Origin of the sequence: Leptolyngbya sp. FACHB-321 (genome assembly GCF_014695975.1) — a bacterium.
In the GTDB taxonomy this organism is placed as follows: Bacteria; Cyanobacteriota; Cyanobacteriia; order Leptolyngbyales; family Leptolyngbyaceae; genus Stenomitos.
Map to the genome: position 1 here is coordinate 57,672 of NZ_JACJPI010000012.1, position 104,371 is coordinate 162,042.

Consider the following 104,371-nt stretch of genomic DNA (forward strand, 5'->3'; position numbering starts at 1 on the left):
CAGTCACCGAAGACTCTCAAAGACGAAGCGCACAGTCCCTTTTTGGCGATCGCTCGTCCGGTGCTTTAGGAGGGGTCGCCTGGCTTTTGATGGGCGTTTTCGCGACGATCGGGGGCAGTTTGGTCCTCTTCCGTATGATGGTTATGAGCAACCAGAGGCAGCCACGTTTGATTAACGCCAGGCGTGCTCAGCGCGATCGTCTACAGCCAAAGCGCTACGGCAAGTTCTTACTCCCGTCTCAACAAGCGCCAGAAATGCACTATGAAGAGCGTCGGGTGCGTTAATCAACTACGATCGCTCTTTCCTACCAAGGCTTTTGGTTCCTCTTTTATGCCCGTGATCGCATCCAAACAAAAGCAGAGGAGTAGTGTGTATGGAAACGAAGCTGATTTTGACCGAGAAAGACATTAAGCGGGCGATCGAAGAATACTTGATCGGCACTAAGCAGGGCAAAGCTAAATCAATTCGACTGGAGCAAGGCAGCAACACCGTTTCCGCTGATCCGCAAGAATATTCTGCTTTCTACGCAGAAGTTGAACTGGAAGTCGACGGAGACAGCCTTAAGTAATCTGCTTTAAGCGCTTTACTCAACAGTGCATTACTGCTCCTAGGAAAAGTTTGAATTAACGGCGATGCGTGATCAATGCAGTCGATCATCGGACTGCTGCATTGTTAGTTGAAGTGTGGATCGAGTAGCTCAACCTGCTATCAAGCCTTAACTCTTGATCCGTTAATTGACGATTAGACGCAAGGATGAGTTGGATCGCATCTCGCACTCGCGGGCTTCTTCTAGCGTCCGTTCCTAGACATTTGCGCTGGGCAGTTCTTGTGCGTAACCAATGTATTAACCCTGTACTTGCTTAAATACCCCAGTCAGCGTGCTTTCCATGCTTAGTCTCGGAGTTATACATCACTCATTCTCAGACTATCCTAGAAAAGCTGATGTAACGAACCGCGATGCTGAACATTTCTCAACTGCTGGCAGACGAGCTTGACCTCAAACCGTTTCAGGTGAGCAATGCGCTCGAACTCTTTGCCGAAGGGTCAACTGTGCCGTTTATCGCTCGTTATCGTAAAGAGCGTACAGGTGAGATGGATGAAACCCAGTTGCGAGACTTGTCCGATCGCTACACGTATCTGACCGAACTAGAAGACCGAAAAAAGGCGATTTTGGATGCGATCGCCCAGCAAAACAAACTGACTCCCGCACTGGAAGCTCAAATCACTGGCTGTCTGCAAAAGAACGAACTCGAAGATCTCTATCTGCCGTACCGTCCCAAACGTCGCACCCGTGCCGCGATCGCCCGTGAGAAAGGACTGGAGCCGTTAGCAGCATTCCTCAAAGCACTGAATACACCCACTGCTGTATCGGCAGACCTGGCAACTGAAGCGGCAAAGTACGTTTCTGAAGCACAAGGAGTCGCGACGGCTGAAGATGCCTTGAAAGGCGCGTCTGATATTCTGGCGGAGGAAGTCGCAGAGAAAGCAAACCTCCGGGCATATCTGCGCGAATACCTCATGACGGCGGGCATTTTGATCTCCAAAGTGAAAGGTGACCATCCCGAAGGCTCCACGAAATTTGAGATGTATCGGCAGTATCAGGCAAAGGTAGCGGCGATCGCGCCTCACAACCTGCTAGCACTGTATCGGGGCGAGGACGAAGATGTTTTGACAGTAGAGCTGACGTTTGATGAAGACGCTGTGCTGTCCTATCTGGAGTCACAAGAACTGCGGGCAAAACAGCGCGAAGTCCGAGCGTTCTACCGCGAAATGCTGAAGGATGCCTTTCATCGCTTAATGAAAAATTCGCTAATCACGGAAGTGAGAGCGGCGAAAAAAGTCGAAGCCGATGTCGAGTCTATCAGCACCTTTGAGGCAAATTTGCGAGAACTGTTGCTGTCTGCTCCTGCGGGGATGAAACCGACGCTGGCGATCGACCCTGGGTTTCGTACCGGTTGCAAAGTGGCGGTACTCGACCAGACGGGCAAGTTTCTGGAATACCAAACCATTTTTCCTCACCAGGCAGCAGGACAGCGTGTGCAGGCAGGACGAACACTTGCCACACTCATTGAGCGCTATCACGTCGAACTGATTGCGATCGGCAACGGGACGGCTGGACGCGAAACCGATGAGTTTGTTACAGAAGTCTTGCAAGACTTGCAACGCAAGCCCGTCAAAGTGATGGTTAACGAATCGGGTGCATCGATTTATTCTGCCAGTCCCGTAGCGATCGCCGAATTTCCCGACCAGGACATTACCGTGCGTGGTGCTATCAGCATCGGTCGTCGCCTGCAAGATCCACTGGCAGAACTAGTGAAAATTGATCCAAAGTCGATCGGTGTAGGACAGTACCAGCACGACGTTGACCAGAAATTGCTGAAAAAGAAGCTGGATGAAACGATCGAAAGCTGCGTTAACTACGTAGGCGTTGACCTCAACATGGCATCAAAAGAACTGCTGACCTTTGTCTCTGGCATTACGCCGACGATCGCCAACAATATTGTTGCCTATCGCGATGAAAACGGTGCGTTTAGCAATCGTCGTCAGTTGCTCAAAGTTCCCAAACTAGGACCCAAAGCCTTCGAGCAAGCAGCAGGCTTTCTACGAATTCGCAACGGCAAAAATCCGCTGGACAATACTGCCGTACACCCCGAAAGCTACAAGGTGGTGGAGACGATCGCTACCGACCTCAGTGTGCCCCTGACCGAAATTACACAGGTTGCCGATCGGCTGAAAAAGACTGACCTGAAGAAATATGCAACTGATGCGATCGGTGAACCCACTCTTCGCGACATCCTTGCAGAACTAGAAAAACCGGGACGTGACCCGCGTGCCGAATTCAAATACGCCACCTTCAAAGAGGGTGTCAAAGAAATCTCTGATCTCACCATTGGCATGGCACTGGAAGGCATTGTCACTAATGTTGCCAACTTCGGAGCGTTTGTGGATATTGGCGTACATCAAGATGGTTTGGTACACGTTTCGCAACTTGCTGATCGCTTTGTCAGCGACCCCAAGCAGATTGTCAAAGTCGGTCAGGTCGTCAATGTGCGCGTACTGGAAGTGAATGAAAAACTGAAGCGCATTAGCCTTTCGATGCGTGCCGACACTGCTGAAGGGGAAGGGCGCAGTCAGTCGAGCAACCCAGCGCCCCTCAAAGTTAATTCCGCTCAACCGAAAGTCAATGCATCACAACCCAAAGTTAATCCCGCTCAACCGAAAGTCAATGCATCACAACCCAAAGTTAATCCCGCTCAACCCAAAGCTGCCTCAGAAAAACCTGCAACATTAGATGATCTGAAAGCGAAGTTTGGCAAAAAACGGTAGGAAGCAGCAAGCGCCTATCTGTAAAAGGGTTGTTACCATTAGTGGGTAAGGTCATCCAAGGCATCACCTCATGGAAACCAAGAATGTCAGCTCTGAAGCCAATTCTGAGCTAGCCGAAACAGCACTTGATCCCAGCACTGTACAAGCACCGCTACCAGCGGATGTTGAGGTGGATGTTGATGCTGCATCAACACCTATTGCAGCAGCGACTGAGCCGAAACCGAGCTATGTGAAGCTTGCAATGCGAAACATGGTACGCAAACGCGGCTTATCACTCCAACACTTCTTCTTGACAACGGTTGGGCTTTTGGCTGTGTTTATTGGTCTTGCTTATTTAACCCGTTGATCGAACTTTAAATTCGTTGAGGCTACAAGCGGTGCAGGTTGAGGTGTGCGTTCAAGATGGCAGTGAAGAGTCTACGGAGGCGGGAAGCTCTGGAGATGAGTTTGCTGTTTCTGTAGCGATCGATCCAGTAATCACTACAGAAACCTGGGAGCGCTGGTTTCAAGACTGGCTGGAAGCGTTGCAGCCAACGTTTTCGCCGATCGATGCCTACGAGTTGAGCTTACGACTGACGGACGATCGCGAGATCCAACAACTCAACCAGCAGTATCGTCAGCAGGACAAACCAACCGATGTGCTGGCATTTGCAGCATTAGAATCGCTCTATCCAGAGCCAGATGAGCTTCAAGCAACGCTGCCATTGTATCTGGGAGATATCGTGATTTCGATCGACACTGCCCAGCGACAGGCTGAGGGACAGCAGCATCCGCTCAACGTTGAATTAGCGTGGCTGGCATCACATGGCTTATTACATCTGCTGGGGTGGGATCATCCGGACGAAGACAGCCTGACCCGAATGTTAAAGCAACAACAGGATCTGCTTGAGATCGTTGGTCTTCACAGCAAGACCAGATAGAATGCTGGGTAGTCTATAGCTTTGGCTATGGTCTGCTGTTGAGCGATGCGTCAGAATAATTATAGTGCTGGCATACAAGCATCCTGGAAGCTTCTCTAGCCTTGGTAGCAGCGTCTAGCCCCTCCGATTTCACTGGTTCTCTCTCCCTGTGGTGTATGCCTCCTGACCTCCAAGCCCAAACTCCCGATCGCACAAACGGCAAAGTTGTGCCGATTGCCACGCTTAACCGCGACCTTTCATGGCAGGTGGCACCAAGCCTGTGGATTAGCTTCAAATATGCGTGGGCAGGGGTTCGGTATGCGTTTCTCACCCAACGCAACTTTCGCATTCATGTCTTTGTCGGCACGTTTGCGTTTTGTCTCGGTATTTTTTTGCACCTTAGCGCTGTAGAGATGTCAGTTGTGGGGCTGACCACAGGGGCTGTTCTGGCAATGGAGCTTTTGAATACGGCGCTTGAATCTGTGGTTGACCTGACCGTGAAGCAGACCTATCACGAGCTAGCAAAGATTGCCAAGGATTGTGCAGCCGCCGCGGTGCTGATCTCGTCACTTGCTGCTGTATCGGTCGCTGGTTCACTCCTGCTACCAAAACTCTGGTTACTGATTGCGGCTCATTTGCTCTAGTGTGAAAATGCTCTAGTGTAAGAAATAAAGAAAGACATGGCGCAGCTAAGGCAATGTGCAACGTTCTGCTTTCTGTTCCCTCAGTCTCGGGCTTCTCATGATTCTTGTCATTGATAACTACGACAGCTTTACCTACAATCTGGTGCAGTATCTAGGCGAACTAGGTGCTGAGTTTCCGGTAGCAGAAGCAATTCAGGTCTATCGCAACGATCAGATTTCGCTTGAGCAAATCGGTCAGCTCCAGCCGGATGCGATCGTGATTTCTCCGGGTCCGGGTCGTCCTGAAGATGCGGGAGTTTCGCAGTCCATCATTGAGTCCTTCGGTGCTACTCTGCCGATTTTGGGCGTTTGCTTGGGGCATCAGAGCATTGGGCAAGTGTTTGGCGGCAAGATTGTATCTGCCCCTGTGCTCATGCATGGCAAAACGTCTTCAGTGCATCACACAGGTATAGGGGTTTTTGAAGGATTAGAAAATCCACTGACCGCAACCCGGTATCATAGTCTGGTGATTGATCGGCAAGCGTGTCCAGACGTGCTAGAAATTACTGCCTGGGTGGATGACGGTACGATTATGGGTGTGCGCCATCGGCAGTATCCCCATGTTCAAGGCGTTCAGTTTCATCCTGAAAGTGTTCTCACTGCGTCGGGCAAGCAGCTACTAAGGAACTTTTTAGCGTCGATCGCAAGTCACAAGTGAATACAGTTGAGAGTTACAGGTGTTGCGTTTTGAGCTGATTTTTGGGCGTTAAGTTTGGGTTCATACCCCCTTATTGTCCGTTAACTTAACACTTAAGGCTCAAAACGTTTCTTGTGTTGGTTTTGGTGAGAGGAGCTTATGAGACGGCGGCGATTGCTACGCTATGCAGGGGCAGGCTTACTGTCTACGTTAGGGTTGGGAGTGGCTTCTGGTTGGCAGCGTTCCAATGCTCAAACCGGAGGAGCGCTTGGAGTGCAGTGGTTAGGGCATTCTTGTTTTCTCTTCACGGGTGACGGGCGACGGATCTTGGTAAACCCGTTTCGATCTCTCGGCTGTACGGCTGGTTATCGTCCGCCCAAAGTCTCGGCTGAATTGGTCTTAATTAGCAGTCAGCTACTGGATGAAGGTGCGGTAGAGATCGTTCCAGGGAACCCACGTTTGCTGTATGAATCGGGTACGTATCAATTTAATAAAAAGCGGATTCAGGGCATTCGGACTGATCACGATCGCATTGGCGGCAAGCGCTTTGGTAGCAATGTAGCGTGGCAGTGGCAACAAGGCGGAGTAAATATTCTTCATCTCGGTGGTATTGCTAGCGCGATTTCGCTAGAGCAGAAAATTTTGATGGGTCGCCCAGACGTGCTGTTTGTGCCGATCGGCGGCGGTGCCAATGTTTACACCCCTGAAGAGGCAAAGCAAGCCATTCAAGTGCTGAACCCAAAGCTAATTATTCCAACGCACTACCGCACGAAGGCAGCATCAAAAGCCTGTGAGAGCGTTGGTGTCGATCAATTTCTCTCGTTAATGAGCGGTACGCCTGTGCGTCGCAGTGGTGCTACTATCAGCCTGCGATCAGCTGATTTGCCCAAAGAGGGTATGGCAATTCAGGTGTTGAGCTATCCCTTCTAAGTAGGAAGGCTACATTAAGCACTACTTGGAGACCGGGTTTCGACTGCGCTCAACTCACCTACATATAGGAGAGAGTATTGATAAATAGAGGAGAGAGCATTGAGCAAAGTCGAAATGCGTCTCATTAATCATTGCGTCTAGCTACTTAACAAGCGCTGAGAGTGACACTCTCTCGCAAAGCAGACAGACTTTTCTCCCGCTCATCATAAGATAAATGTTATGAGGATGACTGGAGGCGTACGGAACGGGTAGCGATGCAAACGAAGACTCTTTCTGCCTCAGAGACGGCGGCTCGGTTTCATCAACTTCAAATGCAACTGCGCGATCGCTGGCACTCCATGGAACTATTCGATGGTAGTGATGCCGATATCGTTGTGATACCGTCACTTAGCCTTGACCAACGGGAACTGCTCAAAATTGAAGGGGTGCACCACTACGAAGAACGACTGCTGTTTTCACTGATTCGGCTGCGAAATCCTCGCACACGGCTGGTTTATCTCACATCGCAACCGCTGCACCCTAGCGTGATTGACTATTACCTGCAACTGCTGCCAGGTATTCCGTTTTCTCATGCCCGCGATCGCCTATTGCTGTTATCAACCTACGATTCATCACTGAGTCCCCTTAGTCAAAAAATTCTCGATCGCCCTCGGCTTCTAGAGCGCATTCGTCATGCCGTGCAGCGCGATCGTGCTTACATGATTTGCTATAACTCCACCGAGGCAGAGCGCGACTTATCCGTTCAGCTTGATATTCCCCTCTATGCGCTCGATCCAGCCCTACTACAATGGGGCACCAAGAGCGGTAGCCGCCAGATTTTTGCTGAAGCCGGAGTTCCCCATCCTGATGGCAGCAATAGCCTCTGGAACGCTGAAGAACTAGCGAACGCTGCCAATGCACTGTGGGAGCGGCAGCCAACCCTTAAGCGCATGGTCGTGAAGCTCAATGAGGGGTTTTCGGGGGAGGGTAATGCCATCCTAGATTTGCGTCCCATACAAGGGGTAGAACCAGGGGCAGCCTCTTCCGAGGTGCGCATCAAAGCGTTGCAAGAGCAATTTAGTCACCTCAAATTTGAAGCAAAAGCCGAAACTTGGGAGAATTTCAGCCGCCGTATTGTCGAGCTTGGGGCGATCGTCGAAGCATTTTTGGAAGGCGAAGAGAAGCGATCGCCCAGCGTCCAGGGCAGAATTACACCAACCGGAGAAGTTGAAATTCTCTCTACCCACGACCAGATTCTAGGCGGACCCAGTGGGCAGATTTACCTGGGATGTAGTTTTCCAGCAGACGAAGCCTATCGCCTGCGCCTACAGGAGTTAGGGCTACGCATTGGCAAAAATTTGGCAGAAAAAGGCGCTATGGAGCGCTTTGGTATCGATTTTGTGGCGGTGCATCAACCCAATCAACCCGACAAGCCAGCCTGGGATATACAGGCGATTGAAATCAACCTGCGGAAAGGTGGCACAACTCATCCCTTCATGACGCTTAAGTTTCTCACCAATGGGCGGTATGAACTTTCTAGCGGTCTGTTTTATAGCCAGCAGGGACGACCCAAGTATTACGTTGCTACCGATAACCTTCAGAAAGATCGCTATCAGGGTTTGCTACCGAATGATTTGATGGACATCATTGCCCAGCATCAGCTTCACTTTGATACAAGCACCGAAACGGGCACCGTGTTTCACCTCATCGGCTGTTTGTCAGAATTTGGCAAGCTGGGCTTAACCAGCATCGGCAACTCGCCTCAGCAGGCGGAGGAAATGCACCACCGCCTCATTCGTGCGTTGGATGAAGAAACCCGATCGGGGCGCGAGGAGGAGCGATCTCAGCTTACAAGCCTACCGATGGGATGGTGAGCAGAAGGCAAAAGTTAGAAAAGGGTCGCGGGAAGTTGAAGTAACTCAAAACTTTTCATCCCTCAGCCTTTATCTTTTATCTCTTCGCACCCTGGCTTCAGCGAAATCAAATCCTCAATATTGCGGAGCATCGTGGCACAAATGGCATCCAGGGGCAAATCGTTGGCGTCGTGCCCGAAAGGGTTTTCGATTTCGATACCGATTTCTTCAATGCCGAAGAGGGTAAAGCTGATCAGAATGACAACGGGACCCGTCAACCAGCCAACGCTACCCACCACCTGAAAGGGCAGAGAGAGGCAGTAGAGCAGCAGCAATTGCTTGAGGTGAATAGCATACGCCATTGGCATCGGCGTTTTGAGAATGCGCTCGCAGGCTCCTAGCATATCGACCAGTGTATCTAGCAACTTATGCATGGCGCTGAGTTGATAAGCATTCAGGTGGTTGCGCTCTTGCTGCTGCAAATAGTCCCCAATCCAAAATGCGATCTCCAGCGGCGGATGGTGCATCGTTTTGAGGATCTCGTACTTGGCAGGCGGCAAGAGTTTGCTTAGTTCATCGTTGAGGCTTTCCTGCCGCAGATGCAGCTTGGTAGCAACGCAAAAGGCAACGAGCATCCGTAACACCACAATTTTTTGAGCGCGCGCCTCTGGGGTAGAGACAATGATCGCCAGCCAAATCTGCCGTGCCAAGTTACGCACCGTATTAATTAGCGTGCCCCAGCATTTGCGCCCTTCCCAAAAACGCTCATACGCGGTATTGGTGCGAAAGACAAGCAGTAGCCCCAGCACAATATTAGGAATCAGACTGGCTAAGGTAGGCATGGCTACCGGCAGTTTCCAGTAAGACAGCACTGAAATAACTACTCCAAAGAGACCACAAAGCACGGTGCGACCCAGAATGGAGGGAATAACCGATCCTTTGATCTGAAAGACAGTTTGAAACCACTGCTTACGTTCTGTAACCATTAGCTCTAAATCAGTTACAACTATTTCAAGCAGCTTAAACGATCGCAGGCATCGCTGATTCTAAGGATGCAACAGGAGCAGGATGCCTGAAAATGCGTCCAAACAGCCTGCTTTATCGCACGTCCGATCGTCAGCAGGCTTCATCCCAGCAATTACCGGGGTCTGCTGCATCCACACGATAGAATAAACTCAACATAACGTATCAGTAAAAGTACGTCGCGCAAGCAGCTTACGGGAGATCAGACACGCATGGGCAAGGTAGTCGGCATTGACCTGGGAACAACCAACTCAGTCGTCGCTGTGATGGAAGGCGGCAAGCCAGTCGTAATTGCCAATGCCGAGGGGATGCGAACCACTCCATCCGTCGTTGGCTTTAGCAAGGATGGTGAGCGTCTGGTGGGCCAACTAGCGCGGCGGCAGGCGATTTCTGATCCGCAAAATACGTTCTATGCAGTGAAGCGCTACATCGGCCGCAAGTACGCGGAACTTAGCCCAGAGTCTAAGCGAGTGCCCTACACCGTTCGCAAAGATGACATCGGCAATATCAAGCTCAAGTGTCCCCGGCTCCAAAAAGAGTTCTCCCCAGAAGAAATTGCCTCGATGGTGCTGCTCAAGCTGGTGGATGAAGCCAGCCGCTACCTGGGTACACCTGTGACTGACGCTGTGATTACGGTGCCCGCGTATTTCAACGACTCTCAGCGGCAGGCGACGCGGGATGCCGGACGCATTGCAGGGCTGGAAGTCAAGCGGATCTTGAATGAACCCACGGCTGCCTCTCTGGCATATGGGATGGATCGTCGGGATAATCAAACGATTCTCGTGTTTGACCTGGGAGGTGGCACGTTTGATGTCTCCATTCTGGATGTGGGCGATGGTGTCTTTGAAGTCAAAGCAACCAGCGGCGATACGCAGCTTGGCGGCAATGACTTTGATAAAAAGATTGTGGACTGGCTGGCAGAACAGTTTCTAGAGACAGAAGGCGTGGACTTGCGGCGCGATCGCCAAGCACTGCAACGCCTCAGCGAAGCCGCCGAAAAAGCCAAAATTGAGCTGTCGGGTGTCACCGTTACCGATATCAACTTACCGTTTATCACGGCGACCGAAGAGGGACCCAAGCACCTAGAAACACGCCTCACGCGATCGCAGTTTGAAGGCTTGTGCAGCGACCTGATTAGCCGTGTGCGAAACCCCGTTAAGCAAGCGATTCGGGATGCAAATTTGAGTCCCAGTCAAATTGATGAAGTGGTGCTGGTGGGTGGCTCTACGCGTATTCCTGTCATTCAGCAGCTTGTGCGCAGTTTGATCGATCGCGAACCGAACCAGAACGTGAATCCTGATGAAGTCGTTGCAGTGGGTGCCGCAATTCAAGCTGGTATTCTGGCTGGCGAGGTTAAGGATGTGCTGCTGCTGGATGTCACGCCGCTCTCGCTGGGGCTAGAAACCGTTGGCGGTGTCATGAAAAAGCTAATTCCCCGCAACACAACCATTCCAGTACGCCGTTCAGATATTTTCTCTACGGGCGAAGATAATCAGACGCTGGTGGAAGTTCATGTCCTGCAAGGCGAACGAGACATTGCAGCAGGTAACAAATCGATCGGGCGGTTCAAGCTCGTTGGCATTCCCCCAGCGCCACGCGGTCTACCGCAGATTCAGGTCTCGTTCGACATTGATGCAAACGGCATTTTGCAGGTGGCGGCAATGGAACGTACCACTGGGCGCGAGCAAAGTATTACTGTTCAGGGTGCTTCGACTTTGAGCGATGAAGAAGTCAAGCGGATGATGCGTGAGGCGCAGGAGTATGCGGACGTAGACCGACAAAAGAAAGAAAAAGTCGAAAAGCGTAACCAGGCAGAATCTCAAATCTTTCAGGCAGAGCGCCAACTGCGAGAAGCCACACTGGATTTTGGGATGCAGTTTGTCAGCAGTTATCGCTCTAAAATCGAGCGTGCCATTCAATCCTTGCGCGAAGCCCTTACTCAAAACGACGATCGCGGCATTGATCGAGCTAAAGCCGACCTGGATGATGCGCTGTACGATCTGCGTCGAGAAGTCTATCAACGCAACAAAGAAGACGAAGAGAGCGACAGTCTGTTTGGAGCCATCAAAAGCTTCTTTACCGATGATGACGACTACTACGAAGATGATCGCCGGGACTACGATCGCTACGGCAGCGGTGGCTATGGTGGCAGTAGTTATGGCGGCAGTGGCTATGGCGGCAGTAGTTATGGGAGCGGGCGCAGTCCCTATGGCATGGGCAGTGGGGCACGGGACGATAACCGCCAAGACGACAGCCGCTATGGCGGGCGCAATGATTATGGCGCTGGTTCAGGTTCCTGGAGCGACAGTCGTTATAGCGGACAAGATGCTGGTAGTAGAGCGCCTCGCAGTGACCGTTATAACGATCGCTCGTCTGAGCGCCTGAATGATCGCCCTAGCGATCGTCCGTCTGAACGCCCGTCTGAACGTGCCAATGAACGTCCTCGCTATGACGATGAGCGCGGTTATGATAGTGAGCGCAACCGTGATACTAGCAGACCCCCTCGTGGTGACACCCGCCCACCCGCCGAACCTCGTACGACCGATCGCGGCGATCGTCGCCCCTCTCGCCCGCCCAAAAATGCCCGCCCAAACCTTTACCAAGACAACTGGGATGAAGAAGATGAGTGGCTTTAAGGCAAGGCTAAGGGATAAAGGCTAAGGGACAAGATTTCGAGTTTTGCATTCTGCTTGCGTCCCTACGCCCCTATTGCCTCCACTGCCCATCCCATCACCTCTGGCTCCTGACTCCTGACATTACTTAGATGCAAGACTTTCGGAACTATTACGACATTTTAGGCGTGGCTAGAGATGCCACCGTTGACGAAATCAAAAAGGAATTTCGGCGGTTGGCGCGACAATTTCACCCTGATCTAAACCCTGGCAACAAGCAGGCAGAAGAGAAGTTCAAAGACATTAACGAAGCGTATGAAGTTCTCTCTGACCCCACAAAACGCGGTCAGTATGACCAATTCGGAAAGTTCTGGCAACAGCGAGGCTTCAAAGGTGGGCAGACAGCGAAACCGTCACGCGGTTGGGATGGACGGAGCGATCGCGCGGCTGATGACGTTGACTTTGGTGAATTTGACAATTTCAATAGCTTCGTCGATCAACTTCTGAATCGCCGTACCGCTAAAGAAGCCAACGCTGCCCGCACAGGCACACGTGACTACTACCAACCTGGCACCACCAAAACAGCCTACACAGTGCCACGAGCGACACGACGAGATGCTGAAGCACGACTGGCAGTGCCTTTAGAGAAGGCTTACACTGGCGGACAAGAACGGATTCGGCTGGAAGATGGACGATCGCTCGAAGTGAATATGCCGCCTGGTATGGTGACTGGACAACGCATCCGGCTGAAGGGACAAGGTGTTGCAGGCGGCGATTTATATCTCAAAATTGACGTTGCGCCCCATCCCTTTTTCCGGCTCGAAGGCTCCGACATTCAATGCCTGCTGCCCGTTACGCCTAGCGAAGCTGTTTTAGGTGGACAGCTTGAGGTACCGACACTAGACGGTTTAGTTAAAATGTCGATTCCTGCTGGTGTGCGGACAGGTCAACGCCTACGCCTTGCTGCTAAAGGCTACCCTACAGCAAGCGGCAGACGCGGTGATCAGATTGTCGAAATTCAAATTATGGTGCCACGCGACCCCAGTCCCCAAGAACGCGAGCTTTACGAAAAACTGCGCCAGCTCGAAACCTTTAATCCTCGTGCTGATCTGCCTGTATAAGGGCGTAAATGGTTGCGTGTCATTCTCCCTTGTGGTTGCGGGGAGCAGCAATAGTTTTTAATCGTTCCATGAGAGGCATGGATGGCATCGTGTTAAGTTACTGCTCAGTCCATTTTTTTGTATGAAAACACTCTGCTTGTGACAGTTTTAAGGGGTCTGTAGCGAAGTGGGCGAACGCCTGAATTCTGGGAGGTCGACCATATAACCATCGACGCTCCTCAGTTAACTCCTTATTTACGGAATACTTCAGCATAGTGTGTAGTTGTCCCTAGGCAGCCAGTCATCTTCATTTGTTATGAGTCCCCTAAGGGAGCCTTCATCCTCGGTGCGCAAAACCTTGCCTCTCATTTGGCGGGTTGTCTCTGTTGTGGGTCTAACAGCACTCAGTATTTGGCTCGTTCGCTTTATCATCCTATTTGCAATGCTGGGAGCCTCGATTCCTGCTCCAGTCAGAACTTTACTGGGGATTGCTCCGCCAGAGCTGTGTGACGAAATAAAAGCTCGAAATGCTGATGCAGTCAAAAACTATCTCAATCAAGGCGGCAACCCTAACGCCATTGACGCCAGTTCCACTGATTCATATGGACCGACCTCTGTCTCCCTCCTCGGTTGTGCTGCTTGGTATGGGAACCGCGAAGTTGCAGTGATGTTGCTTGACCGAGGTGCAAAGATTAATGGCACCCACTGGGATCGAGGTCAAAAGTCACCGCCGCTGACACTAGCCTTGGTGGCAATCGACAGAGACAAAACTCAGGTAGCGAGTTGGCAGATTTGGGAAGTTGCAGAACTTTTGCTAGCTAGAGGTGCCGATGCGAATGTGAAGAATGGCACTAGGGTCACCCCTTTGCATGCAATTGCAAAGTCGTATTATCGAGAGAATGCAGCAGACCGACAAGCGATCGCAGAGTTGCTGCTTGCCAAGGGTGCGGCGGTCAATAGCAAAAGCAGCGGGAATCTCCTCCATCGGTTCTTCTGCAATCGCACAGCGCTAGACGAGTGGGGAGCATCTCCCCTGCACTTAGCCGCCTACTATGGTCAAACTTCAGTTGCAGAAGTATTAATTGCCAACGGTGCAGACGTTGCCGCCAAAAATGATTGTGGTCGCACTCCCTTAAACATTGCCGCTAGACAGGGTAACAGCCCTGCACTGGTAGAAAGGTTGCTAGCCCAAGGGTCAGACAGCAATGCTAAAGATGTTTTAGGGCAGACACCGCTTTTTTATGCGACTCAATCACTGGGGTTTCTTCAGCGCCCTGACTCTAACACCGAGGGCAAAGAAGAGCGTGCAGCCAAGCTTCGTATCATCATTGAGTTGCTCAAGCGTCATAGAGCGATGAATCACGTCTAGCCCTTTGCTTGCTTGAGGATCGTCTGTGCAACTTCTTCTGGCACAGGCATCACCGAGAGCCGATTGCCTTGTCGGACGACCGACAGCTCATCGGGGTTGAAGGTTTCGCGGAGCGCATCTAGAGAAAGGAATTGCGGGAAGATTTCGACAAAGGCAACAACGACCGTTTGCCAACGTGGTGACTCCTTTGTTGCTTTTGGATCGTAGTATTTGCTTTTAGCATCAAACTGAGTGGGGTCATCAATGTTTGCCTCTGCGACTTTCATCAGCCCGACGATGCCAGGTGGCGTAGTGTTGGAGTGATAGAAAAAGACCAAATCACCGGGAGCCATTGAGCGCAAAAAGTTCCGAGCCTGATAGTTCCGCACGCCATCCCAAACAGTCGTACGATCGCGCTTCAAGTCTTCAATGCCGTACGCATCCGGCTCCGATTTCATCAACCAGTAGTTCATGTCTTAAAGCGATTCCAATTGCTTCTGCACCATCTCAAGCTGCTGCTGCGTCATCACAGTTTTTGCTGATGGTTGTAAATGAGGGAATTTTAGCGTTAATGGTGCCACGCTAGTAGCGAATGCGGGGATCGACATAGGCGTTAAGAATGTCGATGAGAATGCTGACAACAGCGACGATCGCCGCGAAAAAGACGACAATACCCTGCACCATTGGGTAGTCGCGTTGCGAAATAGCACGATAAAGGCGATTTGCCAGTCCGGGCCAGGAGAAGGTTACTTCCGTCAGAATAGCGCCACCCAGCATTGCAGCAAACGTCAGTCCCAGGATCGTAATCACTGGAATCATCGCGTTCTTCAGCGCGTGGGAGACGAGAATGCGCCGTTCGGGAATGCCTCTGGCTCTGGCAGCTTCCACATAGTCTGACTTCAGGGTTTGCTTAAGGTTTACCCGCACAATCCGTTCAAAGATGCCGCTAATGAGAATGCCCAGCGTCAAGCAGGGTAGCGCTAAGTAGTACAGCGCGTTGAAAAACTGCGTCAGGTTGCCTGCGAGAAGACTATCGATCGTGTAAAGCCCTGTAATGCCTTCGGGTGCTGGTATCGTTACTGGAAAACGGGTGCCCAACGGAAACCAACCCAACTGCACCGAGAAAATAAGCTGTAACAGCATCCCCAGCCAGAACAGCGGAATCGAATAGGTGAGAATGCCAAAGAGCCGACCGCCTAGATCAAAGGACGAATTGGGACGGGAGGCAGACAGCACGCCCACACCAATGCCAACGATTAAGGCAATCGCCATGCTAAACACCGCCAACTCTACAGTCGCTGGAAAAAACTTGAGAATAATCTCCCAAACGGATTGCCCCTGGCTCACCAGTGATGTACCTAAATCCAGGTGCAGCAGCTTCCACAGATAATCGAAGTACTGCACAATCAGCGGCTTGCCTAACCCCAATTGATTTCGCAACGCCTCTTTGGCAGCTTGCGGCGCACGGGGGCCCAGCAGCGCATCAATGGGATCGCCAGGGGTCGATCGCAGCAACAAAAAGACCGCTGTTGTAATGACCCACAGCATGAGCGGTGCCAGCAATAAGCGAGTCAGAATATAGTAACGAAGAGAACTAGAGCGAGACATTTAGGCAGTGATGGGTGAGGAGTAAGGAGTGAGGGGTAAGTTGCTAGAGTGGTAGGGGCTGTGAGCGATCGCGTCTCTTAGTGCTGCTCCATCTCAATCAACCCCAGAAGTGAGAGGCGTTTCACCCTTCAAGCTAGACTGCATCCAACTGGGAGTTGTGCTTAGAATTGTCGCAGTGGTAGCGCTAGTGCTAACCGTATGAATCATTATTCTCCATTTCAAACACTACCCACTAAATTAGTCGCATCATTACGCTATGAATACTACAATGCAACTGCCAGACTCACTGCCGAGCTCCCTCAAAACACCTGCCTGGCTGCAGCAGTTGCAGTGGATTGGCGACCCGGTTAGTTACATGGAAACGGCAGCACGACAACATCCCGAGATCTTTGCGGCAAGTGTGGTTGGGTTTGGTGGCGGTCTAGTGTTTGTTAACCAACCGCAAGCAATTCAAGCAATGCTCACGAACGATCGCAAGACTTTTCTTGCCCCTGGCTGCACGAATCGCATTTTGACACCACTGTTGGGAGAGTCGGCTGTCATTATGCTGGATGGCGATCGTCACAAACGGCGGCGGCAGCTTTTGATGCCACCCTTTCATGGCGAACGGATGCGTGCCTACGGGCAGTTGATCGGTGAACTGACGACTGCTGCCTTTGATCAACTGCCGCTCGATCAACTTTTTTCTGCCCGCTCCGTAACGCAAGAGATATCGTTGAATATCATCATGCAGGCAGTCTTCGGGTTATCGGAGGGCGATCGATTTCAGCAGCTCAAGCAGCTACTTGCTTCGATGGCAGATTTATTTCGCTCACCGCTTTCCTCCAGCTTTCTATTTTTTAATAGCTTGCAAAAAGACCTCGGCGCTTGGAGCCCGTGGGGCAAGTTTGTCCGCGATCGCGAGCACATCGACTCACTCATTTATGCCGAAATTGCCGAACGACGCTTGCAGCCAGAGGGCGATCGCATCGACATTCTCTCTTTGCTAATGTCTGCACGGGACGAGTCTGGGCAGCCGTTGACCGATCAAGAACTGCGTGATGAACTGATGACGCTGCTCTTTGCTGGTCACGAAACCACTGCAACAGCAATGTCCTGGGCACTCTACTGGGTGCATCACCAACCGGCTATCCGCGAGAGACTGCTGCAAGAACTAGCCACACTTGGCGATACGCCCGAACCCACCGATATTTTTCGCCTGCCCTACCTCACTGCTGTGTGCAACGAAACGCTGCGGATTTATCCCGTTGCGATGCTGACCTTCCCCAGAGTTGTCCAAGAGCCGATCGCGATGCTCGGTCGTCGTCTGGAACCAGGCGACATGGTTGTGGGCTGTATCTATTTGGTGCATCAGCGCGAAGACCTCTACCCAAACCCAAAGCAGTTTCGTCCCGAGCGTTTTCTAGAGCGACAGTTCACACCCTATGAATTTATGCCGTTTGGTGGCGGTGTCCGGCGTTGCATTGGGGAAGCGCTGGCAATGTTTGAGATGAAGCTGGCGCTGGCAACTATTCTCTCTCGTTATGAGCTGGCGCTTGCTGACACGCAGCCAGAGTTTCCTCGTCGTCGTGGTGTGACACTGGCTCCTGCTAGAGGGGTAAAGATGGTGCTGACAGGGCTACGATCGCGCCAGGAATCTGCGCTAGCTGTGGAAATGGCTTGAGCGAATGATCAGATCAAGAGCACAATACTGTTTGCATTGTCTATGTTGCTCGGCATTGATTTAGGCACCGGGTCGGTAAAAGCGCTGCTGCTGGCGATCGATGGCACAGTCATTGCCGAAGCTTCTCACGCTTACACTGTACAAGCGCCGCAGCCAGGGTGGGCAGAGACTGATCCAGCCGAGTGGTGGCAAGCAGTGGCGATCGCCGTCAGGACGGTCATGCAGAATCAGGACGACTGTCTGCCGAACGATCGTGTGCTGGCAATTGGGCTGTCGGGACAGATGCACGGTGTGGTGCTGACGGATGAACAGGGAGAGCCGTTGCGTCCTGCGATTCTCTGGGCAGATACGCGCTCGAGTGCGGTAGTCGAGCGCTACCGTACGCTGCCTCTCAACTTGCACAAACAGCTTGCGAATCCTATCACCACAGGGATGGCAGGTGCCACGTTGCTCTGGTTAGAGGCACAGGAGCCAGCTATTTACAAAACTGCACGCTGGACGCTCCAACCCAAGGATTGGTTGCGGTTTCGCCTCACTGGAGCCGTTGCGACTGAACCATCCGATGCGTCTGGAACGCTGCTGTACGATGTCATGGCAGATACCTGGGCGATCGATGTTTTAGAGGCACTCCATCTCCGTGCTAATTGGTTGCCTGCGATCGTACCATCTGCTAGCATTGCAGGCTCTTTAACCGTGGAAGCGGCTGCCCATCTTGGTTTGCAATCAGGCTTGCCCGTAGTTGCAGGTGCGGCTGATACGGCGGCAGCGATGCTGGGTACGGGTGTACTCGCACCCGGCATTGTGCAATTAACGGTGGGGTCTGGGGCACAAATTGTCACACTACGATCACAGCCGATCCCCGATCCACAGGTTCGCACCCATCTGTATCGCGCGGCACTCCCTCACCAGTGGTATACGCTCGCCGCCATGCAGAACGCGGGCTTGGCGCTGGAATGGGTACGCCAACTGTTGGGGCTAAGCTGGCAGCAGGTCTATGCCGAAGCATTCACGGTTGCTCCTGGCTGCGAAGGGCTAACCTTCTTACCCTATTTCACAGGCGAACGTACGCCCCATCTCGACCCTAACGCCCGTGGTGCCTGGGTGGGTTTGGGGCTTCACCACACGCGATCGCACCTTATGCGGTCAGCCCTGGAAGGGGTTGCATTTTCTTTGAAACAAGGACTGGAGGCGATCGTAGCGACGGGCATTGATGCAAACGAGTTACGCCTGGCAGGCGGTGGCACGTTGGAACCGGAGTGGAAACAACTGTTGGCTGACGTGCTACAACTGCCTCTGCACAGCATCACGGTTTCCACGGCATCTGCCCGAGGCGCTGCAATTCTCGCTGGCATGGGTAGTGGAGCTTATGCTGATCTGTCTGCCGTGCCTCCCGTGTCGAGCACAGCTTACCCAACCATGCCTCGATCACCTGATGTGGGACTTACCGATGCGTGGTCACGCTATCAGTCCCTCTACCCTCAACTGCGTTACTGGCGCAAACACTTACCCTAGTGATACTGAAATCCGTGCACCCCTCTCTGACAATGCTTTTATCAGTGCAGACGATCGCCACGATCGTGTAACCCATGCTCAACTTCTACCAACAGCTTGCTACAGCGCTTCAGCAGGGATCGGTTGTGTTAGCAACAGTGGTGAAGGTACAAGGGTCAGTGCCCAGGGAAGTCGGTGCCATGATGCTATTTCGCTCTGATGGCAGCAGTATTGGCACGATCGGCGGCGGTGCAGGTGAAGCCAGCATTATTGAACACGCTAGACACGTCTTGGCGACAGGCGAAAAGCAAGGGGTTGATATTGACCTATCCGGCAATCTAGAGCACACAAAGCAGGGCATTTGTGGCGGCAGAATGCACGTTTGGCTAGAACGATGGCAGGGCGAAAGTGCCCTAGCCCTTGCAAATGAGATCGTCGTCTCGTTGCAGGCTGGACAAGACCGCGTTTTGATAATGCCCTTCGCATCGGCGCGATCGCCCTATCTATCTACTCCCAGTTCCCTGCTTGCGACTCCCGACGACCCTGCTTTCATTACCCCACTCCTCCACCCTCCCACCCTACTCATTGTTGGTGCGGGTCATGTTGCCGTCCCGTTAGCGCACATGGCGCACCTGATTGATTTTCGTGTCGTCGTGCAGGACGATCGCCCCGAGTTTGCCAACCACCAGCGCTTTTCTGATGCGACTGTTTTAGCTCAGCCGATCGCCCCCGCCGTTGCGACACTGAACACTGGAGCGTTGCTTTACGTTGCCCTGGTGACACGCGGCTATCAGCATGATCTAGCCGCATTGAGAGTACTGCTGCCACGATCGCCCCACTACATCGGCATGATTGGCAGCCAAAAGCGAGTCAAAACCGTTCTACAAGCGCTGCAACAAGAGGGTATCCCAGATATGGCACCGTCTTTACTCACGGCTCAACTGGAACGCATCTATGCACCGATCGGGTTGAATCTGGGTGCCCTTACGCCTGCCGAGATTGCCGTTAGCATCTGCGCCGAATTGATTGCCGTCTATCGGGGTGGCAACGGTCGATCGCTATCTGGATCATTAGCTGCTACACCTCTGAGTATGGAATGAAGCCGTGATCGCTAAACGCTACGAGCAGCTAACACAACAGCTATAGAAAAAGGATGAGGGATAAATAGAAACCCTTATAGAAAAAGGATGAGGGATAAATAGAAACCCTTGCTTAAAGGAAGTTCCAAGATTGATGTCTGTTCTAACGCTCTTTCCGACGACTGTAGGGAGTGCGCCCCGAAAAAGATTGCACTAGGGAGAGATGCCTTCACAATGTTTGCCTTTTTCATGGCATTGATACCCGCTATAGTGAATGAGCTTGTTTAAGCGTCCGTCTTTTCAATCTGTGAAATGCCGTCTGACCCAGGCTTTAGCATGAGCCGTGTGCTTCCGTACAAGCTCTTCGAGCAGCTTGGCAACGTCTTGCAGCAAACTGCCCAGACACACGATCCAACGGTTTGGGTGTTTACAGAAGCGACTCTGTTTGGCGATCGCGCAACCCTTGAACGGGCAACACGTTTTATCGCTGTTGTTTCGCAGCCGTTCAGCGGTTTATTACTGGCAGATTCATCACTCCATGCCGAACCGTCGCATTATCAGGTTGAGCTAACGTTTGACCCCGCAGCGATCGCCGCTTTTCTTGCAACACTGATCAGCCAACTTGAGGATGATCCTGTTTCAGTGTGCCGTTTACAGAAAGCAAGTCAGCACCTACAGGTGAACGATCCAGTGGTGCAGAGTGAGTTTACGCTGCGACTGGCAGACGTTTTGGTTGCCCCTCAGACTCAACTTCAGGCTCAGCAGCAGCAACAACACTTGCTCGAACAACACATCACACAGCGCACCCAGGAACTAAAAGAGGCACTGCTGTCTGCTCAAACAGCCAATCGCATCAAAACCGAATTTTTGGCTACGATGAGCCACGAACTGCGAACGCCCCTGACCTGCGTCATCGGCATGGCAGAAACGTTGTTGCGCGTCATGGTGATGAAGCCAGAAAACGCCTTTCCGCTCCAAAAGCAACAGGAATACCTCCAGCTAATTAAGCGTAGCGGCGAACATCTGCTAGCAATGGTGAATGACATTCTAGATATGTCTCAAGTAGAGGCAGGCAAAGTAACGCTGGATGTCAAACTTTTTTCGCTGGCTCAGGTCGCTCATCAAAGTGTACAAATGCTCCAAGAACAGGCGCAGTCTAAAGGCGTTGAGCTATATCTGAAGGCACTTCCGACTGCGACTGGCGATCGAACTGCGGCTACAAACGACTTCTTTATGGCAGATCCACAGCGCGTCAGCCAAATCTTGCTGAATTTACTAAGTAACGCCATCAAATTTACGCCCCAGGGTGGGCAAATCACCTTGCGCTTTGGCATCCAGCATGATACGGCTCTCTTTCAGGTAGAGGATACTGGTATTGGCATTCCAGAGAACCAGCGCCACCTGCTTTTTCAAAAGTTTCAACAACTGGATAATGCCTTGACGCGCACTCATGACGGTGTGGGCTTAGGGTTAGCGCTGACCAAGCAGCTAGTTGAACTGCATCACGGCATCATTGAAGTAGACTCTCACGTTGGCGTAGGGACAACTTTTAGCGTCTGGTTGCCTGCCCAAGCGATCGCCCAACCTACCGAGAAAGGCGAGCACCCACCCAGCTTGCCCGCACCCTTACTGCCCGAAGTAATTACGCCTCTGCCTGCTGGTAAACGTGTTGTACTGATTGAAGACCACGACGAAACCGCAATGCTCATCTGCGATTTGCTTACCGCCGCAAGCTTTCAGGTCGTATGGATGGTTGATGGTGCTACAGCAATGAGGCAAATTAAGCTGCTTAAGCCGCACCTGATTATCGCCAATGTAGAGCTACCTGGTTTGGAGGACGGAGCGATCGCTCAGTTTTTGCACCAATATTCTACCCTCCAAGCTGTCAAAGTCCTGCTGCTGAGCGAAGACACCTCGGAGCGTAGACAAGACACAGCCGCAGATGGTGCTACTCACTACCTGACAAAGCCAGTGCAGCCGTATCAGCTTTTGGAGAAGGTTGCGACCTTGCTGGCGTAGAAGAGTGGAGGCGTGGAAGGGTGATGGAGAGGAAGGGTGAAAGGGTGATGGAGAAAAAGGGAATTGGAGGGGTAGAAGGGGAAGCGCTAACTAAAGGCGTTTATAGTGTGCAGCGACGCTGAATATGCTGCTGCTGACGATCGTATAAGTGGGTTAATTCTCTCTCTGAGTGTGTTGTAGACAATGACGATCGTGCCGCTGCACGGTAATAAGAAGGACGAGCGTAATTCTTACATTTAGAATGCAATCGCTTTGTTTGCCCGTTATACCAGTAGGAGATCGCGATCGCCCTTCCAAGAAAGCTGACCTTTCAACCAATAAACGTTGAGCGTTACGGTCAAGAAAGCGATCGCCCAAGCACTTAAGCAGCGGTATTTGCATAAACAAAAACAGGAACGCGCTTATAGGCAGGTGTGCCCGATCGCGTCTCGATTCTTGCCTTAAAAATCACATTCACTTCCGGGTAGAACATCACTGCCGCACCGGGACGCACAGCCCCATAAATCACTTCCACATTTTCGAGCTTGCCTGCATCACCCTGCACAGTGACTCGCTGATGTGCATCCAGACCTACAGACTCCGCATCAAGGCGATTCATCAAAATACAGTTGCGGTGAGGAATCCCGCGATAGTGGTCACCAATTTTGTAAACCACTGTGTTGTGCTGTGAGTAGCTGCGCCCTGTCATCAGTGCCAGAGTGATACCTGGTGTTGATGCTGGTACGCCAAAGTCTTGTGGCTTTGGTAACGTCAGCGTGGGCAGTGGTGTGACAAACATAGACGCTCTGCCCGACGGGGTGGCAAACTTCGGTTCCGTGAAAAGGCGTCCGTCGATCGTAAACTCTTCGTTTGTGTCATCGATCGCGCCAATTTTCTCGTACCCAGGAATGGTTTGAGCAATCAGTTGCCGCACATACTTGGTGTCCTGAAGTTTGCGCCAATCAACCGGCTCGTTGCCCAGAATACGATGAGCGATCGTGGTGAGAAACTCCACTTCCGAGATCAGATCTGCGTCCTTGAGATGGGTTTTGCCTTCGTCATTCAAGCGCACAAAATTGTTGCCCGATTCCACGGTCGTTTTATGGGGATTCTCAAAGCGATTCAATACGGGAATAACGATCGTGTTCTGTTTTGCCAACCCGTTAAAATGCCCCACATTCGGCTTAGTCGCCACATAGATGACCGTTTCGATATTGCCGATCGCCCGTTTTGCCTCGGTCAAATCAGGGTTTGCGCCGTACAGGTTACCGCCCAGACAGAGTAACGTATCGACTTTGCCAGCATCGGCAGCCTCAATCAGATCGCGAGTGTGATAACCCTGAACCTTACTGAGGGGGCGTCCCAGCAGCGTTTCGAGCGCTTCCTGAATCTCCTTTTTGAGCTTAACAGTGACACCCATCGAGCCAAAGCCCTGCACGTTGGAATGTCCCCGCACGGGCATAGTGCCTGCCCCTTCTTTGCCCGCATTGCCTGTCATAAGAGCCGTGTTAGCGATGCTGACGACATTATCCACGCCGTTTTCGTGCTGGGTGATGCCCATTGCCCAACCGAAAACGACCCGTTCTGAGGTGCCAATGATGGTCGCAGCTGCTGTGATTTCTGGTTGAGAGACACCGCAGATCTCGGTGATGGTATTCCATGTGGTCGATCGCGCCTGCTCTACTACTGCTTCCCATCCGTCGGCATGCGCTTTCAAATAGTCTTCTTTGACTAAGCCTTGCTCAAGCAGAGCTTTTTGAATGCCTGTAAAGAGCGCGACATCGCTACCAGGAATCGGTTGCAGGTAAAGGGACGAAATTTCAGCACCTTGCAACAAACGATCGGGAAAGGCAGGCGAGCCAAATTTCACCAACCCTGTTTCCATCATGGGGTTGATGACGACGATCTTGGCACCACGATCGCGCAGTCGAATCAACTCATTCATCAAGCGAGGATGGTTGTACGCCGCGTTAGAGCCTGCCAAAACCACGCAGTCTGCCTTTTTCAGACTTTCCAGGCTCACCATTGATGTGCTGGTGCCAAAAACCTGCTTTAGCCCAACGGTAGAAGGCGCATGGCAAAGATCAGAACAGTCTGCAAGGTTATTTGAACCCATCGCCCGGATCATTAGTTGCAGCAGATATGCTGCCTCATTGGACGATCGCCCGGAGCTATAAGATGCCACTCGTTCCGGTGGCTTGCGAAAGGCGACTTCGACGATCCCATAAACCTCATCCCAGGAAAGCCGCTCATAGTGCGATTTGCCCGCACGCAAAATGACTGGAAAGCTCCATCGTCCCAGGCGATCGGCTTCCATTGATGTCAGCTGTTGCAGTTCACCAAGGCTGTGCGTCTCAAAAAATTGAGGGGCGATCGCAGGCTTCAGTTCCGACGAAATCGCCTCGACGCTTTTCATGCAGCGCTGGAGCTTTTCACCATCCTCATTGGTAAAACCTCCTTTCTGTCCTCCTGTCCCCCAGGCGCAGGACAAGCAGGCGCTGTTATGCAGCAACGTTTGCCACAGCTTCGGTCCTTCTGGCGATAGGGTATGTTTTGCCCAGTACTGAATGATCGAAGGACCACCGCCGATCGCGGGCGTTTCGTCATTTGTCTCATGAAACGGGGGAAGGGGCGGGATATTCTGTTGCGTCTCTGCATCCATCGGGCTAACCTCTGCGTTGGGAACGATGGCTTCAAGCGGAGCAAATGTTCACTACAGCAGCACCGCGACAAAGCCCTTGCAATAGCAAGTTCCTCGATCGTTACATACATTCCCCTTTAGAGCTGTTTCTCTAGCGACCCTAACGCAACAAAGGCTTGTCAAATGAACCATTAGAGAGAGCTACAAGCGGCTAATGGCTGCTAGTTTCCGCGTCAGTTGCCCTTTGTGTCGTTGCTGGTTGCTCATCAACCGTCGGTAACTGCACGGTAAATGTAGTGTGCCCAGAACCACTATTGACTGAAATTTTGCCACCTAAACAGTCTACCAATTTACTCACTAACGCTAGCCCCAAGCCTGTACCGCCACGTTTCCACGGATCGGCTTGCGGCACTCGATAGAACTTTTCAAAGATGCGGGGCAATTCTGCGGCTGGAATTTCGGCACCCGAGTTATCAACGCTTAACTCAAAATATTGAGCGGTTAAATTGACGGATACTTTGATTGCACCATCAGGTGGCGTGTACTTACAGGCGTTGTTGACTAGCTCTACTACAATGCGTTCTAGGCTGGGCTGATCGGAAATTAGCGCAGGCAACTGGGGTGGTAAGTCCATTTGCAGGCTCTGCTGCTGGGTTTCGGCACGCTGGGAGAATGATTGAAGAATGGGCGGCAGCCAATCGCTGAGATCAATGGCTTCAGGGGTATAGGTTTGAGCACCCGCTTCTAAACGCTGGAGGTCGAGTAGATCGTTAATCAGGTCTGTTTCACGGGCACATTCATTTTGCAAAATTTGCAGGTAGCGATCAGTTGCCTCTTTAGAACGAGAGATTTTGAGCATTTCGATCGCCATTTTGATGTTAGTCATGGGCGATCGCAGTTCGTGCGAGACAGTGCTGAGAAAATCGTCTTTAAGCTGTCCTACTCGTTGGAGTTCTGCTACCTGTTGGTATAACGTGGCTTCTACCTGCTTGCGAGGCGTAATATCTTCTATAACGACGAGAAAACCGTCGGCTCTATCAGGACTGGGACTTTGTAGTTGATAAACCAGCGGCTCTAGCTGTAGTTCAAACCAGCGATCGTCCTGCTGGCATTCTCTCACCTCCCTCACTTTGGTGGCTGTTTGCTGCTTTAGTCGTTGTAAATCAGCTTGCCACTGGTCTTCGCTGATCCAGTTTGGCACCAGATATTCACTTAACTGACTGCCGACCTCAGCCTGCAACCAATCTGCCGCTGCTGGATTGCAGAACCAGATAACACCATCAAAATCAGCCGCTAACAAGCCGATCGATAGGTTACGAGCAATTGCTGCCTGTGTTGATTGAGAGCGGGCAAACAGCTCTGCTAACGCCGTCATGCGGGTGACACTCTGCAACAAACCCGCTTTCTGATAGGGGTGGGCATCTTTGCCTTCAATGGCATCTGGCAAGTGCGTGACAAGATCGGCTCGATGTCTTTGCCAGAGCTGCTGTACCTGTAGTTGCAGGCGAGTCGCTAAGCGCAGGCGATCGTTGAAGCTGATGGCAAGCGTGGTGAGGCTACATAACCCTAGCGGTAGGACAACAGGCACCCAGTAGCCCAGATGGAACAGCCATAAACTAGCGACTCCCCAGCTAAATGACAGTCCTAACGAGATGAGAATTTGGCTCGACTCGCGACGATCGCTCAACAGCAGGCTTAAGCCAGGACCCGCCAAACAGAGAATCAGCAAGGACCAGGTGAATGAAACGGGTTGCAGCGCATTTTGTTGCAGTAAGTTATTGACCACTGCCGCATTGAGGTACACACCAGTGACAGGTGGGTTGCGATCGAAGGGTGTACTCAGTGGGTCAAAACCAACAGCAGTTAAGCCTACCAGGACAATCTTGCGTTGAAACGCCTGTGCCGGTACTCGTCCTTGAATCACATCGTTAAACGAATACTGCTGTAACGATTGGGCACGTCCTGCCCAGTTAATCCATAGTGGTTGCGGGGTAGTTGGCAATGGCACTGAGGCTTGTACCAGTGTGTATGCCTGCGTTGCTGCTAATCCCAACGTCGGTATGTTGTTGTCAAAAAGATTGATTACACGAGTCAGCCCATCAGCATCCGTCCGGCTAAGAATATGTCCAGTGGCGATCGCAGCATTCTGCAAAGCGGGTACTGGTAGCAGAGGTAGCCCAGTGCTGTCCCGTGCTTGAGCCAGCACTACACGGCTCGATCGACTGATTGCTTGAGCAAGTTTGGCATCATCAGGGCTGGATTCAGACCAGATCAAGTCAATCACTACAACGCTTGGTGCAGTCGCTTCTTTTGCCGATAGAGTATTCAGCAGTTTCACATATTGCTGACGTGACCACGGAAACCGACCAAGCTGTTTAATACTGGCATCATCAATGGCTATGAGCACCAGGCGATCGTCCCACGCGCGTCCGCCTCTAAGCTGGAACAAAATGCTATAAGCTAGCTGCTCCAACGGTTGCAAGGCACCAAGAGACAGCAAAGCAGCGAAAACAAAGGCTGTCAAACTACCTGGAAGCAGCCGCCATGCAGCTCTACTGAAGCGCCAGTGCATACGTCTTTGTTCTTCCTAGGGGCGTTGTAACAATTACCTGCATTCTCAGGTAAGACGGCATTGGGCGCAAGTCCGTTTGAAACACGCCTCGGCGATCGATTACTTGGGACACCCCGTCCACTGTAACACTATTGACTGGGTCAACCTGACCACGCAACCGCGCTAGCCGTACCCCTCGCTCGACAATCGTTTTAAAGTTGTAGCGCAAGCTCGTATCATTCGTCAGTTTTACAGGTGTTGAGGGCACTTCTCTCGGCATCGTAAATTTTGCAAGCCCTGTGCCACACCAACGGCTTGATCCTGCGCTGCTGTAACAACACTACCCTCTAGCACTGCTAGCCCTGTCTTGCCATTTGGCTGCACAGCAATGCCAAACTCAGTATCCCGTACTCCACTTAAGCTAACGGGAGTTTGAATCTCCAATTGCGAACCTTTGTTCGTGAAGGGACGCACTTGTAAACGCACATTACCCGTTGGCACTTCTAGACGAGTAATCCGTCCGTTGTCAGTAGCAATATCTAGCTGTCGCACACGCAGAGTTGTTTTCTCCGACATTTCAACAGTGCCAACACCCGTATCCATAAAGAGGGTAGGAGTAGAGTGATTGCCAGAATTAAGACGATCGCCCACCGCTTGCAATCGATCGCCCACTGCTGCTCGTTGCATCCCTCCATGCTCAAAAGTCACATTATTCGTTATCCGTTGCACTTGCAGTCAGCGATCGACCCGCACCTGTAGCAATTGCTGCGCCCCACTTTGCGCTGTAAGACATACCAGCACGGTTGCTCCAAAACCGATGCCCACCAGCATAGCCTGACACTTCATGAATGCCTCTCTAACATATTTCTATAGTGGATTAGTCAGGATGATGTTGCACTGGGATATGAGGTAAGGGCGAGGCACATACTTATGGTTGGCACACTACACGTGCTAAGTGCTCCACACCAGAGAGCAGGACAGCACCATCGTTATTGAGTACATCTCAACCTAAATGTATGCCCGACGATCTAGGGGGCATTGAAAAAGTTTAAGTTAAAGCGCGATCGTACTAACTGGCGCGATCGTCTATGCCAACAAAAACCCCGACTTCTCCAAGAAACCGGGGCTTCGATGTCCTAATTTTCATGCTGGCAATCCGTATCAAAGTCCAGCAGCTTAATAACGTGCTCCTCGTTTGTGCAGCGAAGCAAGCAGTTGGGGGCGAACCTGCCTTGCCCAAAGGTCAAAATCAAACTCATTCGGATTACTGTTGTTGGACTCAACAGCTTTGCTTTGTTGGTTCTCTGCTTTGTTTTTCATACTGTTCCTGATCGCCGCTATCAATACTTTGAACTAAAACTGGATGTCTTGATCTATACCTCAGGGTAGGATATGCCCTGGTCTATGCAGTAAATGCAAGAGGAAAATGCGATTTAAGCATGATTCGTTCAAGCATGACGATTGTGCCTACTGCTATGCTCTGGTGCAGGCAATACTTTCTGTTTGCAAGTAACCTCCCTTTGCTTGACAATACGTTGACAAAGCTTGCCATCAGTCTGCTTACACAGCATTTTGTACCGTTGAGTACAGTCTGTACGATTGAATACAGCATGATTCTAAACGTCTGCAACAGCGACTGTAGTTAAGTTTGTATGAATCTTCGATAAATTTAGGATGCCCAGGCCGCCAACCGCATCAACGTCTGACCAATAAATTTTGTTGCTGAAAGTTTGTTGCCAAAAGTGGCTAGCGCTCCAAGCTTAAGCAGCCAACATTGCAGTTTAGAGCAAGGCAGCGTCAACTCTCAGTTGTAGACATCAACGCTATACGAAATCTAGACGGATGGCTTAAGCGCTTGTTTGATCTGCTCGATCGCCCGTGTTGCCACTTCTTCTGGGGTTTCGGCAACGTCATAGCGAATGTGTACATCGGCTTGAGCGTAGAGCGGTTGCCGTTGCTCCAAGAGTGCTTGAAGCTTGGTGGCTGGGTCAGCATCTTGTAACAACGGGCGGGTGGTATCTGCCTGTAGCCTTGTCTGGAGTTGCTCAACCGGAACATCTAGCCAAACGACAATGCCATGACGGAGATAACCCCAATTCTCGCGCTTCAGTACAATGCCGCCACCAGTGGCGATCGTCAGCCGCGTATAGGCGCATAGTTCGGCTAAAACCTGACTTTCCATCTGGCGAAACGCTTCTTCGCCTGATTGAGCAAAAAGCTCAGCAATCGGCAGCCCCGTCACCTGCTCGACGACTGCGTCAGTATCCATAAAACGGTAGCCTAATTGCGCGGCTAGAAGCTTCCCAACTGTTGTTTTACCTGCCCCCATCATGCCAATGAGGTAAACATTGCTGCCCTTAAGAAAATCGTTCACACGTCAATGCCTATACCATCCTGCTTTTGTCAGAATAGCGCGATGCGATCGTTTCTTGCTCCTCTTTTGTCTGGAATGGAGAGAGTGAGGGGATGGAAGGGTCGAAGGGTGAAGAAGTGGAAGAGTGAAGGGGTGAAAGAGCCAAGAAGTAGAAGGGGGAGCCGCTAGCTATTAAGTGTCAGTTTTTGCCTTTTGCCTTTTGCCCTTTGCCTTCTATCTTCTGCCCCAACAACCAACAACACTCTGTAACCTAGACCCTAGTACCCTACGTTCTTCGCCCCTATGGGACAACTTACTCCTGAACAACGCCGTGTTTTGTATGTGCAAGAGGCTACCCGATCAGGTGTACACAAAGCTATCCTTGCAGCACTCTATCAGGTACAAGCCAAACCTGCCCTTACGGATGGCGAAACTGGCTTGGGCATTGCGCCCGTACATCAAGTTGTGTTGGCGCAAGTTGATACCTTTGCTGCACAGGTGCAGTACGCTGCCAATACAATCCGCAGCCTCATCAATAACCTCACGCTTAACGGCTGGAACAGCGAGGCTTTGTGGAATGTCGAACAGGGGCGCTATACAGATAAATTTGTGCAAGCGATCGCGGCGGGTTACATTGCGCCTGCGAATGAGCCTGAGACAGCACTGCTAGAAGCAAGCGATCCAGGAGACCTTCTGGCGGCATACCTGAATGAACTGTCTCTAGAGGCTCAGGCAATTCGACTGCCATCTACGTTTACGTATCTCGATACGGCGTTGCTTGCCTTTGTAAAGCCTGTGCCCCACTGCTATTTCAGCCTGCCGCATCAACGTCATGCATTGCTGGAGGCAGTGCGCCTCTGGTGCCAGTTAGACACTCGTGCAGCCGCGATCGCCTCACTCAACATGGAGCTAGCAAGCACAGTTGAGACCGCAAGTCTAACGATCGCCGATGTCGCTAAACAGACTGATGCCAGGTTTGATGAAGTTAAGTTGGATGCAGCGTTGTTGCACTTTGTGCCACTCATGCTTGCCCATTATGCAGGGTATCCTCAACAGCGAGAGGCATTGCTGCGCCTAACCCAGCTCTGGCAGCAATTAGAATCACGAGAAGCCGCGATCGCAGCACTAGCACAAACCCTTACCTCTGCGCTCAACCCCAGCAGTATTGATGCGGCATTACTAGCGTTCGTCCAGCGTCTGCCCCAAACCTACGATCGCACAGGCGAGCAGCGGCATGCCTTTGTCGAAGCCTTTCGTCTCTGGCAACAACTTGATAGCCGTAGCGCTGCCCTGATGGCTTTGGGCGTAAACCCCGCTATTTTCACCGCTACTTCACCAAAGCAGACCGATATCACGAACGCTGCTGTTCAGCTTGATCAGGCTCTGCTCAATTTTATCCATTGTCTGCCAGCTAACTATGAAGGTACGGCTGTTCAGCGTGACGCTTTACTGCATTTGACCCAGCTTTGGCGATCGCTCACCACGCCAGAACTAGCCCTTCAGTCCCTCTTCCATGACTTGAAGCAGATGGCAGTTGCACGACGCGACACCCCCGAAGCGCCGCCCGTCCCTTTGCCCCTCATACCATCAGCGGCTTCTCATCGCTGGACGCACGAGACCCTTCAGCTCTATGCAGCCATTATTCCCAACGGCAGTTTTACTTGGGCAGAGGCAACTAGTGGTGGTATGCAAATGCCAACGAATCAAGCAGCCGTAGATGCGATCGTTCGCCTTGCCCAACTCATACAGCAGGTACACGATCGTCTTAATCGCCCTTTACACATAACGACTTGGTATATAGCGAATGCTAACACCAGCAGCGCTAATCTTCCGTTCAGGCAGCACCAGCTTGGTGACGCATTAACCTTTTACTGCGAAGGGCTAACAGGAAATCAACTCTACTGGTTTCTCGATCCCTGGTGGACTGGAGGCTTAGGACGTTATGCTGCTTTTCCTTACCTCTGCTCAGTCGATGCCCAGAGCGATCGCACCCGTTGGCAGCGATAAGATTAATCGTTAAGGTCGATCGTCAAGTAATGCTGTCCAGAATCCGTAATAAACGCTGGCTAGTAGTAGTAATGATTACAAACCGTTATCCCTGTTTACAGCACATCCTTTCCTCTACATTTCTCTGAAATTAGAACAGGCTAGTGATGTGGAATGCGTTATTCAGGGAAAACTATAGTAGAATCCAAGCTTTCAATCCCTCACCGCCATGTCAACCCCCATGCTCTTTGTAGAACCCTGGTTGGCTCAGACACCTAGCAAACCTGTAAAGCTAAAACCTACTATTCCCGCAGAATCTGCTAATGCTCCAGATGCTAGCTCCAATCAGGTATGGATGGCGGCATCTGGTGGGCTGCTATTGCTGCTAATCGTTTTAGGCGTCATGTCTAAACTCGCAACAGATAAGCTCGCCAAGCAAGTCAAGTTTGAAACGTTTAAGAATCGAGAACTTCAGAAAAAGCTGAAGTTTGCGGTCGAAATGATCGGCAAGATGGAGAAGAACCCCGATCTTATCCACTCGCGAGAATTTAACCTCGACTATCTCAGAATGCGGATGGACGAAGAAGTCTTCCATTTCGCTATCCTTAATCAAATTAAGCTTAAAGTTAAGGACAAAATCTCGCTGGCCCTCCGCCCCAGCCAAGCTAATCAGGGCGAAGTCGGTATTGCAAGCACAGGACGGCAAATTGACGAAATCTTTGACGTTGAATACGAGCCAGGCGACCTGCCTAAAGGCACCAAGCGCGTGCTATTCCGCGTTGAGATCAAAATTCTCAAACTGCCGACCCAGCCTACATCAGTGACGATCGGTCAAATCATCGACTGCATGGAAACCTTCCTTAACCCTGCAAGTGAACACGACACCTGGCAGCCCACGATTCAAGGGCGCATTGCCAATATGCGCTGGGATCAAAAAGCCAAACCAACGCCTTTGCTTGTACTTGAACAAACCCAGGAAGGCTCCAACGTTACCTTCAAAACGACCCGTATGGCTCAAAGCTAAAAGAATGAACTAGAGGGTTATCATGCAGTTCCTTTATCGTGACTAATCTGTAGAGCGTTGGACGCTACAAAGCAGTAAGGCACGTACGCACCGCAAACTGATCAGGAGTGCATCACTAACCCTACGAGGCTTCTACCTAATTCACTGCCAACGCTTTTTACGTGGCAATTGTAAACACAGAGCAGCTTCTCTTTAAGTAATCGTTGCGATGCAAGCAAAAGGCAACTGTAGCCAACGGCATCTAGGCTTTGCAGGTTAAGACGAGATGATTGAGCCTACGTTATCCGATACAAGCGCCTTAAAGCTTTCTTTGCCTTAATGGTTGGAGGCTGGCGCTTACTTAAGTGCTTCGAGCACCTTTACCAACGCGCCTCACATTACAAAGAGCTTTATAGGACTAGTAAGCATCAAAGTTTGAGTACTCCCGTAGGTGGCTTGTAGCTTACCCTCGCAGGTTACGATAAGACTTTTTTTAAGTCTGCGATAGCAACTTTACTGATGTAGGGGCAGTTTCAACCACTAACAGCAAGAGTGTTGCCAGTCATCCAACCGTTCTCTGGCTCCTAACTTCTGGTTCCTGGCTCCTGGCTCCTAACTTTTTAGCGTTAGGAGATTGCATTTGATCATTTGCCGTAACTTACCACATACCCCGCTTTCCGCTAGGGCGTACAGTCATCCAGTTGGTACGTGCCATAGCAAGCTGCTCTTCTGTCAGCTTTGCCCCCGTTAAATTGGCACCACAGAGGTTCGCGCCGCGCAGGTTGGCATTTAACAAATACGCTTGGGAAAGATCAGCACCACGCAAATCGGCGCTTTCCAAGTCAGCGTTGTTCATATACGCCTTGATCAGATTAGCGTCTCGCAAGTTTGCTCGGTTCAAATTTGCCCGACCAAAATCGGCGTTGAATAGATTAGCGCCTTGTAGGTTAATCTTGCTCAAGTTGGCTTGATGAAAGGTTGCGCCAGCTAAATTAGCCTTTGGCATTTGAAGGGCGTTTAGATCGCAGGAAGCAAAGTCACGCCGACCTTTGGAGTAGTAGCTTTGTAGACCATCAGCATCTAAACGTGTAGGTGGTTTGGTTTTTTCGCCATTGCCATCTCTGTGCCCAGTCGAACCTTTACTTTTGAGGGAGGTGCTAGCAGACGCTCTGGAGTCAAATACACGGCTACGGGCTGGACCAGACTGGAGGCTTGTTGCGTCCGATTTGAATTGCCGTGCTCGAATAGCTGCGGCTGCACGTGCATGAGGAGAGGTTGTCGTGCCATTAGAGTCGGGTCCCGAGCGATAGTCTCCAGGTTTGCGTGAACTGCCGCCGGGCTGAGCCGTCATGCTATTGGCGAGACTATCCAGGTAGGGTTCTAGATCAAGTGCCCTAAAAATGTCATCAGCGGATTGGTAGCGATGACGCACAGACACTTCAAGCATCTTTCTTAAGACGCTAATGAAGTGGTCATTAATATGGACGTGTTTTTGCCAGAGCAACTCGCCCGTGGATGGATCGTAATCAAGATCTTTCGGCGATTTTGCGGTTAGTAGATAGATACAAGTAACGCCCAGAGCATAGATGTCGCTAGCAGGAACAGGGCGCATTGCCATCTGTTCGGGTGGCGCAAAGCCAGGGGTGCCGATCGCGTAGGAGGTAAAGGCAGTCTGCTCAGAATTAATGGAGTTTGGCTGATGCTGATATTTGACAGCACCGAAGTCAATCAGCACAAGCTTGCCATCCTGAGCGCGACGGATCATGTTGGCGGGCTTGATGTCTCGATGAATGACTCGATTTTTGTGAATATACTCTAGAACAGGCAAAACTTCGCTTAGGAAGCGTTTGACCTCTTGTTCAATCATCGGTCCATCGCGTTTTACGATTTGCTGTAGGGTATAACCACTGACATACTCTTGGACTAGATAAAATTCTTGATTTGCCTCAAAGTAGTCTAGTAAACGCGGTACCTGGGGATGGTTGCCTATTTGACCGAGCGTACGGGCTTCGCGCTCAAACAGCTCACGCGCCATCTGCAAAACGTGGGGAGCGGTCGCGCTTGGACGAAGCTGCTTAATGACACAGTTTGGTTGACCGGGCAAAGATTCGTCGATCGCAAGAAAGGTCGCGCCAAAGCCACCCTGTCCAAGAGCCTGAATTACCCGATAACGGTTGTTGAGCAAGATACTGGAGCCACACGCTGGGCAAATCTCAGCAGGGGTGGGATCTTCAGGACTAGGACAGCTTGGATTTAAGCAGTAGCTCATTTAACATCACTCGCTTTGGCGTTGCCTACTGGGATATTGCTACCCTAGTTTCATTATCTGTGCAGGAACAGCAAACAAGAATGTCGTTCATGCGGGAGAACCCTTGAAGAGTTGCTAAAGTTCCTCCATCTACGCGTAAAGCTATTGATTCTATCCTTATATTCACGGATTCTGCCATCTCGTCAAGATACACCTTTCCTCCAGGATGCCCAAAAGCAGGGAGGGGCGCAACAGAGTGATAGCCAATCCTCTTAAGTTATTACCGATGCTAGGACAAAATTCCGAACGTTTCGCGATCAAGTTCTTCTCTCTTGATTCTCTATTGCTAGAAGGATTTTGAAAAGGTGTTGACATAATTTGCCATTGGCGAAAAGGGAGAAAGGGTAAAGAAGTGAAGACGTGGAAAGGTGAAGGGGAAAAGGAGTGAACGGTGGAGGACGGGTAGGACGGTAGAATGGTTTTGCATAAAGAAGGTTGGCAAGCAGGTCATGCGTATTTCTTTGAACTGGTTGAGCGAACTGGTCGATATCACAATGACTCCAGAGGCGTTGGCAGAGATGCTGACCATGGCAGGGTTTGAAGTGGAGGAGATTGAGGATCGCCGGACGTGGGCAGATGGTGTGGTGGTCGGAAAGGTGATCGATCGCCAACAGCATCCCAACGCCGATCGCCTGAGTGTCTGTCAGGTTGATATTGGAGCAGCAACGCCCTCGACGATCGTCTGTGGTGCGCCCAACGTCAAAGCAGGCTTGTTGGTGCCAGTAGCAACACTGGGTACATTTCTGCCCCGAGTGTCAGACGGTTTGAAAATTAAGCCTGCCAAGCTACGGGGCGTTGCGTCAGAAGGCATGATTTGCTCCCTTGCAGAACTGGGCTTAACGAAAGAGTCAGAGGGCATTCACAGTTTTGACGATGACGGGTTGCAGGTTGGTAGTGATGTGCGTCCGCTGTTAGGTCTGGATGATGTCATTTTGGATGTGACCTCAACGGCAAATCGCGCTGATGCTCTAAGTATGGTCGGCATTGCCCGTGAAGTCGTGGCGCTGACAGGTGCAACTCTGAAACTTCCCAAGGCAGAATTGCTCGACAGTTCAGCCTCTGCAGAAACTCTGACCTTAAAAATCTCGGAACCGCAGGCGTGCCCTACCTACATCGGCACTGTTATTGAGCAAGTGACAATTGCACCGTCTCCTCGTTGGCTCCAGCAGCGTCTACAATCAGCCGGAACGCGCCCAATTAACAATGTGGTGGATATCACCAACTATATTCTGCTGGAATGGGGGCAGCCGCTTCATGCCTTTGATCGCGATCGCTTAGTAGCAGTCAGCGGTCAGCGAACAGCGGTCAGCCAGGCAGTAGCGGATAGTCGTCCTCAGCCCTCGCTCCAAATTGGTGTGCGGTTTGCAAACACAGGCGAAACGCTCAAAACGTTGGATGGGCAGACGCGATCGCTGCAAGAACAGACCTTGCTGATTACGGCTGGCGATCAGCCTGTGGCACTGGCAGGGGTGATGGGTGGAGAGGCAACAGAAGTCCATGCGGGCACTCAAAGCTTGGTGCTAGAAGCCGCGCTCTTTGATACGGCAGCAATTCGTCGCTCGGCTCGCTCTCTAGGTATGCGAACGGAAGCCTCGGCACGCTACGAACGAGGAGTAAACCAGGCAGAACTAGAGGTTGCCTGTCGTCGAGCGATCGGGCTGCTGGCTGAGTTTGCCGGTGGGGTCGTTACTACTCAGGTAATGGCGGATGCACGTAGCAGTCAGTCGGCTGCACGATCAATTGAGTTGCGGCTCGATCGAGTCAATCAAGTGTTGGGTCCTGTGACGGTTGGCGAAGAGTTGAGTGAACTGCAACCCCAGGATGTAGAGCGCACACTGACGGCTTTGGGCTGCGAGCTGTCGCCTATGACTACTGATCGCAGTTGGACTGTCACCGTACCGCCCTACCGTTATCGTGACTTGGAGCGTGAAATTGATCTCGTTGAGGAAATTGCACGACTCTATGGCTACAACAACTTTTGCGATACGCTGCCCGACAAAACCGAGCCAGGGTTTCTCTCGATCGAACAGGCACTTAGTCGCAATCTGCGGGAAGCACTGCGGGCGATCGGTCTTACAGAAGTGACACACTACACCCTCGGCAAACCGGGCGGTACCCGACAAATAGTCCTCTCTAATCCTTTATTTGCAGAATACTCTGCTTTAAGAACAAACCTGATCGATGGCTTGATTGATGCGTTTCAGTACAATCTGGAGCAAGGTAACGGGGCGCTGAATGCTTTTGAACTCGGACGCATCTTTTGGTCTGAGGAGGATGGTCTGAGCGAGGCAGATTCGCTCGCAGGCATTTTGGGTGGCGATGCAACCCGCGGAAAGTGGGTACGCTCTGGACGTGAGCAAGCACTAACCTGGTTTGAAGCAAAGGGCTTGCTGGAAAGCGTCTTTCAACGTCTGGGGTTAGCTGTTGAGTATCAGCCTGATCGCCGGGACGATCGACTTCATCCGGGTCGTACAGCTTCTCTCTGGGTCGGTGGTAGCCGTTTAGGCACCTTTGGGCAACTGCATCCGCAACTGCGCCAGGAACGGGGCTTGCTAGATGAGGTCTACGTGTTTGAGCTGGATTTAGATGTGCTGCTGGATCAACTCGATCGCGACGAGCTGCGCGTGCCAATTTTCCAGCCATTCTCAACCTATCCACCCTCCGATCGCGACATTGCTTTCTTCGTTTCCACTCAAGTATCGGTGGCTGAAATTGAACGCACCATTACCAAAGCGGGCGGCACGCTCCTAGAGTCGATCGACCTGTTTGATGAGTATCGCGGCGAAAATGTGCCCGCCGGACAGCGCAGTCTCGCGTTTCGGTTGCTGTATCGGGCGAGCGATCGTACCCTCCAAGATAACGACATTGACCCCGTACACCAACAAGTTCGAGAAGCCTTGGTCGATAAATTCCGCGTTGACCTGAGAAGCTAGCAGGAAAGAGTGAGGAGTTTTGGAGTGCTTAGTTTTAAGTTCAGTTCAAAGCTCTTCACTCGCAAGGCAAAACTCATTACTCAAAACTATACTGATTCAACCGATGACAAAGTACGTTCTCTGGGGCAGCTATGCAGATGATGTGTTGGAAAAACGCGCCCCTTATCGTCAGGCACATCTAGACGGTCTTGCAAAGCAGAAAGAAGCCGGTGTCTTAGTCACGATCGGTCCCACAAAAGACCTGACCAAAGTATTTGGCATTTATGAAGCAGAGAGTGAAGCGATCGTGCGCGAACTGATCGAAGCCGATCCCTACTGGCAGAATGGAGTCTGGACTGAATACGATGTCAAAGAATGGATTCAAGCACTTTGAGCGAAGAACGAAATTTTGCCCCTAAGAGGCAACGGCACGGGCACTGATTGCCCCAACCGCAATTTTCCACACGCTTGATGCCATGTTTAGGCACTAATAAGGAAGATGCTCCCACCCCTAGCTTGAATGGATGATACCAACCATGCAGACTCTTAAACTGCCCTCCGGACAAGCCATGCCTGTTCTTGGCATGGGCACCTGGCAGATGGGAGAAAGTACCAGGAATCGCCAGCGTGAGATTGCTGCCCTCCGTCACGGACTCGAGTTGGGGCTATCGCTGATTGACACTGCCGAGATGTATGGGGAAGGTGGTGCAGAGACAGTCATTGCTGAAGCGATTGGTAAGCGTCGCTCTGAGGTCTTTCTAGTCAGCAAGGTCTACCCCCACAATGCTTCCAAGCAAGGGACGATCGCTGCCTGTGAGCGGAGCCTCAAACGCTTAAACACGGATTATCTCGATCTCTACCTGTTGCACTGGCGCGGCTCAGTGCCCTTGATGGAGACCCTGACTGCTTTTCAGATGTTGCAACAAGCAGGCAAAATTCGTGCTTACGGTGTCAGCAACTTTGATGTCAAAGACATGGAGGAAGTTAGCCAACTCAAGGGAGGGAGCAGCATTGCCACTAATCAAGTGCTCTATAACCTGACGCGGCGCGGCATTGAATGGAACCTACTGCCCTGGTGCCGACAGCACGATCTGCCTATCATGGCATATTCTCCGATCGAGCAAGGGCGTTTATTAAACGACGAGACGCTTACGGCAATGGCTCAAGCGCGTGGAGTGACAACGGCTCAAATCGCGATCGCCTGGTTATTGCATCAAGAGGGTGTCATCGTGATTCCTAAAGCCAGTCGCATCGAGCATGTAGAGCAAAATTACGCTGCTCTGGAGCTGAAATTGAGTCCGGAAGAACTAGCAACTCTGGAGGCAGCCTTTCCCCCACCTACCAAACCCGTGCCCCTGGAAATGCTTTAAGGGTCAACTGTGGCTTCAGCCGTAAAGGAAAACTCGCTGGCTAATGTCCACGGTCCACCCTGATAATACCAAAGCAGCAACCCTTCTCCATAGCCTTGCAAGGGCTGCCATTGCTCTAGCAATTGCCCGTACACTTGTCGAGCTTCTGCTGCTGCCACTTTATTTTGAATGGTGATGTGTGGGCGGTAGCCTTGCCGATCCTGTGCGCTTAGCCAGTCGCTCCAACCTCCTGCTAGGGTCTGCCGTAACTGCACAAGCTCAGGAGAGACAAGCTCGATCGCCACACCATTGCCCAAAAAACGGAGTGTTGGCAATGAGAGGTCAATGCTTGATGTTTGAGTACACAGCTTTTGCAGATGCTGCGAGATGGCACTTTCTTGATCTCCAGGTAGCGCATGAAAAAGCGTGACATGAGCAGGAAGAAAGTTTCTCTCAGGCGGAAAGTACTGCTGTCGTAAGGTATTTACCTGCTCGAAGGTTGTTTGATTCAGTTTGAGCGTCAAAATGAGCGGCGGATCATTGCTATTAGTTGCCATGCTTGCTCGCTATAAATGCCTTAAAACAGTGAAGCAGAGACAATAAAAAGAAACTAAAAACAGAATAACTGATTGGGAAAAGGCTGGAGGCTTTTGACTAAGCGCTTAATGCAGTGATGCAACGCCCAGTTGATCAACAGGAAGTTTACTGGATGCTTTTTGCAGACGACCTATTGAACGCCGTCGAAAAGCGATCGCACATGCTAAAGGAGTCGATCGCCGCTTTTCATGCCAGTAAATTGTAGCCACAGCCTGTAGAGGCAATATTGAAGCATTGCAGCAACCACTTAAGGCACTGAACGAGAAATAAGAGCACTCGTCCTGCCTCCAAAATTTAAGCGAGCCTTTCGCAAAGTTGTGCAACACGATGGGAAACTTTTAAACGCATTGAAGAGACGCTATTGCAGAGGCGAATAGAGGTATTCGCGTTTAACCTAGGAACACAAATTAGAAGGTTCAGCTATGGAATTGTTAGTTTGCTTCCGTGGCTACGCTGTAGATTGGTGTTCTTGATCGAGCAAACAAAACAACTGGGAGCAATGCTTTTGTCTAGCTTGATCCAGGAACAAACAATGAAGTTTAACAAACTTTTGTTTCACTAATTTACAAGGCTAGCCTTAGCTAATTATTGCTTCAAAGCTAAATAACGCTCCAGTTTCTAACGAGCAAGCTTTTCTACCGTTTGGCAGGGGCTTCCACTTGAAAAAATTTTTACGCTTCTTGTATAGCAACCCTCACTTCCATCTCTTTAAATCTCACCTTAAATAATATGAGCCTCCTTTCGATCGAAGAACTGAAAGAACTTGTAGAGCAGCCGCAGGGATTGTGTGTATCGATTTATATGCCAACTGCACAGCTTGGTTCAGAAACGCAGCAAAATTCTGTCCGCTTCAAGAATCTCATTCGGCAGGCGGAAGCAGAGTTAGAAAAATATGAATCACGTCCGACTAATTTAGGTCATTTTCTTGAGCCTGCTATCCAGTTAGATGAAGATGACTTTTGGCAGCATCAAAGTGCAGGTTTAGCATTGTTCATCTCAGAAGGATTCTTCCGCTTCTATCGTGTGCCGATCGATATGATTGAACTGGTAGTTGTAAGCGATCGCTTTCATCTCAAGCCATTACTTCCATTACTAAGCGGAGATGATCGCTACTATATTCTCACGCTTGGTCAGCGCGATGTGCGTCTTTTAGAAGGCAATCGCTACGGCATCACTCGTGAAGTGGAAATCGAGGGCTTGCCGCAGAACATGGATGATGCCTTGCAGTATGACGAAACGGCGAAGGATGAACAGCGGCGACAGGGTGGTGGTGCAGGTCGTGCTGCCCTACAGGCTGGCTCGTATCATGGACAGGGCGGCGAGCGCGAAAATGTCAAAGAGGATTTGCTGCAATATTTCCAATTAGTAGATAAAGCACTGCACGACTTTTTCCGTAATCGCCATGCACCACTTGTTCTAGCTGGCGTTAATTATTTGCTGCCGATTTATCACGAGGCAAATACCTACAATTTCATTGTGGAAGAAGGCATTCAACACAACACAAAGGAGCAAACAGCGCAAGAACTTCATGCCGAAGCGTGGGCGATCGTGGAGCCACTATTTGAGGCAAACCAGCAAAAAGCGATCGATTACTATCATGAGTCGATCGCTGCTGGTAAAGGCTCAAATGACTTGAACGAAGTCATTCAAGGCGCTTTTTATGGTCGTGTTGAACAGCTTTTTGTTCCCGTCGGTGTGCAAAAATGGGGTCATTTTGATCCAGATTCAATGGAGCTTGAAATGCATAATGAGGCTCAACTGGGTGATGAAGATTTGCTGAATGCAGCAGCGATTCAAACGATCTTTCATGGAGGAACAGTGTATGCCGTAGAACCAGAAAAAGTGCCAGACAATACGCCTGTTGCCGCAGTCTTTCGCTACTAACTGCGCATTGTCTAGGTAAGACTAAATGTCTGAACAATCCAGGAGCTTTCAATTGCTTCATTGAGCCTCGAACTCAACTGGAAACAAATAGCTTTAGTCGCAATCGCCGGGATGAGAATTTTCTTATCCCGGTACGTTATTTTTTGGAGGCGATGAAGCCGTAGTTTAAAGAATGTTTGGAAATACGAAAATTTTCATCTCCTGTACCAGCCTCAATTCAAGGTGTGGTAAAAAATCTAAATTGATAGGTACGAAGAAAGATAGCAGCCTAACTGTACTTAATAGAAGGAAATAGACTGGTAAAATCATGAGTAATCTGCTACAGATGAGCCAGGAAGGTAGCTAGAATCTAACGTGGCTGAGATGGTGTAAGGGCATGATCGCGGGAAGGTTTCAGAAGGGAGATCGGCTTTGGCGATCGCTTGTTCAACCGTATCTGCATAGCATTCTTCAAAGATTTCTTCCAGATGACAACCAGATTGCTTTTCAGACTTCGGCTTCACTTCGTCCCATCGTTTCGATTTCATTGATCAGATTTTCCCAGTCAATGTTGGCATAATCCTGCGCCTTCAACTGTGCGACTGTCGTTTCAATCCACTGCAAAAAGTCTGTCTCTTAGGGGTCCTTACGACTCGCTTTGATTTCTGTTGTCATGCGGTTTCCTCTCAACATCTTAGTTGCGTGACAGAATGCTTGCTTACACTTTAAAACTCCACATCTAGCGGCGCGCGCGGGAAGGGAATTACGTCACGGATATTGCCCATGCCTGTCATAAACTGAACCAGACGCTCGAAGCCTAGACCAAAACCTGCATGAGGCACTGTGCCATAGCGACGGAGATCCAGATACCACCAGTATTCTGCTAGATCAAGCCTCTGTGCCTGAATGCGGCGTTCCAAGACATCCAGGCGTTCTTCACGCTGGGAGCCGCCGATAATTTCACCGATTTTGGGTGCAAGGATATCCATTGCCCGGACGGTATTCTCGTCGTCATTGAGCCGCATATAGAAGGCTTTGATTTTGGCGGGATAGTCAGTGACGATCGTCGGTTTTTTGAAATGCTCTTCTGCGAGATAGCGTTCGTGTTCCGATTGCAAATCTAGACCCCATTCAACGGGATACTCAAACGTTTTGCTGGACTTTTCGAGCAGCGCGATCGCCTCTGTATAAGTCACTCGCGCAAATTCATTGTTAATAATATTGTCGGCAGTTTCCAGCACCGATTGATCAATGCGCTGGTTGAAGAATTCCATGTCTTCCGGGCAGCTTTCTAGCACAAATTTGAAGATGTACTTCAGAAAAGCTTCTGCTAGATCCATATCGCCTTCGAGGTCACAAAACGCCATCTCCGGCTCAACCATCCAGAATTCTGCCAAGTGGCGTGAGGTGTTGGAGTTCTCGGCGCGAAACGTGGGACCAAAGGTGTAAACGTTGCTAAACGCCATTGCCATAATTTCGGCTTCTAGCTGACCGCTGACAGTGAGGTAAGTATGTTTGCCGAAAAAGTCTTTGCTAAAGTCGGCTTTCTGGTCGGCTGTGACAGGCACTTTGTTGAGGTCGAAGCCCGTCACAGTAAACATTTCGCCCGCCCCTTCGCAGTCGCTGGCGCTAATGATCGGCGTATGCACCCACAAAAATCCACGCTCTTGAAAGAACTGGTGAATAGCAGTTGAAGCCGCATTACGGACGCGAAACACGGCGCTGAGGGTGTTGGTACGCGATCGCAAATGCCCAATCTCCCGCAAAAATTCAAACGAATGCCGCTTTTTCTGCAAGGGATAGGTTTCTGGATCAGCTTCCCCATAAACGACGATGGACTCTGCCTTCAATTCAATCCGCTGCCCCTTTGCAGGTGATTCGACTAACGTGCCAGCAATTTCGATCGATGCACCCGTACTAACTCGCTTGATTGTCTCGGCATAGCCTGGAACATCCTGATTGACTACAACCTGAAGCCCTGCCATGGAGGAACCGTCGTTGACTTCCACAAAGCTGAATTCTTTTTGCTCACGCTTCGTCCGCACCCATCCCTTGATTGTGACGGTTTCGGCAGGTTGCCCGTGGCGGAGGAGGTCTACAATGCGTCGAGTCATGGTCATAAAAAAGGGAGTAGGGAGTGGGAGGCAATAGCGCTGCATTTGAGTGTAGCAAAGTGCTTCACAAAGGTTAGATCCTTTTAAACCAGACGTATCGCTGTCTGATCGCCTTTTGCAGAAAGTTTGTATCGGTCGAAAGCCAACTATGCCTACATTGATTCATCGTCGCGTCGAGGCGGCACGAGCAGGAACCAACCCAGCGGTCATCTGTTGCGTGCCGTCAGGTTGGTTAGTTTTAGGAGATGTACAATTTCTGCGCGGTTACTCATTGCTGCTACCTGATCCAGTTGTCCCAGATTTGAATGCACTGGATGAGTCGGGGCGATCGCAATTCCTGCACGATATGGCAGTTTTGGGCGATGCACTACTGGAGGTCACTAATGCCTATCGTATCAACTACCAAATTTTGGGCAATTTGGAGCCAGCCCTCCATGCTCATGTGTTTCCCAGGTATTTGATGGAGCCTGAGCAGTACCGCACCTCGCTGCCCCAGTCGTATGAGCCAGAGTATCGACAGTCCATCCCGTTCGATGAGGAGCGCGATCGTCCATTGATGAAGGCCATTAGGAAAGCAGTTCAGCGTCGTTTGTGATACGAGCAGCAGCACCTAGCCTGCAAGCTACAGTGTGATACTCTACATGTGAAAATTTCAGCAACCGCACGATGCGTCGGATCATTCTTTTCATTGCTGCAAGCCTAGATGGCTATATCGCCCGCCCCTCTGGCGAAGTCGATTGGCTATTCACAGACCAAGACTACGGCTACACAGAGTTTCTGGCTAGCGTTGACACCGTCCTTATGGGGCGAAAAACTTACGAGCAAGTGTTAACGTTTGGCGAGTTTCCTTATCAAGAGAAGCAGAGCTATGTTTTCTCGCACAATCCTGGCTTTGATGCGTCGCCTTACGCTGAAACAGTCCGTACAGACATCAAAGCCTTTGTGGAGACACTCTGCCAAAGCAATGGCAAAGACATCTGGCTACTTGGTGGAGCCGCACTAATCTACCCGTTCCTAAAGCATGAGCTATTAGACGAACTCATTCTTTCTGTCCATCCCATCTTGCTCGGTAGCGGTATACCGTTATTTAGCGAAACAGACCTGACAACGCCTCTTCAATGCCTTGCCAGCCACTGCTACGATTCAGGGCTAGTGCAAATGAAGTATCAATTGCTTAAGCGAGGAGGCTAAAAGAACACTCGCGCCTTACTGGAGAAGCGCAACAGTATGACGTCTGAACCTCAAAGTTGAATTTCAAAATGGCTGTGATCGTTCAGGCTCTAACGATAATCCAGTTCCGTCTGGGTCTTTTCAAAGTTAGACGGGTCATACAGATAACGGACAATCTCCTCTTCCAGACGGTGAATCAAATATGGCTCCAGGCTGCTGGAATGTCTGAGCGAAGCCAAGTAGCCATCCACGTAAAGGCGTAGGTCGTCAAAGCGATAACCCCGATTCCAGAGATCGACTAAGGCATCGCTAAGTTTCTGGTAGTAGCGGATGGTGGGGGTGTCCTGCAACATAATTCGCGTTAAGGTGACTAAGTTAACAGCTCGGACTCAAGAGGGCAGTGATCCACCAGGAGGTTAAAAATGGGTGCTAACGCAAAACCATGGACCCCGAACCACTCGCCTTAAATAAAACTGCTATCTATACTCATTTTAACTTTAATGAATAAAGTTCTTGCTCCTTCCTGAGACTGTAACGTATAAAACTTTTTTGGTTGTCTGTAATTTGCCCGACACGCCGGGCAGCAATTTCGTAGAGCCTCCCCATATTCTCTAGAACGTTGAATGGATAGGGGTAGCGCCGATTACAAACCTGGAGTGAAGGCTCTGATAGGTTTATACTCACAACCTTTGAGGAATGTAGCCTCCGTGGGAGCTTTTTGTATTCAAATTGTCGAGGCAAATCCGCATCTGCGCTCGCTACTGGGGTGGCATTTGCAGCAGGCTGGTTATTGGGTACATCAATCGGCTGACCTCCACCAGGCAAGAGATACATTTCAGCATCGTCAACCCACACTGGTTATTTTGGACTCAGAGCTGCCTGACGGCAGTGGCATTGAGTTTTGCCGCTGGCTTCAGCAACAGCACCAGTCACTCATTCTGATGCTGTCTGCTCGGAGTACAGAAACTGACATTGTTGAGGGTTTACGAGCCGGAGCTGACGATTATCTAACCAAGCCCTTTGGGATGCAGGAATTTCTTGCCAGAGTCGATGCCTTGACCCGACGCAGCAAAGCACCTGCTCCGCCAGCCTCGCTGGACTACGGTGACCTCAAGATTGACCTGGTACATCGCCGCGTGCGGTTTAAGGGTGATCTGGTCGAACTGACGCCGCAGGAGTTTAGCTTGCTCTATGTGCTAGCTCAAGTCGGTGGCATGCCTCTTACTCGACTAGAATTACTGCGACGAGCTTGGCCCGATGCGATCGATAATCCCCGCACCGTTGATACCCATATCCTGTCGCTCCGCAAAAAAATCGAAACGGATCCCCGTCAGCCCAACTTGATTCAAACTGTTCGCAATGTGGGGTATCGGTTTAATCTAGAGTCTCTGATAGCAGCGACCCCTCAGCCCGTTGATTATCCACCTCATCGAAAAGCCGTGGCGCGAGCGTCGGTTCGCACAATGGTAAGCGAACGCGGGAGGAGTTAGGGAAAAGGATGAAGGATGAGTTTTGAGTTTACTCGAGTGCTGATCGCACTTTTAGCCTTTCAGCCATTAACTTAGAACTAGATTGTCTCGATGGACAACAGTTTCGGCACCGGGGTAGCCAAGGATGGTAGCGATCGCGTCCGATTGCTGCCCTTTGATTTGCTGGAGTTCCGTGCTGTGGTAGTTAACGATACCTCTGGCAATTTCTAGCCCGGAGCGATCGCGCAGTAACACGGCTTCCTGGCTTTGGAACTCGCCTTCTACTCGCACGATCCCGGTAGCAAGGAGCGATCGTCCGGCGTTACGAATCGCCTTGACAGCACCATCGTCCAGGTAGAGCGTGCCTGTAGGAATTAACCCATGAGCGATCCAACGTTTGCGAGCGCTGGCAGGACGAGGTTGAGGTTCAAACTGGGTGCCGATCGCCTCACCTTGCAAGATCTTTTCTAGGTTTCTGGGGTGTCGACCGTCAGTAATTACTGTACGCACCCCGGCACCAACTGCGATTTGGGCAGCGGCAATTTTTGTCGTCATGCCGCCAGTGCCCCACCGAGAGCCTCGATCTCCTACTTTGACCTGTAGCTCCTTCAGTTGTTCGATCCGGCTAATACGGCTGATCGGCTGTGCGTTAGGATCGCTGCGTGGGTCGGCTGAGTAAAGGCGATCGACATCCGTGAGTAAAAAGAGCCAGTCTGCCCGTACTAGATTAGCAACCAGTGCCGAAAGTGTATCGTTGTCGCCAAACTTCAGTTCATCCACAGCAACCGTATCGTTTTCATTAACAATGGGGATCACGCCAAGCTGAAGCAACTGCTGAAAGGTTCGCTCGACGTTGAGATAGCTATTGCGTTGCACAAGATCGCTGCGAGTCAGTAGCACCTGCGCGATCGGCTGCTGTAAAGAGGTAAAAAAATCGTCGTAGATGCGGATGAGCCGCCCCTGACCAACGGCTGCTACTGCTTGCTTGAGAGCGATTGTACGTGGACGTTCAGTCATCCCCAGCCTCGCGCAGCCCACTCCTACGGCACCAGAGGACACTAGAACGATCCGGTAGCCTCGCTGTCTAAGACTACTTAACACTTCCACAAGAGTAGCGATCGTTGCCAGTGCCAAAAGCCCGTTGGCTGGCTGAGTCAGGCTCGACGTACCAATTTTAACAACCAGGGTTTGGGGCATTGCTTCGAGTTGCGATCGCGTTAGAGTTTTTAGTCTAAGCAATCATCGCTTTAAAATGGCAAAGCGCCAGAATCCTTATGAGGTGGATCTAGCGCCTGCCAAATATTCACAGTCATTCATCGTTAGAGTCTTTATCTAAGCCGACTCCAGTACTATACTCATCAATTTAGCAGCCGTTTCTGTTGATCCCTGATTGCTTTAAGTTTTTCTTAAACATTGGCTTTACTACAACTGACTCAGTGTTTTGTGTCTTTTCAGTGCCTCTGTAGCTACAGTTTTAACTGCTAAGCAGAACAGTGTATCAGACGGTTAGCCGTTCCCCTCTAGCAGTTACTTATCTGGCATATCTGGCAAGAAGGAGGCACCTAGCGCTTGCGAAAGCCGAACTTCGAGCGCATGAAGGGGCGATCGTTTGGCTGCTTCGTTAGGATTGACCATCGCCTCGACCAAAATGGTGAACAAACCAAGACGGTTGCCTGCCAAGACATCAGTAAAGAGACGATCGCCTACCATTGCCACTTGCTCTATCGGTAGCCCCATTGCCTCTACAGCACGTCTCAGCTTACGACGAGACGGCTTGGCAGCACCAGTGATATAAGGTAAATCTAAGGTTTTAGCAATCCGTTGAATGCGGTTCTCGCTAATGTTATTGCTTACAAGCCACAAGGTTGCTACCTGGCGGATTTCGTTTACCCAGGGTAGCAACTCTGCCGAAACCTCAGACATCCGAATGGGCACTAGAGTTTCGTCTACGTCAAGGACTAACCCCTTAAGCTGATGCTGTTGCAGCATTGCGGGTGTCAGTTTCAGGATCGGTCCGTGCAGGATGAGATCAGGTTGAAGAAGTTTGCCCCAGGACATAAGTAAAAGTAGGAATGATGGGTTCTAAAAGCGTGAACCAACACATTGCTAACAGTAAAAGCCTGTATCGTGTTGGTAGGCGGACAACCGTGTCCGGGTAGACTGCACTGCGAAAGGCGTCGATGGGTCCGCTTATTGAGCGTTGTTGGACTTGGTAGACTTGCGCTTGTCTTGAATAGTCGCTTGCGCTGCTTGATGCTCTGCCAGGGTGCGACTAAAAACATGGGTACCATCGTACCGCGCAACAAAGTAGAGAAAATCGGTGTCCTCTGGCTTCAAAGTCGCTTTAAGGCTGGCAAGACCAGGGCTAGCGATCGGCGTTGGCGGCAACCCTGTATTCAGGTAAGTATTATAGGCAGAAGGCGTACGTACCTGATCCAAAGTGAGCGGCTGGTCTGGTGTTTGCTGAATGCCTAGCCCGTACTCAACCGTTGGGTCAGCACCGAGAGGAATATTCTTCTTTAGACGGTTGACAAAGACACCGGCAATGCGGGGCCGTTCGTTAGCGATCACTGCTTCTTTCTCAACAATGCTAGCAAGCGTCACCCACTGGCTAAAGCTAAGGTCAGTTTGTTTTTGTCCTTGCTTGTAAAGGGGTAAGGCAACCTGCTCAAAGCGATCAAGCATCTGCTTTAAAATGGCTTCGGGTTCTACTGGTAGCCCCGACACATCATACGTGTCAGGATACAAAAAACCTTCTAAAAGCGGTAATCCAGGTTCGCTCTTGCTAGGCAACCAGGTGTACTGAGCAGTGGGAAAGCGCTCTACAGCTGTAAGAAACGCTTGCGCTGAGAAAAAGCCTTCCTCCTCAAAATAAGCCGCCATTTGCCGGAGCGACCAACCTTCTGGAATGGTGTAGCCCAGACGAACCACCTCACCGTCCCAAATTTTGGTTGCGACTGACTCTAATGGTTCCGTCGGCGATAGCTGGTACACACCAGCTTTGAAGCCGCCGTCTGGTTCTTTAAACATGCGCCAGCGTGACCAAAGATCCCATGCGGTCGCTGAACGAATCACGCCAAGGGCCTGTAAATCTCTGCCAATTTCCTGGGCTGAGGTGCCTGGCGGAATGCGTAGTTTCACGGGTTTTGCTGTTGTTCCAGCAGCGACCGGGGGTGTATTGGCAGTTGTCCACCATAGCCAACCACGCCAGCCAACTGCACCAATCGCTGCTATTAACAGCAGAGCGATCGCACCCTTGATCATGCCTTGAATTGCTTTCATGCTGTGTCGCTGGTTCAATCGATCGAGAATAAAGAGTTGCTAGTTGTTAGTAAGTAGCTTTCAGTAGCAGGGAGATTGCCAAGTATAGCTTTACCCTGTGGTAAGGGCAGGTTTTGCTAAAGTCTTGACATCCAGCCGTTAACTTTGGTGCCAAAACTGCCCCTACAGGTATTTGTTTGTTAGAAAGCTCCTCGCGATTTCAGTAGCAAGATACTCTAGGAACTAACAGCCAACAACTACAACATAATAAGCACCTTCAAACAAGCTAATCAAACTGATCAATCAACTGGTCTTCAATCATTGGCAGCAGTGGCTCAATCTTCTCTAACTCTTCTGGTGTCAGTAGCTGAGGCTGATTATTCTCATCAACGCGCGCCAGAATGAAAAAGGGATCAAGCGGTGCGTAAATGCCAAATTCTTGCTCTTCGTAGTAGAAGCTTGCCAGAAATTGCAGTTCTTCTTCTTCACCATCAGCGTCAGATTCTAAGCCTGCGAGGTCATCTTCCTCAGTCAGGTCGGGGAGCTCACCTTCTACCGTTAGGGTAACGGCAGTACGCTTAAGCACCAGGTTTTGCTCCTCTAGAACCACTTTGGCAACCGGAAAGAGAAGATTGATGTCTTCGTCATCTTCAACGGGAACCGCTTCTTCCTCGTCGCCATCTTCCTGCCAAGCAATGATTTCGACGGGTGAATCGACTGGTAAGAGCAGCACATACTCCTGCCCTTCTACTTCTAGCGAATGTTCAATGGTGCAGGTAATCGTCCGTGCGGCATCATCCGTCAGGGTTACGGTTTCTACTTCCATCTCGAGATCGTCTTCATCCATGCCGGACTCTCCACTAAAATCGATCATTTTACAGGCGGTTTACACGTTTCTACCCATGACTAGAAGGTGGTTGAATCCAGCGCTTCAGAGTCAGCCGCGTCGGGTTTTGGAGACGTTTGAGTGTAAGTTGCCTTGAGGCGGCGCTCATCCAACCATTGTTGCAGAATGAGGGACGCAGCTTTGCGATCGATTAGCCCTTTATTGCGAGAAGGGGAGATTTTCTGTGCGTGAAGCAACTGTTCCGCCTGAAAAGAGGTCAGCCGCTCGTCTACATATTCCAGCGGCAACTGTAGCGCGGTTGCCATTGCCTGGGCAAATTTTTGAATGTGGCGCGCTTGTGCGCCAATCGAGCCGCTCATAGTGTACGGCAAGCCTACCACTAAGACCTGCACGTTACGTTCTGTAACAAGCTGTTGAAGCTGGCTTTGCACTTGCTGGAAGGATTGGCGATCGATCGTCATGAGTCCAGCCGCGATCAACCCAGTGCGATCGCAGCCTGCCACACCAATCCGCTTTCGACCAACGTCTAACCCCAGTGCAGAGATTTGCATCACGTTCCACTGATTAGCAGCAAGGTCCTTCCTGCGGCGGGTCAGAAAAATCGGTGGACGTAGGCAGGTTTAATAGTGATTGATTGCCTCGCGCCACCTCGCTTTGAGCGCTGTCGGTATCGGGAGCAGCGTTGCCTGCTTTAGGATCAGTGGTGGATTGATTCCACAGACGCAGCAAAGAAATGCGCCCAGGTACTGGCTTACGTGCCGGTTTAAACCCTTGCAGCACTTCGGAAAGCTGAAGCGAATCGAGTGCCATCGGCAGCTTTGACTCCCGCAGCTTATGCCAGACCGATCGTGACATCATCAACGTATGAGCAACCCGAGTTGCACCAATGCGCTCCAGGTATTCTTCTCGTTCTGGCTGGTAGTCAGACGATGCTAACTCTAAAGTTTGGGCTGGCACTTCTTGCGTAATACGTGCCATTTGCGACATCAGCTCAGGGTAGAGCCAGGTGTAAGCAGGGTGCACCGTTAACTGTGCCTGATGCGGTTGCGAACCATCTCGGCAAAGACGGATCTGAAAATAACCGATCGCCGCTTTCCGCTGTGGCTCAAAGACATAGCCGCTGACCATTTCGGTATGGCTCAACCAATGCTTGACACCACTCATTAAAGAACCGAATAGGCTCGTTTTGAAGTCGAGCATATGACGATCAAACACCTGCCGCACCAGCGGTGGCATGGCTGCCGTGTCTAACTGATACAACAGTTGAGCATCAGCATTGCTAATGGGCAGAAGATTGGGCAAATCTGGTTCCCGCTCGGCAATTTCCTGAAGTTGGTCAGCAGCCAGCAACCAATAAGTCATTTGCGCTAACGGCTGAAAGCCATTTTGCCGATAAAGCGCCAGCAATGCCGTGTCGTTCACGTCTACTTCCAAAAGCCAGGTACGTGCTTCCCAGATCTTTTCAAAGCAGTGCCGTAGAAGCTGTGAACCAACGGTCGCTAGGCTCAATTTTGCCGATAACTTCGGCTGGTCTAATGGAATATCAGTTGAGGTATCAGTAGGGGCGGCTGAAGAGTCCGTCGGTGGTTCAACAGTATGCACAACGGCAACGCGATCGACTCGCCAAGTGCTACGTGTGCGGTTGAACGGCGAAATCCGAATCATGCCGCGCAGTTGATTATCTTGATCTGTCAGGTAGGCTCCAAAGGTTTGTTGAGCCGGTGACCATACCAGACCTAACGCTTTTTTAAGACCACGCCACGGACGAAACAAAAACGCTGAGGAGGTTTCGGCGATCGTTTCACGAGAAGTGTCTTGCTCAGAATCCGCCGCACAGAGACGCTCGACTATTTCCAAGTCACGATACTGGATAGGTCGGATGACAACTTGGGTGGTTTGAGGAAGAACTTGAGTCATCGTGGTATGGCTGTAAGCAGCCGCGCGCAACGTCCAGGGTTTGACTGTTTAGTCTCTATTCTAAAGCTTATCGGCTAAACCGACTTTCAATCAGGTTACCGACTTTGTTGACTTAACCGGTCGAATTAAAACAACGGGTGTTTGTTCACTCGCATTGCCCGCCGGATTTTTAATCAGCGCCTGCTGAAGAAACGATGTTGTCAGCTCAGGAGAGGCTGCCAGGACTTTCACCGCTCTTAAATCGTTGACATCCACAATGGCAGCAGCTAAACCTGTTTCACGCTTGATTTGATCGACTACTTGCTGTGGGTTTTGCGGTCCCAAGACAATGAACTGATCGTAGGGCGGGATAGTGCCTGTTACGTCATCAATTAAACGAGCTTGCTCACCTGCCAATTGGTAAAAGACACCCGGTTTGCCAAAAACTTTGGCGATCGCTCCCACCCCAAAAGCAAATAGCACCCGCACAGGACCGACCAAATCGATCAAGGTTTGCAGCCCACAGGCAGTAGCCAGACTAGATGTAGGCAAAAAGAGGTAGCATAACCGCCGTGCGACCCAGCCTGGTTTTAGATCACTAGGATGCCGAAACCGCCCCTGCATGACTGCTAGCGGCGTTTCGCCAATGGTGACAATATCGCCGGGCTGAGCATTGGGCAAGACGTAGCGCTGCACTACTTCCACAGGGTTGTCGAGGTGCGTCAACAGATGAGTGCGAATCGGCAACACATCCGCATTTGTTGCGGGTCGCCAGTTTTTAGAATCTGCCGGACTAGGAAAGACCAGCGGCACAATGACATGGCGCACACGCGGTATGCGTCCCTGCGGACCATAGGTGAAAAAATGTACCCGTATCCAGGCAACCCTCAAGGCACTTAGGTCTGCACCCTGAATTTCTACCTGGATTTCGATCGGCGACACCTCACGCTTAACAATGTGTCCTTCCCAATAGCCATCGGCTCTAGGTTCAGCATCTTTGTAACGAGGAATAACCTGTGCGTCAGTGGTAATCCCTTTCAGGCTATCTGTGGATAGCAGCTTTACCTCTACCCAGATTTCAGGCACCATCACTTCCAGGCGCTGGGTCAGGTTACGGAACTCCAGTTCGCCTACCAATAGGTAGCGCTGCGGCTCATAAACTTCTAGTTGCCAGTTGCCTGCTGTTAGCTCTAGCTTGTTTCCCGGACGGCGACGGTACTGCACCTCTAATGCCAACAGCAAAAGGATGACGACACTAACAACCGCGATCGCAATGCTCGCAATAATCCCCACAAGCCTTATTTCGCCTAATCACTCTGTTAAAAAGTCTAGTAGGAGTTGGGAGTTTTGCAGCAACTAGACGGGAAGTGGGGGAAGCAAAAGAGGTAGGGGAGTAGAAGGGGCGGAGGAAGCAGAGGAGGTAGGGGAAGCAGAAGAGGCGGAGGAAGCAGGAGAAGCGGAGAGGGCATAAAAGAGTAACTCAAAATCTGCCCCCTCCCTCTGCTCCCCTTCTTCCCCAATATCCTCAGCCCTCTGCTCTCCTAGCGTCCTCACCTTGCTGCCAAGATTTCCTCATCAATAGACAGGTCAATCGCGGCTGTATCGCGTCCAGAAGCTAAATAGTCATTTTGGAAGGAGTCTTGAAGACCGGAGATGAGATCGTAGGTGGGTTGCCAGTTGAGTTCAGTCTGGGCTTTTTGGATGGAGGTAAAGAAGTGCTGAGTACGAAGGGGAAAGGCTTTGCGTTTGCCAAAGTCAAATTGTTTAGGGTCATAGTGGACAATCGCTAGAGCCTCAGGAGACTTTCCCGCAGCAGCGGCACAGGCGCGAGCAAGACCGTCAAATGTCACTATGCGATCGGCCGACACATTATAAATTTGCCCGATCGCGCTGGCATTGCCTAAGACCTGAGTCATCGCTTGCGCTAGATCCTGCACATGCCCAAACTGAGTACAGTGTTGACCGTGACTGGGAATGGGGATCGGACGATCGCGCACGATGCGATCGAAAAACCAGGCTTCCAGGTCGTTGTAGTTTTGCGGACCGTAGATGTAAGTGGGTCGAATAGACGTAAACGGCACGTTCTGCTCGCTCAGATAGGCTTCTGTTTCGTGCTTGCCCTTATGCCGGCTCTTGGGATCAACTGAATCCCCTTCCACGTGGGGCATCTGATCAGCTTTGAGATACACGCCAGCAGAACTCATGTAGATAAAGTGCTGCACCTTGTCGTTAAAAATTTCTACCAGCGGTTGGGTATCGGTGAGTTCGCGTCCGTTGTTATCAAAGATGGCATCGAAGGTTTCGCCAGAGAGCTTTGCTTTCAGCTCAGTAGGGTTCGTGCGATCGCCGTGAATTTGCTGGATGCCTTCTACAGGAGCAGTCCTTTTGCCTCGATTAAAAAGCACCACATCGTGCCCCTGCTTTACTAAAAGGCGCGTCAGGTAAACGCCAACGAACCGAGTACCACCCATCACTAAAATTCGCATCGCCTTGATCGTTCCCCGACTGCAACAACTCTCCATCTTAGGCTGAAGCGGTTGATGGTTATCGATCGACACTGCACACGTAACTGAGTAGCAGAGACTTGAGCAAGACTTAAAAGCAGGAGAAACAGGCTTTGAGTCTCTCGTATTGCCATTTATGAAAAGGCATTTACTGATGTTAAGGGTTACAAGCTATCAGCATGGTTTACGTAATCATATGGAAACCTTTGATGATTACTCGCCGCTGACAGCAACAGGTTATGGAAGTCTATCGGGGGGCTGTTTTGAACCGGGTAGCTGAAGATTAATAATGCCTTCCTTACTTGACTTTCTAAATAACTCTGATGGGCATTTTAAGCCTATATAAAGCATGAGCTTCAGGTAGAGAGCCAGATGGGACTTAAGAGAGAGGGATACATCTATTCTGGCTTGTAGCTTTATAGATGATGACACTACAGCACTGTCAACTGAAACACTGTTAACGGTGAAGGCTTATAGGCAACTATATTTCTGTTTCACATTTCTTCATTACAGCGTTTCTATCTGCTCATTACTTAGAGGAAAGTTAACAATGAATCTTTCTCATCGCGTTCGACAAAGCTTAACGGCACTTGTTTTAGTGCTCGTTTTAGCCTTTACGACTGCGTGCAGTGGCACAGCAACTAAATCGCCTCAAGCAAATTATCCCTCTAGCGTTGATCGCAGTATTGATTACGGTCAGATTGCACGCGGAGATTCTGCTTCTGCTCAAGAATTTGGTAATTGGGTTGTTGAAACCAGCAAAGGCTTAATCAAAGATGCGTTTGTGCGGGACAACAATAAGCTGGGAGCCGTGATCTCTTCTCAGGTTCGCCCCAATGAAGTCAAAGCACTAGCTCAATCATTGGCTCAAGGTTTCCGCAAAAACTTCCCCAATCAAGACCTGACCGTTTTGATGTATGCGCCGAATAAAGAACTGATTCTTACCGCTCGCTATGATGCTCAATCCAAACAAATTGAGTACCAAGCCGCTAGCTAAGAGTAGATGCTTGTTAATGGAATATAAGCAAGCAATTTAGTCTTTCACCAACTTTTCAACACTAATTTCAAAAGGACGTTAAGGCTATGCCTAGTAGTGATGATTACAAACGCCAGGTCATGCGTGATTTGGCAGATGGCGATAAAGAAATGATGCCTGACGATACAGCATCAAGCTACCAAAATTTTGACGATTTTGCTCAACGGTCTTCCCGAGATGAGCGTCATAACTTGTTCAGCCGATCTTTCCATCCCGATCGCGTTCCTGCAAGCCAGATGGAACCTGAACTACAGAAGGCAATTGCCCAAATCAAGCCGAATGAGCGTAAAGATGTTGCTCAAGAGTTTTTCAGTCACCTGAAAAAGCGGGGCTTGCATGATCGTGATCTAGAAAAGCAGTTGGGTTTGTCTACCCATCATCCCAGCCATATGTCAGCCGATGATGTCAGCAAGCTTGCTGGCTTTGTCTATCACAATCACCCCGATGTCTTTCATGAAGTTCTAGCAGACCAACCTGCTCTGGTGAAGTTCCTCAGCAACCCTGTTGTTGGTGCTGTATTTGGAGCGATCGCTGCTAAGTGGATGGGTGGTCGTCATTAGACCGTAAGAGTGAGTTGTAAAGAAGTCAGAAAGTTGCAATCAGTCAATAATTTCTGACTTCTCTCTCGCTAAAAAACAAGGCTACTGTTCGCTAATCAACTGTCTACTCATTGTTGATCAATACGGAGAAAAATCATGTCAACTGAAGTTGTGACTACAAACGAATACGGTGAAGTGGAGGAAGTCATGTCGGTTGATGGTTCTTCAACCACTGATCCAATGCTGATGGAAGCTCCAGCAACACCAGATACGGTTATCCAGGAGACAGCTACAGCTACAACTGATGCGGCTGATGCAGCAGGAGAAGCTTGGGCATCTTTTCAGGTGAAGGCAAACGCTTTCTTAGCCAAAGCAATTCAGTCTACTGGAACATTTCTTGAACAGAACAAGCAACTCCTAAGTGTATTAGGCTGGACTCTCCTTACATTACTAGGGATTAGGGTTGTCTTTGCAGCACTTGATGCTATTGATGATATTCCCCTCGTTACACCAGTGCTCAAGTTAATTGGTCTAGCAACCGTGGCTTGGTTTATCTGGCGTTACCTTCTGCGGGCAAATAATCGTCATGAGCTTTCTCAGATGTTTAACAATGCTAAAGCAGAACTTTTTGGTGATCAGAGCTAAGTCTGTTTAGTAGAAACGTCTTTATGTGGAAGGAACGTTATTTATAGCGATTCTCCTTGTCAGTGGTGCATCTGAATTGAAGGATTAGGAGCCGAGAGATTAGAAGCTAGTACAACAGATCGCTGCGGTTAAGTTCTGCAATGCGGCTTCTTACTATTGGCTCCTAAATACTTTTTAAATTGCCTAAATTTTGTTCGATTAGGCATTGCTTAAGTAGCTGGACGTAGTTATTGATAGGGTGCATCTCGACTTCGCTGTTGATAAGCTGCATTAAGCGAAGTCGAAATGCGCTCAGCCCTATGTATGGCTAGGTTGAGCGCAGTCGAAACCCGATCACTAAGTAGTGCTTACTTCAGCCCTCCTACTTGTATAGCTGTCATAAATCAGTTGTGAGATTGAAAGACTTTGTGAGAAAGAATTCTACTGGAATCCTTTCTCACAACCCATACAGAGTCACTATATCTCCTTGCTTTAAAAGTTTGAATCTTTAGCAACGAGTAGTTTTTTTCAAAGAGTAGCAGGTTAATGCAGATCGCAATAATGCGAAGCATAGTCAAATAATTTCATGTTGTTCAAAAGTTGCAATAGGAGAAAAAATGGTTGTAGATCGTTCTAAATCAGTGGTTAACCGTGGTCATCGTCGGGCAATTGGTACGTTCCCAACCCGCCGTGCTGCTGAACAAGCGCTACACGAATTAAGAGATTCTGGCTTCCCAATGGATCGAGTATCCGTCGTTGCCCAAGATGGTGATCGTAAAGGCTCGATCGCTGGGGCTAGTAAGAGTGAGCATGGTGACAACAAAGCGGATGATGGCGCGAAAGCGGGAGCGCTGTCTGGTGGCGCTCTAGGTGGTCTGACAGGACTGCTGGTTGGTCTTGGAGCACTGGCAATACCTGGTCTTGGTCCCATCATGCTGGCAGGAGCCGCAGCAACAGCACTGGCGACAACAGCAGCCGGGACGGCGATCGGAGCGGCAGCAGGTACCCTGCTGGGTGGATTGATCGGTATGGGTATCCCTGAAGATCGAGCAAAAGTTTATAACGATCGTGTTTCAGCCGGTGAATATCTGGTCATGGTTGATGGTACAGATGCAGAAATTGCTCACGCTCAAGGAATTCTAAACCATCGCGGAGTCCAGGAATGGGGCGTGTACGACATCCCTGCAACGGCTGGTGTAACCACTGCTGGAATGGTTGAAAATCAGCCAGTACATCAACCCACTGTGCGTACTGATGCAGAGGCAGTTAGAAAGTTTGAGGAACGCCGAATTAAAGCTCGGGAAGATGAGGCAAATCATATGGCGACACCTGTTATACCTACTCCAGTAGCGTCTTCCGCAGCGTCGCAGCAAGTAGCAGCACAACCCATTAGTACCGCAGGTCAAACCGTTGGCACCCTGGGTGCAGAGAATATCGAGCTTCATGAAGAACGTTTAATTGTAGATAAGAAGCGTGCAAAGACGGGTGAAGTTGCGATCGGTAAGCACATTGAAACGGAAGTTGCCCGCACTTCAATACCGATTGAAAAAGAGCGCGTTGTTATTGAACGCTCCCCAGGCAGCATTGAAACAGGTGTAACACTAGATGCAAATGCTTTTCAGGGCGAAACTGCTCGTATAGAGGTGTATGAAGAAACGCCTGTCATTCACAAGGAAGCGTTCGTACGGGAAGAAGTGAGCATCCGCAAAGAAGTTGACCACAACACAGTTAACGTTGAAGAATCACTGCGTCGTGAAGAAATCAATGTTGATGTTCAAGGACATCCGGCTGTAGATGCACGACCTAGCGACTTGCCGAAAGACCGTCGCTAAAGTGGTCGAGAGTGGCAAAGTAACTGTTTTTAACTTTGCCACTCGACCTCATTTTTTTCAAATCAGCAACATAACAAACACGAATTTAGTTAAACCATGCAGAAATCCATAGCCCTTTTATTTAGTAGCATCTTAGCCGTGAGCGTAGTTGCTTGTGATAATGCTGCTAAGACTAGCAGTGAAGCGCCGGATTCTGCTGCTACCAGCCCTACCAACGTTGATGTTGATAAGCCAGCGGCTCAAACAAATCAAAACGATGCCACAGGTGAAATAAGACGCAAACAACTTAACGCTGATATTCGTGCACGCGAACAGCGAAATAGTGCTATTGGTGATGAGTCAGTGCGAGCAGATGGTGATCTCAAGAGCGAAGTGCGCTCAAAGTTGGAGGCAAACTTACCAGCTAGCACCCTTGCTGTCGATGCCAAAGAGGGAGCCGTCACTATTACAGGTAAAGTGGTTGATGAAAAGCAACTACAAAAAATTGAACCGTTAGCCAAGCAGATCAAAGGCGTAAAGAGCGTTGATGTTACAGCAACTGTGAATACAGCAATCAAACCGGAACCTGCCAAGCCTGGAACCAGCAACCCCATCAAGACACAGACAAACGCACAGTAGCTTAGGGGCGAGGTCAGGGCACTTTTAGGAGTTCTTGTGATTCTCTAGCTTAGTAATCAGACACCTAGCGATCGAAAAACTATCAGGGAACGAACAACCCCTTTAAACAACAAAAGCACTTTCTAATGGCATATGGTCTGTTGATTGGAACAAACCATTGCTTTCTTAGGGGGTGCTTTGTGTTTCTTCTAAAAAAATTTATTTCATGGCTGTAGACTCTATCCTTTACAGCGGTTTAATTTCGTCTGCAATGCCCTTAAAATTTTAATAATCCTTTAGCTACAACTCGCGTTGTGTCTGCATTGCTACTACCAAGAGATAGGTAGTCTTCAATTTGGAGTTGTAATTTAACTAACACAGAGATTTTATAAAATACCTTAAGTAGGAGGGCTAGATTAAGCCCCATTGAGCGATCGAATTTCGACTGCGCTCGGTCCGCGTACGTACAGGACTGAGAGTATTTCGACTTTGCCCAAGGCACTTATAAAAAGTTGCGCCCAGCTGCTTATTTAACGGTAGGAAACGTTTAGTCATTGCCTGTCAAAAGTTAGAGGCTAGCAAAATAACGCCTATATACAATAAAAGCCTCAGGACAGCTTATAGAGGCTAGTAGAACTTGCCTGTAAACAACGAGAAGCTTGTAGCTGAACATGTTTGAGACGTCGTATTACCACCTTGTTCAACTGTCCATACCCTTTTTGTAAAAGCGATTGAAAGCGTTGATGATTCACTAGTTTTAAATTTTCTAATGGAGACAACCATGACAAAGGCAAAAGTAAAAACAACGGATGTTATCTCTTTAATTGAAGCGGATCACCGTAAGGTTGAACAACTGTTTGAACAGGCAGAAAAGGCAAGCAGCAAGAAGCTTTATGAGTGCTTTAAGCAGCTTTATACAGAGCTAAATCTGCATGCACGGGCTGAAGAATTGTCTTTTTACCCAGCGATGCGGGAATATCTAGAAACTGAAGGCTTTCTTGAAGAAGCGGAAACAGAACATGAGGAAGCTGAAACCCTTCTAGAGCAGCTAAGGCAAATGCAACCAGATGATCCTGAATTTAAAGCTGCGTTGGGGAAATTGCAGGCAGCCGTTCAGCATCATGTTGAAGAAGAGGAAAATGAAATTTTTGAGGCAGTTCGTCAGTGTATGGATGAACAGCAACTAATGGAGCTTGGTGAAGAATTTCAGGGTGTCAAAGCTCGATCGCAGGAAGATGTGCAGGCAGGACTTGCTCACTAACACGGTACTTTCAGCGTTATTTGTAAGGGCAGGACACTATCCTGCCCCGCTTTCCTTTCTACCTTTCCATAAGCACTGTAGCTTACCTATTGGGAACCTGCTGTAATTGGTGTTTTTTACAGTAGTGCCAATGCTTTTAAGCAACGGCGCGTGACTTGCATCCGTTTTGGTGCATCAGCCTCGGTGCGGAAATCAATGTTGGTAGCAAAAAAGTAAACATTTTTACCCTTCTCTAAGTAGCCTACAACCCATCCTGCTTGACGCATTGTTTTATTACCAAACCCAGTCCAGCCAGTTTTTGCTCTGATTGTGTAATCTGGCGTTTTTTCAATTATCAACATGTCTTTGACGATCGCCAGCGATCGCTCAGAGAACGGTAAATCATTTTTATAAAGGCGTTGGAGAAATTGAACTTGCTGTTGGGGTGTAATGCGGAGTTCGCCCTCCAACCAAAAATTATCAATTGCTGCTTTACTACCAATGGTTTGGTTGCCGTAACCCACTTGAGTAATCCATTTTTGCATCTGCTCGTGCCCCACTCGGCGGGCAAGCACCTGATAAAACCAAATGGCTGAAAGCTTCATTGCCTCTCTCATGTTTAAGTCGCGGTTCCACTCGGGTATTTGCCTTGGAATACCGTCCCATGTTAGAACAGCAACGTCATCAGCAATCACTTTTGTCTCAAGCGAAATCAGAGCATTGAGAATCTTGAATGTTGATGCAGGCAAAAAAGGGGTTGCATTACGCTGAGGATTGTGTTGATACGTGCGATCGCTCGTTGCGTCATAAATCAGAGTTGAGCCTTCTACTCCCAAGTCTCGAAAGTGCTGGCTAAAATCGCTAGTTTGGGCAGCCGCGATCGCTCCTGAAGTCTTAGACTGTGCTTTTGGCATAGCTGAGCCAGCTTGCACAGTTTGAACGAGAACAGCAGTGATGCAACTTAATGCAATTAACTCTGTAGTACCCCTACGCCTTAATCGGTTCATAATATGTAAGAAACTTAAGTCTGAGCAGCCTTGAACTACAACCCAGCCTATTTTCATTCCGCTATATCAGGTGCTTAACTGTTCTTTTAATCAAAAAGAGAGCCAGGGCAATATAACTAGACAGTTTCACTTAATCACACTTTCAATCGTTAGTGCGATGACTCCATTCCAACCTAAACGACGACAGTTAGTTTACACCGTTGGAGGGGCACTAGCTCTAACACTTTTGGGCTGTAATCAACGGGAGCAAGCAATGATAACACTCTATACTTTTGGCGACTCGATTCTTGATTGCGGACACTACAACGAGTTTGGTGTGCATCCAGGGCAACTTCTGGTTCAGAATGACGATCGACTGTTTCCCGACTTTAAAGGTCAAGACCTCGCCTCACGTAGTTCTGCCCGCTTAGAACATCGTGCCTATGATGGCGCAACAGTTACACGTCTACCGGCTCAGACACAAGGGTTACGGGTTGAGGGAACGGCGCTCGCCCTGATCACCGTGGGCGGTAATGATCTCTTGCAGGGACTGATTCAAGATACAGGCGCAGGGATAACAACCTTTGCTACTGCCCTCGACACGTTTGTGCAGCAGCTACCCATCCGTCCTGTGCTATTGGGCAATGTCTACGATCCTACATTAGGAGATGACAGCCGCAATTTTTCAGGGGTTGATCCAGCGATCGCCCGTAAGAACCTCCAACGTATGAATACTGCCATTCAACAAATTGCTACTCGTTACGGGCAATTGGTTGATCTTCATGCTCATTTTCTCCAGGGTGATCCATCCTGGTTTACAGCGACGATTGAGCCAAGCCTGCGAGGTGCCTCGGAAATACGGCGGGCTTTTCTTCCCTTTGTCCTAAGCTAAAGCCGAATCACATCAGTATTTAAGCGATGCCATGACTTCATTGTAGGGAACGACCCCTGCAACTGCATGGCTGACCTGTTGAGCGACACGGGGATTCTGTTTCATTAACCAAATGAGCAGATAATTCATAAACGAAAATTTTCTGAATGCTTTGATGTTTAAACCAGCACGCAAATCGGCTTCAAAGTGAGATTCATACAGATATTGCCAGTTTTCTGCTGTCACAGCAGGAGTACGGCTCATGTTCACTGCTTGCGCGACATGAAAACCACTAAGGACAGCATTAGCAATCCCCTCACCTGTTAGTGGATCGGTCAAATTGGCTGCATCACCAATCCGGAGCACCTTCCCATCAGCCACTTTGTTTCCTTTTTTAGCAGTTGCTAGGGGGAATACTTTAGGTGGTTGCTGACTCACTACTTTGCTAAGTAGCTGTTGGGCAGCTTCATTTTTTTGAATGAATTGTTTAAATAGTTGAATCACATTTATGTTTAGCGTCTGGTATTCATCGAGCCAAACGCCAACACCAACATTCAATTTCACCAAATCGTGTTGTGTTGAGACAGGAAAGATCCAACCATAGCCATTTACACCTAAGCTGCGATCGAAATGAATTTGAGCTTCAGCCAACGCTGTTTCAGATAAATCTTGGCGCTTCACCATCCAATAGGCTCGAATGGCGATCGCAGTCACTTCACCCGCAGAAACACCCCGCGCATCAATAATCGTATCAAAGGCATCAAGTAAGCCCTGACGCTGCCAATCATTTTTGTGCACCGATTGGGTAAGAAAACAACAGCCTGCATCAATCGCTCTTTCATACAGGAGTTGATCAAACACAAGCCTGGGAATGCAATAAGCCTCCAGGTTTGTCGGTTCGCTATGAGAAATTTGATTGGAGACACCTAGGAAGAAATGGTGGATCGGGGCATACTCTGATGCTAATTTTCTAATGTCATGTGGGTAAATGCCCATCGTCGAAATAGATTGGATCGATTCAATACTGATGCCATCGCCACAGATTTTGTCTCTTGGAAACCCTTGTTTGTCAATCAAGGTAACATCATGCCCGCTTTTTGCCAGGTGATAGCCGGCTGAACAGCCAGCGGGTCCTGCACCAACGATCGCAATCTTAGACATGATTCAACCTCAATGAGCGATTAGCAAACGGCTCCGAAAGAAAAAGGCTGCTGGCTCACCTGACCAGTGAATTAACTGCTTCGCCATCGTCTGTACCTCCTGTTGCCGTCTAACTTTCTTATCTGAAAGGTAAACTCCTAGTAATGCCTGATTAATTAATTGATGAAAGCGCGTATGCGGCAATTGAGAAACGCTTTTAGTTGCCTTCTGCATAAAGTGTTTAAAGCGTTCCAACATATCATCATAATTTTTGTAGTAGAAACAGAAGTTCAGATCTCCATTCACCCGATCTTCTTCCTGGTCAATCAGATAGTCCAACAAAATATGCAATCCTTGCACCCAGGGGAAGTAACTATTTTTGACTTGCTCGATCAGACCATCTGATAATTTATGCTCAAAAGCATAAGCCACCAAGCAGAAAATGCCTAGAGTAGAGCCAGCACAAGCAGAAAATTCATACCACCGCATCTCAGGCAGTTGCGTCTGATGCAAGGCAAACCATGTTTTCAGGCGTGGTACTCGCTCTTCAACTCTGACGTGCTTGTGAACTTGTAAATCACAGTAGTAATGGGCTAGCTCATGTAAAGCTGGAGCGATCGTTGCATAATGCGGTAACTGACAAAGCACGTCCTGACAGGTTCGGACTAAGGCGTGTAAGTAGCCGCCATCCGCTTGATCACCGCGCATCCGGTAATAGTTTGTGTGCGGTGCTCCAGGTGTGAGTGCATCCACCAGGGATTCATGTAAGGCAGAAAAATCTTTGGGATCGAGCGAATCACTGCGATCGCATAAGTTGTCTAAATAATCACTAATTGTTTGATACGCCACAATAAATTTGATGGCTTCCTGGCAATGCTGTTTAGCAAGCAAGCCATAAATGGAGCCACCTTCACAGTGAAATTGTTTTACCTCAAGACTGTCTAACGCTTGTTTGCGAAGCTCAGGATTTGGTATTTTCTGTGCTTGAAATTCCCAGCTTTTTAAGTAACTCCGTACGGTTGGAATGACTTTAAGGCGAGTTTCTAACATCAACGTCCAGGGAGAAACCGGAATACTCATAAAAAATTAGCTTTCGGCGATCGCCCAACGTAACTGAACCTAGTGCTGTTACTTTAGAGAGGCTTCCACAGTTCACCCTCTTCATAGAGGCAGAGTTAAACACTTCTAATAATTCCTTTTGAAATGACATAAATGATTTAGAACTTGAGAAGCGAAGAGAAGCATTCGTGAGTTGGGTAGTTGCCTCCTTTATAAGGTTTTCTGTAAACAGAGATGGTTCTACAGATAGAGGTGCCTTAAACAAGAGAACTAGAAGCTTATGAGTAGACGTTAGAGGGCGCTACTTATGGGCAGGCGGCTTGTACTTTGGTTTATTTGGCTCAGCTTTGTGGCTTATACCGTCTGGCTTGCACCCCTCGATCACTCCTCTACCTGGTATCTAGGGCGTAAGTTAATTACCTTGCAGTGGGGCGACCTCAATGCATATATTCCGGCAATTTTTAGCTTGATGGGAGTGTTGCCGCTGGTCTATGCCTGCCTAATGTTTGCCGATGGTCGTATGCAAAAGTTTCGCGCTTGGCCCTATTTTGCTGGCTCAAATTTTACTGGAGTGATTTGCTTATTGCCCTATCTCCTGTTTCGTCGTCGCAATCAAGAGTTTTATGGCAAGAAAGACAAATGGCTTGAACTTTTCGATCGTCGCTCAACAGGAATTGTCTTGTTAATTAGTGCGATCGCCCTAATTATCTATGCCGTTGTTGCTGGTGATTGGCAAGACTACGTGCAACAGTTCCGCACTCAGCCTTTTGTCCATTTGATTTCATTAGATTTCTGCTTGATCTGTTTAATCTTTCCCATTACATCGCTGTTCGACGATGATATGGCACGACGCAACATTTACAGTGCGCGGCTTTTCTGGTCGGTTGCCCTCGTTCCGTTATTTGGACCGCTGGTTTATCTTTGTTTGCGTCCATCGCTTGGGGAAACTCAACCGAGCGATCGCACACGCCTAAGTAATGGACTAGAGGCGACTTAGACGTTAATAAGATGAAGCAGTGAAGAGACGAAGCGGTGTCACTTTTTCAGCCTCTTCCATTTCCATCATCTAGGGAAGTAGGCAATGCAAAGAACTGAGCAGTCAGCAAACATGGCAGCACTGCTTTGGTTCTGCATACTTGCTGCTGGCTCTGTTTTCGTTGCCACTGCTGGGCTGAGCTAGAAGGAAAGATGTCTAGCAGTTCTGATCGCGATCGCTAGATTCAGCGATCGCCGCAATACTTGACTAGCTTTTCGTTTGAGAGGAGTACAGCAATCTTTCAAGCATAATAACGGCTGTAAGCCAAACGAATCATGATGCATACCTTCGGGAATTTTTTAGCGGCTAGTTCTCCCTCGCTGCGATCGCTCTTCGCACCCTTTCTGCCCTCTGAGCCAGTGAGCGATCCACTGACAATTTTCCTGGTCATCATGACAATCATGCTGGTGGCTCCACTGCTGTTTGAGCGGATTCGGCTACCGGGCATTGTCGGCTTGATTCTAGCAGGCGTAATTGTGGGACCACACGGCTTCGGCTTTTTGGAACGAGACACCACGATCGTCCTTTTGGGTACGGTAGGGCTACTCTTTCTCATGTTTATGGCAGGGTTAGAAACTAGCCTGGACGACCTGAAATTTAACGCTAAGAAAGCAATAATTTTCGGCTTAGCAACCTTTGCAGTGCCAATGGCAATGGGGATTGTAGCCATGCGGCTGTTGGGATATCCCATGCTGGCATCTGTGCTAGTGGCATCATGCTTTGCCTCTCATACGCTACTGGCGCTGCCGATCGCTAGCAAACTGGGCATTATGCGATCGCAATCGGTCACCGTTACGCTAGGTGGCACCCTGATTACCAATGTTTTGGCATTACTGGTGCTGGCAGTTGTCGTCAAAGCCCAGCAGGGGAATCTCACGCTAAGTTTCTGGCTTTTCTTGCTTCCTTCCCTTGGTCTCTACACCTTCGCCACCTTATGGGGTGTCCCCAGACTAGGACGCTGGTTTTTCCGCCGCTTTGGGCATGACGAAGGAGCCGAATTTACCTTTGTGGTTGCCACCCTCTTTGTCGTCTCATACTTCGCCAAACTGATCGAGATTGAACCGATCATTGGTGCCTTTTTAGCAGGAATCGCGATTACTCAATTGATTCCGCAACTGAGCCCCCTAATGAATCGCATTCAGTTTATTGGCAATACGCTCTTTGTACCGTTTTTCTTGATTTCAGTTGGGATGCTGGTCAATCCGCTGATTTTGTTTCAAGAGCCACGATCGCTGCTGGTGTCTGCGGTCATGGTAGGGGTGGCGATCGTAGCAAAGTTTGTGCCTGCTTGGGGTGCCAGCAAACTATTCAAATTTGATTTCTCCAACATGATGGTGATTTTTGGGCTATCGGTTGCGCAGGCAGCATCAACGCTGGCAGCCATTACAGTTGCCTTCAACATTAAGCTGGTCGATCAACTGACGGTCAACGGTACGATCGCCATGATTTTAGTGACCTGCGTTGCTTCTCCCTGGATCACAGCACGCTGGGGAGAGGGCATGAAAGATAGCAGCCCAAAGGCACAACAAGCACAAGCAAGCGCTTTGTCCCAAGCAACGCCTCAATATCGTATTTTGGTGCCAGTGGCAAACCCCAGCACCGAAGACAATCTGCTGCAACTAGCGTTGATTTTGGCAAAAAGTACAGGCGGCACCTTGTTACCGCTCCATGTGTTATCAGATGCACATGCACCCGTCACTACTGAAGCAAAACTGCAACAAGAGCGCTTGTTAGCTGCTGCCGAGACGATCGCCCACGCCGCAGTGACAGATGTAGAGCCGATCGGCCGTGTGGATGATGCGATTGACAAGGGCATTTTACGAACGGCTCAAGAGCGCAACGCTACTCTGCTAATCTGTGGCTGGAAAGGCTATTCAACCTATCGGGATAATTTCTTTGGCAGCGTGATTGACAATGTTGCTCGTCGCACGTTGGTCCCTATGCTTATTACCCGCTTTCCACAGCCAATTCAGTCCACCCAGCGAATCTTTCTGGCGATCGCGGATGCAGAAGCAACAACGGTTAGTTTTCAACAAACGTTGGTTCTCACACGCACACTTGCAACCGAATTGAAAGCGTCCTTAAAGGTTTTGCAGCTTTTTTCTAATCCCCGTTCAGCAAATGCCGCTTATGCAATTCCTGGTCTCAGTGAAGACGTGCCAGTGCAAAAGATACGTGGCAACTTCGCGAATCAGGTTGCCCAGCTTCTAGAGAGAGATGATTTGCTGGTCATCATGCACAATGCCCGTCCCAAACGTTTAAATGAACCGACGCTTGGAGTAGAACCAGAGGCAATCGCCCGCCAGCATCCCGAGCTTTCCATCATCATTGCCCACTTTCCTCGTCTAGTGTAAAGTTCTCATCCCCTCATGGCTTAGTCTGTCATGCGATTGCTAATTGATTTACGCACAGTTTCAAAGGCAGTTTTAGTTTCTGAGCGAGCGCTGCCTCTACCTGACTAACTTGAATCACTGAAAGCTCGTATGCTTCTTGGGAAGGGAGGGGACAAAAGCCATTTAGCCCTTTGGCATCGAGTATGATAACAACCGATAGCGATCGCTGAGGGCTAAGCACTAATTTTGTGTTTTTTACCGTCACTGGCGGCAATCTTAAAGCAGCCTAGTACAGCAATGCTGCGCCTCTAGAGAATGTGTGGCGTTCTTAATTCAAATTGATATAAAAGCCTCATTCCCCGCTCATTCTGCTACTTTTGAGCAAGCGATTTCTGCACGCATTGCCACCGGAGATTTTTTACGATGATTCAGGTCACTCAGGCACCACAAAGCCCCGTTCTAGTCCAGCAGCAGTTCACCATTTCTGGTATTGCTTCACCCACTTATGCGGGTCGAACCCTGGCGTTGACCGTAGATAATCAATACAACGCGAAGGGTCCAGCGATCGATACAGATGGTAATTGGACGATCGGTTTTCTCTTTCAGCAGGCTGGTAGTCGCCGTTTGAAGATTGCGATCGACAGTGAAAGTGCTGAAGTTGTCGTGCAGGTTGTCACAACACCTCCGCCGCCAGCCAATCGGTTGCGTTTTATTACTGTACCCCAGCCCATTACGGTCGGTCAGACGTTTGTCTTTACTGGTGAAGCAGACGGCTATGCCAATGACGCTCAACTGTTGCTACGTGCTGACCAAAAATATGAGCTAGCCCGTCCTACGGTACAAGTTGGGAAATGGCAGGCAGTTGTCGGTTTTAACCAGGCAGGTAGCCGCTTGCTCGAAATTATTGGGGCAGGGCAGGATCGGGCACAAGTTACTATCACCGTTACAGGTACGACCCCACCCCGATCGCCTCGAGTTAGCTTTACTAACCTGCCGCAGGGCGTTAGAACTGAACAAGTAATCGTCTTACAGGGTAATGCTGCGGGCTACAGCGATGGCGCAGAGTTAGTGCTGAGGGCGGATCAGCGAACGGAGCTAGCGCGTCCGAAGGTGCAGGCAGGACAATGGCAGACAACAGTTCTCTTCCATCAGTCAGGCAAGCGCTTGATTGAAATTATTGGCTCTGAACAAGACCGTGCCCAAATTACGCTAGATGTACAGGCTGCGCCATCCTCACTGCAACTCTTTCCACGTACTGCCTGGACAACGCAGGCAACACCAACCTCGCTGCCAGATCTTCAGCCACAACGCATCACACTGCACCATACGACCTTTACAGCCCTTGCTGTAAATGCGTCGCAAGCGCAAGAAGTTGCCCGTATGCAGTCTCTTTGGAGTAGCAACGTTAACGGCAACGGCTGGAGTGATCTCGGCTACCACTACATCATCATGCCCAGTGGTCGAATCTATGTCGGGCGATCAGAGCGGAAGCGTGGTGCCCACGATGTGATTAACGATGGTCTGGGAATAGCTTTTGATGGTTTATATACAACCGCAACAATCACAAATCAGCAATTTCAGTCTGCGATCGCCCTTTGCACCCAACTTTGTCAACGCTATGGCTTCAAAGATCCCGTGACTCCCGTACCCACACCAACGGCTGACTTTGGCACTCGTAACATCCCCCTAATCTGCGGTCATCGTGATCGGGTTGCAACTGCCTGCCCTGGGTCAGAAGGTGGGAGGACAGTTCGACTGGCAGAAATCCGTCAAACAGTCAAAACAAAACTGTAGGCACATAGTCATGTACCTACAGTGCAAATAATTTAATGTCAATATACTAGGTTTGCCCTTGCTCTCATCCAAGTTCAAGACTTAAGCAATGTGTACCACAGTCGAAGAAGAAGCTCTGATCCCTATCTTCTTTCAAAAAAGCTAAGGATGAAATAGTCAGTTGTTGCTATCAGCATGGCTCTAAAGCTTGAGTTCAGAGCCATGCTAATCAACAAAGGCTAAACAATACCAGGACCTTTACGTGATGGTTCTTCGGTGGTTTCTTCTTCTTTTCTCGCGTCACCCGGAGTTTCGTAATACATTTCGGGTTCAACAGCATAGTTGTTCAGCAAACCTTCTTTATCAACCGTGTAGCCGCCTTCTGTATGCACGCTCTCAGAGTTGTCTTCGGTCGGATGCGTCTTGAAGTTCTCGCCTTCTCTTTCCTTACGAGCCGCCGTTTCCGCCGGAATAATACCTCTATCGTAAGAATCTTCTTCTACTCGAGCAGACGTATCTTTAGCGTTACCCATAACGGTCTCCTTTTATATTAAACAATTGCCCCACTAACATACCGTGCTATAAACGTATACCCTACTACCGTTGGTATTGGATGTGGGCTGCAGAAAGGTGTTTCTTGCGAGAGATGTTTGGATTAATAGAGGTTTATATCCCTAAACCTGATACCTACGCCTCATGCTTTACCCTGACTGAGTCTGCTGAACTTTATGAAGGCATGGTTGTAATTTACGTTTGTGCCGTACGGCTACCGCGATCGTGAAAGATTTCCGCTATGAAAGTTGCCCTTATTCATGACTATTTGCGAGAGTATGGTGAGGCGGAGCGCGTCTTGCAAGTGCTGCATCAGATGTATCCCAATGCACCTGTGTACACAGCCTTTGTTGACCGCAAGCGTTTAGGCGATGCGATCGCCCTCTTTGATGGTTGGGATCTTCGTACTGCACCCTCGCAGCAGCTACCAGGCATTACACGCTATCACCAGCTATGGAAGGCGTTGCTACCCTACTACTGGGAGTCATTGGACTTATCAGCCTACGACCTGGTGATTTCTTCATCAGGGCAGTATCTCAGCAAATCTGTGTTGACCCGCGCTGAAACACTGCACGTTAGCTACTGCCATACGCCACCACGTGATCTTTGGGACGCACCTCAAACGACTGGCGATCGCCACTGGCATCAGCAATGGATGCAGATGCATCTGCGGCAATACGACTTTTATGCCTCTCAGAGAGTCGATCGTTTTATCACAAACTCTGAAGTGGTGGCGCGGCGCATTCGCAAGTTCTACCGTCGCCCCGCTGCGGTCATTCCCCCACCTGTCAGCATTCATGGTCGCGGTGAAGCGGGCAATGACTATTACCTCTATGTTGGAGCTTTAACCCCGCAGCAGCACGTTGATCTAGCGATAGCTGCCTGCACTCAGAGCGATCGTCCCCTTTGGGTCATTGGCGCTGGCAGTGAGAGGGCAAGGCTTGAGCAGTTGGCTGGGCAACACGTCCGTTTTCTAGGCGATGTACCGGATGAGGCAATGGCAGATATTTATGCTCACGCCAAAGCGCTACTCATTCCCTGTCCAACGGCTGACTTTGATTTTGCTGCTGTCAAAGCAATGGGGCATGGCGTTCCCGTGATTGCTTCCGCGTTAAGTGGCATCCGCGAGATCATTTTGAATGATCGCACGGGATTGCTGTTCTCTGAATCGACTGTAGAGAGCCTTTGTCGCGCGATCGCCCAATTTGAGGGGCGACGGTTTTCGTCTCAAGCGTGTATCGAACGCGCACGCGAATTTGCCGAACCTGTCTTTATTTCTAAGCTGGAGTGGTTTATTGCTCAGGCGATCGACGAGCACAAAGCGCCGCTAGTCCAAGAATCGTTTTCTACATCAGCCATCTAGCGTTTAAGCAACAGAACGGGTGCCAATTTAACTTTTAGGCTTGCTGACCTAAGTTGTTTCAGTCCAAATTCTGTAGGTGCTACGTCCGCCTGCTTTCGCCTGATAAAGTGCCTGGTCGGCTGCTTGGATCAGGCTTTGAGGGGTTGTATCCTGGTTAGGAACTAGGCTGGCAATACCCAAACTGAGAGTAACGTGAGCGGCAACACCAGAAGCCTCATGCGGCAGATGAATTTGTTGCAACTGGTGCAGCAGTCGTTGAGCAATAGTTGCTGCACCAGTCTGAGGCGTGTTGGGTAAAAGGATGGCAAATTCCTCGCCGCCATAGCGGGCTGCTAGATCAGTAGAACGCCGTATAGACTCTTGCAGCACCTGAGCGACTTGAGCCAAGCAGCGATCGCCTGCGAGATGACCGTACGTATCGTTGTAGCGCTTAAAGAAATCGATATCACACAAAATGAGGGATAGCGGCTGTTGTGACCGTGTCAAGCGTTGCCACTCACTTTGAAGAGACGCATCAAAGTGGTGGCGGTTAGCGATCTGGGTCAAACTATCTGTGGTTGCCAATCGTGTCAGCGCTTCATTCGCTGTCTGCAATTGTTGGTAAAGTTCAGCCTGCTGAATGGCGATCGCCAACTGATCGGCAATGGTTTGAAGCAACACCACTTCCCATTCTTGCCAGGAAGAGCTAACTGCATCCCTGACCAGCCCCAAGCTCCCCCAAACATCGGCACTCACTCGCAACGGCACCAGCAGCGCTGACGCTGGAAACATCTGTGTCAGGCTGGGACACTGCCTTTCACCATAGCGTGTGTCTAGAAGGCAACCATCCTCCCAGTGTTCTAAGGGGGTAGCGCAGGCAGCACCAGCACTCAAACTTGGCTTCATCGCTTGAGTTAACGTGACGGTTTGACAGTAGCTGGCAACCGTGACCCAACACTGCCGTTCGGGGCGATACTGCACCACTTTGACCAGCGGCACTTGCAGAAGTACGGCAATTTCCTTCGCTGCCACAGCAAAAATCGTCTCTAAGTCAAGCGAGTGGCGCATCGACTGCACAATCTGATTGCGGGCGTGTTCTCGTTGCGCCTGCTGCTTCACCTGCTGATACAGTCGGTTTTGACGAATGGCATAACGCAGGGTGCGCTCCAGACTGGCGGTGCTAATGTCATCTTTAGACAGGAACTCCGTTGCGCCTAGCTGCATGGCTTTTAGATCGAGCTGACGATCGGCAGCGGAGCCAGTCAGAAAAATAATGGGAGCCTGACAGCCATTGCTCAGTGCCTGCTGCAAAATTTCTAAGCCTGTGTGAGCGCCCAAGTGATAGTCAAGTAAGTAAACATCGTGAGACTGACACGCCATCGCTGTGAGAGCCGAATCATAGTCTGACACCCACTCCAGCTCAAAGTGAGGGGTTTGGACATCTGCTAAAAAATCACGAGTGACGCAGTAGTCATCCTCGTTATCTTCTACCAAAAGTACTCGATAGCTGTTGTCCATAGTGTCCCTCTGAATGCCATGCCACCGATTTGAGAATTGCGAGTTCTAATGCAAGTCCTAAGATGGCAGGCGCATTGTTATAAACCAATAGTGATAAAGGGTCTGTGTCATTTGTAGCAGGTCTTCAAACGATTCGGGCTTGGTGGTACAGGCATTGGCTCCTAAGTCGTAGCTGCGCTCAATATCTGATCGTGCCGTTGAAGTAGTGAATACCACAACCGGAATTCTGCGGAGGATGGGATCAGTCTTAATCTCCTGAAGGACTTCATAGCCATTCTTACGCGGCATCCTAAGATCAAGCAAGATCAAATGTGGTTGGGGCGTCATTTCTACGTCCACATATTTTCCTTGATGGCGAAGAAATTGGATTAAGGCTTCGCCATCTTCAACTAGAAATAGATCGACCACTGCTGTTTCTTCCCAAGCCGCTTGAAGTAAGAGGCGATCGTCAGGGTTATCGTCAGCGGCAACAAGAACAAACCGTTTTGAGGGGGTCATATAAAAGACAGTGTGCTTAAACCATTGGCAGCGTGACGATGAAGGTTGATCCGTGCCCTACAACACTTTGAGCAACAATACTGCCACCGTGACGTTCGACAATCTTGCGGCAAAGGGCAAGCCCCATCCCAGTGCCTTCAAACTCATTGCGCCCATGCAAGCGTTCAAACGCACCAAAAATGCGATCGCGGTATTGCTCCTCAAACCCAATCCCATTGTCTTCTATTAGAAGTTGGTAGGTGCGATCGCGTTCTGTTTGCACTGAATTCAGGCTGTAAATTTTTACCACTGGAGCAGCTTCACCATGAAACTTGAGCGCATTGCTAATCAAATTTTGCAACAGTTGCGTTAGCTGCGTTGAGTCTCCCTGCACAGTCGGTAGCTCACCCACCTCAATACGTCCCCCTGTACGCTGAAATTGCATACCCAGATTGGACATCACCTCAGTCACAACTTGAGCCAAAACAACGGGTGCAAAGGGTTTGGCATCAGTTGTGACTCGTGAGAGCGTCAACAAATCATCAATCAGTGTTTGCATTCGTTGGGTCGCTTTCTGAATCCGGTCTACATAGTCCTGCCCGCGCTCGTCCAACAGCCCTTTGCACTTTGTTTGCAATAAAGAGCAAAAATTGCGAGTGGTACGGAGAGGTTCTTTTAAATCATGGGAGGCAATGTAGGCAAAGCTCTGTAATTCCTGGTTGCTCCGCTCTAGTTCGAGCATTAACTGCTTTAGCTCGGTGTCTGCCTGCCTCGCCTCTGTAACATCACGGGTAGTTACCAGGACTGTTTCGATCGCGCCAGTTCGTCCAAACTCAGGTACAACACGGGCTTGGTAGTGCCTGAGTTCGTGAGGAGTGGGAAGGCTGAATTCAAATCGATTGACCGTGCCTGTGGCAAATACCTGCTGCGCACAGGCATCCCATAGCTGGAGATACTCCACCGGAAAGCCTAACGCTTGATGAGTTTTGCCCAAGAAAACATAGGGCGATAAGCCCGTTGCCGATTCCACTGCTGGGCTGACATACACACACCGAAGGTCACGATCGAACCGAGAAATGATATCCGGCGAGTTTTCTGCCAGGGTACGGAACTCTTGCTCTCGACGGAACAAGGCTTCTTCAGCCTGACGACGCTCGGTAATATCGATCGCAATCCCTCCGACCAGGCGTTGCCCGGAGCGATCAATCAGGGGAAACTTGTACACCAAAAACTCTCCAATTGTGCCATCCGACCGGGGCGCTGACTCAACCACTTCAACTGACTGTTGCGTGGTAGCAACGTCTTGAATAGTCTGAATAAATTGTTGGGCGATCGCCGCATCAAAAAGCTCAAAAATGCTTCTACCAACAATATCGGTAGTTGGCAACGCAAACATCTGACTATAGGTTTGACTAAGAAAAACAAAGCATCCGTCTGTGTCTGTAATCCAAGAAGCGGCTGGACTATTGTTCATGAACGCCTGAAAACGGGCTTCACTCTCTCGGAGGGCTAGTTCTGCTTGTTTCAAGTTAGTAACATCAGTAAAGGACGCGACTACCGCATAGGGTTGAGCTTCACTAAGATGGAACATCGGTTGCGCGTTAACGGATATCCAGGTGAGCGAACCATTTAGTTTGTACACGCCCATAATGACGTTGGACTGAGGTTGTCCCGTACGGAGTGCCATCATCGTCGGATGCGTTTCTCCTGGAAAGGGCGACCCATCTTCATGTATGACGCGCCAATGAGAATCAATGGAAGTTAGCCCCATCATCTGCTCTCTGGACAACCCCAGGATCAATTCTGCACTCGCATTGCAGGTCGTAATTTTGCCGTCTGCCTGTTGCAGTACAATGCCTTCTGCAACAGAAGCAATCACTGAGCGATAGCGTTTTTCACTCTCCCGCAGAGCTAGTTCTGCCTGTTCGCGTTCTGCTTCAATGCGCTTGCGATCGCTGATATCGCTGCCAATGCCAAGAAACCCGGTTAATTGCCCATCTGAGTCATGCAAGGCAGTGACAGAGAGCAGAATGGGAAAGCGGGAACCATCTTTGCGAAGGTAAGACCACTCACGCACGTCAACGATGCCACGACGGGCTTTTGCCACAAAGACAGAAAACCCTGGTGCCACTGGGCTGCCAAACTCCTGAGAGAGCACTTGAGCATACTGCGCCACCTCAGTTGGCTCATGGATGAGCGTTAATGGTTCGATGCCAACCACTTCGCTGGCGGCATAGCCGAGCGATCGCTCAGCCGCCGCATTGAAAGCAATAATTGTGCCATCGACAGTAGTCGCAATGATCATGTGATTCGCGCCATCCAGAATTGCCTGCTGTAAGGCAGCAAGTTCTTGCAGTCTTTCCTCAGCAAGGGTGCGGGCAAAGAGTTCACACTGCAAGCGATCGTTTGCTTGGGCTAATTCATGTGTCCGCTCGGCAACCTGACGTTCTAACGAGACGTTTGCAAACGCTAATCGCTGCTCAGCTGCCTCGAGCTGTTGTTTGATCCGCTGTTGCTGACGTTCTTGCTGATTTAGCAAGTAAGCATTGCGCCAGATGACACTGAAAAATGCAGTTGCAATCATGACAATGCGTCCGGCGTACCCAAAGGCAGACTCATACCACCCGAATTGTTCGCCTTGAAAGGTGAGCCAGTTAATGCCCAGTGGAATGGCGATCGCCCACGGGAGGAGCGATCGCGCCATCACTCCGCCTGCTAGCGGACTAGTGACTATGCCCATTAAGCCCTGGTCTGGACGAGACAGTAGCAATCCCATACAAAGACCCATGAACGCCACAGCCGTTGGCGCTGCCATAGCGATGACCTGTGTGATGAGCCTGTAGGTGGGACTAATACCAAACAAGTGCCCCATGAGCGGCAACAAAGCAATTAAGTAAATGAGATAGCTCAAACTCTGTGCCAGCCAAGCACTCGATCGTGTGTTCTGCCTGAGCAAGCAAAGGGTAGTACCAACCAACACAAAATTGAACGCTACGTTTTCCCCCATTCGTCCTGGGTAAGGCGTTGGTGTTAATGGAGCTGTGTCTCGAAACAGTAGCTCATCAATGCCCAGGTGCCACCCAAAGCAAGATTGACTAAGGGTCAGTAGCCCAACCAGAATCACACTCAAGGCTAAACTCGTGCTCATCCAGCCCAGTCGCTTTTTTAACCGCGCCGCTCTCACCCTCGGCTCAAGCTGTAACAGCCCTAGCGACAAGCCTGCCAACAGAAAGCAGAGCGCTGTATTCGCTTTCATGGTTGAAGGGCTATTAGGATAGCCACTCTTAAGCAGTGGAATATCGTACTGCCAGCCCAGCAAAACGAGTATTGCCGACAAGAGAACAAAAACAAGACTGCCTCTGCTAAGCCACTCTGAAGAGACAACACTGGCAGTCAAAGAGGCTCGTCTTTCTAAACCTGGATTAAAACGCATAAAGATCTTCAGGCAATTCAGGGGGAAACAGTACTACTGCCGTCAGGGGCAAGCTTAAGATGCCCAAAAACAGCGGTTTACTCTTTGCCAAGATCATGCGTCAACCCGTGTCGCTGTCTTAAGTGATTGATGCCAAATCTAGTTCACTCAAATTTAGTGGCGCTGTCTCGCACGTATACAGCTCAATCCCTTACTTACAATGCAAGATTGGCACTACCAGGCGCTAACGAATTTTAACACTCCGCTAACAGGTGCATAAAGTACGCTAGTAATCCTCTGTTCTTGGGGATATGAGTATTAATACAACAGTTCTGCAAAACAAGCTCGGTCAAAATCCATTTCGATTAGACTTAAGGTATTTTAAGCAACGTTTAGCTAAAGGACAGGTAGATGGGTTTAGCGAGGACTTTGCAAGCGAGATTACTGCCGAATCGATCGCTCTGGGGACTGCTCCTGCTACTTGTTGCCGGGTTTTTAGGTAATTATTTTCGATGGACTTTATTTTTTGATATTGATTTTCTGTTTGGTTCGATCGCTGTTTGGCTAGTGGTGTGCTTGTACGGAGTGCGCTGGGGCACCGTTGCGGCTTTCCTTGCTGGGCTTTGTACGTATATCATTTGGCACCATCCCTACACAACACTGACGTTTACTCTCGAAGCCCTGTTTGTAGGCTGGCTGTTTCACCGTCGGCAACAGAATAATATCGTCTTGCTGGATGCTGTCTTCTGGCTGCTTATCGGCATGCCGCTTGTGTGGTTTTTTTACGCCATCATTCTGCATGTTGATTCAACGCAAGCATTCATTATTCTCTTAAAGCAACCCGTTAATGGTGTTTTCAACGCCCTCATTGCCAGTCTGTTGCTGACGCATCTGCCGCTACATCGCTGGGTCGCTCGCCCACCCGCCATTAGCACCCTGACGCTGCAACAAACCCTTTTTAATTTGCTGGTCGCCTTTGTCATGGTGCCCACCTTACTCTTGATTGTGCTAGCAAGTCATCAAGTGGTGGATGACATTAGAATGACCGCTCAGTCAGACCTGAACGATGCCTCCCGCTACCTTACGGTTGAGGTGCGTACCTGGTATGAGCAACGGTTAGGAGCAGTGCATGAGCTTGCGAAGGTAGCACTAGACACTGCCATTCAAAGCGGTACTTTACGTCAGGATGCAGAATTTGCTCAACGGATTTTTCCAGACTTTCAACATCTTCACGTTTTAGACGAAACTGGACAACGCCTTTTAGATGTTGGTTATGACGCTGCCTTAGATAGCTTCGATGACAATGTTTATTTTGAGCAGTTGCAGCGATCGCCCCAGCCGTTTCTTTCCTCAGCCCGCCGACGAAACCAGTCTGCCAAGCCAACCGTACTAATCGGTGTGCCCATACGAAAAGACGGCAGGTTGATCGGTGCAGTCTTAGGTGAGCTTGACCTAAAGTTTGTCACGACCCTCTTCCGAGCCAATGTAGGGGAGCAGGCGCTCAACATTACGCTGCTCGATCAACAACAGACGGTCGTTGCCAGCACTCAGGCTGAGTGGATTGGCGCTAAATCGTTTGATTGGCGCAAGCAGGGAACGGTGCGATCGATCGGTGACCAAACTTATCACTGGTTGCCCACAATGGGCAGTCCGTTGGTGATGGTGCAGTGGAGTCGATCGCTCTTTGTCAAAGAAGCGACCATTAGCAGTGAATTTCCCTGGGTGCTGCTGGTGCAAATGGCTGCCACCCCCCATGTAAGGCATATTGAGCAAGTGCACATCCAGAATATGGCAATCCTGCTGTTAGTGTCTGGTTTTGCTCCTATTGCCGCCTTTTTAGTCAGCCGCCAACTGGTCAAGCCAGTCTCTCAGTTGGCTCATATCACCACTAACTTACCGGATAAATTACTCGAACAAGCACCCATTCCCTGGGCGCAGAGCCAAGTGACTGAGTTTGCCCTCCTGGCACAAAACTTTCGCTTGATGGCAGCCAGCTTGCAGCAAAAATTTGGTGAAATTCACCAGGCAAATGCAACGCTAGAGCACCGTGTACAAGAGCGAACCCAGGCGCTTCAGCAGACCAATGTTGCCTTGCAAGAAAGCGAAGAACGCTTCCGACAAATGGCAGAAAACATTCGAGAAGTGTTTTGGATGGGGTCAGTTGATAAAGATGCCCTTTTGTATATCAGCCCCGCTTATGAGGAAATCTGGGGACGTACTTGCCAAAGCCTTTTTGAGACACCGCAGTCATTTGTTGATGCCATTCATCCAGACGATCGCCCACGGGTAATAGCTGCTTTCGCCCAACAAATTCAAGGCACTTACAGCGAGGAGTACCGCATTATCCAGCCTAATGGTTCCATCCGCTGGATTTGGGATCGAGCGTTTCCCATCTGTAATGCAGCAGGCAGAGTTTATCGGCTGGTCGGCGTCGCACAAGATATTACCGAGCGGAAACAAGCAGAGACCGTGGTGCGGCAGCAAGCAGAGCGAGAACGGTTGCTGGGTACGATCGCACTCCACATCCGGCGATCGTTAAACCTGGACGACATCCTCAACACGACTGTGGCTGAGATACGCGAGTTCTTGCAAACCGATCGCGTCATCGTCTACCAGTTTCAGGCCGATTGGAGCGGCATTGTCATTGTCGAGTCGGTGGCAGAAGGCTGGCAGTCAATTTGGGCTAGACAGATTAAGGATGCCTGCTTTGCTGAAATAAACGTAGAAGACTATAAACATGGGCGCACTCAAGCCATTTCTGACATCTATGCAGAGGGCTTGGCAGCTTGCTATGTTGAGCTGCTAGCCCAACTACAAGTGCGGGCAAATCTGGTTGTACCCATTCTCCAGGGCGATTTGCTTTGGGGTTTGCTAGTGGCACAGCAATGCCGCGCTCCACGCTCCTGGCAACATTCAGAGATCGACTTTCTTAAGCAGTTAGCGATTCAGGTGGCGATCGCCATTCATCAATCAGAACTCTATCAGCATGAACAGCGGCTCAATACCATACTTGAGCAACAGGTAGAAGAACGCACGGCTCAATTGCAGCAGGCATTGCGATACGAAGCACTGGTTAAACGGATGACCGATAAAGTCCGGGATAGCCTGGATGAAGCGCAAATTCTGCAAACGGCAGTGGAAGAATTGGTGCACGGTTTGGAGCTTTACGGCTGTGATACTGCCCTATTTAACTTTGAACAGGGCACGATGACGATTGCTCATTCATATACAAATGGGGCGTTTGCATCACAGCCAGAAGTCACGCTCGCGACCCACTTTTCTGATATTTATCCACAGTTACTCAATGGGCAGAGCCTTCAGTTTTGTGAGCTAGCCCCGAAATTTATGGATTCAGCCTGGCAGCCTAGCGCTATCTTTGCCTGCCCAATGATTGACGACCAAGGCGTTTTAGGTAAGCTACGGCTGTTTCGCTCTCGCAACGCAGTCTTTAGCGAACCTGAGATTCGGTTAGTCTTACAAATTGCCAATCAGTGCGCGATCGCACTCCGTCAAGCGAGGCTTTACGAGACGGCACAAATACAGGTCAAAGTGCTGGAGGAGCTTAACCAACTAAAAGATGATTTCCTGAGCACCGTCTCACATGAGCTACGCACACCCATCTCTAACATGAAGATGGCAATTCATATGCTTAAAACGCAGCCAACAGAAGAGCGCCGCGATCGCTACATGGAAATTTTGCAAAGGGAGTGTGCGAGAGAAGCCGAACTCATTAACGATTTGCTTGACCTCCAGCGATTAGCATCGGGTACGAGAGTGCTAGAACTTGAAGCGATCGTGCTGCAAGAATGGCTGGAGGAGTTGATCGAACCCTTCCAAGAACGGACTCAAAGCCGACAACAAACGCTTCGGGTCAACATCGCTCCTGGTCTATCGGTTTGGACATCTGATCGCGCTAGCCTCAGCCGTATCCTGGCGGAGCTATTGAATAACGCCTGCAAATATACACCGCCTGGAGAAACGATCGACCTCTTCGTACAGCCAGTTAGTGCAACAACAAGCGATAACACTACAGCTCAAGGAAATTTGCTGGCGTTGCCTGCTACTCGCCTCAGGCTGAGTGTCTGTAATTCAGGCGTTGAAATTCCGGCTCAAGCACTCTCTCATATTTTTGAAAAGTTTTATCGGATTCCAGGCGGCGATCTCTGGAAGCAAGGAGGCACGGGCTTAGGGCTGGCACTGGTGCAGAAGTTAACAGAACATATTGGCGCAACTATTCAAGTAGAGAGCTATTCTAACCGTACTTGTTTTGTCGTCGAGCTTTGAGCGCAAGTAGCTTATTCTTCTTTAGCAGGCAATCGCCCCTGTCCCTGCGGAAATTTAGCACAATAGATTATGCTGAAAAACTAAGCTGGTAGGTTTATCGCTGCCAGTGGTGGTATCACAATTGGTTGGTAGTACAGTCTACGTTAAGTTTTGAGTCGAAATCCCAATGAAAAGCGCCTTTCTAGAACGACTGCATCACCCCGATCGCCCCGTGATTGTTTTTGATGGCGCAATGGGTACCTCGCTGCAAACACAAAACCTGACGGCAGACGACTTTGGGGGCGCAGAGTACGAAGGCTGCAACGAATATTTAGTGTTTACCAAACCTGAAGCAGTGGCTCAGGTGCATCGCGAGTTTTTGGCGGCGGGTGCGGATGTCATCGAAACCGATACCTTTGGAGCAATGTCGATCGTCCTGGCAGAGTACGATCTGGCAGATCAGGCATATGCGTTGAACAAAGCCGCGGCAGAATTGGCAAAACAGGTTGCCGCTGAATTTTCGACTCCCGAAAAACCGCGTTTTGTGGCTGGGTCGATCGGCCCCACTACTAAGCTCCCTACACTGGGGCATATCGACTACGACACCATGAAGGCAACCGTTGCAGAGCAAGCCGACGGTCTGTACGACGGTGGTGTCGATCTATTTATTGTTGAGACCTGTCAGGATGTGTTGCAGATCAAAGCGGCACTCAATGGCATCGAGGAAGTCTTTGCCAAAAAGGGCGATCGTAGACCACTCATGGTTTCCGTCACGATGGAGCTTCAGGGCACCATGCTGGTTGGCTCCGATATCACAGCGATGTTGAGCATTCTAGAACCCTTCCCCATTGATATTTTGGGGCTGAACTGCGCGACGGGACCCGATCGCATGGCAGACCACATCCGTTATCTCTCTGCCAACTCACCCTTCGTCATCTCCTGCATCCCCAACGCAGGCATCCCCGAAAACGTTGGTGGTCATGCTCACTACAAGCTGACTCCAATGGAACTCCGTATGGCACTCATGCACTTTGTCGAAGATCTGGGCGTACAAGTCATTGGTGGCTGCTGCGGCACCCGTCCCGATCACATCCAGCAGTTGGCAGAGCTGTCAACGACGTTAACGCCAAAAGCACGACCAGTTCGAGGTGAGAGGACGACCGTCTCACCCTCTCACCCTCCTACCCCCTCAACGTTTCCCTCTCCCCGTCCGCTCCTTAGCTATACGCCCTCTGCCGCCTCCATCTACAGCGCTCAACCCTACGATCAGGACAACTCTTTCCTCATCATTGGTGAACGGCTTAATGCCAGCGGCTCCAAGAAGTGCCGCGATTTGCTGAATGCCGAAGACTGGGATGGGCTGGTTTCGCTGGCAAAAGAGCAGGTGCGAGAAGGCGCGCACATTCTAGACGTGAACGTGGATTACGTTGGGCGCGATGGTGTGCGAGATATGCACGCACTCGTGTCTCGTCTCGTCACAAACGTTACGCTGCCGCTGATGCTGGACTCCACCGAATGGGAAAAAATGGAGGCAGGGCTGAAGGTAGCAGGTGGCAAATGCCTACTCAACTCTACGAACTACGAAGATGGTGAAGCACGCTTTCTGAAGGTGCTGGAGTTGGCGAAACAATACGGTGCTGGGGTCGTTGTGGGCACGATCGACGAAGATGGCATGGCACGCACCGCTGAGAAGAAATTTGCGATCGCCCAACGCGCCTATCGCCATGCACTGGAATTTGGCATCCCTGCTTACGAAATTTTCTTCGATCCACTGGCACTACCCATCTCTACGGGCATTGAAGAAGACCGGGCAAATGGACGCGCCACGATCGAAGCCATCCAGCAAATGCGTGCCCAACTTCCCGGTTGCCACATTTTGCTAGGCGTTTCTAATATCTCGTTTGGCTTGAGTCCTGCAACGCGGATTGTGCTGAACTCGATGTTTCTGCATGAGGCGACCGAGGCAGGGATGGATGGGGCGATCGTCAGCGCCAGCAAGATCCTGCCCCTGGCAAAAATCGATCCCGCTCATCAAGCCGTCTGCCTAGACCTGATCTACGATCGACGACGCTTTGATGGCGATGTCTGCGTTTACGACCCGCTCACAGAATTGACGAAACTGTTTGAAGGCGTGTCTGCTAAAGATGCAAGGGCTTCTCGCGCTGCCACTGCCGCCGACCTACCGCTCGAAGAACGGCTGAAGCAGCATATCATTGACGGCGAACGCATGGGCATGGACGATCTGCTGAAGCAGGCAATGGAAACCTATCCACCGCTCCACATCATCAATACCTTTTTGCTCGATGGCATGAAAGTGGTGGGCGAACTCTTTGGCTCCGGTCAAATGCAGTTGCCCTTCGTGCTGCAATCTGCCGAAACCATGAAAGCGGCGGTCGCCTTCCTAGAGCCGTTCATGGAAAAAGAAGACTCTGGACAGGCAAAAGGCACCTTTATCATCGCCACTGTTAAAGGCGACGTACACGATATTGGCAAAAACTTGGTGGACATTATTCTGTCCAACAACGGCTACCGCGTGATTAACCTGGGCATCAAACAGCCTGTCGATACCATCATTGAGGCATACGAGCAGCACAAACCTGACTGTATTGCCATGAGCGGTTTGCTCGTCAAATCCACTGCGTTCATGAAGGAAAACCTGCACGTCTTTAATGATCGCGGTATCACCGTCCCCGTTATCCTCGGCGGCGCAGCCCTCACGCCCAAATTTGTTCATGAAGACTGTCAGAATGCCTATAACGGTCAGGTTATTTACGGTAAAGATGCTTTCTCCGATCTCCATTTTATGGATAAGCTCATGCCTGCGAAAGCGGCAGGAGAATGGGATGATGTGAAGGGATTTTTGGGAGAGGAGACAGAAGGCAGAGGGCAGGAGGTAGAGGGAGCAGGGGAAGCAGTGGCGACAGAGGGAGTAGAGGAAGCAATTCAAAACGCTACCCCTACTCCCCACTCCCTACTCCCCACTCCCTCCATCGAAGACACTCAGCGTTCCGAGGCGATCGCTGCCGATATTCCCCGACCTACACCACCGTTCTGGGGCACCAAAATCATCCAGCCTGCCGATATTCCCTGGGATGAACTTTTCTGGTATCTGGATCTACAGGCGTTGATCGCTGGACAATGGCAGTTCCGCAAGCCGCGTGAACAGTCACGGGAAGAGTACGACGAGTTTCTTCAGAAAACGGTCTACCCAATTCTGGATCAGTGGAAACATCGCATTGTCGATGAGAACCTGCTCCATCCTCAAGCTATCTACGGCTACTTCCCCGCCCAGGCAGATGGTAATAGCCTTCACCTCTATACTCCCCACTCCCCACTCCCTACTCCCCACTCCCAAGACCCAATCGCTACCTTCACCTTCCCTCGCCAAAAATCCTTACGTCGCTACTGCATCGCCGATTACTACGCGCCCAAAGACTCTGGGCTCATCGATGTTTTCCCCATGCAGGCGGTGACAATGGGTGAGGTCGCTACGGAGTATGCTAAGAAGCTGTTTGACGGCAATAGCTACACCGACTATCTCTACTTCCATGGCATCGCAGTACAGATGGCAGAAGCATTAGCAGAGTGGGTACACGCCCGTATTCGTCGCGAGTTGGGCTTTGGCAGCGAAGAGCCTGACAACATTCGTGATGTGTTGGCGCAACGCTATCGAGGGTCGCGCTATAGCTTTGGCTATCCTGCCTGCCCCAATATGCAGGATCAGTACACGCTGCTAGATTTGCTGGATGCCAAACGCATTAACCTGCATATGGATGAAGGCGAACAACTCCATCCAGAACAATCGACTACGGCGATCGTGACGTATCACCCTGCTGCTGCTTACTTTAGTGCGTAGAGCACAAAGCTCAGAGCTGTGCCGCTTAACCCTAAGTTGGAGCGGACATTTGAAAGCCCTCAATTCTGAGTTAGATAGCCTTTGCCGCTTAACTTCAACGTTAGACATCTTCTTGATGTCTATGGATCGAGCTAGATAGATTGCAACTTGTTACATTCAATCTTTTCGATTATTGAAAATTTCAGTTTTTCTCGTTTGTGTCATGTCACATTGAACTCAACACAATTAAGGAGTAGTTTTCAATGAGTACCCTGTATGACAAGCTCGGTGGTGCAGCGGCGGTTGATATAGCTGTAGAAAAGTTTTATGAAAAGGTTTTGGCAGATGAGCGCGTTCAGCATTTCTTTGCTCATACCGATATGCAACAACAGAAACAGCATCAAAAAGCCTTTATGACCTATGCTTTTGGTGGTGCTAAACACTGGAATGGTAGCCCTATGAGAGAGGCACATAAAGAACTAGTAGCCGAGATGGGCTTAACCGATCGTCACTTCGATGCGATCGCTGAGGATTTAGTTGCCACCTTAGTTGAGTTGGAAGTGCCGCAAGCCTTAATTGATGAAGTTGTGCAAATTGTAGGTTCTGTTACTCATCGAAATGATGTTTTGAATCGCTAAATTAGAAAGGTAGAAATAGTAAACCTGCTAAGGTCATCATTCAATACTGGCAGAAAGATAATAAGGTCTAATAATATCGCCGTAGCAGACAGCGCCTTGAGCAGCATGGGTAACGTTTGTACTCCAAGTGCGATCGCCCACCTCATCAGTTAGGTTAAAGTATGAAACCCAGCATCTAAGCCTAGAGCGAATGGACGTTGAGTTTCGCCCTACTGATGGGTGATTAGCTACAGGCTCAAGTCGGCTCAACCTAACCTACGGCGAGAGGGGCTAAGTACAATCGCCTGCTAGCTACTTTAGTACGTAGGGAGTGTGGGTCGATCGCGCTCATTCCATCAAAGCGCTAGAATTATTTTCTCAATTCTGAAAGATTCCATACATTTAACCTTTCTGTTTAGGGAGAGAGTTAGACTGACAAGAAAGTTGGGAAGCTTAAATTATGAAGATTTGTCTGTAGCCTGGAAAACCGTATGATCTTGCAAAGCATTAGACAACAGTTATCCAGCCTCAGAGTGGGGCAAAAGATTGGTCTAGGGTACGCTCTTGCTCTAGGCATTGCTGTGTCGGGCACAATTGCTGGCTTTGCCTTTGAGAATCATTGGCAGCAAATGACTGAACAACGAGAGACACACGCCCGCAACGAAGTGGAGCTTCTACAGCGTCTCCAATCGCGTGTGCTTCAAGCCCGAACCCATCAACAGCAGCTTATCCCTTTGGCGCAATACCCAGAAAAATTTCAGGATGAGTATGCTCACTTAGTGAAGCATAAAGCTGAAATTCAAGAGATTTGGGCTGAGCTTAAAGCATTTGTGGCGAAGTCTATGTCCTTACACGGTGAGGACCATCAAAAAGCGATGCCAGCTTTCTTGCAAACCTATGACCAGGTACCGCAGCTCTATGCGCAGGAAGTAGAACGTCAAGTTGAACGAATTCGTAAGCTGAACCTTGCATCACCTACTGATGTTAAGCAAGCCCAAGCGCTCCTGTTGGCGTTTACAAATAGCAATTTGGCGCTGGAATTCGATGGCATCTCGGACGACCTTGTGGGTTTACTTGACGAGTCATACCAGGAGCTTCAGGAAGCAGCGCAGTCACGACGGCAAGCGGGCGAAGTTGCCCAGATCATTATGGTGGCAAGTATTGTCTTGTCCATTGCGATCGCTATCCTTTTGGCAATTTTGACTAGCCGAGCGATCTCTCAACCGATTGAAGCTTTGACTGATATTGCCCGACGCTCTACCGAGGAATCTAATTTCGACTTACAAGCAACGGTTAAGCAAGACGATGAGATTGGAACACTTGCCAAGTCGTTTAACCAACTGATTCAATCGGTTAAGCAACTCCTACAGGAGCAACAGACAGCTAACGAACAGCTAGAAACCTATAGCCAAACGCTTGAATCTAGAGTTGAGGAAAGAACCCAAGAACTGAACGCTAAAACTACACAGTTGCAACAACTTTTAGAAGAACTACAGCGCACTCAGGTTCAGATGGTGCAAAGCGAAAAGATGTCTGCTTTGGGTCAAATGGTGGCAGGGGTTGCACATGAAATCAACAATCCGGTCAACTTCATTCACGGCAACCTTACCTATGTACAGGAATACGCCCACAATTTATTAGGTTTTGTGCAACTTTACCAGGAGTGCTACCCTGACCCAGTACCCGCAATCCAAGCAGAGGCAGAGGCGTTTGATCTTGAGTTTGTCCAAGCCGATCTACCTAAGATGCTGGATTCGATGAAAATGGGCACCGATCGCATCCGTCAGATTGTCTTGTCACTCCGTAACTTCTCACGCATGGATGAAGCTGACTTCAAAGCAGTTGATTTGCATGAAGGCATTGATAGTACGTTGTTGATTTTGCAGCATCGCTTGAAAGATAGAGCAGAGCGTCCAGCGATTCAGGTAGTGCGTGAGTATGGCAATTTACCGCTAGTGGAATGCTATCCGGGGCAAATTAATCAGGCGCTGATGAATATTCTGGCAAATGCTATTGATGCGCTGGAGGAAGCCAACGTCAAACGAACCTATCAAGAGATCAAGCAAAAGCCTAACCAGATTACCATTCAAACTTCCATCATCAATTCAGAGTGGATAAAGATCTCCATTGCTGATAATGGCATGGGAATGCCTGAAGCTGTGTACAAACGTATTTTTGATCCATTCTTCACCACGAAAGCCGTCGGTAAGGGAACGGGAATGGGAATGCCAATTAGTTATCAAATTGTCACTGAGAAACATGGCGGCAAGTTAGATTGTTTCTCAATACTTGGTGAGGGAACAGAGTTTATCATTCAAATTCCTGTTAGACAGCAAATCCGTGCTGCTGCATAATAAACTCAGGCACTTAAATGTCTTTTCTTGAAGGGCAGCACCCTTTTTCAAACGTTATTTGTGAAGAACAGAAATAACGCCTACAGATCGGTGAGATGCAGTTAAGCAGTCTTAGCCAACTTATACCGATTTTCTTCACACACCATAAAGCAAGCGTCTCCTGTCTGCGGCTTCGCCCTTATAAAGAGGCTTGAGGGGAAGCAAGCACGGGAATCTCTAACCAGCACCTTTTGAATTGATATGACTATCAGCCATAGGTACATGGAGCGTTACCAGGAAGCAAGTGCAACGTTACCCGTGACCTTATAGCCTCTTAATACAGTAGCAATTAAGATGTAGGCAATGATACAAACGCTTATGCCCACTTACGGGAAGCACGATCGCCTATGAAAATCCTGCTGATTGAGGATGATCAGCCTACCAGTTCGGCATTAGTTGAACTGCTTACCGCCCAACACTATGCGGTAAACCTAGCAATGGATGGGCAAACGGGGTTGGAGTTAGCCAGAGACTCTGCCTATGACTTGATTTTGCTGGGTGTGATGCTCCCCAACCTAGACGGCATTCGTGTCTGTCAGCAACTTCGAGCAGACGGTTATCAGTGTCCCATCTTGCTGCTGTCAGCAAACGCTAGCAGTGGCGATCGCATTATTGGGTTAGAGGCAGGAGCCGATGACTATGTTGTCAAGCCCTTTGATCCGCCAGAGCTAATAGCGCGCATACGTGCCTTGTTGCGGCGAGAACGTGCCTCTGCCGACTCGGTCTTGACCTGGGAAACAGTGCAGTTTGATACGGTCACTAGCGAAGTCACCTGTAACGGTCAACCGTTACGGCTCACCCACAAAGAATATGGTCTGTTAGAGCTTTTTTTGCTCAACCCCAAACGCATCTTTAGCCGCAGTGCCATTCTCGATCGCCTGTGGGATTTTGCTGAACCGCCCGGAGAGGAAACCGTCAGCACGCACATTAAATGCCTGCGCCAAAAACTGAAAGCGGCAGGTGCCTCCGATTTAATTGAGACGGTTTACGGGTTAGGGTATCGGCTCCGAACGCCTGCTCAGGCGGCAGAAACCCCCGTTTTAGCTCTTGGCAAGCAAAAGCGGGAAGCAGCGGCGAGTCAGAGGGCAGCAACAACGACTGCCAGAGTTTGGGAAAAGTATCGAGACAATATTCTGGCGCAGGTAACGGTTTTAGAAACGGCAGCACGTGCCTTGACGGCAGGGCAATTGACCCCATCACAGCAACAGCACGCCCAGCAAGAGGCGCATAAATTAGCCGGATCGCTGGGCATTTTTGGCTTTATGGCAGGGTCGCATCTGGCACGGGAGTTAGAGGCGTTGCTGCAACTGGAGACAAGGTTGGAAGCAGCACAGGTGCAGCACGTCTCGCAGCTGGTGGCATCGTTGCAGCAAGTGCTGGCTCAGGCACAGGCAACGGCTACCATGCCAGAGACTAATGCCTACGCTCCTTCTCTGCTGATTATTGATGATGATCTACTGTTGGCAGAACGGGTCAGGATTGAGGCGATCGCCTGGGGGCTTCGGGTTGAACTGGCGACTGATTTGGCAGTTGCCCGCAAAGCGATCGCCCAGGTGCCTCCAGATGCAATTTTGCTGGATTTGAACTTTCCGGGTGCCGACAATGGGTTTACGTTGCTGCGGGAGTTGATGCAGCGATCGCCACCCATTCCAGTGTTAGCGTTTACTGGGCAGGGCGATTTGGCTAGTCGTCTGGCAGTAGTGCGGCTAGGAGGCTGCGTCTTTTTGCAAAAACCGTTACCGACCTATGAAATTCTCAAAGCTGTGACCAACGTATTACGGCAAACCCAAGTGCAGCACCACAATCGCGTGCTGGTAGTGGATGATGATGGCGCGATCGCTGCTAACCTGGCGCATTTGTTGCAGCCCTTTGGTGTAGAAGTGACTGGACTGAGTGACCCCCACCAGTTTTGGGAAATATTAACGGCAACTATGCCAAACCTGCTGTTGTTAGACTTAGAAATGCCTGGTTTTAATGGCGTGGATTTGTGTCAGGCAGTGCGGAGTGACCCTAAGTGGCAGCAGTTAACGATTTTATTTCTGTCTACTCATACAGAAGCGGCAATCGTCGATCGTGCCTTTACCGCTGGCGCTGATGACTACCTCTTTAAAGCGATGGCAGCAACGGAACTGGCGACCCGCATTATTCATCGGCTTAAACGAAGTGGGTTCCAGCCTACTGCCAGTCCTTCAAGCCAACTAGCAGACAAGGGTCAGGCGACGTAGAGGCAAAAAGTGTCAAGCTTAAGCGGTGATCTTCAAGGAGTTTTTGTGAGCAGCACAGTCGATCGTCGAGTGATCACGTATGGAGTGGCAGTAGGCGCGACCGCGATCGCCCTCTTGCTCACCCTCTGGCTAAAACCCTTTTTGAGCCAAACGATTGCTGCCTTTTTTTACCTGGCTGTGCTGGTTTCATGCTGGTTTGGTGGGGTTCGACCAGGCATCGTCACAACGATTCTGGCGGCTCTGTCCCTTAGCTGTTTTTTGCTGCCACCGCTAGATCAACTATCAGTAAGGGGCTCTAGCGCTTTCGTTAGCTTAGGCGTTTTTATCACCGTTGCCTCGTTAATTAATTTGCTGACTAACCTTCAACGGACGAACCAACGCAAGCTCGACCAACTGAATCACCAGTTGCAGGAAGCAAACGTGCAAGCACTGCGAACAGCATTAGCGGCTGCCTGCGTCGGAACGTGGCATTGGAATTTGGTAACGGGGGACATTACTTGGTCGCCAGAGCATGAACAGTTGTTTGGTCTCGAACCTGGCACCTTTGATGGGCGGTATGAAACCTTTAATGAGCGAGTGCATCCCGACGATCGTGTTAGCGTTACTGATGCTGTGCAACAAGCGCTAGAGCAGCACACTGCTTATCACCTTGAGTATCGGGTCGTCTGGGCAGATGGTAGCGTGCGTTGGGTTGAAGGTAGAGGAGAGGCAGTTTATGACGCAGCCAATCAACCCGTGCAGATGAGTGGCACGATCGTAGACATTACCGCTCGTAAACAAGACCAAGCAGCTCGAGAAAGAAGCGAGCAACATCTGCGTGCCATCTTTGAGGCAGAACCAGAGTGCGTCAAGGTGATTACGGCAGACGGCATCTTGCAAGCTATGAATCCGGCGGGACTGGCGATGCTTGAAGTCGATCACCTGGATCAGGTGATCGGGCAAAATGTCTGTCCCTTAATCGAACCGTCGTTTCGACAGGCGTTTCTAGCCTTTACTCAGCAGGTTACGCAGGGGCAGCCAGGAGTCTTAGAGTTTGAAATCATCGGGCTGAAGGGCACCCATCGCTGGTTAGAATCCCATGCTGTGCCGCTGAACTTTCAAGATGAGGCGGGCACTCAGGTGCTTGCTATCACACGGGATGTTACCGATCGCAAACGGATTGCAACCGCGTTGCAACAAGCAAACCAAACGTTAGAGCAGCAGGTACAGGAACGCACTGCTGAACTCAAGCACCGGGCAGACGAAGTTCAAGATCTCTACGATAAAGCCCCCTGTGGCTATCATTCCCTTGATGCCGAGGGGCGCTTTGTCCGCATCAACGACATTGAGTTGCAATGGCTGGGCTATGAGCGCCACGAAATTTTAGGCAAACTGTTTTCTGAGCTACTGACTTCCCCTAGCGTACAGACGTTTCAGGAACATTTTTCTAAGTTTAAGGAAGTGGGTTGGGTTCGCAACCTGGAGTTTGAACTGATCTGTAAAGATGGATCACTCCTATCGGTCAACTTGAACTCCACAGCAATTTACGACGAGTCCGGCAATTACGTGATGAGCCGCTCGACCCTGTTTGATACTCGCGATCGCAAGCGCACTGAGGCAGCCTTAACCGCCTCTCAGGCAAGATTTGCTGGCATTGTAGAGATTGCGAATGATGCCATTATCTCAATTGATGCACAGCAACAAATCACCTTATTTAACAAAGGAGCCGAGAAGATTTTTGGCTACGCAGCGGCAGAAGTCTTGGGTCAACCGTTGAGCCTTCTTTTACCAGAACGCTTTGCCCAAAGCCATCCGCGTCATATCAGCGGTTTTACGCAAGCACCTGAAATTGCTCGACAAATGGGAGAGCGCAGCGAGCTTTCCGGTCTCCGTAAAGACGGCAGTGAGTTTCCTGCTGAAGCCTCAATTTCTCGCTTGACGCTGGGCAACGAACGAATTTTTACAGCTATTCTGCGAGACATTAGCGATCGCAAGCAAGCCGAAGCCGCTCAAGCCCGTCTGGCTGCCATTGTTGCCTCCTCGCAGGATGCCATTATCAGCAAAACGCTGGATGGTGTGATCGTAAGCTGGAACGCCAGCGCCGAGAAACTGTTTGGCTACTCAGCCACAGAGGCGATCGGTCAGTACATTGGGCTGATCATTCCCTCAGACCGACTGGGTGAAGAAGTGCGGCTCTTAACTCAGATCCGCCGGGGCGATTTGATTCAGCAATACGAAACTGTTCGACAGCGCAAAGACGGCACGCTGATTGATATTGCGCTCACTCTTTCGCCCGTAAGAGATGCTAAAGGCACCATTGTCGGTGCTTCCAAAATTGCTCGCGACATCACTGAGCAACGTGCCTTAGACCGCATGAAAACCGAATTTATCTCCATTGTCAGTCACGAACTCCGCACGCCTCTCACTGCTATTCGCGGCTCTCTAGGCTTGATTTTGCGGGGAGTTTACGACAAAAAACCTGACAAAAAACACCGCATGATTGAAATTGCTGCTCAACAGAGCGATCGCCTCGTGCGCTTAGTCAACGACATTCTCGATTTGCAACGGCTAGAATCCGGCAAAATGAAGCTCTCTCTGCAAGCTTGCGATGCTGCTGCCTTGATGCAGCAAGCCGCTGACACAATGCGCGCCTATGCCGAAGAACACCACATCCAACTTAACGTCACGCCCCTGTCTGCCTCCGTGTGGGCAGCCCCCGATACCATTATCCAGATCCTCACTAACTTGTTAAGCAACGCCATCAAATTCTCACCGGCAGGCGGGCAAATTTGGTTAAGCGCAGAGCCACAGCTTCAAGTTGAGGGCACAGGAAAGAAAGAAGCACCCGCTTGCCCCTCCGTTCGCTTCGCTGTCAAAGATCTAGGTCGCGGTATTCCTTCAGACAAGCTAGAGACCGTTTTTGAACGCTTTCAGCAAGTCGATGCGTCCGACTCTCGTGACAAAGGCGGCACTGGACTCGGCTTGGCGATCTGTCGCAAAATGATCGAGCAGCATGGTGGATGCATCTGGGTCGAGAGCCGTTTAGGGGAAGGAAGTACGTTTTACTTCACATTGCCGATGGTGGATGAGGACGCAAGAGTAAAGGGAACAGAATGTCAGCCAAACGTATACTTGTAATCGACGATGAAGCAGTTATTCTAGAAGTCATTCAAGGCTGCCTGGAAGAATTGGGAGACATGGAAGTCTTGATGGCAGCATCAGGTATTGAGGGCTTGCAGATCGCTCAGACTGCCTTGCCAGACGGAATTTTGTTAGATGTTTCGATGCCGGGTATGGATGGGTTCACGGTGCTGCGGCAGTTGCAAGAAAATACCGTGACGCAAAAGATTCCTGTGGTGCTGCTGACTGCCAGAGTGCAACCAGAAGACCGCGCAGCGTTTGCTCAAACAGGCGTGGCGGGGGTCATTTTGAAACCGTTTGACCCGATCGCCCTCGTCGATCAGGTAACAGACGTTTTTGGGTGGACGGTATAAATTAAGAAACTTCAAACTTTCCTCAAACTCTTCCTCTAGGGTGAAGACAACTCAGCCCCGGAGAAGACGTGTGTCCACCAAACAAATCCTAGTCATTGACGATGAAGCCGCCATACAGGAAGTGGTTCAAAGCTGCTTTGAGGATCTGGCAGGGTGGACAGTGATCACGGCTAGTTCTGGTCGGGCAGGTTTTGCCGAAGCCCTCACAGCAAAACCAGATGCGATCGTACTAGACGTGCTGATGGCAGATGTAGATGGTCTTACACTTCTCCGACAGCTTAAAGCGAATCCTGCAACTGAGGCAATTCCGGTTGTTCTGCTAACGATCGCAACAGACTTTGCAGACCCAAAGAGCTGTGAAGCACTGGGCGCCGTAGGCGCGATCGCCAAACCCTTCGATCCCTTTAGCTTGGTCGAGCAAGTAGCAGGCTTTTTGGGATGGGCAGTAGGACAACGAGAGGAAAGCCCATGAACTGACCGTCTACAAAGCCAAGAATTTTCAACACGACTATCAACTGAGGGCAAGTATGAGCCAACAAACGATCGAAACTGCGTATGAAACCAGCCGCTTAAAGGCACTCCACCAATATTGCATCCTGGATACAGCACCTGAAGCTGCCTTTGACGATGTGACCCAGTTAGCTGCCCAAATTTGCGGCACTCCGATCGCGCTCGTTTCTCTACTCGACCACGATCGACAATGGTTCAAGTCAAAAATTGGCTTGGCGGTTTCAGAGACGCCCCGCACGCTTGCCTTCTGCCACCACACAATTTTGCAAGCTGAACCTCTAATTGTGCAGGATGCACTGACGGACGAACGCTTTGCTAATAATTCTTTGGTAACAGGCGACCCCAAAATTCGGTTTTATGCCGGCATCCCTTTAACCACTCCAGACAGCTATCGCATCGGCACGCTCTGCGTTATCGATCGCAGACCGCGGCAACTTAGCCCTGAACAGATTCGGGCACTGCAAGCCCTTAGCCGTCAGGTCGTCAGCCAACTGGAGTTACGCCGCAATCTAGCAGCACGGCAAGAAAGCGAACGCCGTTTAGCTACGCTCATGGACAATCTACCCGGTTATGTTTACCAGGTTGCTAATGAGCCAGATTATAGGGCTGAGTTTATTAGTGAGGGTGTGTTTGCGGTAACGGGCTATCACCAAGCAGAGTATCTAGTTGATCGCACCATTGCCTACGGGCAAAACATCCATCCCCACGATCGCACCCTTGTTTGGGAACAGGTGCAGCAAGCCGTAAAACTGCGGCAACCCTACGAATGTGAGTATCGCATCATTACTCAAAGGGGCACCGAGCGATGGGTTTGGGAACGAGGACGTGGCATTTATACAGATAACGGTGCCCTGTTACGGTTGGAAGGCTTTGTCACCGATATTAGCGATCGCAAAGCGGCTGAAACCCGCCTAGAGCAGAAAGCACAGCAAGAAAAGCTCATTCGAGTAGTGACGGAACACATTCGTCAATCCCTTGACCTCAACGAGATCCTAACTACCACCGTTACCGACGTCCGTCAGGTACTGCAAGCAGATCGGGTATTGCTTTTTCAGCTAGAGCCAGATGGTTCAGGATATGTGGTACAAGAGTCAGTCGATCCCAACTGGGAGGCACTTCTGGGACACAATTTGGCTGATCCCTGTTTCCAAGCCAACTATATTCAGAAATATTTTGAGGGACGAGCCAGTGCCGTTGCCGATATTCATGACGGTAGCATCCATCCCTGCTATGCCGAGTTCCTTGAACAGTTGGGTGTGCAAGCAAATCTGGTAGTGCCCATTATTCAAACTGGGCATCTATGGGGCTTGTTAATTGCTCATCAATGCGCCCAGCCGCGCCAGTGGTCTGAGGAAGAAATCCAATTGCTCAAACAACTTGCAGACCAGGTGGCGATCGCGATCCATCAGGCATCCCTCTATCAACAAGTGCAAACGCAACTGACCGAACGGATGCAAGCAGAAGCAAAAAATCAAGATCAGGCAATGCTGCTCGATGTGGCAACCGATGCGATCGTCGTGCGAGATCTTAACCATCAGATTACCTTCTGGAATCAAGGCGCAGCTAGGTTATACGGCTGGTCAGCAGAGGAAGTTTGTGGCAAAGCGGCGGCTGACCTCTTGTACCGAGAGGCTCCCTCCAACCTGACAGAAATCTACCAGACCGTTCTTGTTACCGGACAATGGCAGGGCGAACTTACACAATTAACGAAGACGCAAACAGAAGTGACTGTTGCCAGCCGTTGGACGTTGGTACGACACCCTAACGGACAGCCCAAAGCTTTTTTGATTGTAAACACCGACATCACACAGAAAAAGTTGCTGGAACGACAGTTTCTCCGCACTCAACGTCTAGAAAGCATTGGCACTCTGGCGGGTGGTATTGCCCACGACTTAAACAATGTGTTGGCACCCATTTTGATGGCAGTGCCCCTATTAGAAATGCAGCCTGAAAGTGCAAAACGCCAGAAATGGCTGAATGTGATTGAAACTAGCGCCAGACGGGGAGCCAGTTTGGTAAAGCAAGTATTAAGCTTTGCACGCGGCAGCGAAGGTGAACAATCGCTGTTAGAAGTGAAACACCTGATTAACGAAATTAAACAAATTGCTGAGGAGACTTTTCCGAAAGCAATCAATGTCATAACCTATATACCAAATGATTTATGGATGGTTTGGAGCGATGTCACCCAACTGCACCAGATTCTTATGAACCTTTGTGTGAACGCTCGTGATGCCATGCCCAATGGTGGCATCCTGCAAATCACGGCTGAAAACACGGAGCTAGACGAAAGCACGGCGAACCTACACCTCGGTGCTCGTGCAGGTTCCTATATTGTGATCACAGTAGCTGATACGGGTACTGGCATCGCTGCTCATATTATCGATCGCATCTTTGACCCTTTCTTCACCACCAAAAAAATTGGTCAAGGTACAGGTTTGGGGTTATCAACTGTGATGACCATTATCAACAGCCATCATGGTTTTATGACTGTCTCTAGCCAAGTGGGAGACGGCACTAAGTTCAAAGTGTATCTGCCAGCGTTACAAAGCAGCGAGGCTCAGACACCCACATCGTCAGAAATTTCTGATGGAGCGGGAGCATGGCTTTTGCTAGCGGATGATGAAGCGGCAATTCGGGAGTCAACCAAAACAACGCTGGAAGCCTATGGCTATCGCGTTCTCACTGCAAGCAATGGCATTGAAGCGATCGCTCTTTACACTCGGCATCAAGCGTCTATTCGTTTAGCGCTCATGAACATTATGATGCCGACAATGGATGGTCCTACTGCTATTCGTACCCTACAAGCCATTAATCCTAAGCTGAAGATTGTCGCAACCAGTGGATTAACCACCAATGAAGCATTAGCAGAAATGGATATTCGAGTTGATCACTTCTTAATGAAACCCTTTACTGCCCCAGAGTTATTGCTTGCCCTGCATCAGACGCTTCAAACTTGAAACCAAAACTGCTGAATGATGGTTTACAAAGATTAAAAACCATCATCTAATGTATCGTTTCACCCTGCTTCAAATTTTCTTCAAAATCTTTCTCTACGTTGAACATGATCGAGAAGTGGTTGCACCGAGCGTTCGCTGTTTCTCCCTACATCGTATTGATTAGATTCTCTCATCATGACTTCTTGCCCTTGCTGCTCTGGTCCCTTACTTCGCCACATCCGTTGCCAGGAGAAATACTGGTTCTGTCGCCATTGCTGGCAAGAAATGCCTGTGCTAGAAGAATCTATCCTTTTAACAGCAGTGAATTTAAACAACGTAAGTTTAAACAATGTAAGTTTAAAGTCCCCTTCCAAGCGGGAGCTTGTTACGGCTTGACAAACTTAAAGTTCGCTTCAGTTGCGATGTTTGTAGGTCTCACTGCAAGCCCTGCACTCATTAGCAAACCGCTGAGTTTTGCAAGAAGTACGTACGATCGCTCCTTAGTTCAGTAGTGAAACGTCAGGCAAGCTCCTTTCTCCTGGTGCAACGGTTGGCTTGCAACTTAGGGCTAGCGGCACTGCTCATAGCGCTAGTGTTCGCTAATCTTTTTGATCGCAATAACTTTAGTTGCAGCAAGAGGGCGATCGATGGAAAGCGGCTATTTGGTCAGTAAAGCCTCCTTTCGGACATCCTTTCTACCAATTAAGCTTTGTATCAAATGAGACAAAGCTTTCTCTACTGCGGTGCTCTTAGGGAACTTTAAGTGCAGGCTAAGTTTCTGGTTAATCCTGGGGGCAAAAAATGTACGACTATGAACTCCTACTACACTATCTAGAAGGACAAAGAGATTTTAGCGGTGTTGACCTTTCCAACATCAGTCTACTAGGAGCCAATCTGGCAGAAATCACCTTAGCCAGTGCGAACCTCACTGGAGCCTGTTTGTCCTCAGCCTATCTAGCCTCAGCGAACCTCTGTAAAGCTAATTTGTTAAGAAGCAATTTAAGTCAGGCGTTCTTAAACAGAGCTAACCTGAGCTTCGCTAAACTCAGTCATGCAAACTTGGCAGCCGCCGACTTAACCAAAGCGAACCTAAAGGGAGCCTCACTTGTGCGGGCAAACTTAAGCGCTACTAAACTTAGTGGTGCAAACTTAGCTGGCGTAAACCTACGTGAAGCCAATTTGCAAGCAGTCAATTTATGTGGAGCAGACTTGCGGGGCATCAACCTACGTTCAGCCAATTTGCAGGGCGCAAACCTGAGTTGGGCAAACCTGAGTGGTGCCCGGTTAAGCGGCGCGGTGCTGCAAGGTGCCCTCTTAACTGGAGTTAAGCTGAATGAAGCCTACTTGAATGGTGTAGATTTGCAAGGTGCCGATCTGGGTGGTATTGATTTACATGAGGCAAAGCTGAACGGCGCGAATTTACAAGCGGCAGATCTCACAGCCGCAAACTTAAGTGCAGCCCATTTACGGTCAGCGAGTTTGACAGGCACAAGACTGCGGGCAGCCGATTTAAGTAGTGCTGATCTGCGAGGCGTAAACCTGAGAAACGCCATCTTTGAACGAGCACTCTACACTTTAGAAACGCAGTTTCCCAGAGACTTTGATCTGCTTGCACAGGGAGTGTGTCTCGCTAATACATCTGTAGAAGTTTAAGGCAGCAGTAGCACATAGTGTTTTCAATAGGACTGCGTGGAGTTTCAAACATAGAGTTTCAGCTAGCAGCAGAGAGTGTTTCCGCCTGGAAATTGCTAGCAGTTGTTTAGTGCCAAGTTTCTTAAGCCTTACTAGCAGAAGTTGGAGCTGATCGTTACAGTCGATATTATCCAATCGATAAATTCATCGACGATGACAACCCATAGTGCTAAGGATAGGTGTGTCCGTCGCATGGCAATTCGACTGAACCTCTTGATACGCAACCTTTCGCCTCAGGAAGATGGAGGGAGATTAAGTGGGGACTGCAGCTAGCACTCTTTAGAGTGGTATTAGTTTAACTATGCTCAACAACTTTCCCAAAAGGGTAGACAGATGCGAAAGTGGTACCTTTCAACAGCTATCTACGAACACTAAGCAATTACTCTAACTGAAGCAGAAGACTGAGCACCGTAAGGGAGTAAATTTGCTGAGGCGCTACGTCCAACTGCGGTTTATAGTTTCCATGTGCATTGTGCATCGACCATCAACGTTGGTAAAACGAACGAATTCGGCTCAAGCTAACAGGGCATCAATGCCTCTACCATCTTTCCTTCTCTACTAATTATCTGTTGCCTTATTACAACAACCACAACCACTAAGGTAGGCAATGCAGTGCTGAAAGCAAGTGGCTGCTCTTCTTAGTGCTTACAGCTTCACTCAAACAACTGGCTACTTTTCACTACTGACAAACCTTCGCTCAGTTAAGTTCCATTTGTCGCTGAATTTAACCTGTGCTCTCGCAAGGGCAAGGCATTTGTACCAGAACATCCTGGTTTATGTCGAAATTCTTGCTACAGATTACTTCGCCCACACAGCGTAAAAAGTTTCTTCAAAGTTTCTACCCTGGCATTTTAGTTACGGCAACAAGTTTGCTGCCGTATAAAGTTCAGGCTGGGAATTGATTGAACTTTTAAGTGCCTTAGCAATGGATAAAGCTGCTTAACTCACCTCAACTAACACTTATTTAGTGATTAGTTAGACCTAACCTGGAGGATTTTTCGGATGGCAACCATTACAGTCACCAATACAAGAGACAGCGGCGCAGGCTCCTTAAGAGATGCGATCGCCCGTGCCCAAGCTGGTGACACCATCAAGTTTGCGTCTACCCTGGCAAACACAACCATCACGCTCACAAGTGGACAACTTGCCATTAATAAAGCCCTAACCATTGATGGTACAGGGGTTAGCAACCTGACAATTAGTGGTAATCAAGCTAGCCAGGTATTCAATGTTGCGAGAAATACCACTGCCGCATTCAACAATCTCACGATCGCTAATGGCAAAACAACGGGTAAAGGTGGCGGTATCCAGGCAAGTGATTACAGTACGGTAGTCGTCACCAATTGCCGTTTTAACAACAATGCAGCCGGGGTTGGGGGCGCAATCAGCGTTGGCTATGGCAGTAACGCAACCGTTACTAATAGTCAGTTCAATCTAAACAATGGCACCCTCACCAACTCAGGTTTTAGCGCAGGTGCCATTGCAACTACTGGCTCTGGTGTTCTGACAGTACGAGGCTCCCAGTTCACCAATAACAAAGGGGTCAATGGTGGCGCAATCTATAGCTTGCTGGGGGCACTAACCATAGAAGATTCTGTCTTTTTGAAGAATAGCGCGGCTGGAGAGAGTGGCGGTGGAGCCGTTTTTACCGATGGTGCTAACCCAGTAGGACCTGGCTCCAGAGATAGCGGTACAAGTGTGAGCGGCACGATCGCGATTCGGCGCAGTCGCTTTGAAGGCAATACAGCTCAGGGAGAAGGTGGGGCACTGTTTCTCTATGCTTACGGTCCTGACAAACTTATTCTTGAAGACAGTACGATTGTTGGCAACTCAGCTACCACGAACGGTCAGTACGCTAGAGGTGGAGGCATCCGCAGCACCAGCAATTTGACGATGCGAAACGTGACCGTTGCCAACAATACCGCAACTAAGCAAGGGGGCGGGCTTTGGATTGATGGCGCACTGCCCGTTAACATCATCAACAGCACCTTTTCTGGCAATAAAGTGACGGATGATGCTGGTGGAGCCATGTTCTTAAGAACCGAACCAAATACCCCAGTCAACATCACGAATTCTACCATCGCTAACAACTTCGCCGGACGGGCGAGTGGCGCGATGTGGTTGGGCAGTTCAACACAAGCTGTGACGCTAAAAAATTCGATCGTGGCTAACAATACAGCAGGCGATCGCTATCAACAGCAGATCGGGTATGCTCCTCGCGACGGCGGTGGCAATATTGAATTTCCGCCACCAGCCTATGGCAATCGTCGAGTTGCCGCCAGTAGCCAGACCATTGATCCCAAACTCGGAACTCTGCAAACCCTTAATGGAGTGCTACTGCATTCATTGCTGACAGGTAGCCCTGCCATCAACACAGGTGTCAGCGGTGCCCCAACCATTGACCAACGAGGCTTTTTGCGTGACAGCAAACCAGATGTTGGTGCCTTTGAATTTGGCAGTCTGACTCGCCCTGTCGCAACACGTGCCTTAAGTATTGATAGCCGCACAGGGCTAGAAGGGAACAGCGGCACGACTAACCAGACCTTTACAGTCAGGATATCTACAGCAAGTAGCCAAACCATTACGGTTGACTATGCTACTGCAAACGGTAATGCCAAAGCAGGGGCGGATTATATTGCAAAAACTGGACAGTTAGTCTTCAATGCGGGTGAAACGGTCAAGACACTTCAAGTTCCCATCATTGGTGATCTAATCCCTGAACTCAGTGAAGTGTTTTACGTCAACTTAAGCAATGCTAATGGTGCAAGTATTGTAGCTGGTCAAGGCATGGGCATTATCCCAACAGACGATAGTCTTCCACCTTCCCTCTCAATTAATGATATTAGTGTGAATGAGGGAAGCAGCGGCGCAACGAATGCAGTGTTTACAGTCAAGCTTTCTGGAACTAGCCCAGGGCGTATCTCAGTGAATTATGCTACAGCAGACACCACCGCGATCGCGACGCAAGACTACACCCGTGTCAGCGGCTTACTCACGTTTAACCCTGGCGAAACGACAAAAACAGTTACCATTCCTATTCTTAGTGATAGCTTGCTGGAGTCTAACGAAACCTTTTCGGTCAAGCTGACTAACCCTGATAATGCCAGAGTTAGTGATGGCACTGGTATTGGCACGATCGTCAACACTACTTCCAGCACCCAACTACTTAGTGCAAGCAACGCACCCCTTGCTACCACCAGCCAGGTCAATAGTGCAGGTAGCAACTGGTTCATGAATGATCTCGTTCAAAACCCTGATCAATTGATGATCAGCGGCACAAGTACCACAACACCTAACCCGATCGACTCTTCCAGCCTTCGTCCAGCACCTGTTTAAGACAGTACAAACGCAGCTCGCACCCATCAATCTGGTTCCATCAGCGATGGGTGTTGAGCAAATCAGGGTGCTTCTCTACGGACTTCTACAACAAATGGATTGATCAAAGAAGAGAATTCATCGTAAATATACCGAGTTTCGCTCACCGTAAAGATACGGTAAGCTAAGTAGCAATAGTCGTCATTAATCCCGTATATTTATAGTCAGCGAAGGATATTTCATTCGCAAGGATGACTTATCTTGACCAAAAGGGGCTTCTACCAAGTCTCGGTTGACTTTGGTAGCAAACGCAATTCCTCAAGCTCCTTTGGAGTTGGGAATCACTGTGACACTTGCACCAGAATTGGGACTAACACCCCTTAAATCGCTTTTACCGCGATCGAAGGGGCGGGTTCTCGTTGCATTCACTGTATTCCTTAACTTAAAACAATGACAAAGACAAACAGCTTTCTCAAAGGTGCTGCGCTTACTGGCGCGGCGCTCACGCTAGGGTTGCTTTCAACAGGACCCGTTCATGCTTTCACCTTTGCCCCCGGTAAAACCAGTGTGATAGTAGAAGCAAGTGACATCAACAAGTCTTTTACGGTTGAATTTGATGGCAACGTGGAGAGACAGAATGTTACTGGACTAACAGCCGAAGCAATCTTCACATTCTTAGGCTTTACTACGTCTGGAAGCAACACTAACGCAAACTTTAGTGTCAATCTGACGAATACGTCAAGTGGTAATCCAAACAACCCATCTGGTATTTTTTCAAGGGTTTCTGCTTTAGGATTTGACGTTGGTCCTAATCTTATTGCTGCCAGTACCACTGGCTTTTTCCCTGGTGCTGTACGGAACAGTGCGTTTCCCAACCAATTTGGAGACATCGAAGTTTGCTTTAAAGGTGGTCAAACTAATAACTGTCAAGGTGGGACTGGAACTGGTCTTTTTAATGGTCAGACTGACACGTTTAATCCTGTTCTTACTTTTGCTGGTTCCGTTACTTCATTTACCCTTAGCAACTTTGGTGTCCGCTACCAATCTATTGACGGTAACGGTTTTAATGATGATAGTGGCACAGGTAGAGGAAAAGTCCCCACACCTGCTTTACTACCAGGGTTGCTAGCATTAGGTGCAGGCGTATGGCGTAAGCGTAAGGGAGAGCAGTCTGCTGAGGCTAAAGCTGAAGTCTAATTTTAGTAGTCTATGCCTGCTACAAATACAAAGTCTGAGTTATTTTGATTACTCATAAAAACGCACCCTGACAGTAATGTTAGGGTGTTTTTTAGATCGCTTTGCTTACTACCGACAGCGTTCTGATCGAGTTAGTGCTGGTGGTTGCACCTGCAGTGATATAGCTACCGCCATAGAAGTTAGGACGCAACCTGCTTGAGCACGGTTTCCATCGCATCGCGCAAAGGAGTGGCAGCACGTAAGTGTTTGCGAATACGACTTTTTAACCACGCCCAGCATTTTTCAATCCGATTGAGGTCAGGTGAATACGGTGGCAAATAGACGACTCGTGCTCCAACCACTTCAATCAATTGAGCAATACGGTCACCGTGGTGAAAGGTGGCATTATCCATAATCACCCACTCTCCAGGTTGAAGTACTGGCAGTAAGCAGGTTGGCAACCAAATTTCAAAGACAGTGCGATTACAGGCACCTTCGACCGTAAAGGGGGCAAG

General features: G+C 49.8%; 81 protein-coding genes (1 of these 81 running past the window's edge). 51 read left to right on the forward strand and 30 right to left on the reverse strand.

What is annotated here, in order from left to right:
* The 9 genes from H6F76_RS01110 to H6F76_RS01150 form a co-directional block, all read left to right on the forward strand.
* On the forward strand, positions 1-284 hold the 3' portion of the coding sequence (locus H6F76_RS01110) for a hypothetical protein (protein WP_190446536.1). The gene continues 496 nt to the left of window position 1, outside the view; the window shows 284 of its 780 coding nt (coding positions 497-780); its start codon lies off the left edge, out of view; the stop codon is at positions 282-284.
* Positions 285-373: 89 nt separating this feature from the next.
* Positions 374-568: a hypothetical protein gene (locus H6F76_RS01115; RefSeq protein WP_190505187.1), complete on the forward strand. Its 195-nt coding sequence runs from the start codon at positions 374-376 to the stop codon at positions 566-568.
* A 389-nt stretch (positions 569-957) separates the two neighbouring features.
* Positions 958-3,327 carry a Tex family protein gene (locus H6F76_RS01120; RefSeq protein ID WP_190505189.1) on the forward strand — a complete coding sequence of 790 codons (2,370 nt, stop codon included), beginning with the start codon at positions 958-960 and terminating at the stop codon, positions 3,325-3,327.
* A 169-nt stretch (positions 3,328-3,496) separates the two neighbouring features.
* Entirely contained in the window at positions 3,497-3,673 is a 177-nt protein-coding gene (locus H6F76_RS31280) for a DUF3285 domain-containing protein (protein WP_347275966.1), read from the forward strand.
* A 31-nt stretch (positions 3,674-3,704) separates the two neighbouring features.
* On the forward strand, positions 3,705-4,247 hold the full coding sequence (ybeY, locus tag H6F76_RS01130) for an rRNA maturation RNase YbeY (protein ID WP_190505296.1): 543 nt from the start codon (positions 3,705-3,707) through the stop codon (positions 4,245-4,247).
* A 155-nt stretch (positions 4,248-4,402) separates the two neighbouring features.
* Positions 4,403-4,870, forward strand: a complete 468-nt coding sequence (locus tag H6F76_RS01135; protein WP_190446532.1) for a diacylglycerol kinase family protein — start codon at positions 4,403-4,405, stop codon at positions 4,868-4,870.
* 97 nt (positions 4,871-4,967) lie between these two features.
* Positions 4,968-5,567, forward strand: a complete 600-nt coding sequence (locus H6F76_RS01140) for an aminodeoxychorismate/anthranilate synthase component II (RefSeq protein WP_190446531.1) — start codon at positions 4,968-4,970, stop codon at positions 5,565-5,567.
* 138 nt (positions 5,568-5,705) lie between these two features.
* On the forward strand, positions 5,706-6,476 hold the full coding sequence (locus H6F76_RS01145) for an MBL fold metallo-hydrolase (RefSeq protein ID WP_190446530.1): 771 nt from the start codon (positions 5,706-5,708) through the stop codon (positions 6,474-6,476).
* Positions 6,477-6,730: 254 nt separating this feature from the next.
* Complete coding sequence (locus tag H6F76_RS01150) at positions 6,731-8,329, forward strand: peptide ligase PGM1-related protein (RefSeq protein WP_190505192.1); 1,599 nt, start codon at positions 6,731-6,733, stop codon at positions 8,327-8,329.
* Positions 8,330-8,391: 62 nt separating this feature from the next.
* On the opposite strand, the gene H6F76_RS01155 is transcribed toward H6F76_RS01150, so the two are convergent.
* A complete protein-coding gene (locus H6F76_RS01155; protein ID WP_190505194.1) occupies positions 8,392-9,294 on the reverse strand; it encodes a bestrophin family ion channel in 903 nt (300 codons plus the stop codon).
* 249 nt (positions 9,295-9,543) lie between these two features.
* Here H6F76_RS01155 and dnaK point away from each other — a divergent pair, with 249 nt between their 5' ends.
* From dnaK to H6F76_RS01170, 3 genes are all read left to right on the forward strand, one after another.
* On the forward strand, positions 9,544-11,967 hold the full coding sequence (gene dnaK / locus H6F76_RS01160; RefSeq protein ID WP_190505196.1) for a molecular chaperone DnaK: 2,424 nt from the start codon (positions 9,544-9,546) through the stop codon (positions 11,965-11,967).
* A 128-nt stretch (positions 11,968-12,095) separates the two neighbouring features.
* Entirely contained in the window at positions 12,096-13,064 is a 969-nt protein-coding gene (locus H6F76_RS01165) for a J domain-containing protein (protein ID WP_190446526.1), read from the forward strand.
* Between the two features lie 337 nt (positions 13,065-13,401).
* Positions 13,402-14,412, forward strand: coding sequence for an ankyrin repeat domain-containing protein (locus tag H6F76_RS01170; RefSeq protein WP_190505198.1), 1,011 nt, complete (start codon positions 13,402-13,404; stop codon positions 14,410-14,412).
* On the opposite strand, the gene H6F76_RS01175 is transcribed toward H6F76_RS01170, so the two are convergent.
* The gene (locus tag H6F76_RS01175) at positions 14,409-14,864 is read right to left on the reverse strand and encodes an EVE domain-containing protein (protein ID WP_190505200.1); all 456 of its coding nucleotides are present in this window, start codon (positions 14,862-14,864) and stop codon (positions 14,409-14,411) included. The genes H6F76_RS01170 and H6F76_RS01175 overlap by 4 nt on opposite strands.
* Positions 14,865-14,973: 109 nt before the next feature.
* On the reverse strand, positions 14,974-15,999 hold the full coding sequence (locus H6F76_RS01180) for an ABC transporter permease (RefSeq protein ID WP_190505202.1): 1,026 nt from the start codon (positions 15,997-15,999) through the stop codon (positions 14,974-14,976).
* A 256-nt stretch (positions 16,000-16,255) separates the two neighbouring features.
* On the opposite strand from H6F76_RS01180, the gene H6F76_RS01185 reads away from it, so the two are divergent.
* The 4 genes from H6F76_RS01185 to H6F76_RS01200 all read left to right on the forward strand — a co-directional run bounded on the left by H6F76_RS01185 (position 16,256) and on the right by H6F76_RS01200 (position 22,251).
* Entirely contained in the window at positions 16,256-17,662 is a 1,407-nt protein-coding gene (locus H6F76_RS01185; protein ID WP_242036461.1) for a cytochrome P450, read from the forward strand.
* A 42-nt stretch (positions 17,663-17,704) separates the two neighbouring features.
* On the forward strand, positions 17,705-19,174 hold the full coding sequence (xylB, locus tag H6F76_RS01190; protein ID WP_190505204.1) for a xylulokinase: 1,470 nt from the start codon (positions 17,705-17,707) through the stop codon (positions 19,172-19,174).
* Between the two features lie 74 nt (positions 19,175-19,248).
* The gene (locus H6F76_RS01195; RefSeq protein WP_190505206.1) at positions 19,249-20,253 is read left to right on the forward strand and encodes an XdhC/CoxI family protein; all 1,005 of its coding nucleotides are present in this window, start codon (positions 19,249-19,251) and stop codon (positions 20,251-20,253) included.
* Between the two features lie 291 nt (positions 20,254-20,544).
* Entirely contained in the window at positions 20,545-22,251 is a 1,707-nt protein-coding gene (locus tag H6F76_RS01200; protein WP_190505207.1) for an ATP-binding protein, read from the forward strand.
* A gap of 361 nt (positions 22,252-22,612) precedes the next feature.
* Here the strand turns inward: H6F76_RS01200 and H6F76_RS01205 are convergent, their stop codons facing one another.
* The 5 genes from H6F76_RS01205 to H6F76_RS01225 form a co-directional block, all read right to left on the reverse strand.
* On the reverse strand, positions 22,613-24,892 hold the full coding sequence (locus H6F76_RS01205) for an FdhF/YdeP family oxidoreductase (protein WP_190505209.1): 2,280 nt from the start codon (positions 24,890-24,892) through the stop codon (positions 22,613-22,615).
* A gap of 190 nt (positions 24,893-25,082) precedes the next feature.
* On the reverse strand, positions 25,083-27,443 hold the full coding sequence (locus H6F76_RS01210; RefSeq protein ID WP_190505211.1) for a CHASE2 domain-containing protein: 2,361 nt from the start codon (positions 27,441-27,443) through the stop codon (positions 25,083-25,085).
* Positions 27,424-27,690 carry a hypothetical protein gene (locus H6F76_RS01215; protein WP_206754312.1) on the reverse strand — a complete coding sequence of 89 codons (267 nt, stop codon included), beginning with the start codon at positions 27,688-27,690 and terminating at the stop codon, positions 27,424-27,426. The genes H6F76_RS01210 and H6F76_RS01215 overlap by 20 nt, the downstream gene beginning before the upstream one ends.
* Complete coding sequence (locus H6F76_RS01220) at positions 27,672-28,109, reverse strand: FecR domain-containing protein (protein ID WP_190505215.1); 438 nt, start codon at positions 28,107-28,109, stop codon at positions 27,672-27,674. The genes H6F76_RS01215 and H6F76_RS01220 overlap by 19 nt, the downstream gene beginning before the upstream one ends.
* 1,147 nt (positions 28,110-29,256) lie before the next feature.
* On the reverse strand, positions 29,257-29,796 hold the full coding sequence (locus H6F76_RS01225) for a shikimate kinase (RefSeq protein ID WP_190505217.1): 540 nt from the start codon (positions 29,794-29,796) through the stop codon (positions 29,257-29,259).
* A 282-nt stretch (positions 29,797-30,078) separates the two neighbouring features.
* Here H6F76_RS01225 and H6F76_RS01230 point away from each other — a divergent pair, with 282 nt between their 5' ends.
* Positions 30,079-31,782, forward strand: a complete 1,704-nt coding sequence (locus H6F76_RS01230) for a peptidase M15A (protein WP_190505219.1) — start codon at positions 30,079-30,081, stop codon at positions 31,780-31,782.
* A gap of 208 nt (positions 31,783-31,990) precedes the next feature.
* Complete coding sequence (locus H6F76_RS01235; protein WP_190446512.1) at positions 31,991-32,785, forward strand: hypothetical protein; 795 nt, start codon at positions 31,991-31,993, stop codon at positions 32,783-32,785.
* A 637-nt stretch (positions 32,786-33,422) separates the two neighbouring features.
* Here the strand turns inward: H6F76_RS01235 and H6F76_RS01240 are convergent.
* A complete protein-coding gene (locus H6F76_RS01240; RefSeq protein ID WP_190446511.1) occupies positions 33,423-35,033 on the reverse strand; it encodes a serine/threonine-protein kinase in 1,611 nt (536 codons plus the stop codon).
* A 488-nt stretch (positions 35,034-35,521) separates the two neighbouring features.
* Here H6F76_RS01240 and pheT point away from each other — a divergent pair, with 488 nt between their 5' ends.
* The 3 genes from pheT to H6F76_RS01255 all read left to right on the forward strand — a co-directional run bounded on the left by pheT (position 35,522) and on the right by H6F76_RS01255 (position 39,354).
* Positions 35,522-38,005, forward strand: a complete 2,484-nt coding sequence (pheT, locus tag H6F76_RS01245; RefSeq protein WP_190505221.1) for a phenylalanine--tRNA ligase subunit beta — start codon at positions 35,522-35,524, stop codon at positions 38,003-38,005.
* A 103-nt stretch (positions 38,006-38,108) separates the two neighbouring features.
* On the forward strand, positions 38,109-38,378 hold the full coding sequence (locus tag H6F76_RS01250) for a YciI family protein (protein WP_190505223.1): 270 nt from the start codon (positions 38,109-38,111) through the stop codon (positions 38,376-38,378).
* Positions 38,379-38,520: 142 nt separating this feature from the next.
* On the forward strand, positions 38,521-39,354 hold the full coding sequence (locus H6F76_RS01255) for an aldo/keto reductase (RefSeq protein WP_190505225.1): 834 nt from the start codon (positions 38,521-38,523) through the stop codon (positions 39,352-39,354).
* Here the strand turns inward: H6F76_RS01255 and H6F76_RS01260 are convergent.
* Entirely contained in the window at positions 39,351-39,890 is a 540-nt protein-coding gene (locus tag H6F76_RS01260; protein ID WP_190505226.1) for a 2'-5' RNA ligase family protein, read from the reverse strand. The two genes, H6F76_RS01255 and H6F76_RS01260, sit on opposite strands and share 4 nt — an antisense overlap.
* 116 nt (positions 39,891-40,006) lie before the next feature.
* On the opposite strand from H6F76_RS01260, the gene H6F76_RS30810 reads away from it, so the two are divergent.
* Together H6F76_RS30810 and H6F76_RS01265 are read left to right on the forward strand one after the other, a co-directional pair.
* A complete protein-coding gene (locus tag H6F76_RS30810; RefSeq protein ID WP_277881166.1) occupies positions 40,007-40,135 on the forward strand; it encodes a hypothetical protein in 129 nt (42 codons plus the stop codon).
* A 524-nt stretch (positions 40,136-40,659) separates the two neighbouring features.
* The gene (locus H6F76_RS01265) at positions 40,660-41,814 is read left to right on the forward strand and encodes a hypothetical protein (protein ID WP_190505228.1); all 1,155 of its coding nucleotides are present in this window, start codon (positions 40,660-40,662) and stop codon (positions 41,812-41,814) included.
* Between the two features lie 305 nt (positions 41,815-42,119).
* Here the strand turns inward: H6F76_RS01265 and H6F76_RS29465 are convergent, their stop codons facing one another.
* The 3 genes from H6F76_RS29465 to asnS all read right to left on the reverse strand — a co-directional run bounded on the left by H6F76_RS29465 (position 42,120) and on the right by asnS (position 43,907).
* Entirely contained in the window at positions 42,120-42,341 is a 222-nt protein-coding gene (locus tag H6F76_RS29465) for a DUF29 family protein (RefSeq protein ID WP_199321844.1), read from the reverse strand.
* The gene (locus tag H6F76_RS31285; RefSeq protein ID WP_199321845.1) at positions 42,301-42,417 is read right to left on the reverse strand and encodes a DUF29 family protein; all 117 of its coding nucleotides are present in this window, start codon (positions 42,415-42,417) and stop codon (positions 42,301-42,303) included. The genes H6F76_RS29465 and H6F76_RS31285 overlap by 41 nt, the downstream gene beginning before the upstream one ends.
* Positions 42,418-42,518: 101 nt before the next feature.
* A complete protein-coding gene (gene asnS, locus H6F76_RS01275; protein WP_190505230.1) occupies positions 42,519-43,907 on the reverse strand; it encodes an asparagine--tRNA ligase in 1,389 nt (462 codons plus the stop codon).
* A gap of 148 nt (positions 43,908-44,055) precedes the next feature.
* Between asnS and H6F76_RS01280 the strand changes: the two genes are divergently transcribed.
* Both H6F76_RS01280 and H6F76_RS01285 read left to right on the forward strand, forming a co-directional pair.
* Complete coding sequence (locus H6F76_RS01280; protein ID WP_190505232.1) at positions 44,056-44,502, forward strand: hypothetical protein; 447 nt, start codon at positions 44,056-44,058, stop codon at positions 44,500-44,502.
* Positions 44,503-44,573: 71 nt separating this feature from the next.
* Positions 44,574-45,098, forward strand: coding sequence for a dihydrofolate reductase family protein (locus H6F76_RS01285; protein WP_190505234.1), 525 nt, complete (start codon positions 44,574-44,576; stop codon positions 45,096-45,098).
* Positions 45,099-45,187: 89 nt separating this feature from the next.
* Here the strand turns inward: H6F76_RS01285 and H6F76_RS01290 are convergent, their stop codons facing one another.
* On the reverse strand, positions 45,188-45,430 hold the full coding sequence (locus tag H6F76_RS01290) for a DUF6761 family protein (protein ID WP_190446502.1): 243 nt from the start codon (positions 45,428-45,430) through the stop codon (positions 45,188-45,190).
* 354 nt (positions 45,431-45,784) lie between these two features.
* Here H6F76_RS01290 and H6F76_RS01295 point away from each other — a divergent pair, with 354 nt between their 5' ends.
* Complete coding sequence (locus tag H6F76_RS01295; RefSeq protein WP_190505236.1) at positions 45,785-46,567, forward strand: response regulator; 783 nt, start codon at positions 45,785-45,787, stop codon at positions 46,565-46,567.
* A 66-nt stretch (positions 46,568-46,633) separates the two neighbouring features.
* Here H6F76_RS01295 and proB read toward each other — a convergent pair whose 3' ends face one another.
* The 8 genes from proB to H6F76_RS01335 all read right to left on the reverse strand — a co-directional run bounded on the left by proB (position 46,634) and on the right by H6F76_RS01335 (position 55,036).
* Entirely contained in the window at positions 46,634-47,743 is a 1,110-nt protein-coding gene (gene proB, locus H6F76_RS01300) for a glutamate 5-kinase (RefSeq protein ID WP_190505238.1), read from the reverse strand.
* A gap of 330 nt (positions 47,744-48,073) precedes the next feature.
* A complete protein-coding gene (locus H6F76_RS01305; RefSeq protein WP_190505240.1) occupies positions 48,074-48,604 on the reverse strand; it encodes a YqeG family HAD IIIA-type phosphatase in 531 nt (176 codons plus the stop codon).
* 132 nt (positions 48,605-48,736) lie between these two features.
* A complete protein-coding gene (mltG, locus tag H6F76_RS01310; protein ID WP_190505242.1) occupies positions 48,737-49,828 on the reverse strand; it encodes an endolytic transglycosylase MltG in 1,092 nt (363 codons plus the stop codon).
* Between the two features lie 265 nt (positions 49,829-50,093).
* Positions 50,094-50,654 carry a DUF3727 domain-containing protein gene (locus H6F76_RS01315; protein WP_190505244.1) on the reverse strand — a complete coding sequence of 187 codons (561 nt, stop codon included), beginning with the start codon at positions 50,652-50,654 and terminating at the stop codon, positions 50,094-50,096.
* 59 nt (positions 50,655-50,713) lie between these two features.
* Positions 50,714-51,205 carry a Holliday junction resolvase RuvX gene (ruvX, locus tag H6F76_RS01320; protein ID WP_190446497.1) on the reverse strand — a complete coding sequence of 164 codons (492 nt, stop codon included), beginning with the start codon at positions 51,203-51,205 and terminating at the stop codon, positions 50,714-50,716.
* Positions 51,206-51,218: 13 nt separating this feature from the next.
* Positions 51,219-52,571 carry a GNAT family N-acetyltransferase gene (locus H6F76_RS01325; RefSeq protein ID WP_190505246.1) on the reverse strand — a complete coding sequence of 451 codons (1,353 nt, stop codon included), beginning with the start codon at positions 52,569-52,571 and terminating at the stop codon, positions 51,219-51,221.
* A gap of 90 nt (positions 52,572-52,661) precedes the next feature.
* Positions 52,662-53,837, reverse strand: coding sequence for a F420-0:Gamma-glutamyl ligase (locus H6F76_RS01330; protein ID WP_190505300.1), 1,176 nt, complete (start codon positions 53,835-53,837; stop codon positions 52,662-52,664).
* A 263-nt stretch (positions 53,838-54,100) separates the two neighbouring features.
* A complete protein-coding gene (locus H6F76_RS01335) occupies positions 54,101-55,036 on the reverse strand; it encodes an NAD-dependent epimerase/dehydratase family protein (protein WP_190505302.1) in 936 nt (311 codons plus the stop codon).
* 568 nt (positions 55,037-55,604) lie between these two features.
* On the opposite strand from H6F76_RS01335, the gene H6F76_RS01340 reads away from it, so the two are divergent.
* From H6F76_RS01340 to H6F76_RS01365, 6 genes are all read left to right on the forward strand, one after another.
* Positions 55,605-56,051, forward strand: coding sequence for a hypothetical protein (locus H6F76_RS01340; RefSeq protein WP_190505248.1), 447 nt, complete (start codon positions 55,605-55,607; stop codon positions 56,049-56,051).
* 86 nt (positions 56,052-56,137) lie between these two features.
* Positions 56,138-56,650, forward strand: coding sequence for a hypothetical protein (locus tag H6F76_RS01345; protein ID WP_190505250.1), 513 nt, complete (start codon positions 56,138-56,140; stop codon positions 56,648-56,650).
* 135 nt (positions 56,651-56,785) lie between these two features.
* On the forward strand, positions 56,786-57,274 hold the full coding sequence (locus H6F76_RS01350) for a CAAD domain-containing protein (protein WP_190505252.1): 489 nt from the start codon (positions 56,786-56,788) through the stop codon (positions 57,272-57,274).
* A 596-nt stretch (positions 57,275-57,870) separates the two neighbouring features.
* Positions 57,871-59,085, forward strand: a complete 1,215-nt coding sequence (locus H6F76_RS01355) for a YsnF/AvaK domain-containing protein (protein WP_190505254.1) — start codon at positions 57,871-57,873, stop codon at positions 59,083-59,085.
* Between the two features lie 96 nt (positions 59,086-59,181).
* On the forward strand, positions 59,182-59,703 hold the full coding sequence (locus tag H6F76_RS01360; protein WP_190446490.1) for a BON domain-containing protein: 522 nt from the start codon (positions 59,182-59,184) through the stop codon (positions 59,701-59,703).
* A gap of 760 nt (positions 59,704-60,463) precedes the next feature.
* The gene (locus H6F76_RS01365; protein WP_190505256.1) at positions 60,464-60,943 is read left to right on the forward strand and encodes a hemerythrin domain-containing protein; all 480 of its coding nucleotides are present in this window, start codon (positions 60,464-60,466) and stop codon (positions 60,941-60,943) included.
* A gap of 116 nt (positions 60,944-61,059) precedes the next feature.
* Here H6F76_RS01365 and blaOXA read toward each other — a convergent pair whose 3' ends face one another.
* Entirely contained in the window at positions 61,060-61,929 is an 870-nt protein-coding gene (gene blaOXA / locus H6F76_RS01370; RefSeq protein ID WP_190505257.1) for a class D beta-lactamase, read from the reverse strand.
* 157 nt (positions 61,930-62,086) lie between these two features.
* On the opposite strand from blaOXA, the gene H6F76_RS01375 reads away from it, so the two are divergent.
* Entirely contained in the window at positions 62,087-62,800 is a 714-nt protein-coding gene (locus H6F76_RS01375; RefSeq protein ID WP_190505259.1) for an SGNH/GDSL hydrolase family protein, read from the forward strand.
* Between the two features lie 12 nt (positions 62,801-62,812).
* Here the strand turns inward: H6F76_RS01375 and H6F76_RS01380 are convergent, their stop codons facing one another.
* Positions 62,813-63,940, reverse strand: coding sequence for an NAD(P)/FAD-dependent oxidoreductase (locus H6F76_RS01380; protein WP_190505261.1), 1,128 nt, complete (start codon positions 63,938-63,940; stop codon positions 62,813-62,815).
* A gap of 9 nt (positions 63,941-63,949) precedes the next feature.
* Complete coding sequence (locus H6F76_RS01385; protein WP_190505263.1) at positions 63,950-64,999, reverse strand: tetraprenyl-beta-curcumene synthase family protein; 1,050 nt, start codon at positions 64,997-64,999, stop codon at positions 63,950-63,952.
* A gap of 286 nt (positions 65,000-65,285) precedes the next feature.
* Between H6F76_RS01385 and H6F76_RS01390 the strand changes: the two genes are divergently transcribed.
* From H6F76_RS01390 to H6F76_RS01400, 3 genes are all read left to right on the forward strand, one after another.
* The gene (locus H6F76_RS01390; protein WP_190505266.1) at positions 65,286-65,975 is read left to right on the forward strand and encodes a DUF2834 domain-containing protein; all 690 of its coding nucleotides are present in this window, start codon (positions 65,286-65,288) and stop codon (positions 65,973-65,975) included.
* 317 nt (positions 65,976-66,292) lie between these two features.
* Entirely contained in the window at positions 66,293-68,368 is a 2,076-nt protein-coding gene (locus H6F76_RS01395; RefSeq protein ID WP_190505304.1) for a cation:proton antiporter, read from the forward strand.
* 402 nt (positions 68,369-68,770) lie between these two features.
* Positions 68,771-70,141 (forward strand): peptidoglycan recognition family protein, encoded by a 1,371-nt coding sequence (locus H6F76_RS01400; protein ID WP_190505268.1) that lies wholly within the window; start codon positions 68,771-68,773, stop codon positions 70,139-70,141.
* 218 nt (positions 70,142-70,359) lie between these two features.
* On the opposite strand, the gene H6F76_RS01405 is transcribed toward H6F76_RS01400, so the two are convergent.
* Positions 70,360-70,653 carry a hypothetical protein gene (locus H6F76_RS01405; RefSeq protein ID WP_190446483.1) on the reverse strand — a complete coding sequence of 98 codons (294 nt, stop codon included), beginning with the start codon at positions 70,651-70,653 and terminating at the stop codon, positions 70,360-70,362.
* A 113-nt stretch (positions 70,654-70,766) separates the two neighbouring features.
* Here H6F76_RS01405 and H6F76_RS30815 point away from each other — a divergent pair, with 113 nt between their 5' ends.
* Complete coding sequence (locus H6F76_RS30815; RefSeq protein WP_277881168.1) at positions 70,767-70,901, forward strand: hypothetical protein; 135 nt, start codon at positions 70,767-70,769, stop codon at positions 70,899-70,901.
* A gap of 12 nt (positions 70,902-70,913) precedes the next feature.
* A complete protein-coding gene (locus tag H6F76_RS01410) occupies positions 70,914-72,035 on the forward strand; it encodes a glycosyltransferase (protein WP_190505270.1) in 1,122 nt (373 codons plus the stop codon).
* Between the two features lie 48 nt (positions 72,036-72,083).
* Here the strand turns inward: H6F76_RS01410 and H6F76_RS01415 are convergent, their stop codons facing one another.
* The 3 genes from H6F76_RS01415 to H6F76_RS01425 are packed head-to-tail and all read right to left on the reverse strand — an operon-like array spanning position 72,084 to position 77,442.
* Positions 72,084-73,532 carry a diguanylate cyclase gene (locus tag H6F76_RS01415; RefSeq protein WP_190505272.1) on the reverse strand — a complete coding sequence of 483 codons (1,449 nt, stop codon included), beginning with the start codon at positions 73,530-73,532 and terminating at the stop codon, positions 72,084-72,086.
* Between the two features lie 57 nt (positions 73,533-73,589).
* Positions 73,590-74,030 carry a response regulator gene (locus H6F76_RS01420; RefSeq protein WP_190505274.1) on the reverse strand — a complete coding sequence of 147 codons (441 nt, stop codon included), beginning with the start codon at positions 74,028-74,030 and terminating at the stop codon, positions 73,590-73,592.
* A 16-nt stretch (positions 74,031-74,046) separates the two neighbouring features.
* Positions 74,047-77,442 (reverse strand): PAS domain S-box protein, encoded by a 3,396-nt coding sequence (locus H6F76_RS01425; RefSeq protein WP_190505276.1) that lies wholly within the window; start codon positions 77,440-77,442, stop codon positions 74,047-74,049.
* Between the two features lie 408 nt (positions 77,443-77,850).
* Here H6F76_RS01425 and H6F76_RS01430 point away from each other — a divergent pair, with 408 nt between their 5' ends.
* The 13 genes from H6F76_RS01430 (at position 77,851) to H6F76_RS01485 (ending at position 103,877) form a co-directional block, all read left to right on the forward strand.
* Positions 77,851-81,705, forward strand: a complete 3,855-nt coding sequence (locus H6F76_RS01430) for a GAF domain-containing protein (protein WP_190505278.1) — start codon at positions 77,851-77,853, stop codon at positions 81,703-81,705.
* Between the two features lie 166 nt (positions 81,706-81,871).
* A complete protein-coding gene (gene metH / locus H6F76_RS01435; RefSeq protein ID WP_190505279.1) occupies positions 81,872-85,540 on the forward strand; it encodes a methionine synthase in 3,669 nt (1,222 codons plus the stop codon).
* Between the two features lie 242 nt (positions 85,541-85,782).
* On the forward strand, positions 85,783-86,157 hold the full coding sequence (locus H6F76_RS01440) for a group 1 truncated hemoglobin (RefSeq protein WP_190505282.1): 375 nt from the start codon (positions 85,783-85,785) through the stop codon (positions 86,155-86,157).
* Positions 86,158-86,627: 470 nt separating this feature from the next.
* Positions 86,628-88,490, forward strand: coding sequence for an ATP-binding protein (locus H6F76_RS01445; protein ID WP_190505284.1), 1,863 nt, complete (start codon positions 86,628-86,630; stop codon positions 88,488-88,490).
* 386 nt (positions 88,491-88,876) lie between these two features.
* Positions 88,877-90,754 carry a response regulator gene (locus H6F76_RS01450; RefSeq protein ID WP_190505285.1) on the forward strand — a complete coding sequence of 626 codons (1,878 nt, stop codon included), beginning with the start codon at positions 88,877-88,879 and terminating at the stop codon, positions 90,752-90,754.
* A gap of 45 nt (positions 90,755-90,799) precedes the next feature.
* Positions 90,800-93,871 carry a PAS domain S-box protein gene (locus tag H6F76_RS01455; RefSeq protein WP_190505286.1) on the forward strand — a complete coding sequence of 1,024 codons (3,072 nt, stop codon included), beginning with the start codon at positions 90,800-90,802 and terminating at the stop codon, positions 93,869-93,871.
* A complete protein-coding gene (locus tag H6F76_RS01460; RefSeq protein ID WP_190446471.1) occupies positions 93,847-94,227 on the forward strand; it encodes a response regulator in 381 nt (126 codons plus the stop codon). Before H6F76_RS01455 ends, H6F76_RS01460 begins: the two co-directional genes overlap by 25 nt.
* Before the next feature lie 70 nt (positions 94,228-94,297).
* Entirely contained in the window at positions 94,298-94,699 is a 402-nt protein-coding gene (locus H6F76_RS01465; protein ID WP_190446470.1) for a response regulator, read from the forward strand.
* 55 nt (positions 94,700-94,754) lie between these two features.
* Positions 94,755-97,694 carry a GAF domain-containing protein gene (locus tag H6F76_RS01470; RefSeq protein WP_190505287.1) on the forward strand — a complete coding sequence of 980 codons (2,940 nt, stop codon included), beginning with the start codon at positions 94,755-94,757 and terminating at the stop codon, positions 97,692-97,694.
* A 174-nt stretch (positions 97,695-97,868) separates the two neighbouring features.
* Positions 97,869-98,069 carry a hypothetical protein gene (locus H6F76_RS31290; protein WP_347275965.1) on the forward strand — a complete coding sequence of 67 codons (201 nt, stop codon included), beginning with the start codon at positions 97,869-97,871 and terminating at the stop codon, positions 98,067-98,069.
* 405 nt (positions 98,070-98,474) lie between these two features.
* Positions 98,475-99,326, forward strand: coding sequence for a pentapeptide repeat-containing protein (locus H6F76_RS01475; RefSeq protein WP_190505288.1), 852 nt, complete (start codon positions 98,475-98,477; stop codon positions 99,324-99,326).
* A gap of 1,041 nt (positions 99,327-100,367) precedes the next feature.
* Positions 100,368-102,701, forward strand: coding sequence for a right-handed parallel beta-helix repeat-containing protein (locus H6F76_RS01480; protein ID WP_190505290.1), 2,334 nt, complete (start codon positions 100,368-100,370; stop codon positions 102,699-102,701).
* A 429-nt stretch (positions 102,702-103,130) separates the two neighbouring features.
* A complete protein-coding gene (locus H6F76_RS01485; protein WP_190505292.1) occupies positions 103,131-103,877 on the forward strand; it encodes a cistern family PEP-CTERM protein in 747 nt (248 codons plus the stop codon).
* Between the two features lie 179 nt (positions 103,878-104,056).
* Here H6F76_RS01485 and H6F76_RS01490 read toward each other — a convergent pair.
* Positions 104,057-104,371 (reverse strand): transposase (locus H6F76_RS01490; RefSeq protein WP_190505294.1); only part of this gene is annotated, 315 nt, incomplete at its 5' end.

Bases quoted from the DNA above. Each gene is read 5' to 3' on its own strand.
- H6F76_RS01115 (WP_190505187.1), top strand. From the start codon at position 374: ATGGAAACGAAGCTGATTTTGACCGAGAAAGACATTAAGCGGGCGATC.
- H6F76_RS01120 (WP_190505189.1), top strand. From the start codon at position 958: ATGCTGAACATTTCTCAACTGCTGGCAGACGAGCTTGACCTCAAACCG.
- H6F76_RS01135 (WP_190446532.1), top strand. From the start codon at position 4,403: ATGCCTCCTGACCTCCAAGCCCAAACTCCCGATCGCACAAACGGCAAA.
- H6F76_RS01140 (WP_190446531.1), top strand. From the start codon at position 4,968: ATGATTCTTGTCATTGATAACTACGACAGCTTTACCTACAATCTGGTG.
- H6F76_RS01145 (WP_190446530.1), top strand. From the start codon at position 5,706: ATGAGACGGCGGCGATTGCTACGCTATGCAGGGGCAGGCTTACTGTCT.
- H6F76_RS01150 (WP_190505192.1), top strand. From the start codon at position 6,731: ATGCAAACGAAGACTCTTTCTGCCTCAGAGACGGCGGCTCGGTTTCAT.
- H6F76_RS01155 (WP_190505194.1), bottom strand. From the start codon at position 9,294: ATGGTTACAGAACGTAAGCAGTGGTTTCAAACTGTCTTTCAGATCAAA.
- dnaK (WP_190505196.1), top strand. From the start codon at position 9,544: ATGGGCAAGGTAGTCGGCATTGACCTGGGAACAACCAACTCAGTCGTC.
- H6F76_RS01165 (WP_190446526.1), top strand. From the start codon at position 12,096: ATGCAAGACTTTCGGAACTATTACGACATTTTAGGCGTGGCTAGAGAT.
- H6F76_RS01175 (WP_190505200.1), bottom strand. From the start codon at position 14,864: ATGAACTACTGGTTGATGAAATCGGAGCCGGATGCGTACGGCATTGAA.
- H6F76_RS01180 (WP_190505202.1), bottom strand. From the start codon at position 15,999: ATGTCTCGCTCTAGTTCTCTTCGTTACTATATTCTGACTCGCTTATTG.
- H6F76_RS01185 (WP_242036461.1), top strand. From the start codon at position 16,256: ATGAATACTACAATGCAACTGCCAGACTCACTGCCGAGCTCCCTCAAA.
- xylB (WP_190505204.1), top strand. From the start codon at position 17,705: ATGTTGCTCGGCATTGATTTAGGCACCGGGTCGGTAAAAGCGCTGCTG.
- H6F76_RS01195 (WP_190505206.1), top strand. From the start codon at position 19,249: ATGCTCAACTTCTACCAACAGCTTGCTACAGCGCTTCAGCAGGGATCG.
- H6F76_RS01200 (WP_190505207.1), top strand. From the start codon at position 20,545: ATGCCGTCTGACCCAGGCTTTAGCATGAGCCGTGTGCTTCCGTACAAG.
- H6F76_RS01205 (WP_190505209.1), bottom strand. From the start codon at position 24,892: ATGGATGCAGAGACGCAACAGAATATCCCGCCCCTTCCCCCGTTTCAT.
- H6F76_RS01210 (WP_190505211.1), bottom strand. From the start codon at position 27,443: ATGCACTGGCGCTTCAGTAGAGCTGCATGGCGGCTGCTTCCAGGTAGT.
- H6F76_RS01220 (WP_190505215.1), bottom strand. From the start codon at position 28,109: ATGCAACGAGCAGCAGTGGGCGATCGATTGCAAGCGGTGGGCGATCGT.
- H6F76_RS01230 (WP_190505219.1), top strand. From the start codon at position 30,079: ATGGGACAACTTACTCCTGAACAACGCCGTGTTTTGTATGTGCAAGAG.
- H6F76_RS01235 (WP_190446512.1), top strand. From the start codon at position 31,991: ATGTCAACCCCCATGCTCTTTGTAGAACCCTGGTTGGCTCAGACACCT.
- H6F76_RS01240 (WP_190446511.1), bottom strand. From the start codon at position 35,033: ATGAGCTACTGCTTAAATCCAAGCTGTCCTAGTCCTGAAGATCCCACC.
- pheT (WP_190505221.1), top strand. From the start codon at position 35,522: ATGCGTATTTCTTTGAACTGGTTGAGCGAACTGGTCGATATCACAATG.
- H6F76_RS01250 (WP_190505223.1), top strand. From the start codon at position 38,109: ATGACAAAGTACGTTCTCTGGGGCAGCTATGCAGATGATGTGTTGGAA.
- H6F76_RS01255 (WP_190505225.1), top strand. From the start codon at position 38,521: ATGCAGACTCTTAAACTGCCCTCCGGACAAGCCATGCCTGTTCTTGGC.
- H6F76_RS01260 (WP_190505226.1), bottom strand. From the start codon at position 39,890: ATGGCAACTAATAGCAATGATCCGCCGCTCATTTTGACGCTCAAACTG.
- H6F76_RS30810 (WP_277881166.1), top strand. From the start codon at position 40,007: ATGCAACGCCCAGTTGATCAACAGGAAGTTTACTGGATGCTTTTTGCA.
- H6F76_RS01265 (WP_190505228.1), top strand. From the start codon at position 40,660: ATGAGCCTCCTTTCGATCGAAGAACTGAAAGAACTTGTAGAGCAGCCG.
- H6F76_RS29465 (WP_199321844.1), bottom strand. From the start codon at position 42,341: ATGAAATCGAAACGATGGGACGAAGTGAAGCCGAAGTCTGAAAAGCAA.
- asnS (WP_190505230.1), bottom strand. From the start codon at position 43,907: ATGACTCGACGCATTGTAGACCTCCTCCGCCACGGGCAACCTGCCGAA.
- H6F76_RS01280 (WP_190505232.1), top strand. From the start codon at position 44,056: ATGCCTACATTGATTCATCGTCGCGTCGAGGCGGCACGAGCAGGAACC.
- H6F76_RS01285 (WP_190505234.1), top strand. From the start codon at position 44,574: ATGCGTCGGATCATTCTTTTCATTGCTGCAAGCCTAGATGGCTATATC.
- H6F76_RS01290 (WP_190446502.1), bottom strand. From the start codon at position 45,430: ATGTTGCAGGACACCCCCACCATCCGCTACTACCAGAAACTTAGCGAT.
- proB (WP_190505238.1), bottom strand. From the start codon at position 47,743: ATGCCCCAAACCCTGGTTGTTAAAATTGGTACGTCGAGCCTGACTCAG.
- H6F76_RS01305 (WP_190505240.1), bottom strand. From the start codon at position 48,604: ATGTCCTGGGGCAAACTTCTTCAACCTGATCTCATCCTGCACGGACCG.
- mltG (WP_190505242.1), bottom strand. From the start codon at position 49,828: ATGAAAGCAATTCAAGGCATGATCAAGGGTGCGATCGCTCTGCTGTTA.
- H6F76_RS01315 (WP_190505244.1), bottom strand. From the start codon at position 50,654: ATGGATGAAGACGATCTCGAGATGGAAGTAGAAACCGTAACCCTGACG.
- ruvX (WP_190446497.1), bottom strand. From the start codon at position 51,205: ATGCAAATCTCTGCACTGGGGTTAGACGTTGGTCGAAAGCGGATTGGT.
- H6F76_RS01325 (WP_190505246.1), bottom strand. From the start codon at position 52,571: ATGACTCAAGTTCTTCCTCAAACCACCCAAGTTGTCATCCGACCTATC.
- H6F76_RS01335 (WP_190505302.1), bottom strand. From the start codon at position 55,036: ATGCGAATTTTAGTGATGGGTGGTACTCGGTTCGTTGGCGTTTACCTG.
- H6F76_RS01340 (WP_190505248.1), top strand. From the start codon at position 55,605: ATGAATCTTTCTCATCGCGTTCGACAAAGCTTAACGGCACTTGTTTTA.
- H6F76_RS01345 (WP_190505250.1), top strand. From the start codon at position 56,138: ATGCCTAGTAGTGATGATTACAAACGCCAGGTCATGCGTGATTTGGCA.
- H6F76_RS01350 (WP_190505252.1), top strand. From the start codon at position 56,786: ATGTCAACTGAAGTTGTGACTACAAACGAATACGGTGAAGTGGAGGAA.
- H6F76_RS01355 (WP_190505254.1), top strand. From the start codon at position 57,871: ATGGTTGTAGATCGTTCTAAATCAGTGGTTAACCGTGGTCATCGTCGG.
- H6F76_RS01360 (WP_190446490.1), top strand. From the start codon at position 59,182: ATGCAGAAATCCATAGCCCTTTTATTTAGTAGCATCTTAGCCGTGAGC.
- H6F76_RS01365 (WP_190505256.1), top strand. From the start codon at position 60,464: ATGACAAAGGCAAAAGTAAAAACAACGGATGTTATCTCTTTAATTGAA.
- blaOXA (WP_190505257.1), bottom strand. From the start codon at position 61,929: ATGAACCGATTAAGGCGTAGGGGTACTACAGAGTTAATTGCATTAAGT.
- H6F76_RS01375 (WP_190505259.1), top strand. From the start codon at position 62,087: ATGACTCCATTCCAACCTAAACGACGACAGTTAGTTTACACCGTTGGA.
- H6F76_RS01380 (WP_190505261.1), bottom strand. From the start codon at position 63,940: ATGTCTAAGATTGCGATCGTTGGTGCAGGACCCGCTGGCTGTTCAGCC.
- H6F76_RS01385 (WP_190505263.1), bottom strand. From the start codon at position 64,999: ATGAGTATTCCGGTTTCTCCCTGGACGTTGATGTTAGAAACTCGCCTT.
- H6F76_RS01390 (WP_190505266.1), top strand. From the start codon at position 65,286: ATGGGCAGGCGGCTTGTACTTTGGTTTATTTGGCTCAGCTTTGTGGCT.
- H6F76_RS01395 (WP_190505304.1), top strand. From the start codon at position 66,293: ATGCATACCTTCGGGAATTTTTTAGCGGCTAGTTCTCCCTCGCTGCGA.
- H6F76_RS01400 (WP_190505268.1), top strand. From the start codon at position 68,771: ATGATTCAGGTCACTCAGGCACCACAAAGCCCCGTTCTAGTCCAGCAG.
- H6F76_RS01405 (WP_190446483.1), bottom strand. From the start codon at position 70,653: ATGGGTAACGCTAAAGATACGTCTGCTCGAGTAGAAGAAGATTCTTAC.
- H6F76_RS30815 (WP_277881168.1), top strand. From the start codon at position 70,767: ATGTTTGGATTAATAGAGGTTTATATCCCTAAACCTGATACCTACGCC.
- H6F76_RS01410 (WP_190505270.1), top strand. From the start codon at position 70,914: ATGAAAGTTGCCCTTATTCATGACTATTTGCGAGAGTATGGTGAGGCG.
- H6F76_RS01415 (WP_190505272.1), bottom strand. From the start codon at position 73,532: ATGGACAACAGCTATCGAGTACTTTTGGTAGAAGATAACGAGGATGAC.
- H6F76_RS01420 (WP_190505274.1), bottom strand. From the start codon at position 74,030: ATGACCCCCTCAAAACGGTTTGTTCTTGTTGCCGCTGACGATAACCCT.
- H6F76_RS01425 (WP_190505276.1), bottom strand. From the start codon at position 77,442: ATGCGTTTTAATCCAGGTTTAGAAAGACGAGCCTCTTTGACTGCCAGT.
- metH (WP_190505279.1), top strand. From the start codon at position 81,872: ATGAAAAGCGCCTTTCTAGAACGACTGCATCACCCCGATCGCCCCGTG.
- H6F76_RS01440 (WP_190505282.1), top strand. From the start codon at position 85,783: ATGAGTACCCTGTATGACAAGCTCGGTGGTGCAGCGGCGGTTGATATA.
- H6F76_RS01445 (WP_190505284.1), top strand. From the start codon at position 86,628: ATGATCTTGCAAAGCATTAGACAACAGTTATCCAGCCTCAGAGTGGGG.
- H6F76_RS01450 (WP_190505285.1), top strand. From the start codon at position 88,877: ATGAAAATCCTGCTGATTGAGGATGATCAGCCTACCAGTTCGGCATTA.
- H6F76_RS01460 (WP_190446471.1), top strand. From the start codon at position 93,847: ATGTCAGCCAAACGTATACTTGTAATCGACGATGAAGCAGTTATTCTA.
- H6F76_RS01470 (WP_190505287.1), top strand. From the start codon at position 94,755: ATGAGCCAACAAACGATCGAAACTGCGTATGAAACCAGCCGCTTAAAG.
- H6F76_RS31290 (WP_347275965.1), top strand. From the start codon at position 97,869: ATGACTTCTTGCCCTTGCTGCTCTGGTCCCTTACTTCGCCACATCCGT.
- H6F76_RS01475 (WP_190505288.1), top strand. From the start codon at position 98,475: ATGTACGACTATGAACTCCTACTACACTATCTAGAAGGACAAAGAGAT.
- H6F76_RS01480 (WP_190505290.1), top strand. From the start codon at position 100,368: ATGGCAACCATTACAGTCACCAATACAAGAGACAGCGGCGCAGGCTCC.
- H6F76_RS01485 (WP_190505292.1), top strand. From the start codon at position 103,131: ATGACAAAGACAAACAGCTTTCTCAAAGGTGCTGCGCTTACTGGCGCG.